The sequence below is a fragment of the Pseudogulbenkiania ferrooxidans 2002 genome (assembly GCF_000174355.1).
GTDB classification, from domain to species: Bacteria; Pseudomonadota; Gammaproteobacteria; order Burkholderiales; family Chromobacteriaceae; genus Pseudogulbenkiania; species Pseudogulbenkiania ferrooxidans.
In genome coordinates this window covers 324,800-440,142 of record NZ_ACIS01000001.1, presented here as the reverse complement: position 1 = coordinate 440,142, position 115,343 = coordinate 324,800, and the positions used below count along the sequence as shown (strand labels likewise).

General features: G+C 64.9%; 95 protein-coding genes, 2 tRNA genes and 2 pseudogenes (2 of these 99 running past the window's edge). 51 read left to right on the top strand and 48 right to left on the bottom strand.

From position 1 onward, the window contains the following. The 9 genes from FURADRAFT_RS02155 to FURADRAFT_RS02115 all read right to left on the bottom strand — a co-directional run. On the bottom strand, positions 1-47 hold the 5' portion of the coding sequence (locus FURADRAFT_RS02155; RefSeq protein ID WP_008952460.1) for a ClpXP protease specificity-enhancing factor. It extends 397 nt beyond the left edge of the window; only the first 47 of its 444 coding nucleotides appear in the window; the start codon lies at positions 45-47; the stop codon falls past the left edge of the window. A gap of 8 nt (positions 48-55) precedes the next feature. Continuing rightward, positions 56-658, bottom strand: a complete 603-nt coding sequence (locus FURADRAFT_RS02150) for a glutathione S-transferase N-terminal domain-containing protein (RefSeq protein WP_040652169.1) — start codon at positions 656-658, stop codon at positions 56-58. A gap of 146 nt (positions 659-804) precedes the next feature. After that, on the bottom strand, positions 805-1,566 hold the full coding sequence (locus tag FURADRAFT_RS02145; protein ID WP_008952458.1) for a cytochrome c1: 762 nt from the start codon (positions 1,564-1,566) through the stop codon (positions 805-807). 17 nt (positions 1,567-1,583) lie between these two features. After that, positions 1,584-2,903, bottom strand: a complete 1,320-nt coding sequence (locus tag FURADRAFT_RS02140) for a cytochrome b (protein ID WP_008952457.1) — start codon at positions 2,901-2,903, stop codon at positions 1,584-1,586. 14 nt (positions 2,904-2,917) lie between these two features. Beyond that, positions 2,918-3,502 (bottom strand): ubiquinol-cytochrome c reductase iron-sulfur subunit, encoded by a 585-nt coding sequence (gene petA, locus FURADRAFT_RS02135; protein ID WP_008952456.1) that lies wholly within the window; start codon positions 3,500-3,502, stop codon positions 2,918-2,920. 115 nt (positions 3,503-3,617) lie between these two features. Further along, positions 3,618-4,364, bottom strand: a complete 747-nt coding sequence (locus FURADRAFT_RS02130) for a Nif3-like dinuclear metal center hexameric protein (RefSeq protein ID WP_008952455.1) — start codon at positions 4,362-4,364, stop codon at positions 3,618-3,620. Between the two features lie 175 nt (positions 4,365-4,539). Beyond that, positions 4,540-6,177, bottom strand: a complete 1,638-nt coding sequence (gene groL, locus FURADRAFT_RS02125; RefSeq protein WP_008952454.1) for a chaperonin GroEL — start codon at positions 6,175-6,177, stop codon at positions 4,540-4,542. A 44-nt stretch (positions 6,178-6,221) separates the two neighbouring features. Further along, on the bottom strand, positions 6,222-6,509 hold the full coding sequence (gene groES, locus FURADRAFT_RS02120; protein ID WP_008952453.1) for a co-chaperone GroES: 288 nt from the start codon (positions 6,507-6,509) through the stop codon (positions 6,222-6,224). Positions 6,510-6,657: 148 nt separating this feature from the next. Beyond that, entirely contained in the window at positions 6,658-7,800 is a 1,143-nt protein-coding gene (locus FURADRAFT_RS02115) for an MraY family glycosyltransferase (RefSeq protein ID WP_040652166.1), read from the bottom strand. Positions 7,801-8,083: 283 nt separating this feature from the next. Between FURADRAFT_RS02115 and rfbB the strand changes: the two are divergent. The 15 genes and pseudogenes from rfbB to FURADRAFT_RS02055 all read left to right on the top strand — a co-directional run bounded on the left by rfbB (position 8,084) and on the right by FURADRAFT_RS02055 (position 22,630). After that, a pseudogene (rfbB, locus tag FURADRAFT_RS02110) lies at positions 8,084-9,147 on the top strand (dTDP-glucose 4,6-dehydratase). Further along, complete coding sequence (gene rfbD, locus FURADRAFT_RS02105; protein WP_008952448.1) at positions 9,144-10,034, top strand: dTDP-4-dehydrorhamnose reductase; 891 nt, start codon at positions 9,144-9,146, stop codon at positions 10,032-10,034. The pseudogene rfbB and the gene rfbD overlap by 4 nt, the downstream one beginning before the upstream one ends. A gap of 17 nt (positions 10,035-10,051) precedes the next feature. Next, the gene (gene rfbA / locus FURADRAFT_RS02100; protein WP_008952447.1) at positions 10,052-10,936 is read left to right on the top strand and encodes a glucose-1-phosphate thymidylyltransferase RfbA; all 885 of its coding nucleotides are present in this window, start codon (positions 10,052-10,054) and stop codon (positions 10,934-10,936) included. Beyond that, positions 10,933-11,478, top strand: coding sequence for a dTDP-4-dehydrorhamnose 3,5-epimerase (gene rfbC, locus FURADRAFT_RS02095; RefSeq protein ID WP_008952446.1), 546 nt, complete (start codon positions 10,933-10,935; stop codon positions 11,476-11,478). Before rfbA ends, rfbC begins: the two co-directional genes overlap by 4 nt. A 30-nt stretch (positions 11,479-11,508) precedes the next feature. After that, positions 11,509-12,630: a GDP-mannose 4,6-dehydratase gene (gene gmd, locus FURADRAFT_RS02090; protein WP_008952445.1), complete on the top strand. Its 1,122-nt coding sequence runs from the start codon at positions 11,509-11,511 to the stop codon at positions 12,628-12,630. A gap of 24 nt (positions 12,631-12,654) precedes the next feature. Then, positions 12,655-13,584, top strand: coding sequence for a GDP-L-fucose synthase family protein (locus tag FURADRAFT_RS02085; protein ID WP_040652163.1), 930 nt, complete (start codon positions 12,655-12,657; stop codon positions 13,582-13,584). Beyond that, positions 13,584-14,747 (top strand): DegT/DnrJ/EryC1/StrS family aminotransferase, encoded by a 1,164-nt coding sequence (locus FURADRAFT_RS02080; protein WP_008952443.1) that lies wholly within the window; start codon positions 13,584-13,586, stop codon positions 14,745-14,747. The genes FURADRAFT_RS02085 and FURADRAFT_RS02080 overlap by 1 nt, the downstream gene beginning before the upstream one ends. Before the next feature lie 37 nt (positions 14,748-14,784). Continuing rightward, positions 14,785-15,534, top strand: coding sequence for a glycosyltransferase (locus FURADRAFT_RS02075; RefSeq protein WP_150104984.1), 750 nt, complete (start codon positions 14,785-14,787; stop codon positions 15,532-15,534). Between the two features lie 329 nt (positions 15,535-15,863). Next, positions 15,864-17,303, top strand: a complete 1,440-nt coding sequence (locus FURADRAFT_RS02070) for a polysaccharide biosynthesis protein (RefSeq protein WP_040652157.1) — start codon at positions 15,864-15,866, stop codon at positions 17,301-17,303. After that, positions 17,304-18,188 (top strand): alpha-1,2-fucosyltransferase, encoded by an 885-nt coding sequence (locus FURADRAFT_RS19975; RefSeq protein WP_008952440.1) that lies wholly within the window; start codon positions 17,304-17,306, stop codon positions 18,186-18,188. Continuing rightward, positions 18,155-18,982: a glycosyltransferase gene (locus tag FURADRAFT_RS19970; RefSeq protein WP_008952439.1), complete on the top strand. Its 828-nt coding sequence runs from the start codon at positions 18,155-18,157 to the stop codon at positions 18,980-18,982. Before FURADRAFT_RS19975 ends, FURADRAFT_RS19970 begins: the two co-directional genes overlap by 34 nt. Beyond that, positions 18,970-19,869, top strand: coding sequence for a glycosyltransferase family A protein (locus FURADRAFT_RS19965; RefSeq protein ID WP_008952438.1), 900 nt, complete (start codon positions 18,970-18,972; stop codon positions 19,867-19,869). Before FURADRAFT_RS19970 ends, FURADRAFT_RS19965 begins: the two co-directional genes overlap by 13 nt. Then, a complete protein-coding gene (locus tag FURADRAFT_RS19960; RefSeq protein WP_201441907.1) occupies positions 19,850-20,725 on the top strand; it encodes a glycosyltransferase family 2 protein in 876 nt (291 codons plus the stop codon). The genes FURADRAFT_RS19965 and FURADRAFT_RS19960 overlap by 20 nt, the downstream gene beginning before the upstream one ends. Then, entirely contained in the window at positions 20,722-22,134 is a 1,413-nt protein-coding gene (locus FURADRAFT_RS02060; protein WP_008952436.1) for a mannose-1-phosphate guanylyltransferase/mannose-6-phosphate isomerase, read from the top strand. Before FURADRAFT_RS19960 ends, FURADRAFT_RS02060 begins: the two co-directional genes overlap by 4 nt. After that, positions 22,121-22,630 (top strand): GDP-mannose mannosyl hydrolase, encoded by a 510-nt coding sequence (locus FURADRAFT_RS02055; protein ID WP_050773204.1) that lies wholly within the window; start codon positions 22,121-22,123, stop codon positions 22,628-22,630. Before FURADRAFT_RS02060 ends, FURADRAFT_RS02055 begins: the two co-directional genes overlap by 14 nt. A 45-nt stretch (positions 22,631-22,675) precedes the next feature. Here FURADRAFT_RS02055 and FURADRAFT_RS02050 read toward each other — a convergent pair whose 3' ends face one another. Both FURADRAFT_RS02050 and gltB read right to left on the bottom strand, forming a co-directional pair. Further along, positions 22,676-24,091, bottom strand: coding sequence for an FAD-dependent oxidoreductase (locus FURADRAFT_RS02050; RefSeq protein WP_008952435.1), 1,416 nt, complete (start codon positions 24,089-24,091; stop codon positions 22,676-22,678). A gap of 120 nt (positions 24,092-24,211) precedes the next feature. Continuing rightward, positions 24,212-28,660 (bottom strand): glutamate synthase large subunit, encoded by a 4,449-nt coding sequence (gltB, locus tag FURADRAFT_RS02045; protein ID WP_008952434.1) that lies wholly within the window; start codon positions 28,658-28,660, stop codon positions 24,212-24,214. A gap of 286 nt (positions 28,661-28,946) precedes the next feature. Between gltB and FURADRAFT_RS02040 the strand changes: the two genes are divergently transcribed. Further along, entirely contained in the window at positions 28,947-30,467 is a 1,521-nt protein-coding gene (locus tag FURADRAFT_RS02040) for a phospholipase D-like domain-containing protein (RefSeq protein WP_008952433.1), read from the top strand. Between the two features lie 333 nt (positions 30,468-30,800). Beyond that, entirely contained in the window at positions 30,801-33,065 is a 2,265-nt protein-coding gene (locus FURADRAFT_RS02035; protein ID WP_014088400.1) for an arginine/lysine/ornithine decarboxylase, read from the top strand. Between the two features lie 116 nt (positions 33,066-33,181). Here the strand turns inward: FURADRAFT_RS02035 and FURADRAFT_RS02030 are convergent, their stop codons facing one another. The 13 genes from FURADRAFT_RS02030 to FURADRAFT_RS01970 form a co-directional block, all read right to left on the bottom strand. After that, positions 33,182-33,958 (bottom strand): ferredoxin--NADP reductase, encoded by a 777-nt coding sequence (locus tag FURADRAFT_RS02030; protein ID WP_008952431.1) that lies wholly within the window; start codon positions 33,956-33,958, stop codon positions 33,182-33,184. A 93-nt stretch (positions 33,959-34,051) separates the two neighbouring features. Continuing rightward, a complete protein-coding gene (locus FURADRAFT_RS02025) occupies positions 34,052-34,537 on the bottom strand; it encodes an HAD family hydrolase (protein ID WP_008952430.1) in 486 nt (161 codons plus the stop codon). Positions 34,538-34,673: 136 nt separating this feature from the next. Beyond that, a complete protein-coding gene (locus FURADRAFT_RS02020; RefSeq protein ID WP_008952429.1) occupies positions 34,674-35,816 on the bottom strand; it encodes a trans-sulfuration enzyme family protein in 1,143 nt (380 codons plus the stop codon). Between the two features lie 128 nt (positions 35,817-35,944). Then, positions 35,945-36,604: an amino acid ABC transporter permease gene (locus FURADRAFT_RS02015; protein ID WP_008952428.1), complete on the bottom strand. Its 660-nt coding sequence runs from the start codon at positions 36,602-36,604 to the stop codon at positions 35,945-35,947. A 101-nt stretch (positions 36,605-36,705) separates the two neighbouring features. Beyond that, the gene (locus FURADRAFT_RS02010) at positions 36,706-37,485 is read right to left on the bottom strand and encodes a transporter substrate-binding domain-containing protein (RefSeq protein ID WP_008952427.1); all 780 of its coding nucleotides are present in this window, start codon (positions 37,483-37,485) and stop codon (positions 36,706-36,708) included. Between the two features lie 144 nt (positions 37,486-37,629). Beyond that, on the bottom strand, positions 37,630-38,721 hold the full coding sequence (ychF, locus tag FURADRAFT_RS02005; RefSeq protein WP_008952426.1) for a redox-regulated ATPase YchF: 1,092 nt from the start codon (positions 38,719-38,721) through the stop codon (positions 37,630-37,632). Between the two features lie 61 nt (positions 38,722-38,782). Next, complete coding sequence (gene pth / locus FURADRAFT_RS02000) at positions 38,783-39,367, bottom strand: aminoacyl-tRNA hydrolase (RefSeq protein WP_008952425.1); 585 nt, start codon at positions 39,365-39,367, stop codon at positions 38,783-38,785. A 76-nt stretch (positions 39,368-39,443) separates the two neighbouring features. Beyond that, positions 39,444-40,022 (bottom strand): 50S ribosomal protein L25/general stress protein Ctc, encoded by a 579-nt coding sequence (locus FURADRAFT_RS01995; protein ID WP_008952424.1) that lies wholly within the window; start codon positions 40,020-40,022, stop codon positions 39,444-39,446. A 60-nt stretch (positions 40,023-40,082) separates the two neighbouring features. Further along, positions 40,083-41,066 (bottom strand): ribose-phosphate pyrophosphokinase, encoded by a 984-nt coding sequence (locus tag FURADRAFT_RS01990; RefSeq protein ID WP_008952423.1) that lies wholly within the window; start codon positions 41,064-41,066, stop codon positions 40,083-40,085. A gap of 88 nt (positions 41,067-41,154) precedes the next feature. Continuing rightward, positions 41,155-41,229: transfer RNA gene (locus tag FURADRAFT_RS01985), tRNA-Gln, on the bottom strand. A 9-nt stretch (positions 41,230-41,238) separates the two neighbouring features. Next, a complete protein-coding gene (ispE, locus tag FURADRAFT_RS01980) occupies positions 41,239-42,081 on the bottom strand; it encodes a 4-(cytidine 5'-diphospho)-2-C-methyl-D-erythritol kinase (RefSeq protein ID WP_008952422.1) in 843 nt (280 codons plus the stop codon). A 215-nt stretch (positions 42,082-42,296) separates the two neighbouring features. Continuing rightward, on the bottom strand, positions 42,297-42,842 hold the full coding sequence (gene lolB / locus FURADRAFT_RS01975) for a lipoprotein insertase outer membrane protein LolB (RefSeq protein WP_008952421.1): 546 nt from the start codon (positions 42,840-42,842) through the stop codon (positions 42,297-42,299). After that, a complete protein-coding gene (locus FURADRAFT_RS01970) occupies positions 42,839-44,620 on the bottom strand; it encodes a tetratricopeptide repeat protein (RefSeq protein WP_236261510.1) in 1,782 nt (593 codons plus the stop codon). Before FURADRAFT_RS01970 ends, lolB begins: the two co-directional genes overlap by 4 nt. Before the next feature lie 80 nt (positions 44,621-44,700). Here FURADRAFT_RS01970 and mutM point away from each other — a divergent pair, with 80 nt between their 5' ends. Together mutM and FURADRAFT_RS01960 are read left to right on the top strand one after the other, a co-directional pair. Beyond that, a complete protein-coding gene (gene mutM, locus FURADRAFT_RS01965) occupies positions 44,701-45,519 on the top strand; it encodes a bifunctional DNA-formamidopyrimidine glycosylase/DNA-(apurinic or apyrimidinic site) lyase (RefSeq protein ID WP_008952419.1) in 819 nt (272 codons plus the stop codon). A gap of 41 nt (positions 45,520-45,560) precedes the next feature. Continuing rightward, the gene (locus FURADRAFT_RS01960) at positions 45,561-46,382 is read left to right on the top strand and encodes a lysophospholipid acyltransferase family protein (protein ID WP_008952418.1); all 822 of its coding nucleotides are present in this window, start codon (positions 45,561-45,563) and stop codon (positions 46,380-46,382) included. Here FURADRAFT_RS01960 and FURADRAFT_RS01955 read toward each other — a convergent pair. Further along, a complete protein-coding gene (locus tag FURADRAFT_RS01955; RefSeq protein ID WP_008952417.1) occupies positions 46,321-47,139 on the bottom strand; it encodes a symmetrical bis(5'-nucleosyl)-tetraphosphatase in 819 nt (272 codons plus the stop codon). The genes FURADRAFT_RS01960 and FURADRAFT_RS01955 overlap by 62 nt on opposite strands. A 139-nt stretch (positions 47,140-47,278) precedes the next feature. Here FURADRAFT_RS01955 and FURADRAFT_RS01950 point away from each other — a divergent pair, with 139 nt between their 5' ends. Beyond that, complete coding sequence (locus FURADRAFT_RS01950) at positions 47,279-49,297, top strand: UvrD-helicase domain-containing protein (RefSeq protein ID WP_008952416.1); 2,019 nt, start codon at positions 47,279-47,281, stop codon at positions 49,295-49,297. A gap of 205 nt (positions 49,298-49,502) precedes the next feature. Here the strand turns inward: FURADRAFT_RS01950 and FURADRAFT_RS01945 are convergent, their stop codons facing one another. Continuing rightward, the gene (locus FURADRAFT_RS01945) at positions 49,503-49,919 is read right to left on the bottom strand and encodes a host attachment protein (RefSeq protein WP_008952415.1); all 417 of its coding nucleotides are present in this window, start codon (positions 49,917-49,919) and stop codon (positions 49,503-49,505) included. Positions 49,920-50,069: 150 nt separating this feature from the next. Between FURADRAFT_RS01945 and FURADRAFT_RS01940 the strand changes: the two genes are divergently transcribed. Further along, positions 50,070-50,873: a Mut7-C RNAse domain-containing protein gene (locus FURADRAFT_RS01940; protein ID WP_008952414.1), complete on the top strand. Its 804-nt coding sequence runs from the start codon at positions 50,070-50,072 to the stop codon at positions 50,871-50,873. Between the two features lie 99 nt (positions 50,874-50,972). On the opposite strand, the gene FURADRAFT_RS01935 is transcribed toward FURADRAFT_RS01940, so the two are convergent. Further along, on the bottom strand, positions 50,973-51,692 hold the full coding sequence (locus FURADRAFT_RS01935; protein WP_014088416.1) for a c-type cytochrome: 720 nt from the start codon (positions 51,690-51,692) through the stop codon (positions 50,973-50,975). Positions 51,693-51,841: 149 nt separating this feature from the next. Between FURADRAFT_RS01935 and FURADRAFT_RS01930 the strand changes: the two genes are divergently transcribed. Beyond that, positions 51,842-51,918: transfer RNA gene (locus FURADRAFT_RS01930), tRNA-Arg, on the top strand. 169 nt (positions 51,919-52,087) lie between these two features. Here FURADRAFT_RS01930 and FURADRAFT_RS01925 read toward each other — a convergent pair. The 3 genes from FURADRAFT_RS01925 to FURADRAFT_RS01915 all read right to left on the bottom strand — a co-directional run bounded on the left by FURADRAFT_RS01925 (position 52,088) and on the right by FURADRAFT_RS01915 (position 54,306). Beyond that, entirely contained in the window at positions 52,088-53,149 is a 1,062-nt protein-coding gene (locus FURADRAFT_RS01925; RefSeq protein ID WP_008952412.1) for a HAMP domain-containing sensor histidine kinase, read from the bottom strand. Positions 53,150-53,152: 3 nt separating this feature from the next. Continuing rightward, positions 53,153-53,878 carry a response regulator transcription factor gene (locus FURADRAFT_RS01920; RefSeq protein ID WP_008952411.1) on the bottom strand — a complete coding sequence of 242 codons (726 nt, stop codon included), beginning with the start codon at positions 53,876-53,878 and terminating at the stop codon, positions 53,153-53,155. Positions 53,879-54,078: 200 nt separating this feature from the next. Next, positions 54,079-54,306: a hypothetical protein gene (locus tag FURADRAFT_RS01915; RefSeq protein ID WP_008952410.1), complete on the bottom strand. Its 228-nt coding sequence runs from the start codon at positions 54,304-54,306 to the stop codon at positions 54,079-54,081. Between the two features lie 255 nt (positions 54,307-54,561). Between FURADRAFT_RS01915 and FURADRAFT_RS01910 the strand changes: the two genes are divergently transcribed. From FURADRAFT_RS01910 to FURADRAFT_RS01890, 4 genes and pseudogenes are all read left to right on the top strand, one after another. Further along, complete coding sequence (locus tag FURADRAFT_RS01910) at positions 54,562-55,791, top strand: efflux RND transporter periplasmic adaptor subunit (RefSeq protein ID WP_008952409.1); 1,230 nt, start codon at positions 54,562-54,564, stop codon at positions 55,789-55,791. A 3-nt stretch (positions 55,792-55,794) separates the two neighbouring features. Continuing rightward, a pseudogene (locus tag FURADRAFT_RS19860) lies at positions 55,795-57,748 on the top strand (MacB family efflux pump subunit). Between the two features lie 11 nt (positions 57,749-57,759). Further along, a complete protein-coding gene (locus tag FURADRAFT_RS01895; protein WP_008952406.1) occupies positions 57,760-59,145 on the top strand; it encodes an efflux transporter outer membrane subunit in 1,386 nt (461 codons plus the stop codon). A 68-nt stretch (positions 59,146-59,213) separates the two neighbouring features. Further along, complete coding sequence (locus FURADRAFT_RS01890; protein ID WP_150104983.1) at positions 59,214-59,738, top strand: cell division protein FtsI; 525 nt, start codon at positions 59,214-59,216, stop codon at positions 59,736-59,738. Positions 59,739-59,898: 160 nt separating this feature from the next. On the opposite strand, the gene FURADRAFT_RS01885 is transcribed toward FURADRAFT_RS01890, so the two are convergent. Beyond that, positions 59,899-60,582: a flagellar basal body L-ring protein FlgH gene (locus FURADRAFT_RS01885; protein WP_008952404.1), complete on the bottom strand. Its 684-nt coding sequence runs from the start codon at positions 60,580-60,582 to the stop codon at positions 59,899-59,901. A gap of 234 nt (positions 60,583-60,816) precedes the next feature. Between FURADRAFT_RS01885 and FURADRAFT_RS01880 the strand changes: the two genes are divergently transcribed. Continuing rightward, positions 60,817-61,503: a response regulator transcription factor gene (locus FURADRAFT_RS01880; protein ID WP_008952403.1), complete on the top strand. Its 687-nt coding sequence runs from the start codon at positions 60,817-60,819 to the stop codon at positions 61,501-61,503. A 170-nt stretch (positions 61,504-61,673) separates the two neighbouring features. Here the strand turns inward: FURADRAFT_RS01880 and FURADRAFT_RS01875 are convergent, their stop codons facing one another. The 6 genes from FURADRAFT_RS01875 to FURADRAFT_RS01850 all read right to left on the bottom strand — a co-directional run bounded on the left by FURADRAFT_RS01875 (position 61,674) and on the right by FURADRAFT_RS01850 (position 69,939). After that, positions 61,674-64,535, bottom strand: coding sequence for an EAL domain-containing protein (locus tag FURADRAFT_RS01875; RefSeq protein WP_008952402.1), 2,862 nt, complete (start codon positions 64,533-64,535; stop codon positions 61,674-61,676). Between the two features lie 399 nt (positions 64,536-64,934). After that, on the bottom strand, positions 64,935-65,642 hold the full coding sequence (locus tag FURADRAFT_RS01870; protein ID WP_008952401.1) for a TerC family protein: 708 nt from the start codon (positions 65,640-65,642) through the stop codon (positions 64,935-64,937). A 37-nt stretch (positions 65,643-65,679) separates the two neighbouring features. Continuing rightward, positions 65,680-66,723 (bottom strand): AbrB family transcriptional regulator, encoded by a 1,044-nt coding sequence (locus tag FURADRAFT_RS01865; protein WP_008952400.1) that lies wholly within the window; start codon positions 66,721-66,723, stop codon positions 65,680-65,682. Positions 66,724-66,781: 58 nt separating this feature from the next. Beyond that, complete coding sequence (locus tag FURADRAFT_RS01860) at positions 66,782-68,302, bottom strand: tripartite tricarboxylate transporter permease (RefSeq protein WP_008952399.1); 1,521 nt, start codon at positions 68,300-68,302, stop codon at positions 66,782-66,784. A 12-nt stretch (positions 68,303-68,314) separates the two neighbouring features. Then, a complete protein-coding gene (locus tag FURADRAFT_RS01855; RefSeq protein ID WP_008952398.1) occupies positions 68,315-68,746 on the bottom strand; it encodes a tripartite tricarboxylate transporter TctB family protein in 432 nt (143 codons plus the stop codon). Positions 68,747-68,955: 209 nt separating this feature from the next. Next, complete coding sequence (locus tag FURADRAFT_RS01850; protein ID WP_008952397.1) at positions 68,956-69,939, bottom strand: Bug family tripartite tricarboxylate transporter substrate binding protein; 984 nt, start codon at positions 69,937-69,939, stop codon at positions 68,956-68,958. Positions 69,940-70,143: 204 nt separating this feature from the next. On the opposite strand from FURADRAFT_RS01850, the gene FURADRAFT_RS01845 reads away from it, so the two are divergent. Beyond that, a complete protein-coding gene (locus FURADRAFT_RS01845) occupies positions 70,144-70,827 on the top strand; it encodes a response regulator (protein ID WP_008952396.1) in 684 nt (227 codons plus the stop codon). Continuing rightward, complete coding sequence (locus FURADRAFT_RS21285; RefSeq protein WP_008952395.1) at positions 70,808-72,310, top strand: sensor histidine kinase; 1,503 nt, start codon at positions 70,808-70,810, stop codon at positions 72,308-72,310. The genes FURADRAFT_RS01845 and FURADRAFT_RS21285 overlap by 20 nt, the downstream gene beginning before the upstream one ends. 239 nt (positions 72,311-72,549) lie before the next feature. On the opposite strand, the gene FURADRAFT_RS01835 is transcribed toward FURADRAFT_RS21285, so the two are convergent. The 6 genes from FURADRAFT_RS01835 to recC form a co-directional block, all read right to left on the bottom strand. Next, positions 72,550-73,407 carry an NUDIX hydrolase gene (locus FURADRAFT_RS01835; protein ID WP_008952394.1) on the bottom strand — a complete coding sequence of 286 codons (858 nt, stop codon included), beginning with the start codon at positions 73,405-73,407 and terminating at the stop codon, positions 72,550-72,552. Positions 73,408-73,625: 218 nt separating this feature from the next. Further along, the gene (gene recD, locus FURADRAFT_RS01830) at positions 73,626-75,329 is read right to left on the bottom strand and encodes an exodeoxyribonuclease V subunit alpha (RefSeq protein ID WP_008952393.1); all 1,704 of its coding nucleotides are present in this window, start codon (positions 75,327-75,329) and stop codon (positions 73,626-73,628) included. Positions 75,330-75,335: 6 nt separating this feature from the next. After that, positions 75,336-76,889, bottom strand: coding sequence for a polyphosphate:AMP phosphotransferase (gene pap / locus FURADRAFT_RS01825; protein WP_008952392.1), 1,554 nt, complete (start codon positions 76,887-76,889; stop codon positions 75,336-75,338). Positions 76,890-76,918: 29 nt separating this feature from the next. Then, positions 76,919-78,742 (bottom strand): 3'-5' exonuclease, encoded by a 1,824-nt coding sequence (locus FURADRAFT_RS20900; protein WP_008952391.1) that lies wholly within the window; start codon positions 78,740-78,742, stop codon positions 76,919-76,921. Further along, positions 78,709-80,469 (bottom strand): UvrD-helicase domain-containing protein, encoded by a 1,761-nt coding sequence (locus FURADRAFT_RS20895; RefSeq protein ID WP_008952390.1) that lies wholly within the window; start codon positions 80,467-80,469, stop codon positions 78,709-78,711. The genes FURADRAFT_RS20900 and FURADRAFT_RS20895 overlap by 34 nt, the downstream gene beginning before the upstream one ends. After that, on the bottom strand, positions 80,466-83,651 hold the full coding sequence (recC, locus tag FURADRAFT_RS01815; protein WP_008952389.1) for an exodeoxyribonuclease V subunit gamma: 3,186 nt from the start codon (positions 83,649-83,651) through the stop codon (positions 80,466-80,468). The genes FURADRAFT_RS20895 and recC overlap by 4 nt, the downstream gene beginning before the upstream one ends. A gap of 268 nt (positions 83,652-83,919) precedes the next feature. On the opposite strand from recC, the gene FURADRAFT_RS01810 reads away from it, so the two are divergent. From FURADRAFT_RS01810 to FURADRAFT_RS01785, 6 genes are all read left to right on the top strand, one after another. Beyond that, entirely contained in the window at positions 83,920-84,300 is a 381-nt protein-coding gene (locus tag FURADRAFT_RS01810; protein WP_008952388.1) for a SirB2 family protein, read from the top strand. Positions 84,301-84,571: 271 nt separating this feature from the next. Next, the gene (ubiU, locus tag FURADRAFT_RS01805; RefSeq protein WP_086007369.1) at positions 84,572-85,579 is read left to right on the top strand and encodes a ubiquinone anaerobic biosynthesis protein UbiU; all 1,008 of its coding nucleotides are present in this window, start codon (positions 84,572-84,574) and stop codon (positions 85,577-85,579) included. A 14-nt stretch (positions 85,580-85,593) separates the two neighbouring features. Next, positions 85,594-86,517: a U32 family peptidase gene (locus FURADRAFT_RS01800; RefSeq protein WP_201441906.1), complete on the top strand. Its 924-nt coding sequence runs from the start codon at positions 85,594-85,596 to the stop codon at positions 86,515-86,517. Next, complete coding sequence (ubiT, locus tag FURADRAFT_RS01795) at positions 86,504-86,938, top strand: ubiquinone anaerobic biosynthesis accessory factor UbiT (RefSeq protein ID WP_008952385.1); 435 nt, start codon at positions 86,504-86,506, stop codon at positions 86,936-86,938. Before FURADRAFT_RS01800 ends, ubiT begins: the two co-directional genes overlap by 14 nt. Positions 86,939-87,156: 218 nt before the next feature. Beyond that, positions 87,157-90,582, top strand: a complete 3,426-nt coding sequence (locus FURADRAFT_RS01790) for a CHASE domain-containing protein (RefSeq protein ID WP_008952384.1) — start codon at positions 87,157-87,159, stop codon at positions 90,580-90,582. After that, positions 90,564-92,717: a GGDEF/EAL domain-containing response regulator gene (locus FURADRAFT_RS01785; protein WP_008952383.1), complete on the top strand. Its 2,154-nt coding sequence runs from the start codon at positions 90,564-90,566 to the stop codon at positions 92,715-92,717. Before FURADRAFT_RS01790 ends, FURADRAFT_RS01785 begins: the two co-directional genes overlap by 19 nt. Positions 92,718-92,841: 124 nt before the next feature. On the opposite strand, the gene FURADRAFT_RS01780 is transcribed toward FURADRAFT_RS01785, so the two are convergent. Continuing rightward, the gene (locus tag FURADRAFT_RS01780) at positions 92,842-94,128 is read right to left on the bottom strand and encodes an NAD(P)/FAD-dependent oxidoreductase (protein WP_008952382.1); all 1,287 of its coding nucleotides are present in this window, start codon (positions 94,126-94,128) and stop codon (positions 92,842-92,844) included. Positions 94,129-94,291: 163 nt separating this feature from the next. Next, a complete protein-coding gene (locus tag FURADRAFT_RS01775) occupies positions 94,292-95,248 on the bottom strand; it encodes a LysR family transcriptional regulator (RefSeq protein ID WP_008952381.1) in 957 nt (318 codons plus the stop codon). A gap of 193 nt (positions 95,249-95,441) precedes the next feature. Between FURADRAFT_RS01775 and FURADRAFT_RS01770 the strand changes: the two genes are divergently transcribed. The 10 genes from FURADRAFT_RS01770 to FURADRAFT_RS01725 all read left to right on the top strand — a co-directional run bounded on the left by FURADRAFT_RS01770 (position 95,442) and on the right by FURADRAFT_RS01725 (position 105,276). Then, on the top strand, positions 95,442-95,762 hold the full coding sequence (locus FURADRAFT_RS01770; protein ID WP_150104982.1) for a hypothetical protein: 321 nt from the start codon (positions 95,442-95,444) through the stop codon (positions 95,760-95,762). Between the two features lie 75 nt (positions 95,763-95,837). Then, a complete protein-coding gene (locus FURADRAFT_RS01765) occupies positions 95,838-96,269 on the top strand; it encodes a DUF411 domain-containing protein (RefSeq protein WP_008952380.1) in 432 nt (143 codons plus the stop codon). Positions 96,270-96,745: 476 nt separating this feature from the next. Beyond that, positions 96,746-98,479: a ribonucleoside triphosphate reductase gene (locus FURADRAFT_RS01760; protein WP_008952379.1), complete on the top strand. Its 1,734-nt coding sequence runs from the start codon at positions 96,746-96,748 to the stop codon at positions 98,477-98,479. A 55-nt stretch (positions 98,480-98,534) separates the two neighbouring features. After that, the gene (gene nrdD / locus FURADRAFT_RS21215; protein WP_008952378.1) at positions 98,535-98,711 is read left to right on the top strand and encodes an anaerobic ribonucleoside-triphosphate reductase; all 177 of its coding nucleotides are present in this window, start codon (positions 98,535-98,537) and stop codon (positions 98,709-98,711) included. Next, positions 98,692-99,384, top strand: a complete 693-nt coding sequence (locus tag FURADRAFT_RS01750; RefSeq protein WP_008952377.1) for an anaerobic ribonucleoside-triphosphate reductase activating protein — start codon at positions 98,692-98,694, stop codon at positions 99,382-99,384. The genes nrdD and FURADRAFT_RS01750 overlap by 20 nt, the downstream gene beginning before the upstream one ends. Positions 99,385-99,492: 108 nt before the next feature. Next, positions 99,493-100,665 carry an NAD(P)H-dependent flavin oxidoreductase gene (locus FURADRAFT_RS01745; RefSeq protein ID WP_008952376.1) on the top strand — a complete coding sequence of 391 codons (1,173 nt, stop codon included), beginning with the start codon at positions 99,493-99,495 and terminating at the stop codon, positions 100,663-100,665. Between the two features lie 296 nt (positions 100,666-100,961). Next, positions 100,962-102,317, top strand: a complete 1,356-nt coding sequence (locus tag FURADRAFT_RS01740) for an aldehyde dehydrogenase family protein (protein WP_008952375.1) — start codon at positions 100,962-100,964, stop codon at positions 102,315-102,317. A gap of 66 nt (positions 102,318-102,383) precedes the next feature. Then, positions 102,384-103,007, top strand: coding sequence for a glutathione S-transferase family protein (locus tag FURADRAFT_RS01735; RefSeq protein WP_008952374.1), 624 nt, complete (start codon positions 102,384-102,386; stop codon positions 103,005-103,007). An 8-nt stretch (positions 103,008-103,015) separates the two neighbouring features. Further along, positions 103,016-104,398 carry an FAD-binding oxidoreductase gene (locus tag FURADRAFT_RS01730; protein WP_008952373.1) on the top strand — a complete coding sequence of 461 codons (1,383 nt, stop codon included), beginning with the start codon at positions 103,016-103,018 and terminating at the stop codon, positions 104,396-104,398. A gap of 80 nt (positions 104,399-104,478) precedes the next feature. Then, positions 104,479-105,276, top strand: coding sequence for a substrate-binding periplasmic protein (locus FURADRAFT_RS01725; protein WP_008952372.1), 798 nt, complete (start codon positions 104,479-104,481; stop codon positions 105,274-105,276). Positions 105,277-105,288: 12 nt separating this feature from the next. Here the strand turns inward: FURADRAFT_RS01725 and FURADRAFT_RS01720 are convergent, their stop codons facing one another. Next, positions 105,289-105,852 carry a phosphoribosyltransferase family protein gene (locus FURADRAFT_RS01720; RefSeq protein ID WP_008952371.1) on the bottom strand — a complete coding sequence of 188 codons (564 nt, stop codon included), beginning with the start codon at positions 105,850-105,852 and terminating at the stop codon, positions 105,289-105,291. A gap of 295 nt (positions 105,853-106,147) precedes the next feature. Between FURADRAFT_RS01720 and ada the strand changes: the two genes are divergently transcribed. Both ada and alkB read left to right on the top strand, forming a co-directional pair. Then, positions 106,148-107,260, top strand: a complete 1,113-nt coding sequence (gene ada, locus FURADRAFT_RS01715) for a bifunctional DNA-binding transcriptional regulator/O6-methylguanine-DNA methyltransferase Ada (RefSeq protein ID WP_008952370.1) — start codon at positions 106,148-106,150, stop codon at positions 107,258-107,260. Then, complete coding sequence (gene alkB / locus FURADRAFT_RS01710; protein WP_008952369.1) at positions 107,257-107,904, top strand: DNA oxidative demethylase AlkB; 648 nt, start codon at positions 107,257-107,259, stop codon at positions 107,902-107,904. The genes ada and alkB overlap by 4 nt, the downstream gene beginning before the upstream one ends. Before the next feature lie 342 nt (positions 107,905-108,246). On the opposite strand, the gene FURADRAFT_RS01705 is transcribed toward alkB, so the two are convergent. Both FURADRAFT_RS01705 and FURADRAFT_RS01700 read right to left on the bottom strand, forming a co-directional pair. After that, positions 108,247-108,774: a response regulator transcription factor gene (locus FURADRAFT_RS01705; RefSeq protein WP_008952368.1), complete on the bottom strand. Its 528-nt coding sequence runs from the start codon at positions 108,772-108,774 to the stop codon at positions 108,247-108,249. Beyond that, positions 108,771-110,033, bottom strand: a complete 1,263-nt coding sequence (locus FURADRAFT_RS01700) for an ATP-binding protein (RefSeq protein WP_008952367.1) — start codon at positions 110,031-110,033, stop codon at positions 108,771-108,773. The genes FURADRAFT_RS01705 and FURADRAFT_RS01700 overlap by 4 nt, the downstream gene beginning before the upstream one ends. Before the next feature lie 196 nt (positions 110,034-110,229). On the opposite strand from FURADRAFT_RS01700, the gene FURADRAFT_RS01695 reads away from it, so the two are divergent. The 4 genes in view from FURADRAFT_RS01695 to FURADRAFT_RS01680 are tightly spaced (at most 19 nt apart) and all read left to right on the top strand, a layout consistent with a single transcriptional unit that may run on beyond the window. After that, on the top strand, positions 110,230-112,422 hold the full coding sequence (locus FURADRAFT_RS01695) for a NosR/NirI family protein (protein WP_008952366.1): 2,193 nt from the start codon (positions 110,230-110,232) through the stop codon (positions 112,420-112,422). Continuing rightward, positions 112,419-113,702, top strand: a complete 1,284-nt coding sequence (locus tag FURADRAFT_RS01690; protein ID WP_008952365.1) for a nitrous oxide reductase family maturation protein NosD — start codon at positions 112,419-112,421, stop codon at positions 113,700-113,702. The genes FURADRAFT_RS01695 and FURADRAFT_RS01690 overlap by 4 nt, the downstream gene beginning before the upstream one ends. A 19-nt stretch (positions 113,703-113,721) precedes the next feature. Beyond that, entirely contained in the window at positions 113,722-114,630 is a 909-nt protein-coding gene (locus FURADRAFT_RS01685) for an ABC transporter ATP-binding protein (protein WP_201441905.1), read from the top strand. Continuing rightward, positions 114,627-115,343: the 5' portion of an ABC transporter permease subunit gene (locus tag FURADRAFT_RS01680; protein WP_008952363.1), read on the top strand. It continues 99 nt past the right edge of the window; the window shows 717 of its 816 coding nt (coding positions 1-717); it begins with the start codon at positions 114,627-114,629; the stop codon falls past the right edge of the window. The genes FURADRAFT_RS01685 and FURADRAFT_RS01680 overlap by 4 nt, the downstream gene beginning before the upstream one ends.

Below are 115,343 nucleotides of genomic sequence, written 5' to 3'. Positions count from 1 at the left end.
CACTCGTGCAGAGCGCGGATCAGGTAAGGCTTGGTAGACGAACTCATCACTGCCCTTACTTGCGCATGGCCTTTTCGGACGGGGTCAGCGAGTCGATGAAGGACTGGCGCTGGAAGATCCGTTCGGCGTACTTGAGAATCGGCGCAGCGCTCTTGCCGAGGTCGATATTGTAGTGTTCAAGGCGCCACATCAACGGAGCGATGGCCACGTCGATCATCGAGAACTCGTCGCCCAGCATAAACTTCTGCTTGGCGAAGATCGGTGCGATCATGATCAGGCCGTCGCGAATCGCCTCGCGCGCCTTGGTCGCTTCTTTACCGGTGGCACCGGCTTCCAGCGTCTTGACGTGGCAGAACAGCTCCTGCTCGAAGCGGAACAGGAACAGGCGAGCACGCGCGCGCATCACCGGATCAGCCGGCATCAGTTGCGGGTGCGGGAAGCGCTCGTCGATGTATTCGTTGATGATGTTCGATTCGTGCAGGATCAGATCACGCTCGACCAAGACCGGCACCTCGTTGTACGGGTTCATCACCGCGAGATCTTCGGGTTTGTTGTGGACGTCCACATCGATGATCTCGAAATCCATCCCTTTTTCATACAATACGATGCGGCAACGCTGGCTGAACGGGCAGGTGATACCGGAGTACAAGGTCATCATGGCTAAAAGCGCATCCTTCTGATTGGCAACAATAGTGGAGTTTACCATTTTGCCGCCACGCTTTTCCAGTTTTAGCCATTAAGCCCCTGTTTGAAAAAGAAAAAGGGCGGGATTTACCCGCCCTTGTCTTCGGCCAACCTTCAGACTCAGTGAATGTCTTTCCAGTATTCCTTCTTCAGGAAGTAGGCCAGTGGCAGCAGCAGCAGGCCCAGGAACATCAGCACGACGTAGCCGATCTGGTGGCGCTTCACCTGGGCCGGTTCGCCCATGTACACCAGATAGTTGGTCAGATCGGCCATGCGGCGGTCGAATTCGACGGTATTGGCCTTGCCGTTTTCCAGCTTGGTCATGGTACCGGCCTTGACCAACTCGAGCTGATGCTCTTCGTGGCCGCCCTCGCCCTTGACCGTCTTCAGCACCTGATCACCCTGCCACTGCCAGAACACATGCGGCATGCCGACTTTGTCGAATACCAGGTTGTTCCAGCCGGTGGGACGCGTGTCGTCACGGTAGAAACCGCGCAGGTAGGCGTACAGGTAGTCGGCACCGCGCGAGCGTGCGATCACCGACAGGTCCGGCGGCGCAGCGCCGAGCCAGACCTTGGCATCCTTCTTGCCCATGGCGATGCTCATGGTGTCACCCACCTTGGCGTCCGGCGGCAGCAGGTTTTCCTTGATCTGGTCTTCGGTCAGACCGATATCCGCCAGACGGTTGTAACGCATGGCGTTGGCCGAATGGCAGGACAAGCAGTAGTTGGTAAACAGCTGCGCGCCGCGCTGCAGCGACTCGGTATCATGGATATCGATCGGAGCCTTTTCCAGCGCAGGGCCCCCTTCGGAGGCCACGGCAGCCCCCAGCGGCAGCATGAACGCAGCAGCGGCGATCAGATGACGGATTTTGGTTTTCATATTGTCCATCCCCCTCGTTACACGTTCATGGCAAACAGCGCTGCACCGACCACGGTGACGGCAACCAGCACCAGGAAGCGCAGCTGGCGCTTGGCGTTGGTCTCGGTCACGCGGCTCGGAACCGGCTCACTGCCGACATCGTTCTTGGTATAGATCGGCATGCCCAGGAAGAAGGCGAAGTAGATCGCAGACAGGATCTGGGCAATCACGGTGCGGGTATTGGTGGACGGCATGGCCCCCAGGATACCCAGGCCGATAAAGGCGATGATGAACAGGACCAGCATGAACTTGAACTTCGGACCGCGGTAGCGGATCGATTTCACCGGCGATTTGTCCAGCCACGGCAGGAAGGCGATCAGCACCACGGCCGCCCCCATGCCCAGCACACCCCACACCTGGGTGCCCAGGAAGGACGGAATGGCGCGCAGAATGGCGTAGAACGGCGTGAAGTACCATACCGGTGCGATGTGCGGCGGGGTCTTCAGCGGGTCGGCCGGGTCGAAGTTCGGGTGCTCGAGGAAGAAGCCACCCATTTCCGGCATGAAGAACACGATGGCCGAGAACACGATCAGGAACACGGCAACGCCCAGTACATCCTTGACGGTGTAGTACGGGTGGAACGGGATGCCGTCGAGCGGAATGCCGGTCTTCGGGTCCTTGTTCTTCTTGATTTCGACGCCATCGGGGTTGTTGGAACCCACTTCGTGCAGCGCCACCAGGTGGGCCACCACCAGTGCCAGCAGCACCAGCGGAACCGCGATTACATGCAGCGCGAAGAAGCGGTTCAGGGTGGCGTCGGACACCACGTAGTCACCACGGATCCATACCGACAGATCCGGGCCAATGACCGGGATCGAACCGAACAGGTTCACGATCACCTGGGCGCCCCAGAACGACATCTGGCCCCACGGCAGCAGGTAACCCATGAAGGCTTCGGCCATCAGGCACAGGAAGATCAAGGTGCCGAACACCCAGATCAGTTCACGCGGCTGCTTGTACGAACCGTAGATCAGGCCGCGGAACATGTGCAGATAGACCACGATGAAGAACATCGAGGCGCCGGTGGAGTGCATGTAACGGATGATCCAGCCCCCGGCCACGTCGCGCATGATGTACTCGACGGACAGGAAGGCCGTCGCGGCATCCGGCTTGTAGTTCATGGTGAGGAAGATGCCGGTGACGATCTGGATCACCAGTACCAGCATCGCCAGGCTGCCGAAGAAGTACCAGAAGTTGAAGTTCTTGGGCGCGTAGTACTCGGTGATGTGCGCCTTCATGGTGGATGACAGCGGGAAGCGCTCGTCGATCCAGTTCAGGATGCTTTGTCCTTTGCTCATTTTTCGCCCTCAGCTTATTTGTCGGCGCCAATCAATAGGCGGCTATCGGACAGATACTTGTGCGGCGGGATTTCCAGGTTCTTCGGTGCCGGCACCCCTTTGAAAACCCGTGCCGCCAGGTCGAACTTCGAGCCATGACAGGGGCAATAGAAACCGCCAAGCCATTCCGGGCCGAGGTCGGCCGGAGCGAGGTCGGGACGGAACGTCGGCGAACAGCCCAGGTGGGTACAGATGCCCACCGCCACCAAGAGTTCCGGCTTGATCGAACGGTATTCGTTCTTGCAGTATTCCGGCTGCTGCTCGACTTCCGACTTGGGATCGACCAGCTTGTCGTCGTTCTTGGCGAGGTTCTTCACCATCTCCGGAGTACGCGACAACACCCACACCGGCTTACCGCGCCATTCGACGTTGATCTTCTGGCCCGGCTCCAGCTTGCCGATCTCGACCTCGACCGGCGCACCGGCAGCCTTGGCCCTCTCGGACGGGAAGAAACTCATCAGAAACGGCGTTGCCACCCCGGCTACCGCCACACCACCAACCGCGCTGGTTGCTACCGTCAGGAAACGACGGCGCCCCGCATCGACGTGTTGCTCACTCATTACAGTCATCCTCAAACGTGGAAACCGAGCTCAAATCCTGCCGATTTTACCCGAATACCCACATGGACTTGAAGGGCGGATGCAAATTAATTACCGAAGTTCCCTTTGACCTAGATCAGACAGGATTAGGGATATCGGCAAAAACCACACTAACTTCATGATTATTGGAGAGCCACCCCCCCAGAGCCTGGATGCCATAACGCTCCGTCGCGTGATGTCCCGCGGCAACAAACGCTACGCCATATTCGAGCGCCATATGATGCTGCTGCTCCGACACCTCTCCAGTGACGAAAACGTCCACTCCCAGCGCAATGGCATCGGCAAAATACCCCTGTGCCCCCCCCGTGCACCAGGCCACGCGGCGCACCTCTTTATCCGGGTTCCCCAGCAGCAACGCCTCACGCCCCAGGTGCGTACCGATAGCACGGGCAAAATTGTCGGCCCGCTGCGGCTGTGGCACGGCACCGAACCATAGCAGGCCCTGATCGCCGGACTGACCCTCAACCTGCCAACCCAGCTCCTTGGCGAGCTGTGCGTTATTACCCAGTTCCAGATGGGCATCGAGCGGCAAGTGGTAGGCCAACAGGCTGATATCGTGTGCCAGCAGGGTCTGCAGCCGACGCTTCTTGATGCCGACCAGACGTGGGTCTTCGTTCTTCCAGAAATAGCCGTGATGCACCAGGATGGCATCGGCCTGCTTCGAGATGGCCGCTTCGAGCAACGCCTGCGACGCGGTCACCCCCGTAACGATGGTACGCACCTCGGCCCTGCCCTCCACCTGTAGTCCGTTGGGGGCATAATCCTTGAAACGCCAGGGCTCCAGTTGCGCGTCGAGTACGCGCTGCAATTCGCTCAGTTGCATGAATCTCTCCCGATGATCGATGGGCGGATTGTGCCAGAAAGCGGGCGCCCAGATGACCTTCGGCCAACCTTGCCAAGGTTGGCCGAAGAAAAAGAAAAACCCCGCAAAGTTTGCGGGGTTTTTCGGCAGGTCGGCACAATGCGCTTCGCAGCGATTGCGCCCTAACCTGGTTGGCTTACATCATGCCGTCCATGCCCATGCCGCCCATGCCGCCCAACGGAGCAGCCGGCTTGTCTTCCGGCAGTTCGGCGATCATGCAGTCGGTGGTCAGCATCAGACCGGAAACCGAAGCCGCGTGTTGCAGAGCGGTACGGGTCACCTTAGCCGGATCCAACACACCCATCTCGATCATGTCACCGTACTCGCCGCTGGCAGCGTTGTAACCGAAGTTACCCTTGCCTTCCAGCACCTTGTTCACAACTACCGACGGCTCGTCGCCGGCGTTCTGAACGATCTGGCGCAGCGGGGCTTCGATAGCCTTCAGCACGATCTTGACGCCGGCGTCCTGATCGACGTTGTCGGTCACCAGCGACTCCAGGGTAGCGCGGGCGCGCAGGATGGCGACGCCACCACCAGGCACCACGCCCTCTTCCACGGCAGCGCGGGTAGCGTGCAGCGCGTCTTCGACACGGGCCTTCTTCTCTTTCATTTCCACTTCGGTGGCAGCACCAACCTTGATCACGGCAACGCCGCCGGCCAGCTTGGCCACGCGCTCTTGCAGTTTTTCACGGTCGTAATCGGAAGTGGCTTCTTCGATCTGGCGGCGGATTTCGCCAACGCGGGCCTGGATGGCAGCGTGCTCACCCACACCATCGATGATGATGGTGTTTTCCTTGCCCACTTCGATACGCTTGGCTTGGCCCAGCATGTCGAGGGTGACTTTCTCCAGGGTCAGACCCACCTCTTCGGCGATCACGGTACCGCCGGTCAGGGTAGCGATGTCCTGCAGCATGGCCTTGCGGCGGTCACCGAAGCCCGGAGCCTTGACGGCCACCACTTTCAGGATGCCGCGGATGGTGTTCACCACCAGCGTGGCCAGCGCTTCGCCTTCCACGTCTTCTGCAATGATCAGCAGCGGACGGCTAGCCTTGGCAACTTGCTCCAGCACCGGCAGCAGGTCACGGATGTTGGAAATTTTCTTGTCGAACAGCAGCACGAACGGGTTGTCCAGTGCGGCGATCTGTTTTTCCTGGTTGTTGATGAAGTACGGGGACAGGTAACCGCGGTCGAACTGCATGCCTTCCACCACGTCCAGCTCGTTGCTCAGCGACTTGCCGTCTTCAACGGTGATCACGCCTTCCTTGCCCACTTTTTCCATGGCGTCGGCGATGATCTGGCCGATGTCCAGGTCGGAGTTGGCGGAGATCGAACCCACCTGGGCGATTTCCTTGGAGGTGGTGCACGGCTTGGCGATCTTGGCCAGCTCGCCGACCAGGGCCACCACGGCCTTGTCGATGCCGCGCTTCAGGTCCATCGGGTTCATGCCGGCGGCAACGAACTTCATGCCTTCCTGCACGATGGCCTGCGCCAGCACGGTTGCGGTGGTGGTACCGTCACCGGCCACGTCGGAGGTCTTGGAAGCCACTTCCTTGACCATCTGGGCGCCCATGTTCTCGAACTTGTCCTTCAGTTCGATTTCCTTGGCGACGGACACGCCGTCCTTGGTGATGGTCGGCGCGCCGAAGGAGCGATCCAACACCACGTTGCGGCCTTTCGGGCCCAGGGTCACTTTAACGGCGTCGGCCAGAATGTTGACACCGTTGACCATCTTGGCACGAGCGGAATCACCGAATTTTACGTCTTTAGCAGCCATTCTTTACTTCTCCAGAATCTGATTCAGTCGGTTGTGGGGACGGATTACTCAACGATGCCCATAACGTCTTCCTCGCGCATCACGAGGACTTCATCGCCGTCGACCTTAACGGTCTGGCCGGAATACTTGCCGAAGATCACCTTGTCGCCGACCTTCAGTTCCAGCGGACGGCGCTCGCCGTTTTCCAGAATCTTACCGTTACCCACGGCGATCACTTCGCCCATGTCCGGCTTCTCGGCAGCCGCACCCGGCAGAACGATACCGGAAGCCGTCTTTTCTTCCGCCTCGAGGCGCTTGATTACAACACGGTCGTGCAAAGGACGAATTGCCATTGTTCTCTCCTGTTAGCAGTGGCTGGTGAGAATGAAAAATCAATCAAATCAGCAAATTGGCCCGGCGCATTAGCACTCGGGGCTTGCGAGTGCTAATGATAGGGACGGGTAAAGGGGTTTTCAAGAGAGGGAGTAGTCAAAAAAATTTCTATCGATTTTGCTTATACGATAGCGCCGTCACCCTCTCCTTACTGAGAGCGGGGCGGTAAAGCACCATCCAGCGCGGAGACCTGAACCGGATGATCATGCGATACAGGTACAGGTAGGTCAGCACGAACAAGCACACACACCCCATCAAGGCTGGAGTGTTGTTCCAGAACAGCATGGCCGGAGCGACCGACAAGGACGACAATGCCCACAGGTAGGGTGATGTCATGCTGTTACGTCGAGTCATGTGACGCGCCTCTTTCGAGCCAACCATCCAGCGCACCAAGCGCTTGTAGACCAGCATGTGCAGATGCAAACCATCCGGCATACCCGGCGACATGCCACGCAGGAATTTCTTGCGATAGATGGAAAACAGCGTTTCGAATACGGGATAGATCACCAGCAGCAACGGGAACCATGGCGATACCTGAGGGTGCCTTGCCACCAGCAACACCGACAGTTCGGCAATCAGGAAGCCTATCAGATAGGCCCCGCCATCGCCGGCAAAGATCATCCCGCGGGGGAAGTTCCATACCAGAAAGCCCAGCACCGCCCCCGTTGCTGCAAAGCACAGCCCCATGATTTGCGGGTCACTGACCTTGAATGCGACATAGGCCAGCGCCATGAAGATGAAGACTGACACCATCCCGGCCAAACCGTTATAGCCATCGATGATATTAATCGCGTGCGCCACGCCACCGACGGCGAACACGGTGAACAACAGCGAAATAGCCCAGTGATAGTGCAAAAGCCGATCCACCCCGGGCACATCAAGACGTGACAAACCCGCGTTCAGCAACCAGAACCCCATGGCTGCAGCTACAAAAGTAGCTAGCAGACGCGGCAAGGGGCCAACCTGCTTGGTCAGATCTTCGGCCAACCCTGCGACAAAAGCGGGCAGCCCGGCGACGAGAAGCACCAAGCTCAAATACTCCCTCGTCAACATGGAGAGAATCAGTGATCCTGCAGCAATCCCCGCCATAACCGGTACACCGCCGATGCGCGGCACAGGTGCGGCATGGAATTTCTGCACCCCGCCCAAGTCATGATCAGCGGAGAAGCGATCGTGGAGATGACGGAAACGGACCAGAAGGACTCCAATAACGAAGGAGCAAAAAAGAGCCCCTAGAAGGATGAGAAGCATACCAAACTCGATCGGGTTATTGAGAACTGAGGCAATCCACCCCCTACATAGCAATGGATGGCAGATTGTTGATTCTATCAATCAAATACAGCGCCAAGAAACTTCGCCCTCTGTCAGATCATGCAAAAAGAGTAAAAATCGTAGGCTGAACGAGTAGAGCACACCATGATTCCGTGCGAAAATTCGCGGTTCATCACTGTGTTAACATTTGTAAACACAGCTTTTTTTATTGTGAAAACACTGGCATGGTCAGACCAAGCCAAACTCGAAGAATGCAGCATCTATGATTCTGGTAACAGGCGGTGCCGGCTTTATCGGCAGCAACTTCGTACTCGACTGGCTGGCTGGCTCAGAGGAGCCGGTACTCAACCTCGACAAGCTGACCTATGCTGGCAACCTCGATACGCTTGCTTCACTGAAGGACGACTCACGCCATGTCTTCGTACGCGGCGATATCGGCGATCGCGAACTTCTCGCGCACCTGCTGACCGAGCACCGGCCGCGCGCCGTGATCAACTTTGCCGCTGAGTCGCACGTCGACCGCTCTATCAGTGGGCCAGGCGAGTTCATCCAAACCAACGTGGTCGGCACGTTCAACCTGCTCGAAGCTGTCCGAGGCTACTGGAATGATCTGAAGGTGGCAGACAAGCAATCGTTCCGCTTCCTGCACGTTTCCACAGACGAAGTGTATGGCACGCTATTGCCCGGTGATTCACCTTTCACCGAAACCCACCCCTATGAACCAAATAGCCCATACTCGGCAAGCAAGGCAGCCAGCGATCACTCGTGCGCGCCTGGCACCATACCTACGGTCTGCCGGTACTAACGACGAACTGCAGCAACAACTATGGCCCGTATCACTTCCCGGAAAAGCTGATCCCTCTGGTCATCCTCAACGCGCTGGCCGGCAAGCCGCTGCCGATCTACGGCGACGGGCAGCAGGTACGCGACTGGCTGTACGTCAAGGATCATTGCAGCGCCATCCGCCGAGTGTTGGAAGCCGGCAGACTCGGTCAAACCTATAACGTCGGTGGCTGGAACGAGAAGCCCAACCTCGAGGTCGTCCACACCATTTGCGCCATTCTGGACGAACTACAACCGCACGCCGACGGCGAGTCGTACACGGGCCAGATCAGCTTCGTGCAGGACCGCCCCGGACACGACCGTCGTTACGCCATCGATGCCCGTAAACTGGAACGTGAACTGGGCTGGAAGCCCGCCGAAACCTTTGAGACAGGCATCCGCAAGACGGTGCAGTGGTATCTCGACAACCAAACTTGGGTCGATAACGTCACCAGCGGTACCTATCGCAACTGGGTCGCGCAGCAGTATGGAGCGGCAGCATGAGCCGTATCCTGATCACGGGCTCCAACGGTCAGGTGGGTTTCGAACTGAAACATGCGCTGGCGCCCTTGGGAGAAGTCATTGCCCTGACCCGACAAGAGATGGACTTGGCCGACCCTGCCAGCATTCTAGCGGCACTGAATCGTTACCAGCCCGCTATCATTGTCAACCCGGCAGCGTACACCGCGGTCGACAAGGCCGAGACGGAGGTTGAGCTGGCCATGGCCATCAATGCCAAGGCACCAGGCGTGATGGCCGAATGGGCCGAGCAGCACGATGCCCTGCTGATTCATTACTCGACCGACTACGTGTTTGATGGCAACAAAGACGGGGCCTATTGCGAAGACGATACGGCCAACCCGCAGTCGGTCTATGGGCGTAGCAAGTGGGAAGGAGAGCAGGCCATTCGCACTTGTACAGCCCATCACCTGATCCTGCGCACCAGTTGGGTGGTCGGCGCCCATGGCGGTAATTTCCTCAAGACGATCCTGAGGTTGGCGCACGAGCGCGATAGCCTCAACGTGGTGGTGGACCAGATCGGTGCCCCGACCCCAGCCGCCCTGATTGCCGACATCACGGCGCAGCTCATCAGCTGCTATCGGTTGCCGACAGACCAATTTAACTATGGCACGTATCATCTGACGGCCAGCGGCGAGACCAGCTGGTACGACTACGCGCGTTTCGTGGTACGCCTGGCCGAACAGCAGCGTTGCCCACTCCGGCTCGCTGCGAGCGCCATCCGTCCGATTTCGACATCTGACTATCCGCTGCCGGCGCCTCGTCCGGCCAACTCGCGACTGGACTGTAGCAAGCTGTCCCATCACTTCGGGCTGGCGCTGCCGCACTGGCAGCAAGGCGTCGCTCACGTGGTTTCGCAGCTTTACAAATAAGACGAAAGACGCAAAGCATGAAACGCAAAGGCATCATTCTCGCCGGTGGCTCCGGTACCCGCCTGTACCCCGCTACCCTGGCAGTCAGCAAGCAGCTCTTGCCGATCTACGACAAGCCGATGATCTACTACCCGCTGGCCACGCTGATGCTGGCGGGTATCCGCGACATTCTGATCATTTCCACTCCACAGGATACCCCGCGATTCGAACAACTGCTCGGCGACGGTAGCCAGTGGGGCATCAACCTGCAGTACACCGTACAGCCCAGTCCGGATGGCCTGGCCCAAGCATTTATCCTCGGCGAATCGTTCATTGCCGGTGACCCGTCGGCTCTGGTACTCGGCGACAACATCTTCTATGGCCACGACTTTGCCAAAGTGCTGCAGGATGCCGCCAGGAAGGACGCCGGGGCCAGCGTCTTCGCCCACCATGTGAACGACCCGGAACGCTACGGCGTGGTCGAATTCGATGCTGCCGGCAAAGCAATTAGCATCGAAGAAAAACCAGCTCAGCCGAAGTCGAATTACGCCGTGACCGGCCTGTATTTCTACGACCAGCAAGTAGTCGACATCGCCAAATCCATCAAGCCCTCGACACGCGGCGAACTGGAGATCACCGACGTCAATGCCGTGTACCTGAAAGAAGGGCTGCTGGATGTACAGACCATGGGCCGTGGCTACGCCTGGCTCGACACCGGCACTCATGAATCGATGCTGGAGGCCAGCAAGTTCATCGCCACCATCGAAGCGCGTCAGGGGCTGAAAGTCGCCTGCCCGGAAGAAGTCGCCTATCGCCTTGGCCATATCGATGCCGCACAGCTTGAAAAGCTGGCCGAACCGCTGAAAAAGAACGGCTACGGTCAGTATTTGCTCAGCGTACTCAAGGAGAGGGTGTTCTGTTGAAGGTCATCGATACCGCCATCCCCGACGTCAAGATCATCGAACCCCAAGTCTTCGGTGACGAGCGCGGCTTTTTTTACGAGAGTTTCAACCATAAGCAATTCGAGGAAGCCATCGGCCAGCAGGTAAAATTCGTCCAGGACAACCATTCGCGCTCGGTTAAAGGCGTACTGCGCGGGCTGCATTACCAGTTGCCGCCCCATGCCCAAGCAAAGCTGGTGCGCTGTGCGGTGGGCGAAGTGTTCGACGTGGCAGTGGACATTCGCAAGTCATCTCCTACCTTCGGCCAGTGGGTCGGAGTAAACCTGTCGGCGGAGAACAAACGGCAGTTGTGGATTCCGGAGGGGTTTGCTCATGGCTTTCTCACCCTGTCCAAGGTAGCCGAATTTTTATATAAGACTACGGATTACTACGCCCCTGAAAGTGAACGGTGTATAAATTGGAATGATCAAAACCTTTCTATAAAATGGCCAACTGGTTTTGATCCGACCTTATCCAAAAAGGATAATAATGGACTCGCTTTTACAGATCAAATTATTTTCTGATAAAGCTTTAAAATATTAGCTAGGAAACGCATGAAAAAGAAAGCACTTATAACTGGCATTACTGGTCAAGATGGATCTTATCTTGCTGAATTTCTATTAGAAAAAGGCTATGAGGTCCATGGCATCAAACGCAGAGCATCTTCTTTCAATACGCAGCGTATCGACCATATTTTTCAAGACCCCCATGTCGAGAATGCACGCTTAAAATTGCATTATGGCGATCTGACTGATTCCTCCAACCTAACCCGTATCATACAAGAGGTGCAACCGGACGAAGTATATAATTTGGGAGCACAATCACATGTAGCAGTGAGTTTTGAATCGCCAGAGTACACCGCTGATGTGGATGCAATGGGAACTTTGCGACTTCTGGAGGCAATCCGCTTCTTGGGGCAGGAAAAGAGAACCCGCTTTTATCAAGCGTCTACATCCGAATTGTACGGTTTGGTGCAGGAGACCCCCCAGCGCGAAACCACCCCATTTTACCCGCGCAGCCCCTATGCCGTTGCCAAGATGTATGCCTACTGGATCACCGTAAACTACCGTGAAGCCTATGGTATGTATGCCTGTAATGGCATCTTGTTTAACCACGAGTCGCCACGTCGTGGCGAAACCTTTGTTACTCGCAAAATTACTCGCGGCTTGGCTAACATTGCCCAAGGATTGGAACCATGCTTACATATGGGCAATATGGATGCGTTGCGCGACTGGGGGCATGCCCGCGATTACATTAAAATGCAATGGTTGATGTTACAACAAGATCAACCGGATGATTTCGTGATCGCCACTGGGGTGCAATATAGCGTACGCGATTTTATCCGCATGGCAGCCGCAGAACTAGGGTTGACCCTGAATTTCGTGGGACATGGCGTAGAGGAAAAGGCGGTTGTAGCCGCGATTGAAGGTGATAAGTCTCCGGCGCTAAAAATCGGCGATATAGTGGTTGCCGTCGATCCGCGCTATTTCCGCCCCGCCGAAGTCGAAACGCTGCTGGGCGACCCATCGAAAGCCAAAGAAAAACTGGGCTGGGTACCCGAAACGACACTGGCAGAGATGGTGAAAGAGATGGTGGCCTACGATCTGGAGCAGGCCAAACGGCATGCACTGCTCAAGACTCATGGTTTCGAAGTACCGGTGAGCAGCGAACGATAGTTTTCACGCTGAATTGATAATTTTATGAAAATTTTCCTGACTGGCGCTTCGGGAATGGTGGGGCGCAATCTTCTCGAACATGAGGAAGCGGGCAACCATACCTGGCTAACGCCACGCCATAGCGATCTCGATCTGACCGACTTCATAGCCACTTGTCAATATATTGACAAAAAGCAGCCTGATTTGATTATTCACGCAGCCGGTCGAGTTGGGGGCATTCAGGCAAACATGCGGGAGCCTGTTCGTTTCTTGATAGAAAACCTCGACATGGGTCGCAATGTGCTATTGGCAGCGGCTAAGGCTGGGGTACCAAAGCTGATCAATATTGGCAGTTCGTGTATGTACCCGCGTAATCGCAACGACCCATTGAAAGAAGAGGACGTTCTGTCTGGTGAGTTAGAACCTACCAATGAAGGCTACGCTCTAGCCAAGATCACCATCGCTCGTCTTGCTGATTATCTTTGTCGCGAACGATCAGAGTTGAACTATAAAACAGTCGTTCCGTGCAATCTCTACGGCCGGCACGACAAGTTTGATCCGCGTTGGTCGCACCTTATACCTGCAATAATCTACAAATTGCATCAAGCCAAAATAACCGGTGTTAGAAAGGTTGAAATCTGGGGTGATGGCAATGCGCGCCGAGAATTCATGTATGCTGGGGACCTTGCTGAGGCATTGTTCAAGGCAAGTTATGATCTTGCCGACATGCCAAGCTTGATGAATATCGGCCTTGGTTATGATTTCACGGTTAATGAATACTACCAAATGGCTGCCGAAGTGATTGGTTACGATGGTGAATTCACACACGATTTAAGCAAGCCGGTAGGCATGAACCGCAAGCTGACAGATGCAAGCAAAGCGCGTGCGTGGGGTTGGGTGGCCAGCAGCAGCCTCAAGGAAGGCTTGGCCAAGACCTATGATTTCTATCTGAATACAATGATCGGGAATAAGTAATGCATTATCCACTCGCCAGCTCCACTTGGGATGAAGCCGAATACGCAGCCATGCAGCGTGTTATTGACTCCGGAATGTTCTCCATGGGCAAGGAAGTTGCTCAGTTTGAAAAAGAATTCGCAGCCTGGAGCGGCAGCCGGTTCGCTGTGATGGTCAATTCCGGCTCCTCAGCCAACCTTGCCATGATCGGTGCTCTGATCTTCCGTAAGCAAGGCGCGCTCAAACAGGGAGACGAGGTCATTGTCCCGGCCGTGTCGTGGAGTACCACCTACTACCCCCTGCAGCAATACGGTCTCAAGTTGAAGTTTGTCGATATCGACCGTAACACCCTCAATATGGACCTGTCACAGCTGGAAGCGGCTATTAGTGAAAAAACCCGCGCCATTCTGGCAGTCAACCTGTTGGGAAATCCAAACGACTTTGCCAAGATCCGCCAGATTGTCGGCAGCCACGATATCATTCTACTGGAAGACAACTGCGAATCAATGGGTGCCATGTTTGATGGCAAACAAGCCGGCACCTTCGGCCTGATGGGCACGTTCAGCAGCTTCTTTAGTCACCATATTTCCACCATGGAAGGTGGCCTCGTTGTCACCGATGACGAGGAGCTTTATCACATTCTGTTATGTCTGCGAGCTCATGGTTGGACCCGTAACTTGCCCAAGTTCAACCATGTCTGCGGCGAAAAAAGCGACAACCCCTTTGAAGAGTCGTTCCGCTTTGTCCTTCCAGGCTATAACTTGCGACCGCTGGAGCTGAGCGGAGCGATCGGGCAAGAACAGCTGAAAAAGCTGCCCGAAATGATCCAGGCCCGCCGCGACAATGCGGCCTATTTTCAGGAGATTTTCTCCCATCATTCATGGCTCGATATTCAGCAGGAAACAGGAGAAAGCAGTTGGTTCGGCTTTGCCTTGGTATTGAAACCTGATGCCCCGATCACACGCGATGAGCTGGTCAAGAAACTGGCTGAAGCAAATATCGACGTTCGCCCTATCGTTGCGGGTAATTTTGCCAAAAACGAGGTGCTCAAGTGGTTTGATTACAACATTCATGACGAGCTTGTCAATGCTGAATATATTGACAGGAATGGATTTTTTGTCGGAAACCATCACTATGACTTAGCAAGCCAAATATCGTATTTGCACGCAGTCATTAGCAAATAAACAAGTTGTCTGCTCGGGTTGAGGGAAATTTTAGCAAGTGAAAAAAATTAGCATAGTTATGCCGTGTTTCAATGGTGAGCGATATCTCGAGCACGCAATAAAATCATTCCTCAACCAAAGTTATCAGGAAAAACAATTAATTATTGTTGATGGGAAATCAACAGACGGATCGCACACCATCATCAATGCATATTCGCAAAATAATCCATCGATAGTTTGGGTGAAGCGCAAAGACAAAGGGATATCGCATGCAATAAACATGGGGATAAATGAAATTGAAAACGACGCAATATTTGGTTATATGGGCGTTGATGACATATTAATGCCTCACAGCTTAGAAACCGTTGCGACGCTACTGTTCGATTTTAGCATGGCCAATGCTGCTTTTTTTGATTCATTTACGTTCGAGAGGAATGGTCGATTTTTTTATAGAAATGCGCCAGTAAAGAGTGTAAACACAAAGACACTAGTGAAGTATGGAACAATCGCTGGGCTGCAGAACTTTTACTGTGATGCAGAAATTGTCAAAAAACTTCTCTTTTTAGAAAAAAAGAAATATGCAATGGATTTCGATTTTTATTTTAGGGCAGCCAGCAAAGGAATTCTTAGAGCCGTTTGCGCACCTCAGGCGTCTACTGTCAACATACAGGATGGTAACATTTCCACGAAGTTTTTCCGGATGGGGCACAAGGAACGACTTGATTCAATACTTGAAATTCAAGGGATGAGTATGGATTATGCTATTGCGCGCCTCAAATTCTGGATTAGCAAGCTCAAAAGCTATTGAATAAAGAGCGAACATTGCTTTTTTGTATATTTAAGTACACTTATAGACTAATTTTAGAAAAACCTTCATCAGTTCATCTCCAAAATGTTCTGCGCGGAGGATTTTGAATAGCAAAATAGAGTACCATGCGAACAATGTACAAATTCCTCAAAAGCCTGAACGAAACTGACTATAGTTCGCTATCAGGAGAACATCGTTGCCTTCTAAAGAGCGAAGCAGTGGCGCCGTTCTCAGCAGAGCACTTTGCCAATATGATAACCGACCAGATCGACTAAGGACTTGGGGCTGCTGCGTTGAGAAAGGCAAGTTATGACATCGTATGGCTAGGCTTGGCACGCCTTGGCCAAGCAGCACTAGGGCTGGTCGCCTTACGTCTGGTGACCCATTATCTCACCGTTGACCAGTTTGGCTTGCTCGGTCTGATGACTGCACTGACAGGGTTCTTTGGACTATTCCTGATCAACCCTGTCGGGCAGCACGTCAGCCGCCATACACACGACTGGCACCAGCAAGGGGTGTTGCTTGACCAATTGAAGCGGTATAACCACTACCTGATTTGCTTGGCCATCATTACCTTCATACTAGCCGGCACATGGTATGGAGCGCGAACCGGCTGGACTGCCCATATGGCAAACCAACTGGGTATAGCGGTGGTTCTGTCTCTGACTGTCTGGCTTGGTACATGGAACGCCACGCTGGTCCCAATGCTGAATATGCTTGGCCACCGTGCAGGGACTGCTGCGTTGAGCATGCTGACGGTTGCGGCTGGACTGGTGATGTCCGCCCTACTGATTAACTGGCAGGCGCAGGCCACCTTCTGGCTCGCCGGGCAACTCGTTGGGCTCGCTTGCGGCGCATTGCCAGCTTTACACATGCTTCGGCGTGAAGAACCCACTACACCCACGGCGGTCCGTTCAGCATTTCTGGACCGTACCACATTGCAACACTATTGTTTGCCCTTGGCGATGGCAACCGGATTAATGTGGTTGCTTGGCAGCGGGTACCGTTTTTTCGTGGATGCCGTCTGGGGGGCGCGTGATCTGGGGCTACTTGTTTTGGGGTTGGCCGTGGCGGCTCAATTCTGGGCAATTATAGAAAATGTGGCTGGCCAGGTTGTATATCCGAAGTATTACTGCTGCTTGAGCAGAGAGAACGATACCGACAAGCGGAATGCATTCAATCAGATGGTCAACGTAGTGATACCTAGTTATTTGATTTTGCTAGGTTTGGGGTTGGCGACAGCCCCGCATCTGCTGGTTGTATTAGCCGACCTACGATTCGCGAATGCCAGTCAACTTTGCAGTATCGCCATGCTGATCGAAGCGATGCGAGCTACCACAAACGTAATTACTCAAGCGGCACAAATAGAACGTAAAACGGCCTCAATGATCTTTCCCTACTTGGTCGGCGTTGTATCTGCAGTGATTGGCTTTGGTGTTCTTTACCTAATGAAGGCAACTGTAATATGGGTACCTTGGATCTTGGCCTTTGCCATGCTGTGTGTGCTAGTGACTGCCGTATATAAGATGCATCAGATAGCTCCAATATATCCTGATCGCAAAAACTGGTTGTTGGCACTCTTGGCTGGCCTAATCGTGATCCTGCTAACTTTCTCGCTACAGGCCAGCTCTATGGCAGGTCATATTTCAGTGCTTTTCATCAGTGGCACCCTCAGTCTATGTGCTCTTCTCTGGGTTCAAAAACGAAGTAAGGCATTTCACGCTCTAATGGCAGTACGATTACCAGCAGAGCGTAGTCAAGGAATATAGGTGATTATTGTAAGACTCATGGGGGGGATGGGAAATCAGCTCTTCCAATATGCAACGGCCTTTGCTTTGTCAAAAAGAAAGAGCGAGCCTCTGGTCCTGGATACCAGGTTTTTTGATCATTACACCCTTCATGGAGGGTATAAGTTAGATCATTTCAATATCTCTGCTCGAATACTGTCTAAAGAAGAAGAAAGCTTATATCCAAATTGGCAAGCAAATTTGCTGTTAAGATACCCAATTATAGATAGAGCCTTTAAAAAGTGGCATGTAGAAAGGCAGTTTACTTACCAAGACCGCATCTATCGTATGAAGAGGGGTCAAGCGCTACTCGGGTACTGGCAGAGTGAGCTGTATTTCCAAGAGTACAGAAAAGAAATTTCTGCAGAATTTACTCTGAAGGAGCAGTCATCTGTAACTGCCCAGCAGATTTCTGTTGCAATGCAGGGCGGGAACAGTGTGGCCGTTCACATCCGCAGAGGTGATTATTTGTCTAATCCTTCGGCACTACGAACCCACGGCATCTGCTCTCTTGGCTATTATAACCATGCCATGTCCTTACTAAATGAAAGAATTAATGATGCCCAATTTTATATTTTTAGTGATGACATTGCCTGGGCTAAAGAGAATATCAAGATTGGCAAGACAAGCAAGAACCTCATTTTTATTGAGGGCGAGTCTGTAGAGACTGACTTTTGGCTGATGACCCAGTCAAAGCATCACATTATTGCTAACAGCACCTTCAGCTGGTGGGGAGCATGGTTGGCCAACAATACAGACGAGCAGCTTGTTATTTGTCCAAGCCCTTGGTTTGATGACAAAAACCTTTCGGAAACAGATTTGATACCTAAATCATGGATAAGATTAAACAAGGATCTGCCAGTCTAGTGGTAGGCGATCAACAAGAAAAACACCCCGTTGTTTCTGTTTTGCTTCCTGTAAATAGGGTAGATCGGTTTTTTATCCCTGCAGTTGAGAGCATTCTTACCCAGACATTGCAAGATTTTGAATTAATCATTATAGCAAATGGCTGTAGCACCGAGCATTTAAACAAAATTAGGTTGACATATGGCGACCATAATAGGGTAAGAATCCTGAACACTGAAATCAAAGGACTTCCTTTTGCGCTTAATTTAGGAGTACATAACGCACGCGGTTTATATATTGCCAGAATGGATGCCGACGACATATCCATTCCCGAAAGGCTCGAGAAACAGTTGAATACCCTTGAACAGAATAAAAAAATAGGAGTGGTTTCGTCGGGGGTTGATTTTATTGATGAAAACGACCAAGCAATTAGAGAAGGTAAATTTCCTGAACTAACGGACAAAGACCATAGAAGACTGCTTCCATTGATCTGCTGCATTGCACATCCAACTGTGATGGTTCGAAAGGAAATTATCAATAAGTTGGGTGGTTATTCTTTTGGTAGCTTCTCAGAAGATTATGATTTATGGCTTAGGATAATGCGCGAGCTGCCCGAGGTAGAATTCTACCGCATACCGGAAAGCCTATTGAAATATAGAAGACATGGAAATCAAGCAACCTCATCAAAAAATATAAAGAAAATTAGGGCGTATAACTCCGCACTAAAGATAAGAGAGTTATTTTTAAGCAGGAAACTAAAGTTTATTATTGGTATCATTCTCCCTGCCAGAATGGTGACGCTATGGAGAAAGTAAAAAAACCTGTAAAAATTTTTGTAATGACCAGAAATGATGGGGGGCACTTAGAGAAATGTATCAATTCTATTTTATGTAATACCATTTATCCCTACGAGCTCATTATTGTGGATAACCATTCGAATGATGGGCTAACAGGAAGGCTGATAAGAGATTTAGAAAAAAAATACCCCACTACAATAAAGGCTGTTGAAAACAGAGCCAATAAATGGATTCTCGGCCTAAATGATGCTCTTAAGTCAGTATCCAAAGATGCTGACCAGTTTTTCGTTCTCACAGATGGCGATATTGCGGTAAAAGAGCCTGACAGGCTATCGGGCGAATGTTGGTTGTCCGCATCTGTTCGGACCATGACAGAAAATCCGTGGATAGGTAAACTCGGTCTGTCAATTGACTTAAGTCATATTAAAGAACTACCTTCAATGCAAGCTATATTTGCAGGGGAGGAAAAGTTCTATAGACACAGCCTAAATCCGGATATCTACCTAGCACAAGTAGATACTACTATTGCAATCTATAGATCCGACTTGTTCATTCATGAAGAGCCAAAATTTTACCCTGGCCATAATTCATACATAAAGCCTCATTACCATGTTGGACGGCTTAAAAAATATCAATGCGTTCATCTTGGGTGGGAAAGATATAATGAATACCCAACGCAGTCTCAAATAGATGAGAAAGTTGTATGCTTTACAAAATATTGCGGCTATGTAAATGATATCACCCTTAAGCAGGCTTCGCTCTCTGTAAGGGCGTTTAGAAAACTATCAGCTATTTTCCGACTATATTGGGGTGCAAGGCTTTTTCTTTTCTGGGTTATATATTTGAAGAAAAAGAAGATTATATATTTAAACGAGTTGCTTCAAAGTGGAAAATCAAAATATTAGCAACACTAAGGTCAGCGCATCCATAGTTACATATCAGAATAATATTGACATATTGCGCAGCACTCTTGCTTCGGTGCAAGGTGCAGACATGGCAGTTGATCTATTCGTTATTGACAACTCGCCTACTACAGAGTTGCAGGGGCTTTGCGAAGAATTTAATGCCAGTTATTTTCACAACCCCCAAAACCCTGGCTTTGGCGCATCACACAATCTCGCTGTTTTTGAACTAACCGAACCAAATATTCACCTTATCATTAACCCAGATATAACGTTTGACGGTAATACGATATCTCAACTAGTTGGGTTTATGAATGATCATCCAGAAGTAGCTTGTTTGGTGCCCAAGGTCGTCTATCCGGATGGAAGCCTGCAGAGGTTATGCAAGTTGCTCCCTTCACCGATCAACCTTTTCAGTCGACGCTTTGCATCGGCACTTGCCGAGCGTCTTGATGAGGATTACGAACTACGCTGGTTTGGATATGATCAGATTGTTGACATCCCTTACGTATCTGGTTGCTTCATGGCAGTTCGTACCGAAGTGTTCAGAAAAATCGGGGGCTTCGATCAGCGTTTCTTCATGTATCTGGAGGACACCGATCTTTCCAGACGTCTTGCTCAACATGGCCGAGTTGTGTTCTATCCTGATGCGGTGGTAAAGCATACGTTTGCGAAACAATCGTACAAGAATCGTAGGCTTTTGTTTGCTCACATCAAGTCGGCAATCCAATATTTCAATAAGTGGGGCTGGTTTTTTGACTCTGAGCGTCATCATCGCAACCGTGAGGCTGTCGCCAAGATCCGGGCGGCAATGCTTAAAACTAAACAAGACAATCATTCAACGGAGCTCAATACATGATCCCGGTTATTCTCTCCGGCGGCTCTGGTACTCGCCTGTGGCCACTGTCACGGGGCCTGTTTCCCAAGCAGTTCCTGCCACTGACCTCCAGCCGAAGCATGATGCAGGAAACTCTGTCACGCCTTGATGGGGTCAGCGATTGCCAGCAACCGTTGGTGATTTGTAACGAAGAACATCGCTTCATCGTTGCCGAGCAACTGCGCCAGCAAGGCGTGCAGGGGGCCGGTATTCTGCTTGAACCTATTGGCCGTAATACGGCCCCGGCCATTGCCGCTGCAGCGTTACATGCGATGTGCGACGATGGTGACCCACTCTTGCTGGTGCTGGCCGCTGACCACTCGATACAGGATGTAACGGCCTTTCAGGCCTCTATCAAGGTGGCTTTTCAGGCTGCACAGGATGGGGCTTTGGTGACGTTTGGCATTGTACCCACAGCTCCCGAAACCGGATATGGCTATATCCAGAAGGGCGATGATCGAGGGGGCTCTGGTACGTTTTCTGTTCGACGCTTCGTCGAAAAACCTGATCTATCAACTGCGCGAGCTTATCTTGCAGATGGCGATTACCTGTGGAACAGCGGCATGTTCCTGTTCCGTGCATCAGCGTTGATTAGAGAATTGGAAAAGTTTGCTCCGGAAATGCTTGTTGCCTGCCGCCGAGCAGTTGAGACTGCAACTTCAGATCTGGATTTTATTCGCCTTGGCAAAGAAGCTTTTTCAGCCAGCCCGGGAGACTCCATCGACTATGCGGTGATGGAAAAAACAGACAAGGCAGTGGTAGTGCCGCTATCGGCAGGCTGGAGTGATGTCGGCTCATGGTCGGCACTTTGGGATGTTTCGGCAAAGAATGCTCACGGAAATGTCGAAAAAGGGGACGTTACCGCGGTAGATAGCCATAATTGCTATCTGCATAGCAGTGATGGCCGGCTAATCGCTACAGTCGGCGTAGATGATCTGATCGTGGTTGATACAGACGATGCCGTACTCGTAGCACACAAGGACAAAGTGCAGGATGTCAAAAAGGTGGTTGAGCTATTGAACCATGCCGGCCGCTCGGAAGCCGTACATCACCGCGTGGTGTATCGCCCATGGGGTTGTTACGACAGTATCGATAGCGGCGAGCGCTACCAGGTAAAGCGGATCACAGTAAAGCCGGGGGCGCGCCTCTCAGTGCAAATGCATCATCACCGCGCCGAGCACTGGGTCGTGGTTTCCGGTACCGCCAAAGTACTGAAGGGTGATCAGGAGCTACTGCTAGCGGAGAATCAGTCGGTCTACATCCCTGTGGGGGTTATACACGCATTGGAAAATCCAGGGAAAATTCCCCTTGAATTAATCGAAGTGCAATCCGGGGCCTATTTGGGCGAGGATGACATCGTCCGCTTTGAAGACCGCTATGGCCGCTGCTGACTTCCCTGCCATTGATAGCCCGACAACCAACCTGCCCTTTGATGACTTCATGCACGTAGTACGGTGCACGCCGCTAGTCTCGATTGACCTGATCATCGGCAACGGGCAAGGTCAGTATCTGTTGGGATTGCGCAATAACGAACCCGCCGCAGGTTTCTGGTTTGTCCCCGGAGGCAGGGTGCTCAAGGATGAGACGCTGGATCAAGCCTTTAAACGCCTGACCTTAGATGAGCTTGGGGTGAGCATCTGCCGCCATCAAGCCCAACCTTATGGGGTTTGGGAGCACCAATACCCGACCAATGCGGGTAGGCAACCCGGCTTCGGGACGCATTATGTAGTGCTGGCCTACTGCCTTACCTTGCCAGAAATACCTACAGGATTGCCTCGACTACAGCATGCCCGCTATCAGTGGCTAAGTCCGGAGCAGATTTGCCCAGACTTAGCAATCCATGCCAATACCCGAGCTTACTTTCAGATATCCCTGCCCCATCAGTAACCCGCCTCTCGGCGGGTTGTAAGCTAGGTCGAACAATTCGTTGTCTTACCAGACCTTCAGGTATTCCAGCATGCCTTCGGCGGCCTGACGGCCTTCGAAGACGGCACGAACCACCAGATCGGCGCCGCGGACCTGGTCGCCGCCGGCAAAGACCTTGGCGTTGCTGGTCTGGTACTTGTATTTGGCGCGACCCGAGGCCAGGGTGCGGCCGCGCTCGTCAACGGCGATGGAGTGGCGCTCGAACCAGTCGGCGGCTTCGGCCTGGAAGCCGAAGGCGATGACGACGTGGTCGCACTCGATGATTTCTTCCGAGCCCGGAACCACTTCTGCCGCGCGGCGGCCCTTGGCATCCGGGGCGCCGAGGCGGGTTTCCGCCAGCTTGAGGCGCAGGCTGCCGTCGGCCGCTTGCTCGATGCCCAGCGGCTGGCGGTTCCACAGGAACTCGACACCCTCTTCCTTGGCGTTGCCGACTTCGCGTTTGGAGCCCGGCATGTTGGCTTCGTCACGGCGATAGGCGCAAATCACGCGCTCGGCGCCCTGGCGGATGGAAGTACGGTTGCAGTCCATGGCGGTATCGCCACCGCCCAGCACCACTACGCGCTTGCCTTTCATGGACAGCGGGGTCTCGTCGGCCGGCAGGGTGCCCAGGTGCTGACGCACGTTGTTGACCAGGAACGGCAGCGCTTCCAGCACGCCCGGCAGGCTTTCGCCGTCAAAGCCGCCCTTCATGTACTTGTAGGCCCCCATCCCCATAAACACGGCGTCGTACTGTTCCAGCAGTTCTTCGATCTGGACGTCGCGGCCGATCTCGGTATTGAGACGGAACTCGACGCCCATGCCTTCCATGATCTCGCGACGGCGCTTGACCACGCTCTTTTCCAGCTTGAATTCGGGGATGCCGAAGGTCAGCAGGCCGCCGATTTCTTCGTACAGGTCGAACACCACCGGCTTGACGCCGTTGCGTACCAGCACGTCGGCACAGCCGAGGCCGGCCGGGCCGGCACCGATAACGGCGACTTTCTTGTCGGTCCACACCACCTTGGACATGTCTGGGCGCCAGCCCGCCTTGTAGGCTTCGTCGGTGATGTACTTCTCGATGGAGCCGATGCTCACGGCGCCGAAACCGCCTTGTTCGAGGGTGCAGGCGCCTTCGCACAGGCGGTCCTGCGGACAGACGCGGCCGCAGATTTCCGGCAGGCTGTTGGTCTTGTGGGACAGTTCCGCCGCTTCGAACAGGCGGCCTTCGTTGACCATCTTCAGCCAGTTGGGAATGAAGTTGTGTACCGGGCATTCCCATTCGCAATAGGGGTTGCCGCAGGACAGGCAACGCCCGGCCTGCTCGGCTGCATCGGCGCTGTTCAGCGGCCGGTAAATTTCCTTGAATTCGATCTTGCGCGCCGCCGCCTCGACCTTGTCGCCGGGGTTGCGCGGGAGCGTCATGAATTGGAATACGTCACCCATGGTGGCTTCCTCTTGCCGGGGCAAGGCGTGCTTCCGCACGCCGCCCACTAACTATCATATCTGTGTGATTCAGAGCTGGAGCCGAAGGGACGGGGCATCGGCCCCATCCATGATCAATCATCAATCCTTCAGCAGGCTATCGAGCTTGGCGGCCTTGGGCTTCACCAGCCAGAAGTAGTCGACGAAGTCGTCGAAGTTTTCCAGCATGTTGCGGCCGATATCGGAACCGGTGAATTCGACGTGCTTGGCCAGCTTGTCCAACAGGAAGGCACGGTACATACCCATGGCTTCGCCGTTGATCAGGTGGATGTCCACCAGCTCGTTGTTGTAGCGGTAGGCGAAGCGTTCGTTCGGGTCGTAGACGAAGGCGAAGCCCCCGGTCATGCCGGCGCCGAAGTTGTAGCCGGTTTCGCCCAGCGAGATTACGCAGCCGCCGGTCATGTATTCGCAGCAGTGGTCGCCCGCGCCTTCGATCACCGCCAGCGCGCCGGAGTTGCGCACCCCGAAGCGCTCGCCGGCGACGCCGGACGCGTAGAGCTGGCCGCCGGTGGCACCGTACAGGCAGGTGTTGCCGATGATGATCGACTCGTGCGACTTATATGCCGCGCCTTTCGGCGGGTAGACCACCACGCGGCCACCGGCCATGCCTTTGCCGACGTAGTCGTTGGCGTCGCCTTCCACTTCCAGGTGCAGGCCGGGCGCGTTCCAGACGCCAAAGCTCTGCCCGGCCGAACCGGTGAACTTGACGGTCAGGCAGCCTTCCGGCAGGCCGGCCGCCCCATGCGCCTTGGCGATTTCACCGGACAGACGGGCGCCGATGGAGCGGTGGATGTTCTCGATCGGGTACTCCAGCCGCAGCATCTGCTTGGCCTGGATCGCCGGCAGGGCATCCTTGACGATGGCTTCGGCCAACTCGCCCTTGTCGAACGACGGGTTGCGGTCATCGACGCAGAAGCGCGGTTCGCTGTCCGGAATGGAGCCCTGGTTCAGCAGCGGAGACAGGTCGAGACGCTGCTGGCGCTCGCTCTGGCCCTGCAACAGACCCATCAGGTCCATGCGGCCGATCAGTTCTTCCATGGTGCGCACGCCGAGCTTGGCCATCCACTCGCGGGTTTCGCGGGCGATGAACAGGAAGTAGTTCATCACCATTTCCGGCAGGCCGATGAAGTACTTGGAGCGCAGCTTCATTTCCTGCGTGGCGACGCCGGTTGCGCAGTTGTTGAGGTGGCAGATCCGCAGGTACTTGCAACCCAGCGCCACCATCGGGCCGGTACCGAAGCCGAACGATTCGGCGCCGAGGATGGCGGCCTTGACCACGTCGAGGCCGGTCTTCAGGCCACCGTCGGTCTGCACCCGCACGCGGCCGCGCAGGCCGTTGGCGCGCAGCACCTGCTGGGCTTCGGAGAGGCCCAGTTCCCACGGCGTGCCGGCGTACTTGACCGAGGTCAGCGGGCTGGCGCCGGTACCGCCGTCGTAGCCGGAGATGGTGATCAGGTCGGCGTAGGCCTTGGCCACGCCGGCGGCGATGGTGCCGACACCCGGTTCGGCCACCAGTTTCACCGACACCAACGCGTCGGGGTTGACCTGCTTCAGGTCGAAGATCAGCTGGGCCAGGTCTTCGATCGAGTAGATGTCGTGGTGCGGCGGCGGCGAAATCAGGCTAATGCCAGGCTTGGAGTGACGCAGCTTGGCGATCAGCGGCGACACCTTGTCGCCCGGCAGCTGGCCGCCCTCGCCCGGCTTGGCGCCCTGCGCCACCTTGATCTGCAGCACTTCGGCGTTGACCAGGTAATGCGGGGTGACGCCGAAGCGGCCGGAGGCGACCTGCTTGATCTTCGACATCTTCTCGGTGCCGTAGCGCGCCTGGTCTTCGCCACCCTCACCGGAGTTGGAGCGGCCGCCGAGACGGTTCATGGCGGTGGCCAGCGCCTCGTGCGCTTCCGGCGACAGCGCGCCCAGCGACATACCGGCGGAGTCGAAACGTTTGACGATGGACTCGACCGACTCGACTTCGTCGAGCGGGATCGGGTTGTCGGCCAGCTTGAGCTGCATCAGGTCGCGGATCATCGCCACCGGACGCTCGTTGACCAGCTCGGCGTACTTCAGGTAGGCGTTGTAGTCGTCGTTCTGCACTGCCTTCTGCAGCTGCATCACCACGTCAGGGTTGTAGGCGTGGTATTCCTCGCCGTGCACGTACTTCAGCAGGCCACCCTGGGTGATCGAACGCATCGGGTTGAAGGCGAGGCGAACCAGCTTCTGCTGGTCGTCTTCGAAGTCCTCGAAGTTGGCGCCGGAGACGCGGCTCACGGTGCCTTTCAGGCAGAGCTCGACGACTTCCTCGTGGATGCCGACGGCTTCGAACAGCTGCGCGCCACGGTAGGAGGCAACGGTCGAAATCCCCATCTTCGACAGCACCTTCAAGAGGCCCTTGTTGATGCCCTTGCGGTAGTGCTGCAGCGCTTCGTTGGTCTTCAGCTCGACCTCGCCCGACTGCACCAGTTCGGCGATGATCTGGTAGGCGAGGTAGGGGTAGACGGCGGTCGCGCCATAGCCCAGCAGACATGCAATCTGGTGTGCATCACGCGCGGTGCCGGTTTCCACCACGATATTGCTCTTGCAGCGCAGGCCGGCATCGATCAGGGCGTGGTGCACGGCACCGGTGGCGAACAGCGCATGGATCGGCAGGCGGCCGTCACCGAGGGTGCGGTCGGACAGCACCACCACCACGGTGCCCTCGCGCACGGCGTCCACCACGTGCTGACACAGGCGCTCGATGGCAGCCTTCAGGCCTCCCTCGGACGGGTCGTAGCACAGGTCGAAGGAGGTCGACTTGAGGTAGCTTTCCGGACGCGTGGTGACACGCACGAACTTTTCGTGAGACAGCACCGGCGAGCGCACTTCGAGACGCTTGGCGTGCTCAGCGCTCTCTTCGAACATGTTGCGCTCGGGACCGAACACGGTGTTGAGCGACATCACCACCGCTTCGCGGATCGGGTCGATCGGCGGGTTGGTGACCTGGGCGAACTGCTGGCGCAGGAAGTCGAACGGCGAGCGGACCTTTTGCGACAGCACCGCCATCGGGGTGTCGTCACCCATGGAACCAATGGCTTCCTGGCCGTCATCGGCCAGTACGCGCAGCACCTGATCGCGCTCTTCGAAGCTGACGTTGAACAGCTTCTGATACTTTAGCAGTTCGTCCTTCGGCATCGCTTCGAGGGAGGAGTCATCCTCAATCGACAGCTCGAGATACTTGCCGCTGTCCTTGATCCACTGACGGTATGGCTTGGCACTCTTCAGCTGGGCATCGATGTCTTCCGGCATCAACAGTTCGCCGGTGGTGAGGTCGGCGGCGAACAGCTGGCCCGGCTTGACGCGGCCCTTGCGCACGACTTCTTCCGGCTTGTAGTCCCATACCCCCACTTCGGAGGCGATGGTGAGGATGTTGTCGCGGGTCAGCACCCAGCGCGCCGGGCGCAAGCCGTTGCGGTCGAGCAGACAGGCGGCGTAGCGGCCGTCGGTCAGCACGATGCCGGCCGGACCGTCCCACGGCTCCATGTGCATCGAGTTGAATTCGTAGAAGGCGCGCAGATCCTTGTCGGTGGAGTCGACGTTCTGCCAGGCCGGCGGCACCAACAGGCGCAACGCGCGGAACAGCGGAATGCCGCCCATCAGCAGGCCTTCGAGCATGTTGTCGAGGCTCATCGAATCGGAGCCATCGGTCTGCACGATCGGGCGGATGGCGTCCATGTCGAGGTGCGGCGTCGACATGATGCGCTCGCGCGCCTTGGACCAGTAGCGGTTGCCCTGCACCGTGTTGATCTCGCCGTTATGGGCGAGGAAACGGAACGGCTGAGCCAGCTTCCACTGCGGCCAGGTGTTGGTGGAGAAGCGCTGGTGGAACACCGCCAGGCTGGCCTCGAAACGCTCGTCCTGCAGATCGAGGAAGAACTTCGGCAGGTTTTCCGGCGTGACCAGGCCCTTGTAGGACAGGGTGTGCGGCGACAGGGTCGGCAGGTAGAAATAACCGTCTTCGGCCTTGTTGGCCTTCTCGGCCTGGCGGCGCGCCATGTACAGGCGGCGCTGGAAGCTGGCGTCGTCCATGCCGAACGGACAGTTCACGAACACCTGCACCATGGAGGGCAGGGTCTTGATGGCGTATTCGCCACAAGCCGAGACGTCCACCGGCACAGTGCGGAAGCCGGCCACTTCGAGTTCCTGCGCTTCGAGGAACTCTTTCAGGCGACGCAGGCTGCGCTGGCCCTGCTCCTGCTCGGGATGGTGGAACACCAGACCGGCGGCGTAGCTCGCCTTGAGGGCAATGCCGGCCTCGTGGGCGACTTCGCGCAGGAAGCCGTCGGGTTTGCGGAACAACAGGCCGCAACCGTCGCCCGATTTGCCGTCGGCGGCCACCGCACCGCGATGGGTCAGTTTGGCGAGCGAGGAAATTGCGGTCTGCACCAGCCAATGACTCGGTTTGTCCTCCAGTTGGGCGATCAAACCAAAGCCACAGCTATCCTGCTCGAAATCCGGGCGGTACAAGGTGCCCTGCAGCCATTGCTGTCTTTCCATACCATCTACCTGATTATAATGTGAAGCGAATGTCTTTGATTCTAAGGTCAAGGCGCGCCCTCCTGCAACCGCTTTTTGTGCGGCGCATAATTGCTTTTAAATCAAAGCATTACGCTGTTTTTTTTGACAAAAAAATTGGGAAATCCGGATTTTTTCAAAGAATTATTTTTCATCTTTGTGACACGGATTTTCATATAAACGACACAAAAAGCACCATTTTGGTGCCATGCGTGGTGCACATGCATCACCTTGGTTCACGCCATGTCTGACAATATACAATCTGGCCATGCCCAGCTCTAAACCCTCCCCCGCCGCCCTGGATTTCGTCCGGCAGCTGGCTGACCAGGCATTCGCCCGATCGGCGGGCGCGCCGCTGATCAATGGCAACACCATTGACCTGCTTTTCGACAGCCGCGAGAACTTCCCGGCCTGGGAGGCGGCGCTGTCGGGAGCCTGCGATTCGATCCTGATCGAAATCTATATCTTCGCCGACGACAGCTTCGGCCAACGTATCCGGGAAATCCTGATCGAGCAAGCCACCAAGGGGGTGCAGGTGCGCTTGCTGGTGGACTGGCTGGGCAGCTGGAAGGCGCACTTGCGCGGCTTCTTCAAGCCTCTGCAGGCCGCCGGCGCCGAGGTGCGTACCTACAACCGGCCGAGCCTGTCGGGCGGCAGCAGTCCGCTGGGGCGCAACCATCGCAAGCTGATCATCGTCGACGGGGCGGAGGCGTTCATCTCCGGACTGGGCATCAGCTCGCGCTGGGAGGGCAAACCGGACAAGGGGGGGGAGCCGTGGCGCGATACTGGTGCACGGCTCAGCGGCCCGGTACTGCAGGATGCCATCGACGCCTTCACCGACAGCTGGGCCAGTTGCGGCGAAGCGCTGGACGAGTCGCTGCGCCAGGCGAGCCGCAGCATGATCGGCGGCAGCGTGGCGGCGCGGCTGATCGCCACCACCCCGGCCACCGCCAACCTGATGCGGCTGGACCTCTTGATCGCCAGCTTCGCGCGCCGTTCGCTGTGGCTGACCGATGCCTATTTCATGGGCACCAGCACCTACCTGACGGCATTGCAGAACGCGGCCAAGGATGGCGTCGACGTGCGCCTGCTGGTGCCGCGCTCGAGCGACATCGGCTGGATCGCCACGGTGTCGCGCACGCTGTACCGGCCGCTGCTGGAAGCCGGGGTGCGGGTGTTCGAGTGGGACGGACCGATGATCCACGCCAAGACGGCGGTGGCGGACGGACGCTGGGCGCGCCTGGGTTCGTCCAACCTGAACCTGTCGAGCTGGCTTGCCAACCGCGAAATCGATGTGGCCGTGGAGGACGAGGAGATCGCCGGCAAGCTCGCCGACAAGTTTCTCGACGACCTGGAGCACGCCACCGAGGTGCGGCTGTCGGCACACCGCCACCGCCCGGTACTGAGCCGGCCGCGCCAGCGCGATTACCAGAGCCTGCTGTTGCCCAAGCCGGGCGCTGCGGCGTTAGGTGCCTCGGCGGCCGCGCGCCAGGCGGCGCGCATCGGCGATGCACTGGGGGCGGCGGTACGCGGTACGCGCACCGTGGAAGCCAGCGAAGCCAGCTCCTTCCTGACCATCGGCGCCGCGCTGCTACTGCTGGCCCTGGTCAGCGCCCTGTTTCCCTACCTGATCGCCGGGCCGCTGGCGCTCTTGCTGTTGCTCTCGGGCGGGGCGGTGGTGCTGAAGGCGCTGGGGTTGTACCGGGCGCGGTGGAAAAAAAAGCGACAGCCGCCGGGCACCTTGGAGCCTCATCCGGAGTCTGACGATAAACCGCCCCCGGAGGGCTGAAAGGCCCGTTAAACGGTCGATTCCGCCCCCCCTGCCAGCCCGGTGCGGAGGGTCTTGGCCAGCGTGATCCGGCGTGGCGGCGAGGCGCGTAAAAACACGCTTTCCGTAGTGCAACATTGTTCACGATTATCCGCTACACTACGCGCTTTTCTTTCGGGTTGACCTAAGCCGGCTGGCGAAACGATTGCCAAAGGGCGGGTTTAGCGTCGTGCGTCCGCAGTGACAAAACGACGGTGAACACCCCCTACCAATCCCATGCGTACCGCGGTGCTAAGCGCCCTTTATCCCAGCGTGCCGGTGACGTTCCGGTACGCCGTGTATGAGGACACAGGCATGCGTTTCCATTTCCCCATCGTCATCATCGACGAAGACTTCCGTTCCGAAAACACCAGCGGCTCCGGCATCCGCGAGCTGGCCGCTGCGATGGAGAAGGAAGGCATGGAAGTCGTGGGTTATACCAGCTACGGCGATCTGACGTCGTTTGCCCAGCAACAGAGCCGCGCCGCCGGCTTCATCCTGTCGATCGACGACGAGGAGTTTGGTTCTGGCACGCCGGAAGAGGCGCTGGATGCGCTGGCCAATCTGCGCAACTTCGTGGCCGAGATTCGCCGCCGCAACCCGGATATCCCACTTTACCTGTACGGCGAGACGCGCACGGCACGCCACATTCCGAACGACATCCTGCGCGAGCTGCATGGTTTCATCCACATGCACGAGGACACGCCGGAGTTCGTGGCGCGCCACATCATCCGCGAAGCCAAATCGTACCTGGACACGCTGGCGCCGCCGTTCTTCCGCGCCCTGGTGCATTACGCCCACGACGGTTCCTACTCCTGGCACTGCCCGGGCCACTCCGGCGGCGTGGCGTTCCTGAAGAGCCCGGTGGGCCAGATGTTCCACCAGTTCTTCGGCGAGAACATGCTGCGTGCCGACGTGTGCAACGCGGTGGACGAGCTGGGCCAGCTGCTGGACCACACCGGCCCGGTGGCGGCGTCCGAGCGCAACGCCGCGCGCATCTTCAGCGCCGACCACCTGTTCTTCGTCACCAACGGCACCTCGACCTCGAACAAGATCGTCTGGCACTCCACCGTCGCCGCCGGCGACATCGTGCTGGTGGACCGCAACTGCCACAAGTCGAACCTGCACGCCATCATGATGACAGGGGCGATTCCGGTGTTCCTGATGCCGACGCGCAACCATTACGGCATCATCGGCCCGATTCCGAAGTCCGAATTCCAGCTCGACAACATCAAGAAAAAGATTCTGGCCAACCCGTTCGCACGCGAGGCGCTGGAAAAGAACCCGGGCGCCAAGCCGCGCATCCTGACCATCACCCAGTCCACCTACGACGGCATCCTGTACAACGTCGAGGAGATCAAGAGCATGCTGGACGGCGAGGTCGACACCCTGCACTTCGATGAAGCCTGGCTGCCGCACGCGAGCTTCCACGACTTCTACGGCGACTTCCACGCCATCGGCGAGGGCCGCCCGCGCTGCAAGGACTCGATGATCTTCTCCACCCAGTCCACCCACAAGCTGTTGGCCGGCATCTCGCAGGCCTCGCAGATTCTGGTGCAGGACCCGCAGAACCGCCAGCTCGACACCGCCTGGTTCAACGAGGCCTACCTGATGCACACCTCGACCAGCCCGCAGTACGCGATCATCGCCAGCTGCGACGTGGCGGCGGCGATGATGGAGCAGCCGGGCGGCCAGGCACTGGTGGAGGAGTCGCTGGTGGAGGCGCTGGACTTCCGCCGCGCCATGCGCAAGGTGGACGAGGAGTACGGCCACGACTGGTGGTTCAAGGTGTGGGGGCCGAACGAACTGTCCGACGACGGCATCTGCGACCCGGCCGACTGGGAACTGGAGCCGGACGAGCGCTGGCACGGCTTTGCCGGCATCGAGGAAGGCTTCAACCTGCTCGACCCGATCAAGGCCACCATCCTCACCCCGGGCCTGGACGTGGACGGCAGCTTCGAAGAGATGGGCATCCCGGCCGCCATCGTCACCAAGTACCTGACCGAGCACGGCGTGGTGGTGGAGAAGACCGGCCTGTACAGCTTCTTCATCATGTTCACCATCGGCATCACCAAGGGCCGCTGGAACACGCTGATCTCGCTGCTGCAGCAGTTCAAGGACGATTTCGACAAGAACCAGCCGATGTGGCGCATCATGCCGGAGTTCGTCGCCAAGTACCCGCAGTACGAGCGCGTCGGCCTGCGCGAGCTGTGCCAGCGCATTCACCAGCTGTACAGCAAGCACGACATCGCGCGCCTGACCACCGAGATCTACCTGTCCGAGATGGAGCCGGCGATGCGTCCGGCCGACGCCTTCGCCAAGATGGCGCACCGCGAGATCGAGCGCGTGCCGGTAGAGGAACTGGAAGGCCGCGTCACCTCGGTGCTGCTGACGCCGTACCCGCCGGGCATCCCGCTGCTGATCCCGGGCGAACGCTTCAACCGCACCATCGTCGACTACCTGCGCTTCGCCCAGGAGTTCAACGGCGAGCTGCCGGGTTTCGAAACCGACGTGCACGGCCTGGTGGCGATGGAAAAGAACGGCAAGAAGGTGTACTGCGTGGATTGCGTTAAGCAGTAAGCCGCCGCACTCACGGAAAACCAACGGCCTCCCCTGCGGGAGGCCGTTTTGTTTTATGCCGGCCGGGACGGGGGCACCCCGGCGTCTGGCCGGAACGCTGGCGAACCGCCCGGCGCTTACCAGCCATTCTCCAGCGCCAGCTGGGCCGGGGCCGACAGCCGGCTCAAGGCATAGCCCATGCCCTTGAGCTGGCGATGGGTGTCTTCGACCATCTGCGGGCTGCCGCAGATCATGAGGCGCGAGCGCTCCGGTGACAGCGTCACACCCGCGGCACGCTCCAGGGTGCCGTCGGCCAGCATCGTCGGGATGCGTTGCGACAGGGTGCCAGGGAGCGTTTCGCGCGTCACCACCGGCAGGTACTGCAGCTTGTGGCCGTGCTCGGCCCACAGCGGGTGCTGCCGCAGCGCCGCGATCTCGGCCTGGTAGCTCAGCTCCGCCGCCTCGCGCACGCTGTGCACCAGCACGATGTGACGGAAGCGCTGCCATACCGCGGTCTCGTGCAGGATGGACAGATAGGGCCCGAGTGCGGTGCCGGTGGCGAGCAGCCACAGGTCTTCGCCGTCGGGGAAGCGGTCGGTGGTGAAAAAGCCGTTCGGGGTCTTGTCGACCAGGATCTGGTCGCCGACCTCGAGACGCGCCAGGCGCGGCGTGAACTCCCCTTCTGGCACCACGATGGAATAGAACTCGAGGTAGTCGTCCCAGCTTGCCGAGACGATGGAATAGGCGCGCCAGACGAAACCGGTCTCGGAGATCTGCAGGCCGAGCCGGGCAAACTGTCCGGGGGTGAAGCGGAAGGAGGGATCGCGACTGAGGCGGAAGCTGATCAAGCGGTCGGTCCAGTGATGTTTCCACAGGATACGCTCGGCGGTGTACTTCGCGGCGGGAGCTGGCATGGCGGTTCTCCGTAATGTCCGACTATTTTACTCGGATATTACCGCAAGCCCCTACTTTATGCCAGCGAGGTTGGCCGAAGAGACGCGCAAGACTCAGTCGGCCAGCAGCTCGAGCAGTTGCGGCAGCGCCGCGATCGCCGGCACGCCGGGCGGTGGCGTATCCCCTGCGGCATTAAGCCAGATGGCGGTGAGACCGGCGGCCCGGGCCGAGTGCACGTCGTTGGCGAGCGAGTCGCCGACCATCCACAGCTGCGGCGGCGCCACCCCCAGCTCGGCCGCGATGCGGCGATAGAACGCCGGGTCGGATTTGGCCAGGCCCAGCTCGCGGCGGCAGAACACCCGCCCGACCAGGTCGTCCAGACCGACCCGCGCCAGCGCGAGGCGCACGTCGTCGGCGCCCGACTCGGCCGCGTTGGTGGCGACGTGGCACGGCAAGCGCCCGGCCAGCGCCGCCAGCGTGTCGTACGCGCCGGGCATGGCGCGCACCTCGGGCCAGCGCCACATGCTGTCCGCCTGCCCGGGCAGGTCGGCCATCAGCGTATCGCCCCAGTCGAACAGTAGATGGAGGGGACGGTTCATCGCCCACTCCGCTCGTGCGCAGGTTGGCCGAAGAGCCCGGCATAAACGCGGCGGGGCCGGCTCGCACCGCGCGTCCGTTCCCTGGCCGGCATCACCCGGACCGGAGTGCGGTGCCGTGCGGATCGGCTCATCCGCGTCAGGCCAGCGCCTGGGCCAGGTCGGCCAGCAGGTCGTCGATGTCCTCGATGCCGACCGAGAAACGCAGCTGACCCTCGCGGATGCCCAAGGCGGCCTTCTGTTCCGGCGGCATGCCGCCGTGCGACATGGTGTAGGAATGATTGACCAGCGACTCCACCCCGCCCAGCGATTCGGCCAGCAGGAAGTACTGCAGGCGCTCGGCCACGCGGCTTGCGGCGGCACGGCTGTCGTCCTTGAGGTAGACCGTGACCACGCCGCCGAAACGCCGCATCTGGCGCCGCGCCAGCTCGTGTTGCGGGTGATCGGCGAGGCCGGGGTAGAACACTTTCTCGATGGCCGGGTGCGTGGCCAGGAAGGCGGCCACGCGCTCGGCGTTGTCGCAGTGGCGCTCCATGCGCAGGTGCAGCGTCTTGATGCCGCGCAGCGTCAGGAAGCAGTCCTGCGGACCCGGCACCCCGCCGGTGGCGTTCTGGATGAATTTGATCGACTTGGCCAGTTCGGCGTCTTTCACCGCCACCAGCCCGAGCAGCACATCGGAGTGGCCGCCCAGATACTTGGTAGCGGAGTGCATCACGATGTCGGCGCCCAGATCGAGCGGGTTCTGCAGATAGGGCGTGGCGAAGGTGTTGTCGACCGCCACCTTGACGCCGTGCCGGTGGGCGATGGCTGTCAGCGCGGCGATGTCGACCAGGTTGAGCAGCGGGTTGGTCGGCGACTCCAGCCACAGCAGCTTGGTGGCCGGGGTGAGCGCGTCGGCCAGGCTGGCCGGGTCGGTCAGGTCGGCGAAGCGCACCGTGATGCCGGCCGGCGCCATGACCTTGGTCAGCAGGCGGTAGGCGCCGCCGTACAGGTCGGCCACCGCCAGCACCTCGTCGCCCGGCTGCAAGGTGGCGCGCAGCACGGCGTCGATGGCGGCCATGCCGCTGCCGAAGGCGAAGCCGTGCGTGGCGTTTTCCAACGCCGCAAAGCAAGCTTCCAGCGCCGCGCGCGTCGGCGTGCCGGTGCGCGCGTAGCCGAACTCCAGCACCTCGCCGACGTGGTCGTGGGCGAAGGCCGAGGTCTGGTACACCGGCGGCATCAGCGCGCGGTTGTGCTGGTGGTGGTCGTAGCCGCTGTGGATGGTCTTGGTGGCGAATTTCATGGAGAGCCTGCGCGTATCGCGTCCCGTGATTCAGAGATGGCCGTGAGCTTACCACCGTACGCCGGCACGCTTCGCCGGCGACGGCGGGGAAGCCCCGGCGTCGGTATTGTCAGATCGGCCGCCCGCTGTCAACGGCGGTAGGCATGCGCCAGGCGCAGCTCCAGGCGCTTCTGCACCTGTTCGAACAGCGCACTCAACGCCCAGTAGATGGCCGCCGCCATCAGGTACAGCGGCAAGGGCTGGAAGGTCTGCGCGATCACGTCCTTGGTCGCCATCATCAGCTCGGACACGGTGATCACCGAGACCAGCGAGGTGTCCTTGATCAGCGAGATCAGGCTGTTGGCGAGGCTGGGCACCGCCAGCCGAAGCGCCTGGGGGGCCACCACGAAACGCATGGCCTGCCACCAGTTCAGCCCCAGCGACTGCGCCGCGTCCCACTGCCCGCGCTCGACCCCGGCGATCGCGCCGCGCAGGCTTTCCGACAGGTAGGCCGCCACGTTCAGCGTCAGCGACAGCACCCCGGCGGTGACCGGCTCGAACTCGATGCCGACCGACGGCAGACCGTAATAGATCACGAAGATTTGCACCAGCAGCGGCGTGCCGCGCATCACGCTGACGTAGAACGCCAGCAGCGGTGCCAACAGCGGCACGCGGGCGATGCGCACCAGCGCCACGACAAACCCCAGCAGCAGGCCCAGCACCATGGTGCTGAGCGCAAAAAATACGGTGTACCCCGTCCCCTTGATCAGTACCGGCAGCGCCTGCCGCGCCAGTTCAAGCCATTCCATCGCTCATCCTCAAAAACAGCGACGCCCCCGCAAGCCGCGGGGGCGTCCAGTTCGACCGTCCGGCAGACGGCCGCGGCCTCAGTCCGGCGTCACGCCGCGCCTCAGCGCCCGCCCGGGGCCTTCGACACGTCGATCCCGAACCACTTCACCGAGATTTTCTTGAAGGTGCCGTCCTTGTGCAAGGAGGTCAGCGCGCCGTCGATGGCGGCCTTGAACTTCGGGTTGCCCTTGGCGAACGGGATGCCCATCTGCGTGGTCGTCCCCACTGCGGCGCCGGCCTTCAGCGGCAGCTTGGCTTCCTTGATGGCGAACGGGATCAGCAGGCTGTCGTTGATCGCGGCGTCGATGCGGCCGGAGGCCAGATCCTGGAAGATTTCCGCCGCCGACGGGTAGAACTTGGACTCGATGCCGCCCTGCGCCTTGACCATGTCGGCGTAGTTGCTGCCCTGGGTCACGCCCATCTTCAGGCCCTTCAGGTCGTCCAGCGACTTGAACACCCGCTTCTCGTTCTTGCGCACGATCAGCTGCGCGCTGGAGATGGTGTACGGCTGCGAGAAGTCGAACACTTCCTTGCGCTTGTCGGTGATCGACACCTGGTTCATCACCACGTCGAACTTGCCGCCCTGCAGACCGGCCAGGAGGCCGCTCCACTCGCCGGTGGTGAATTCCGGTTTCACCTTGAGCTTCTGCGCCAGCGCCGTGCCGAGGTCAACCTCGAAGCCGGCCAGTTTCTGGTCCTTGTCCTTGAAGTTGAACGGCGGGTAGGTGCCTTCCAGCGCGATCTTGAGCGTGCCACGCTGTTGTACGGTGTCGAGCAGGTCTGCGGCGAAGGCGTGCGAGGTGGCACCGATTAGGGCCAGCAGAGCGATCAGTTTCTTCATTTTAATATAACCTTTAGTTTCAAATTAAAGAAACAACATAACAGATGGAACTATAACAATCCCCAACGGCATTGCCTAGCCCGCGCCAAGAAAAAAACCGCCACCCGAGGGGATGACGGTCTTCGGCGCAGGCGGGCGGCCGCCTCAGACGTTGAACAGGAAGTTCATCACGTCGCCGTCCTTCACCACGTACTCCTTGCCTTCGGAGCGCATCTTGCCGGCTTCCTTGGCCTTGGCTTCGCCGCCGCAGGCGATGAAGTCGTCGTAGGAAATGGTCTGGGCGCGGATGAAGCCGCGTTCGAAGTCGGTGTGGATCACCCCGGCCGCTTGCGGCGCGGTATCGCCGACGTGGATGGTCCAGGCGCGCACTTCCTTCACCCCGGCGGTGAAGTAGGTCTGCAGGCCCAGCAGCTTGTAGGCGGCGCGGATCAGGCGGTTCAGGCCCGGCTCTTCCAGCCCCATCTCGGCCAGGAACTCGGCCTTGTCGGCGTCGTCGAGCTCGACGATTTCCGATTCGATCGCCGCGCACAGCGCCACCACCGGAGCGCCCTCCTTGTCGGCCAGCGCCTTGAGCTTGTCGAGGTGCGGGTTGTTGTCGAAACCGTCCTCGGCCACGTTGGCGACGTACATCGCCGGCTTGATCGTGAGCAGGCAGAACGGCTTCAACAGCGCCTGCTCTTCGGCGTCGAGGCCGAGCGAGCGCGCCGGCAAGCCTTGGTCGAGGTGCGCGCGCACCTTCTCCAGCACCGCGATCAGGCGGATCGCGTCCTTGTCGCCCGACTTGGCCTTCTTGCCATCGCGCTGGATCGCCTTTTCCACCGTGGTCAGATCGGCCAGCGCCAGTTCGGTGCCGATGGTTTCGATGTCGGAGATCGGGTCGACCTTGCCGGCGACGTGCACCACGTTGTCGTCGTCGAAGCAGCGCACCACGTTGACGATGGCGTCGGTCTCGCGGATGTTGGCCAGGAACTGGTTGCCCAGCCCTTCGCCCTTGGAGGCGCCCGCCACCAGGCCGGCGATGTCGACGAACTCGACGATGGCCGGCTGGATCTTCTGCGGGTTGATAATCTTGGCCAGCTCGGCCAGACGCGGGTCCGGCACCTCGACGATGCCGACGTTGGGCTCGATGGTGCAGAACGGATAGTTGGCCGCTTCGATGCCGGCCTTGGTCAGCGCATTGAAGAGGGTCGACTTGCCGACGTTGGGCAGACCGACGATGCCGCACTGGAGACTCATGACTGCGTTCCTCTCGAAAATCTTTGCAAAGGTTGGCCGAAGCAGGCTTGCGGCCGGAAAATTACTTGGCGGCGGTATGCAGGGTTTTCATCGCGCCCGGCATGTCGCCGGCAATGGCTTGCGGCAATACCCGGAGCGCCGCCGCCATGGCGTCCTCGATGGCGCCCTGTTCTTCGCTGCGCGGCTTCTTCAGCACGAAGCCGACCACCTCGCTGCGCTCGCCGGGGTGGCCGATGCCCAGCCGCAGGCGCCAGAAGTTCGGCGTGCCGAGGCGGGCGATGATGTCCTTCAGGCCGTTGTGGCCCCCGTGCCCGCCGCCCTGCTTGAAGCGGGCGGTGCCCGGCTGCAGGTCGAGCTCGTCGTGCACCACCAGGATTTCCTCCGGGGCGATCTTGTAGAAGCGCGCCAGCGCCGCCACCGCCTGGCCGGACAGGTTCATGAAGGTCATCGGCTTCAACAGCCACAGGTCGCTGCCGCCCGGCTGCGGCGCGCGCGCCACTTCGCCGAAGAACTTGCCTTCGCCTCTCAGCGCCGCCTTGTGCTGCCAGGCCAGTTCGTCGACCAGCCAGAAACCGGCATTATGACGGGTTTTCTCGTACTCCGGGCCGGGGTTGCCCAGCCCGACGATCAATCGAATCCCGGACATGATTGCATTCCAATAAAAAAGCCCGTTGCGAGGCCGTCAGGCAACGCAACGAGCTTGATCGTGCACGACCGCGGAATTACTCGGCGGCAGCGGCACCGCTGGCGGAGGCCACAGCCTGGTCGCCACCGCGCACCAGGGCGGTGATTTCCACGCCTTCAGGCAGCTTCAGGTCGGACAGGTGAATGGTCTGGCCAGCCTGGATGGCGGACAGGTCCACTTCGATGAAGGACGGCAGTTGGGCCGGCAGAGCGCGCACGTCGACTTCGGTCAGCACGTGCGAGATCTTGGCGCCTTGCAGCTTGACGGCTTCGGAAGCATCGGCGCCGACGAAGTGCAGCGGTACCTTGACGTGCATCTTTTCGTTCAGGTCGACGCGCTGGAAGTCCATGTGCAGTACCAGTTGCTTGTACGGGTGCATCTGGTAGTCACGCAGCAGCACGGCCTGCTTCTCACCGTCGATCACCAGGTTCAGGATGCCGGTGTGGAAGCCTTCTTCCTTCAGCGCGTAGTAAACCGGGTTGTGATCCAGTACCACGGAAACCGCTTCGGTGTTGGCGCCGTATACCACGGCCGGCAGTTTGCCAGCGTGACGCAGGCGGCGGCTCGCACTCGTACCCAGCTGTTCGCGCTTGGCAGCAATCAGTTCGTAAGACATGAGTAAAACTCCAGTTCAAGTGAATGGCACCGCAGCGGCCGCGACCAGCCGCCGCGATGTTTACGGCAGGCAGGCGCCCGTCGAAACCAGGTCCTCGTTGAAGAGGTAGGACACCGACTCTTCGTTGTTGATGCGGCGCAGCGTCTCGGCCAGCAGGCCGCCGATGGAGGCCACGCGAATGTTCGGGCAGGCCTTGGCTTGCGCCGACAACGGGATGGTGTCAGTCACCACCACCATGTCGATGTCGGAATTGGCAATGCGATCGATGGCCTGGCCCGAGAAGATGGCGTGGGTGGCGTAGGCCAGCACGCGCTGGGCGCCGCGCTCTTTCAGCGCGGAAGCGGCCTTGCACAGGGTATTGGCGGTATCGATCATGTCGTCGACGATCAGGCAGGTACGGCCCTGGACGTCGCCGATGATGTTCATGACTTCGGCCACGTTGGCCTTGGGACGGCGCTTGTCGATGATGGCGAGGTCGGTGTTCAGCGCCTTGGCCATGGCGCGCGCGCGCACCACGCCGCCGACGTCCGGGCTCACCACGATCAGGTCTTCGATGCGCTGCGAGCGGACGTCCTTCAGCAGCACCGGGGTGGCGTAGACGTTATCCACCGGGATGTCGAAGAAGCCCTGGATCTGGTCGGCGTGCAGGTCGACGGTCAGCACGCGGTCGATACCGGCCGAAGTCAGCATGTTGGCGACCAGTTTGGCGGAGATCGGCACACGCGCGGAACGCGGACGGCGATCCTGGCGGGCGTAGCCGAAGTACGGGATGGCGGCGGTGATACGACCGGCGGAGGCGCGCTTGAGCGCGTCGGCCATGGTCAGGATTTCCATCAGATTGTCGTTGGTCGGGTTGCAGGTGGACTGCAGGATGAACACGTCGCGACCGCGCACGTTTTCGAGCAGCTCCACTGCCACCTCGCCATCGCTGAACTTGCCCACGTCGGCGCGGCCGAGCGAGATGTCCAGATGCTTGACCACGTTCTGGGCGAGTTCCGGGTTAGCGGTCCCGGTGAAAACCATCAAACTGTCGTATGCCGCCATAACTCGTTATGCCTTAGCTGAATAAAGAAAAAGCGTGTAAGGGAAACTTACACGCTTTTTTTCTCGTTCTCTATATTGTAGAGATTCTTGGCTGGGGAGGTAGGGATCGAACCTACGAATGCCGGAATCAAAATCCGGTGCCTTACCACTTGGCGACTCCCCAGTAACTGGGCTAGATACTGTCGAACAACGGGTGGACCGAAAGGCCTTTTGCGACAAATCCGTTGTACTTCTGCGACAGCGTCTTATAAACTTTATCGGCTTCGATTTCCGAATCGCACTCCAGAAAAACACAACTTCCGGAGCCTGTCATCAGCGGCGAACCGTATTTCCCAAGCTCGCTTAACGCTTCGTTTACCGCTGGATACTTAATCGTTACAACCCGCTGCAAGTCGTTTCGTCGTTGCTGCGTTGTTTCGAGGATTCGCATTATGCTGATGTCGGAATCCCTTGTCAACAGTTCTGACGAAAAAATTTCAGCAGTCGGCACATGCACCCCCGGATGCAACACCACGTACCACTTTTCGGGCAGCTCCAGCTCGGTCAGTTCCTCGCCGATACCGGTGGCAAAGGCGTTGCGGCCGAAGATGAAGACCGGCACATCGGCCCCCAGCTTCAGGCCCAGCTGCATCAGGGTTTCACGCGGCACAGCGGTCTGCCACAGCGAGTTGAGCGCCAGCAGCACGGTGGCGGCGTCGGAACTGCCGCCGCCCAGACCACCGCCCATCGGAATGCGCTTGGTGAGGCGGATCGAGGCGCCGAGCGAGGTGCCGCTGTGCTGTTGCAGCAGGCGTGCCGCACGCACCGTCAGGTCGCGCTCGGCCGGCACGCCGTCGATCGGGTTCAGCAGCTCGATCACGCCGTCGTCGCGCACGGCCAGCTCGACGGTGTCGCTGTAGTCGATGAAGCGGAACACGGTTTCCAGCAGGTGGTAGCCGTCGGCGCGGCGCCCCACCACCTTGAGCATCAGATTGAGTTTGGCCGGAGCCGGATAGGCATGGAAGACGGCGGTCATGTCGGAAGAACTCGAAAAACGGAATTATGGGGAAAACTCAGAACCGGTTCAGGGTCGGTCGCGCGCCGCCCTCTAGAGGGCGATAAACGGCACTGGCACCGGAATGGGTATGGAATACCGGAAGATCATGGCGGCGCGAATCGCCACCGGAGCCGCGCCCGCGCAGAGCGGCACCTAAGCCCCGGGGAGTACGCGACAAGACCATGGAGCGATCCTCAGCGCCAGGCGTGCACGACCAGGCGGATCGACAGCCGGTCGCGCTCCATTTCGACCCGCTTCGGGTACGGGCCGGGCTGATCGGCGTCGCTGACGAAACGGATGGACCAGCCCTGCTGGTGCAGCACACCGTCAGCGGAGACGTTCTGCGGCCAGTCCGGCGCCGCCTGGCCGCGAATCCACCAGGCGAGGTTGGAGAGCGGCAAGGGCCAGCCCAGCGCCTCTTGTGTCAGGCTTTCCACGTCCGCCGCCTGGTAGGTCTTGCCGTCGGCCTGCAGCGTCACGCCGTTCTCGTCGCGCTCGACGCGCGCCACGGTCGAGCCGATCGGGCTGTTGATCGACAGCTGGTCGCGCACGGCATCGTGATTCCAGTCGAAGTTGGCGACCTGCCCCTTGCCGTCGGCCTTGACCGACAGCCGGCCGGAGATCGAAAACGGGGTATCGCGCGGCCGGGTCGCCTCGGCTTGCGGCCGGAACGCGACGTCGCGCGTGGCGCAGCCGGTCAAGAGCAGGCCGCACAGGCCCAGTGCCAGCCAGCGGCTCATGGCTGCTCCAGGCGGTGCACGGTGTTCTTCAGCATTTCCAGGCCGGATTCGCTACCGGTGGCCTTCTGCCACACCGCGCGCGCTTCGTCGCGGCGGTTGAGCTGCCACAGCACCTCGCCATAATGCGCCGCGATCTCGGCGTCCGGCGACACCGCGAAGGCACGCTCGAGGTGCTCGCGCGCCGGCTCGAGACGGCCCAGCTTGAACAACACCCAGCCCATGCTGTCCAGCACCATCGGGTTGTCCGGCTCGGCCTGCAGGGCTTTCTGGATCAGGCCCAAGGCTTCCTGATAGCGCGTGGTGCGGTTGGCCAGCGTGTAGCCGAGGGCGTTGAGTCCCTGCGGGTCGTCGGGCTTTTCCTTGAGATAGGCACGCAGGTCGCTCTCGGCGCCGTCGACGTTGCCCATCAGATCGGCCACCAGCGCCCGTTCATAGAGCAGCTCCGGGGTGCCCGGGGCTTCTTGCAACGCCTGGCTCAACAGGGCGTGCGCCAGGTCGTAACGCTTGGCCTCACGGGCGATCTGCGACTGCGCCAGCACCACCTGGACGCGGCCCGTGCCGCCGATCTCGAGCTTCTGCAGTCGGGCGATGCCGACGTCGGGGTTGCCGGCGGCGGCGTCCAGCTCGGCCAGACGCCCCTGCGCCGGCAGGTATTGCGCGCCCTGCCCCACCGCTTCGTACCAGCGCCGGGCGCCGGGTACGTCGTCCTGCTCTTCGGCCAACTGGCCGAGGGTGTAACGGATGAAGTCGCTTTCGGGGTGCTTTTCCGCCAGCGCCGCTTCCAGGTGCCGCTTGGCCACGGGCAGGTCGCGCTGCTGCAACGCCAGCAGGCCGGCACCGTACAGCAACTCGGCATTCTTGGGCTGGGTCTGGAGCAGTGCCTCGAAGGCGCGGCGCGCTTCGTCGAAACGCTTGGCGCCGACCAGCAGGCGCGGATACGCCATTTTCAGCTCCAGACCGGCGTCGGGGCGCCGGTCCAGCTCTTTTTTCAGGAAAGCGATTGCGGCGTTGAGGTCGCTGCGGCGCAGCCTGTCGGTCTGCCAGGCCACCGGCAGATCCCATTTGGGGGCGATGCGCGCCAGGCGGTCGAGCTCCTGCTCGGCTACGCTCTCGTTGCCGACCTCCGCCGCCACCGCGAGCACCGCGAAGCGTGCTTCCGGCAGATCGGGGTAACGCTCCGCCAGTTGCTGGATCAGCTGGTAGGCCCCCTGCTTGTCGCCCTGCAGCGCGGTGAGCCGCGCCAGCTGCACGAAAACGGCGCCGGCGCGTGCCGGCTCGCGCTTGAGCAGCTCTTCCACCAGGGGCCGGCTTTCGGCCAGCTTGCCGGAGCGCAGCAGGGTGATCAGCAGCTGTTCGCGCGCGATGTCGGAGTCGGGGTCGAGCTCGACCCACAGCGTCAGCGCCTCGGAGGCGACCTTGAGCTGGCCGGAAAACAGAGCGAACTCGGCGGCACGCTGCGCCAGGCGCGGGTCGCGGGTCTGCCGTGCGAGGTCGAGATAGGTGACCGCCGACGCCCCCGCCGCGCCGCGCTGGGCGGCGATCTCGCCGGCCAGCACGCCAAACAGGATGTGGCTGTCGAGTTCGACCTTGGGCAGCCTGGCGTCGGCCGCGGTGGCTTCGGCCTTGGCGGCGTCGGCACCGTCGTCGTCGGGCGCGTTGTCCGTCGCCTCCGCCTGGGGGGTGGCCGGCGCCGCGCTGCGTTCAGGCGGACGAGTCACCGCGCAGGCGGACAGCAGCAGCACCAGGAGGAGGGGAAGGGTTCGGTTTAACGGTTTCATGTGCATGGAATCTTGACCCGGCGAAAGCGTAGAATACCACGCTCATTGATATTATTGATGGCCGTGGAGCGTGGAATAACATGCCAGAATTACCTGAAGTGGAAACCACCCGGCGCGGGGTCGAGCCACACCTCACCGGCGCCACCATCACCGACGTCGTGGTACGAGAGGGACGCCTGCGCTGGCCGGTGCCACCGGCACTGGCCGCGACCCTCAGCGGCCTGCCGGTACTGGCGGTGCGCCGCCGCGCCAAATACCTGCTGCTGGAGTTCGCCAGCGGCACGCTGCTGGTGCATCTTGGCATGTCCGGCAGCCTGCGGCTGGTGGCGGCCGACACGCCGCCGCAAAAACACGACCATATCGATCTCATCCTGGACGGGCGCACCGCGCTGCGCTATCGCGACCCGCGCCGCTTCGGCGCCATGCTGTGGCACATCGGGCCGGTGGAGTTCCACCCGCTGCTGGCGGCGCTGGGACCGGAGCCGCTCGGCGACGCGTTCGACGCCGACACGCTGTACCGCGCCAGCCGCGGGCGCACGACGTCGATCAAGCAGTTGCTGATGGACAATCATGTGGTGGTGGGGGTGGGTAACATCTACGCCAACGAGTCCCTGTTCCAGGCCGGCATCCGTCCGGGACGTGCCGCACGCCGCCTGACCCATGCCGACTGCGAGCGCCTGGCCGCGGCCATCAAGAGCATCCTGGCACGCGCCATCGAGGCCGGCGGCAGCACGCTGCGCGACTTCGTCGGTGCCAGCGGCAAGCCCGGTTACTTCCAGCAGACCTACGCGGTGTACGGTCGCGCCGAGGAGCCCTGCCACACCTGCGGCTCATTGATACGTCAGATTCGCCAGGGGCAGCGGAGTTCCTACTACTGTCCGCATTGCCAGCCATGGTAGAGTCGGAGCATCGCCTTCCTTCCCCATCCTCGCCGTTGCCGATGCGCCCGACCCGCCCTACTTCGCTGCCCACCCGCTGTTTCCGTCTGGCCCGCATGGGATGGCACATCGCCATCGGCCTGATCATCGTCGCCACCCGCTTCCCGCGCCTGGCCTACGCCGAACGCGCCGTGGTGACGCAGCGCTGGTCGCGCAAGCTGTTGCAGATTCTGGGGGTGACGGTGGAGGTGTCCGGCGACTCGCCCGGGTTCTACCCGAACAACACCTTGCTGGTGGCCAACCACGTGTCGTGGCTGGATATCTTCGTGCTGAACAGCTCGACGGTGTCGCGCTTCGTCGCCAAGCGGGAGATCCAGCGCTGGCCGGTGGCGGGCTGGCTGGTGGCCAGCGCCGGCACGGTGTTCATCGACCGCAACAACCGGCGCGATGCCAGCCGCGTCAACCAGCACCTGGCGCGGGCGCTGGAGAACGGCGGCTGCATGGCGGTGTTTCCCGAGGCGACCACCTCGGACGGCAGCGTGCTGCTGCCGTTCAAGGCCTCGCTGTTCGAATCGGTGCGCCAGTCGCGCGGCACGGTGCAGCCGGTGGCGCTGAGCTACCGCACGCCGCACGACACGCCGTGCACCGCCGCCGCCTACGCCGGCGACACCACCTTCATGGAAAGCCTGCGCAGCATCCTGGCCACCCCGGCGATGCGGGTGGAGCTGCGTTACGGCAGCCGCATCAGCGCCGCCGGCACCAGCCGCGAGCCGACCCGCTTCGAGCTGGCCGAGGCGGCACGCGACGAGATCGTGCGTGGGCTCAGGATAACGCCTGCTCGGCCGGACACGGCAGCGAGAACACCTGCCGATCCTCCAGCCTGAGCGCGGTAAGGCTGCCGCCCCACAGGCAGCCGGTGTCGATGGAGAGGATGTCTTCGGTGACGTAGAGGCCGAGCGCCGACCAGTGCCCGCAGATGATCGGGGTGCCGGCGCTGCGCCGCCCCGGCGCGTCGAACCACGGCAGCAGGTTGGCGGGCGCCTTGTCGAGTTCGCCCTTGAACGCCAGGTCCAGCTCGCCGTCGCGCGTCACCAGGCGCATGCGCGTCATGGCGTTGACCACCAGCCGCAGGCGCTCGATGCCCTTGAGCTCGTCGCTCCAGCGCGTCGGCTTGTTGCCGTAGAGACGCGACAGGAAGTCGCGGTAACGCGGCCCGGACAGGCAGTCTTCCACTTCTTCGGCCAACCCCATGGCACGATCGACGGTCCATTCCGGCAGCAAGCCGGCGTGCACCATGGCGTAGCCCTGCTGTTCGATCATCAGCGGCTGGCAGCGCAGCCAGTCGAGCAGCAGCTTGCCGTCGCCGGCGTTGAGGATGTCGAGCAGGGTGTCGTCGGAGCGCACCTTGCCAAAGCCCTCGGCCACCGCCAGCAGGTGCAGGTCGTGGTTGCCCAGCACGATCTGCACCTTGTCGCTGTGGCGGAACACCCAGCGCAGCACTTCGAGCGACTCGGGGCCGCGATTGACCAGGTCGCCGGTGAGCCAGAGCGTATCGCGTCCAGGGTTGAATTCGATCTGGCGCAAGAGTTGCTGGAACGGGCCGAAACAGCCCTGAATGTCGCCGATTGCGTAGGTTGCCATGGTTGATTGTCCTCGATTGGCAGACCGGCAGAAAAGGGCCGTCCGCACTAGCGCGATGATACCGCATGCTACAATGCCCGGCCTGCATTACCGATTTGCGACGCGCCCCCTCCGGCGCGCGCCTCCCACCGGAAACGCCATGTCAGCACCCCAGCTCAATCCGCCGCAACGCGCGGCCATCCATTACCTCGACGGCCCGCTGCTGGTGCTGGCCGGCGCCGGTTCCGGCAAGACCCGGGTGATCACCTTCAAGATCATGCACCTGATCCGCGAGGCGAAGATGGATGCGCGCAACATCGCGGCCATCACCTTCACCAACAAGGCGGCGCGCGAGATGCTGGAGCGCGTCACCAAGCTGATGACGCCGGCCGAGGTGCGCGGGCTGACGGTGTCGACCTTCCACTCGCTGGGCATGCAAATCCTGCGCCAGGAGGCGCCGCACCTGGGCTACAAGCCACAGTTCTCGATCCTCGACGCCTACGACGCCGGCAAGATCATCTCCGATCTGCTGCGCACCACCGCCAAGGACGAGGTGCGCAAGGTGCAAAGCCAAATCTCGCTGTGGAAGAACGACTTCAAGAGCGCCGAGGAGGCGCTCACGTTGGCCGAAAACGAGTGGGAACGCATCTGCGCCACCACCTACCTCGCCTACCAGGACACCCTCACCGCCTACCAGGCGATGGACTTCGACGACCTGATCCGGCTGCCGGTGGAGCTGTTCCGCAACAACGAGGAGGTGCTGCAGAAGTGGCAGCACAAGCTGCGCTACCTGCTGCTCGACGAATACCAGGACACCAATACCTGCCAGTACCAGCTGGTGAAGCTGCTGACCGGGGTGCGCGGCATGTTCACCGCGGTGGGCGACGACGACCAGAGCATCTACGCCTGGCGCGGCGCCAACATGGAGAACCTGCGCCTGTTGCAGCAGGATTTCCCCAAGCTCAAGATCATCAAGCTGGAGCAGAACTACCGCTCCACCGCGCGCATCCTGCGCGCCGCCAACTCGGTGATCTCGAACAACCCCAAGCTGTTCGAGAAACAGCTGTGGAGCGAACTGGGCCTGGGCGAGCCGATCCACGTCATCCGCTGCAAGGACGAGGAGCACGAGGCCGAGGTGGTGGTGCAGCGCCTCTTGGCGCACAAGTTCGAATGCCGCACCGAGTTCAAGGACTACGCCATCCTCTACCGTGGCAACTACCAGGCGCGCATCTTCGAGCAGGCGCTGCGCAACCAGCGCATCCCCTACCAGATGTCCGGCGGGCAGAGCTTCTTCGACAAGGCCGAGGTCAAGGACGTGATCGCCTACATGCGGCTGATCACCAACCCGGACGACGACCCGGCCTTCATCCGCGCCCTGACCACGCCCAAGCGCGGCGTCGGCGCCGGCACGCTGGAGAAGCTCGGCGCCTGGGCCGGCGAGCGCAAGAAGAGCCTGTTTGCCGCGGCGTACGAGGAAGGCTTCCGGCTGCAGGTGCAGCACGCCCAGCTGGAGCCGCTGACGCAGTTCTGCGACTTCATCAACCATCTGCAGTACCGCGCGCTGCGCGAGCCGGCCGGGGAGCTGGCGCAGGAGATGCTCAAGGCGATCGGCTACGAGACCTGGCTGTACGACAGCGAGGACAGCCCGCGCGCCGCCGAGACCAAGTGGAAGAACGTGCAGGAGATGGTGGCCTGGCTCGCCAGGAAGGGCGAGGCCGACAACAAGAACCTGATCGAGCTGACCCAGCTGATCGCGCTGATCACCATGCTGGAGGGGCGCGACGAGGGCGAGCTGGACGCGGTGCACATGTCGACACTGCACGCCTCCAAGGGCCTGGAGTACCCGCACGTGTTCCTGGTGGGCTGCGAGGAAGGCATCCTGCCGCACAGCGAATCGGTGGAAAACGGCATGATCGAGGAGGAGCGGCGGCTGATGTACGTCGGCATCACCCGTGCCCAGAGGAGCCTGACGCTGACCCACTGCGTCAAGCGCAGGCGCGCCGGCGAGTGGCAGTTCGTCGACCCGTCGCGCTTCATCGACGAGATCAACGGCGACGACCTGCGCCACTTCGGCAAGCCGGGCGCCGAGCCGGTGGTCAGCAAGAGCGAAGGCAAGTCGCGGCTGGCGAGCCTGAGTGCGATGCTGGAAGGCAAGAAGGGCAAGGGCGGCGCCGAGTAGCGTGCCGCCATCGACCTGGACGGAGAACGTGTTTCAGCTAGGGCGAAACCGCCCGGACAGCGTGACCGCCGCAGGCGCCAGGAAACCGTAGCATCCGCGGCGTACCCGAGGATCAGGGCGGAGCGAGTCTCTCGCAGAGCCTCGCCCGCGCAGAAGGCCACCGACGCTCACGGGGCGAAGCGCGGCCACCGGATGAAAGCGGCGCTCACCAGCGCGCCGGCAGATGCTCGCGGATGGCCGCGGCATCGAGATGGGTCAGTTCCTGCGACACCTTGAGCGCCACCATGCGCTCGACCTCTTTGGGCAGGCACTCGCCCAACTGGCCGAGGAAGTGCGGCGGCGCCACCAGCACCAGCCGCTCGAAACGGCCGTCGGCGCGCCCCTGGGTCAGGGCGTTCGCCAGCTTGCGGGCGAACGCGGCGGCATCGTGCTCCTGCGGGTCGCTGCGCGTCACCATGGTCCGGTGCCCGCCGCGCGGCGGCTCGGCATGGTTGCCGCCCGCGGCGGCCTCCCCCTCCTCCGCGCTGATTTCCGCCGTTTCCGTCAGCTTGTGCCCACCGGCCTCGGGCTGGAAAATCCGTGCGCGCCGGCTGTCGGCGACGACAATCCATGAAACGTCCATATCGCTCACTCCACTCAAGTTGGCGGTCTTGGCGCCCCTTGTCGCCTGGCCGCAGCCAATCGTCCGGGTTCGCCGCTGGCCGCCGTGCGCTCCCGGCACGCTGCCACGCCACGGCAAAACAGCGGCTGTTTCTAGGGTTATAGTGCATACATGTCGCGCGCCCCGAAGTCCCTCAAGCACTGCGAATTCCGCTTCTACGAGGAGCTGAACGATTTTTTGCCGCCCGCTCTGCGCAAGGTCAGTTTTCGCCATGCCTTCAGCGGCAGCCCCACTGTCAAGGACCGCATCCAGGCGCTGGGGGTGCCGCATACCGAGGTCGACCTGATCCTGGTGGACGGTGTGTCGGTGGATTTCCAGCACCATCTGCACGGCGGCGAACGGGTGGCGGTCTACCCGACCTTCGAGCGCTTCGACCTCGCCGAGCTGAACCGGCTGCGCCCGGCGCCGCTACGCCACCCCTGCTTCGTGCTCGATGTCCATCTTGGCCGGCTGGCGCGCTACCTGCGCCTGCTCGGGCTCGATACGCTGTACCGCAACGACTGGCCGGACGAGGAACTGGCGCAGGTCGCGCTGGCCGAGCACCGCATCCTGCTCACGCGCGACGTCGGGCTGCTGAAGCGCAATGCCGTGACGCACGGCGCCTTCCTGCGTGCCATCATGCCGCGCGAGCAGCTGCTCGAGGTACTGGAGCGCTTCGATCTGTGGCGTCAGCTGCGCCTGTTCAGCCGCTGCGCGCGCTGCAACGGCGCCATCGAAGCGGTGACGCGCGCCAGCGTCGCCGCCGAGACACCGCCGCGCGTCTTCGCCTACCAGCGCCACTTCTACCGCTGCCAGAGCTGCCGCAAGCTGTACTGGGAGGGAAAGCATTGCGACCGGCTGCGCCACTGGCTGGAGCCGCTGCTGCGGGAACACGGCCTGAGCTGGCCCGAGTCGGAGCAGGCACCACGCGACTGAGGCGGCTTGCGCCCGCCGGAAGGTTTCGGGCCGTGGCGGCAGGGCATAAAAAAACGCGCCCGAGGGCGCGTTTCTGGTATCTGGAAAGCCTAGGCAGGCTTACTTGGAGTTGTTCACCATGTATTCCACGGCGGCCTTGAATTCTTCGTCGCTGCCGGTGAAACCACCCTTAGGCGGCATGGCGTTCAGGCCCTTGGTGGCGATTTTCACCACTTCGTCCAGGCCCGGCTTCAGACGCGGAGCCCAGGCGGCCTTATCGCCGAACTTCGGCGCACCGGCGGCGCCGGTGGAATGGCAGGCGGTACAAACACTGTCGAAGATCTTCTTGCCGGCCACGTTCGGGTCGAGCGCCGCGCCGCCTTCGCCGCCGACTTTCGGCTCGGTGAACTTGGCACCGCCGGCATTGGCCATGTAGGCCACGGCGCGCTTCACTTCGTCGTCGCTCAGGTCGGCGGCGCCGCCCTTGGCCGGCATGGCGTTGAAGCCGCCCAGCGCGTGCTGTACCAGGGTGTCGAAGCCCTTGGCGATACGCGGCGCCCAGGCGCCGGCGTCGCCGAACTTGGGCGAGCCGGCCAGGCCGGTACCGTGACAGGAAATACAGATGGCCTTGAACACCTGTTCACCGTTGCGCATGCCCGGGGGCGCGTCGCTGGCGACGGATTCGCCGACCGGTTTCAGGCGAGCGGCTACCGCTTCCTTGGTCATGACTTCGGCATCCACGTTGAAACCACTGGTTGCCAGCTTGGCCAGCAGCCAGATCGCCACGACCAGAAAGACAACGACGCCGATCAGGACCTTGACAACCTGTCCCGGGGCCATCCCGTTCCCATTACTCATTCCGAGCCTCGCCTGAAATATTAATGACAATGAAGAAATCAGGGGGATTATACGAGAACCCTCTCGGCATGGCAAAAGCCCCTCACTGGACGCGCCGGGGCAGTTAAGCTATCATCCGCCTGCTCTGCAAAGCACCCGTAGCTCAGTTGGATAGAGTGTCAGCCTCCGAAGCTGAAGGTCGTTGGTTCGATTCCAATCGGGTGCGCCAAGAATTCAAAGGGTTAGCGACATCTTTTCGCTAACCCTTTTTGCTTTCCTTCCGTCCGTTTTTGTCCCCGGCGCCCTTTTCGCGCCCCCCTCCTGCCGGGGGACGCACGGCTCCCCCTGTCGTCACCGCGTCACTGTCGTCGTCGGCCATGGGCGCGGTGAACACGCGCTCAGGCCAGCGGCAGCTCGATGTTGACCATCAGCCCGCCTTCGGCGGCGTTGGCGGCGGCGATGCGCCCGCCGCTGGCGACGATCACCCGCTTGGCGATGGCCAGCCCCAGCCCGTAGCCCTGGTTGTCGCTGCCGCTGCTGCGGAAGAACGGCTCGAAGATCGTCGCCAGCTCGGCTTCCGGTACGCCGGGGCCGTGGTCGTGGATGGCGAGGCGTACCTGCCCGCAATCCGGCAGCGGCGTCACCCGGATCTGCACTACGCTGTGCGGCGGGCTGTAGCGGATAGCGTTGCGCAGCACGTTTTCCACGGCGCGGCGCAACAGGTCCGGGCGGGCGGCGATACTGCCGTCGTGCTCGATCTGCAGTTCCACGCGGCAGCCCGACAGGCCGGCCTCGAACTGGGCGTCGGCCACCAGGGCGACGAGGAAGTCGCGCAGCGACAGGGTTTCGCCGCCGGTGGCCCCCTCGGCGTCGAGCCGGGCGATCGCCAATAGCTCGCCCACCAGTTGGTCCATGCGCCCGGCCTCGCGCTCGATGCGCTCGAGCCAGGTGTCGAGTTTTTCCGGCTGCTGGCGTGCCAGGTCGACGGCGGCGCTGAGCCGCGCCAGCGGGGAGCGCAGTTCGTGCGAGACGTCGTGCAACAGGCGCTTCTTGTCGTCCATCAGCCCCTGCAGCCGCTGCGCCACCAGGTCGAAGTCGCGCCCGAGGTCGGCCAGTTCGTCCTGGCGCCGTCCCAGTTGCTGGGCCAGGTTGACCTTGAGGTTGCCCTCGGCCACGGCATCGAAGGCGCCGCGCATCAGGCGGATCGGCTTGGACAGGTAGCGCGCCAGCAGCGCGCCGAAGATCAGGCTCGCCACCAACCCCACCAGCAGCGGCTCCGGCGGCACCGGGCCGTGCCGGGGAGGCGGCGGCGGCCGCTGCGCCGGGTCCTGTCGCGCCAGTTCAGTGGCGCGCGGGGATTCGAACTGATGGCGCAGGCTGAAGGCGACGCCGACGCCGAGCGCGGTGGTGATCTGGGCCAGCCACAGGATCAGAAACAGTTTCCAGAACAGGCGTCCCATGGGTCAGGCCTTGATGAACTGGTAGCCGCGACGGATCACGGTCTGGATGCAGGAGCGGCCGTCGGGCAAGGGGCCGAGCTTCTGGCGGATGCTGCTCATGTGCACGTCGATGCTGCGGTCGAAGCGCGCCAGCGGACGGCCCAGCGCGCGTTCCGACAGCTCGCCCTTGCTGACCGGGTGCCCGGCCTGGCGCACCAGCTCCGCCAGCAGGCTGAATTCGGTGCTGGTGAGCTCCAGCGGACGGCCGTCCCACTCGGCGCGGCGCTCGCGCGGCCACATCGCCAGTGCGCCCTCGCGCAACACGTCGCTCTCGACCTGGCGCACCTCGCGCAGGGCGCCGCGGCGCAGGATGGCGCGGATGCGCGCCAGCAGTTCGCGCGGGGTGCAGGGCTTGGGCACGTAGTCGTCCGCGCCCAGTTCCAGCCCGAGCACGCGGTCGAGATCGTCGCCCTTGGCGGTCAGCATCAGCACCGGCAGCGCGCTCTGCTGGCGCAGCCGGCGCAGTACCTCGATGCCGTTGATGCCGGGCATCATGACGTCGAGCACCAGCAGGTGATAGTCCCCGCTCAGGGCGAGCGCCAGGCCGTCGCTGCCGTTGGCGGCGAGCGCGACCATGCAGCCTTCGCGCTCGAGGTAGTCGCGCAGCATCTCCGCCAGTTCAACGTCGTCGTCGACCAGCAGCACCTTGGGTCCGTCCTGCGGCGTCAGGACCGCTCGGCTATTCGCCATCGTTCACTCCATCCCTCGCAGCCGGATCGCACTCGACCCGGCTTGACACGTGTTGCCCGCATTCTAGCGCAGAGGCGCGCGCGCCGAGCACGGCCGGGCACGCCAGGGCAAAAGGTTGGCCGAAGAGGGAGAGGGCTCCGTCTTCGGCCAACCTGGCAGGGGAGGAATACACCGGGCCCGGCGCCACGCCGCCCGGAACGTCAGATATAGGTATCGATGGTCTTGCCCAGCGTGGTGAATTCGTCCACCACGCTGCCGACGCCGGATGAAATGGCCGAGCCCAGCGACGACAGCCCGGAGCCGATGGCGTTGCCGACCGACTCCACCTCGCTCCCGACCTCCTTCAGGCCATCGTTCACGGCCTTGCGCAGCGCTGGCATGGCGTACAGGCTGGCGGCACTGGCGGCGATCGATTCGATACTGCTCATGGCGGTTCTCCTCAACAAGGCGGGGCAAGGCCTGCCACTGGCGCCCCGCGGGGTTGGTATTGATGGGTACGCCCTCTATTTACCACGTCCCGCCGCCCGCTACGGCCGCCACGCCGTTTATTTACACTTCTTTACCCTGGCGCCGTCTTTACCTGTTTTTACCCGGGCTAACCCCGATTCACACCCCTCCCCCGCATACTGGCCGCCCGTTTTCCTCACCCCGGCGCCGTCCGGCGCGCGCCGCGCTCATCGACCATGACCCTCGTTCCGAAAACCTGGCAACGCCGCGCGCTGCTGGCGGCCGCCGTGCTCGCCGCCGCCGGCGGCGCCAAGCTGCTGTTGTTTCCCGCACCGGCCTCGCCGGCCTACCTCACCGCGCCGGTGACGCGCGCCGACCTCGAAGACAGTGTGCTCGCCAGCGGCGCCGTCAAGGCGCTCAAGCAGGTCAGCGTCGGCGCCCAGGTGTCCGGCGAGGTGAAATCGCTCAAGGTCAGCCTGGGGCAGCAGGTGAAGAAGGGCGAGCTGGTGGCGGAAATCGACCCGCGCAGCCAGCAGAACACTTTGCTCGACGCCGAGGCGGCGCTAGCCAGCAAACAGGCCCAGCTGCGCGTCAAGCAGGCGGCGCTAACCAAGGCCGACCTCGACGCCCGGCGCCAGACCAGCATGCTGGCCGAGGAAGCCACCGCCCGCGAAAACGTCGATAGCGCTCGGGCCTCGCTCGCCACCGCGCGCGCCGAAGTGGCGCAGCTTCAGGCCGAGATCGAACAGGCACGCATCACGCTCAACACCGCCCGCCTCAACCTCGGCTACACCAAGATCGTGGCGCCGATCGACGGCGTGGTTGTGGCGGTGCCGGTGGAAGAAGGCCAGACCGTCAACGCCAGCCAGTCGGCGCCGACCATCGTCAAGATCGCCCAACTCGACACCGTCACCGTCAAGGCGGAGATTTCCGAGGGCGACGTCACCCGCGTCAAGCCGGGCCTGCCGGTGTACTTCACCATCCTCGGTGCTCCCGACCGGCGCTACCGCGCCACGTTGCGCGCCATCGACCCCGGCCCGCAGTCGCTCAGCGACGCGGCCGACAGCAGCACCAGCAGCAGCTCGTCCTCGTCGAGCTCGAGCAACTCGTCGAGCAGTAGTAGCAGCGCCATCTACTACTACGGCCTGTTTGACGTGCCCAACCCGGACCACCAGCTGCGCATCTCGATGACCACGCAGGTGTCCATCGTACTGGCCGAGGCCAGGAACGTGCTGACCATCCCCGCCACCGCGCTGGGCGAGCGCGGTCAGGACGGCGTGTATACGGTCACGGTGCTGGATCAAGACGGTCGTCCGAGCCCGCGCCGCGTCAAGATCGGTCTCAACAACAACGTCAGCGCCCAGGTATTGTCCGGCCTGAAGCAAGGCGAACGCGTGGTGGTGGGGCAGGCCTCGGCCAGCACCGCGAGCAGCAGCGAGCGCCGCGGCCCGCCGATGGGGTTGTAAGCGATGGCCACTCCCCTGCTCGAAGTCAGCGGGCTCACCCGCGAGTTCCAGGCCGGCGACGACACCGTGGCGGTGCTGCGCGACGTCAACCTGCAGATCATGGCCGGCGAGATGGTCGCCATCGTCGGCGCCTCCGGCTCCGGCAAGTCCACGCTGATGAACATCCTGGGCTGCCTCGACCGCCCCAGCCGCGGCAGCTACCGCGTGCGCGGCAAGGAGACCGGGGCGATGACGCCGGACCAGCTGGCACGGCTGCGCCGCGAACACTTTGGCTTCATCTTTCAGCGCTACCACCTGCTGCCCGATCTGAGCGCGCTGGGCAACGTCGAAATCCCGGCAATCTACGCCGGCAAGGCAGCGCCGACACGACACGAGCGCGCGCACGCGCTGCTGACCCGGCTTGGCCTGCGCCGACGCACCGGTCACCGCCCCGGGCAGCTCTCCGGCGGCCAGCAGCAGCGCGTCAGCATCGCCCGCGCGCTGATGAACGGCGGCGACGTGATCCTGGCCGACGAGCCGACCGGCGCGCTCGACAGCCACAGTGGCCAGGAGGTGATGACCATCCTGCGCGAGCTCCACGCCGAAGGACACACGGTGATCATCGTCACCCACGACAGCAAGGTGGCGGAGCACGCCGACCGGGTGATCGAGATCAGCGACGGCGAGATCGTCGCCGACCACCGCACCCGCTCGGCCGGCCGCCGCCGCCCTGCCCTCGCACGGCCACGCCGGTGCAGCGGGCTCGCCCTGGCGCGCCGCCGCTGGCCGCTTCGGCGAGGCGTTCCGCATGGCCTGGCGCGCGCTCACCGCACACCGCCTGCGCTCCTTCCTGACCATGCTCGGCATCATCATCGGCATCGCCTCGGTAGTGTCGGTGGTGGCGCTGGGCGAAGGCTCGCGCCAGCGCATCCTCAAGGACATCAGCTCGATGGGTACCAACACCATCGACATCTTCCCCGGCGCCGGCTTCGGCGACCGCAAGGCGGACGCCATCCACACCCTGACCGCGCGCGACGCCGAGGTGCTGACGCAACAGAGCTTTGTCGACAGCGTCACGCCCGGCGTCAGCAGTTCGGTGACGCTGCGCTACCGCAACGTGGCGGTGAGCGCGCAGGTGAAGGGCGTCGGCGAGCAGTACTTCCGCGTCAAGGGCGTGGAGCTGGACCTCGGCAAAGCCTTCGACGCCGGGGCGGTGCGGCGCAAGGCGCAGGAAGTGGTGATCGACCCGAACACGCGCAAGGCGCTGTTCGGCGCCGGCTTCGACCCCGTCGGCCAGGTGATCCTGGTCGGCAGCGTGCCGGCCCGGGTGATCGGCGTCAGCAAGAAGCAGAACAGCGCCTTCGGCAACGATGAGAACCTCAACCTGTGGCTGCCCTACAGCACGGTGATGAGCCGCATGCTGGGCCAGGACTACCTCAAGAGCGTCACGGTGCGCATCGGCGACAGCGTGTCGAGCAGCGCCGCCGAGGCCGGCATCGTCAAGCTGATGAAGCGCCGCCACGGCAGTCAGGACTTCTACGTGATGAACACCGACAGCATCCGCCAGACCATCGAGAAGACCACCGCCACCATGACGCTCTTGGTGTCGATGATCGCGGTGATCTCGCTGGTGGTGGGCGGTATCGGCGTGATGAACATCATGCTGGTGTCGGTCACCGAGCGTACCCAGGAGATCGGTGTGCGTATGGCGGTGGGTGCACGGCAGGGCGACATCCTGCAGCAGTTCCTGATCGAGGCGGTGCTGGTGTGCCTGATGGGCGGCGTGCTGGGCGTCGGCCTGTCGCTGCTGGTCGGCATGACGTTCGACCACTTCAGCAGTAATTTCAGCATGGTCTACTCCGCCGGCTCGATCGTCGCGGCGTTCGCCTGCTCCACCCTGATCGGCGTGCTGTTCGGCTTTTTGCCGGCACGCAACGCCGCGCGGCTCGACCCGGTGGTCGCGCTGGCGCGGGAGTGAAGGATATGACGATGAAACCCCTGCTGGCCGCCGTACTGCTCGGCCTCGCGCTGAGCGGCTGCGCCGCCCTGAACGATACCCCCTACAGCACGCCCCGACTGAAACTGCCCTCGGCGTGGGAACACGCCCAAGCCGGCAGCGCCGCCACGGCGTCTTCGGCCAACCTCGAGCGCTGGTGGCAGCGCTTCGGCGACGCCGAGCTCGACACCCTGATCGAGCTGATGCTGGAGCGCAACAACGACCTCGCCGCCGCCACGCTGAAGGTGCGCCGCGCCCGGCTCGCCGCCGACCTCGCCGACGACGCGCTCAGCCCCAGCCTCGCGGCCAGCGCCGACAGCAGCGCCAGTCACTCGCTGAAGCACGGCGGCACCACGCAAAGCCACGCCGTCAGCGCCAGCGTCAGCTACGAGCTCGACCTGTGGGGCAAGCTCGCCCACCAGCGCGACGCCAAGGTCTGGGAGGCCAAGGCCACCGAACAGGACAAGCAAAGCACGCGGCTGTCGCTGATCGGCACCACCGCCACACTGTACTGGAAGATCGGCTACCTCAAGCAGCGCCTCGCGCTGAGCCAGGACAGCATCGCCTATGCCGAGCGGACGCGGCAGCTGGTGCGGGCGCAGAAAGCCGCCGGCGCCGCCTCGCAGCTCGACCTGCTCAACGCCGAACAGACCCTGGCGAGCCAGCAGGCCAGCCACACCGAACTCATGCAGCAACTGGCCGAGGCGCGCAACGCGCTGTCGCTGCTGTTCGACGACCCGCCGGGCAGCCGCTTCCAGGAGCTGGAACGCTTGCCAGAGCACGCCCTGCCCGCGATCGCCGCCGGCGTGCCGGCCCAGTTGCTCGCGCGCCGTCCCGACCTCGCCGCCGCCGAGCTGCGCCTGCGCGCAACGCTAGCCAGCGGCGACGCCACGCGCGCCAGCTACTACCCCGACATCAGCCTGACCGGCAGCCTGGGTTCGAGCAGCACGACGCTGTCCCAGGCGCTGAGCAACCCGGTCGCCACGCTGGGCGCCGGGCTGACGCTGCCCTTCCTGCAATGGCGCGCAATGCAGCTCAATAGCAAGGTGTCCGAGGCCGAGTACCAGCAGGCCGTGGTCGAATTCCGCCAGACCCTGTACCAGGCGCTGGCCGATGTCGAAAACGCGCTGTCGGCGCGCCGCCAGTACCAGGCGCAGGGGGAAAAGCTGGAAGCCTCGCTCTCCGCCGCGAGCCAGGCGGAACGGCTGTACGAGGTGCGCTACCGCGCCGGCGCCGCCGCGCTCAAGGACTGGCTGGAAGCCCAGGAAACGCGCCGCCAAGCCGACATCGCGCTGCTGCAGAACCGCTACAACCAGCTGGCCAACCAGGTCACCGTGTACCAGGCGCTGGGCGGCGGCGTGGCGGGTAAAGATGGGTAAATGGGGACCGGGCGGGCGCTGTCCGCCGCTATCATGACCGTCGCGTTCATCCGTCACAGGTAGTGCCCGTGGTGTACAAATCCGCCCTTGCCATGCTGTCCCTGCTGGCCTTGCCGGGTTGCGTCGTGATGCAGCCCGACCCGACCCTGGAAGCGATCAAGCTGATCAGCGTCGCCATCACCGGCGTCGCCTCGATGACTCCCGGCCCGACGCAGAACACCATTCTCCACCCCCACGCCCCGGTCAAGAACCTCTGCATCGAGTGGAACCGCGGCGTGGCGCTGCCCGACTTCGTGCCGGCGCTGCAGAGCGAACTGCAGCGCCACGCCATCGAAAGCCGGGTGTACGAGGCCGGCATGCAGCCCTCCGGCTGCGGCGCCGAACTCGCCTACACCGCCTTCCTGCAGTGGGAAAAGCGCTCCTTCGGCGACGACTACGCGCCGTACCTGAGCTACGCCGCGCTGACGCTGCGCCAGAACGGCACGGTACTGGCCAGCGCCAACTACGAGATGGGGGTAATGGGCTACGACAAGTGGACGCCGACGCGCAAGAAGCTCGCCCCGCTGGTGGATGCCGTGCTGGCGGGCAACTGACACGACCGGCCCGGCGCTTAGAACCGGTTTACGATCTCGCGAGCCAGAGCGAGGCAAGGCAAAAACGGCTGAGGAAGCGGAATTTACACGGGGTAAATGAGCATTCCGAAGACGTTTTTAACACGGTATCGCCGACGCGCAGCAGATCGGAAACAGGTTCTTACCAGAACGACAAGGTATCCACCAGGAACTGCTGCATCCAGCTGCGGCTGTTGCTGTCGGCCACCAGGCCGCGCCCGCCCAGCTCGAAGCGGGCGTCGGCGACATTGTCGGACGACACCAGGTTGCCGGCCTTGATGTCGTTCGGACTCACCACCCCGGAAAAGCGCAGCGTGTTCGAGTTGCCGTGCTGGGCAATGCTCTTCTCGCCGGCCACCACCAGGTTGCCGTTGGGCAGGATGTTGATCACCGAGGCCGCCAGCTTGCCCTTCAGCACGTTGCTGTTGGTGTTCTCCCCCTTGCCGCTGAAGCTGTCGCTGCCCGAGGCGTCGACGTCGATGTCGAAGATCCACTTCAACAGGCCGGTCATCGACGAGCCGGCACCCGGCCCCGCCACCTTCAGCGCGTTCTTGCGGCTGCCGCTGGTACCCGACTTGTTGCTGCCGGACAGGCTCTCGGCAATCTCGATCTTGACGATGTCGCCGATGTAACGCGCGCTCTGCTGCTCGAACAGCAGGTGCGCGCTGCCGGCGCGGAAAATCCCGCCCTGGTTGCGATTTTCCAGGTTGGCCAGCGCGTAGCCGGGCCGCACCGTGGTCGGCCCGCTGACCGCGGTAGGAGAAACGCTGCTGCATGCACCGAGCAGGCACGCCAGCGCCGTGCCGCCCATCACTCGCCGGAACATCGGACTATCACCTCGCAGAAAGGGGTTGAGCTGTACAGGGCGAAGGCGTGGCCGGCAGCCGCCGGCCACGCCTCGCGACAGGGCATGCTGGGGCAAACGACGGTTAACGGGCGTTAACCGAAGGCAAAGTCCGGTAAAGATTTTTGACTTGGGTAAATCCAGGTAAAGCTGCGTGGTGCCACCGCAAGCGGCTGCTATGATCGTGCCCTCCCCGCGCCCCAGAGACCCTCGCCCATGACCCACGTGCTGCTTGTCGACGACGATATCGAGTTGAGCGCCATGCTCGCCGATTATCTGGGGCAGGAGGGGTTCCGGGTCAGCCGCGCCGCGGACGGCGAAAGCGGCCTGCGTGAAGCGCTGTCCGGGCGCTACGCCATCGTGGTGCTCGACGTCATGATGCCGCGCCTGAACGGCATCGAGGTGCTGCGCCGCCTGCGCCAGCACAGCCAGGTGCCGGTATTGATGCTCACCGCGCGCGGCGACGACATCGACTGCATCATGGGGCTGGAGCTGGGCGCCGACGACTACGTCACCAAGCCCTGCGCCATGCGCACCCTGGTGGCGCGGCTCAAGGCGCTGCTGCGGCGTGCCCCGTCTACGGCAGCGCCCACCGTGTGTGGCCCGCTCGCGGCGGGCCCGCTCACGCTGTGGCCGACGCGCCGCCACGCCGAATGCGACGGCCGGGCGCTGGAGATGACCGGCACCGAGTTCAACCTGCTGGAAGTGCTGGTGCGCCACGCCGGGCGCATCGTCAGCAAGCACGAACTGTCGCAGCAGGCGCTGCGCCGGCCGCTGGCACGCTTCGACCGCAGCATCGACGTGCACGTCTGCAGCATCCGCCAGAAACTGCCGCCGCGCCCCGACAGCCTGTCGTGGATCCAGACCGTGCGCGGCATGGGCTACCTGTTCCTGGCGGAGTGAGCGCCGGCCCCTCCCCGGCCCCGCCCATTCACCCCGGATACGCGAAACGCGCCGCGCGGCGGAACAGCTCGCCCGGCTCCGGCCCTGCTGGCCCACGCGCCCCGGCGCATAGCCGGCCATCTCCTTGAGCGGGCCCGCCCGGAGGCCTTCATCGCGCCGGCCGGATCGCCTCACACGTGCTGCTGCGGGCAACCCGGCTGGCCGCCGGCGGGCGCCAAGGACGGCACGACGTCGTGCGCGGTGGCGGGAAAGTGCTGGGCGAGCACCTCGGCCAGCGGCAGCGGTCTGGCCACGCCGTAGCCCTGGGCGTAATCGACCCCCATGCGTTTGAGCGCCTCCAGGATGCCCGGGTGTTCGGCGAACTCGGCGATGGTCTGCTTGCCCATGACGTGGCCGATGTGGTTGATCACCTCGACCATGGCGTGGTCGACGGGGTCGTCCAGCATGTCCTTGACGAAGCCGCCGTCGATCTTCAGGAAATCCACCGGCAGGTGCTTGAGGTAGCCGAACGACGACATGCCGGCGCCGAAATCGTCGAGCGAGAAGCGGCAGCCCAGCTGGCGCAGTTCGCGCATGAATTCGGTGGCGCAGGCCAGGTTGGCGATGGCGCTGGTCTCGGTCACCTCGAAACACAGATGCGCCGGATCGATGCCGCTGCCGGCGAGCTCGGCGCGCAGGAAACCGAGAAAATCGTCGTCGCACAGCGAGGCGCCGGAAAGGTTGATGGCACAGGTCCACTCGCTGCCCGGCGAGGTCCGCGCCGCCAGCATGGCCAGCGCCGTGCTCACCACCCAGCGATCGATGGTCGCCATCAGGTTGTAGCGTTCGGCGGCCGGGATGAAGGCGCTCGGCGGCACCAGCATGCCGTACTCGTCGAGCAGCCGCAGCAGCAGCTCGAAATGCGGTGCGGCCGAGCCCTCGCCGAGCGGGGCGATGGTCTGCGCGTAGAGGCGGAAACGATCGTCTTCCAGCGCGCGGTGCAAGCGTTGCACCCACTCCATTTCGCCGTAGCGGACGGTCAGTTCGGCGTCGTCCGCGGCGTACAGCTGCGCCCGGTTGCGCCCCTTTTCCTTGGCCATGTAGCAGGCCACGTCGGCGGCGCGCATCACCTCCTTGAGCGTGGTCGGCACCCCGGAAATGTGCACCACTCCGATGCTGGCGCTGATCGCGAACGGCTGGCCATTCCAGCTGAAGTGCAGGTCGCACACGGTCTGACGCAGCTTCTCGGCGACCGGCAGCGCCGCTTCGGGCGGACAGTTCTGCAACAGCACGCCGAATTCATCGCCGCCCAGGCGCGCCAGGGTATCGCCCTCGCGCAGCTGCTGGGACAAGAGCACGCACACCTGGCGCAGCAGCTCGTCACCGGCGGCATGGCCGCAGGTGTCGTTGACCACCTTGAACTGGTCGAGGTCGAGGTACATCAGCACGTGGTACTGCTGGCGCCCGACGGTGGCCTCCAGCAGCCGCGTCAGGCGGCGCTCGAATTCGTGGCGGTTGGTGAGCCCGGTGAGGGCGTCGTGGCTGGCCTGCCAGGACAGGCTTTCGATATACAGGCGTTCGCGCGTCATGTCGTGGAACACCAGCACCTTGCCGGACACCCCGCCCTGGCTGTCGAAGATCGGGGCGCTCACCATGCACACCGAGACGCGCGAGCCGTCGTGCCGCTCCAGCAGCAGGTTGCGCCCGGCGCCGGGCGGCGCCACCTCGTTGAGCAGCGGCTCGAGACGGACCGGCCGCTCCGGCGACAGCCCCTCCTCGAGCAGGCAGCACAAGGCACCCAGGCGACGGCCATGCGCCTGCGCCAGCGGGTGGCCGATCAGTTGCTCGGCCACCGGATTGAGGTAGTCGACCTGGCCGCCGCCGTCGAGGGTAATCACGGCGTCGCCGATTGAGGCCAGGGTGACCTGGGCGCGCTCCTGCTCGGCGTGCAGGGCGCCTTCGGCCAACTTGCGGTCGGTGATGTCGAAGATCGAGCCCGACATGCGCACCGCCCGCCCGGCGGCGTCGCGCAGGGCCTGGCCGCGCGCCCGGAACCAGCGATAGCCGCCGTTGCGGGTGCGCAGGCGGTACTCGACGTCGTAGCCGCCCTCGCCCGCCAGGTGCCGCTCCAGGCTGTCGCGCGTCGGCACCGTGTCGTCCGGGTGCAGATGCGCCCAGAACGCGCCGATGGAGTCTTCCAGCTCATGCTCGGCCAGGCCCAGCATGGCTTTGAAGCGCGGCGAATAATAGACGCTGCCTTCGGCGATGTTCCAGTCCCAGATGCCGTAGTCGCTGCCATTAACCGCGAGGGCGAGGCGCTCCTCGCTCTCCCCCAGAGCCTGTTCGAACAGCTCGCTCTGGCGGATCAGCTGGCGCGTGCGCAGCAAGGCGAACAGGATCAGGACGGTGGCGGCGACCAGGTTGACGGCGGCAAGCAGGCGCTGGATGACGCGTCCGCCTTCCGCCAGCACGTTGGAAAAGGCGTTCTCCAGCGGCGTGACTTCCCGGTTGATCTCCTGGATCTGGAGCTTGAGTTCACCGGCTTGCGCCGGGCTCAGGGTGCCGTTCGCCATGCCCTGACGCAAGCGCTGGGCTACCTGATCGAGCTCGCCCAGCAGGCGATCGCCCTCGGTCCAGTAGGCGATGGCCTGATCGAGATAGCTGACGCGGCGAAAGCGCAGGAACAGCCAGATCAGCTCGGGGATGTCGTCCGGGTCGTTGGCCCCCTGCAGAAACCCCACGGCGGCGGCTGCTGTGTCAGGATCGGGACGATCCAGCGCCTGGCGCGCCTTGCTGTCGGCCAGCGGCACGCGGATGGCGTCGCGGTATTGTTGGTAGGCCAGCTCGGAACCGGTCTCGGCGTAGCGCTCGAGATAATAGACCGCATCCTTCTGGCCCTTCGACCACAGGCTCTCGCCGGCGACGTAGGCGCGTACCGCCGACAGCACGTTCTGGCTCAACCCGCCTAGCAGCACCAAAAGCACCACGGCCACGACGAATGGCCAGGCGAAACTCAGCAGGCGGCGGTTGGTACTGACGCGGGGTGGTTGCATGCCAGTTTTCCAGGGTGGATGGAGAAAAAGCGCTGCCGGCGAAAGCAATCGGGGGAAGGCGTGCAAAACGGCTTGGAACCCGTCTCAGCAGCGTGCCATGCAGCGCCCTTATTGGCCTGTACGCCGGAGATCCGCACCTGCGCGCATGAAGAATCCGGTCGTCATCGTCAGATATCCTGCCACAGCGTCAATGCCATTCAAACGGGAATTTCCATGGCATGCCGCCATGAAGAAGATATAGTCACTTCCAACCAAAATGCATAGCCGGCGACATGGCCGCACCGGTGGGATGGCACGCATGGTGCCTTGTCCGAGCGCGCTCGCCGCGAGGAGCACGCGCCCGGCGGGATGGGAAACGGCCGCCGCCCCGTGGCGGTGCGGCGGCAGCGGCGTGTGGAATCAGCCGCTCTCGCCGGCCGGGACGGCAGACAGCCCCTGTTGGCGGCGCGCCAACCAGGTGCCGGTGAGCATCACCAGCACCGCGCCAGCCAGCCCGCCCGCCTGATGCGACCAGAGCGGCAGGTGACGCGTCCAGCCCGACAGGGCCGTATCCCCCAGCAGCATCGAACCACCGATCCAGCCCAGCAGGCCGCCGCCTAGCGTGATCACCAGCGGGAAGCGGTCCATCAGCTTGAGCACGAACTGGCTGCCCCAGACGATGATCGGAATGCTGATGGCGATGCCGAACGCCACCAGCCCGAGATGGCCGTTGGCCGCGCCGGCCACCGCGATGACGTTGTCGAAGCTCATCACCGCGTCGGCCACGACGATGGTCTTGATGGCGCCCAACAGATGCGTGCTGCCGGCGATGTCGTGCTCATCGTCGTCCGGCAGCAGCAGTTTCACCCCGATCCACAGCAGCAGCAGCGCGCCGCCGAGCTTGAGGAAAGGCAGCGCCAGCAACTGCAGCGCGAAGGCGATCAGCACGATGCGCAGCACGATGGCACCGGCCACGCCCCACAGAATGCCCTGGCGGCGCTGCGCTTCCGGCAGCTTGCGGCAGGCCAGCGCGATCACCACCGCGTTGTCGCCGCCGAGCAGAATGTCGATGGCGACGATCTGCAGCAGGGCCAGCCAGAACGCGCCATCAGAGAGTAATTCGAGCATTGCTATCCATCCTAAATAAACGTTGAAATACCTATCGCTAGCGCCGGGCCAGGCGGACCGCCAGATACCGGTAGAGCGGATCGGTGAGCAGCACCACGCACAGCATGCGGCACACCTGGAACGCCGTGACCACCGGCACCCCCAGCTGCAGCGCATGGGCGGTGAGGCACATCTCGGCGATGCCGCCGGGCGTGGTGCCCAGCATCACCGTGGCCGGGTTCAGCCCGGCGAGCCAGGCCAGCGCCCCGCCGAAGGCGGCTGCCGCCAGCATCAGCACGCCGCTGCTGGCAGCCACCGCGGCGAGGAAACGTGGCGCCACGCGGAAGAAACCCGGGGAAAAACGGCTGCCGAGCGAACAGCCGATCAAGAGCTGGGCCAGCGGGCTGGCCCAGGGCGGCAGGGCCGACAGTTCGATGCCGGAAGCGGTCAGCAAGACCGTCACCAGCAAGGGGCCGATCATCCATGGATTGGGCTGACGCAAACGCGACCACACCCATCCGGCGGCGAGCCCGAGGGCGCCCAGCAGCAGCAGGCCGGGGTAGTGCAGCGTGCGCCCGGCGGCGTGGTAGAGATCCGCCCCGTGCACCCCGCTCAGCGTGAACAGCGCCGGGATCAGCGTCACCACCAGCAGCATGCGCAGGCTGTGCGCCGCCGCCACCATGTCGACGCGCACGCCGTGGCGCTCGGCCAGGTTGGCCATCTCGGAGGCCCCACCCGGCATCGAGGCGAAGAACGCCGAGCCATGGTCGAGCCCGCTCCAGCGCTGCAGCAGCAGGGCGCCCAGCCCGGCCAGCACGAAGGCGAACAGCGCCGCCGGCAGCAGGTAGGGCAACAGCCCGCCCAACAGCCGCACCACCTCGGGGGTGAAGTACAGCCCGAGCGCGCTGCCGATCGCCCATTGCCCCGCCGCCCGCCCCCAGCGCGGCCCCTGCAGCGACAGCCCGGCGAGACGCCCGCCGGCGGTCGCCAACAGCGGCCCCACCAGCCACGGCAAGGGCAGCTGCAGCGCCCTGAGCAGCCAGGCGGCCAGCAGCGCCAGCAGCAGCGTGGCGAGAACGGGGCGCATTCTATCGGTATTCATGGCGGCGCGAAGAAGAAGTAAAAAAAGCGCCGCCTCTTTCGGGGCGGCGCAAGGGGAGTTACACCGTGGAAACCGCGATGGCTTGGGCCGACTTGCGCCGGCGGCGCAGGCGCAGCAAGGGCGGCACCACCAGCATGGCGCCGGCCATCAGCCACAGCCCCAGGGAAATCGGGCTCTCCCACAGGATGTGCAGGTCGCCGTTGGAGATCGACAGCGCGCGGCGCAGGTTCTGCTCCAGCATCTCGCCCAGCACGAAGCCCAGGATCAGCGCCGACATCGGGAAGCTCATCTTGCGCAAGAGGTAGCCGAACACCCCCAGCAGCGCCATCATCACCAGGTCGAAGGTGGTGCTGTGCACCGCGTACACCCCCACCGTGCTGATCGCGGCGATGCCCGGCACCAGGAGGAACAGCGGCACCGACAGCATGCGCGTGAACACGCCCACCAGCGGAATGTTCATGATCAGGAGCAGGATGTTGCCGACGAACAGCGAGGCGATCAGGCCCCACACGATGTCCGGCTGCTGGGTGAACAGCATCGGGCCCGGGGTGATGTTGTACAGCGTCAAGGCACCCATCATCACCGCGGTGGTACCCGATCCCGGCACGCCGAGGGTCAGCATCGGCACGAAGGAGCCGCAGGCCGAGGCGTTATTGGCCGCCTCCGGCGCCGCCACGCCGCGGATGTCGCCGTTGCCGAAGGTGCCTTCCTTGTCGTGCAGGCGCTTGGCGGTCATGTAGGTCACCGCGCTGGCGATGGTGGCACCGGCGCCCGGCAGCACGCCGATGACGAAGCCGATCACCGAGGAGTACAGCGTGCACCACCAGGTTTCGACCATCTCGCGCAGGTTGAACATCATGCGTCCGGTCTGCTTGATCACCGTCTCGCCGGTATGGGTCTGCTCCAGCATCAGCAGGATCTCGCTCACCGAGAAGAAGCCGATCACCACCACGATGAACTGGATGCCGTCGGCGAGGTGGATGTCGTCGAAGGTGAAGCGGTACACGCCGGAGTTGGCGTCCACCCCCACCGTGGCCATGAACAGGCCGATCAGCGCCGCCAGGATGGTCTTCACCGGCTTGTCGCCGACCATGCCGCCCAAGCAGGCGATGGCGAAGATCATCAGCGCGAAGTACTCGGCCGGGCCGAACGCCAGCGACCAGCCCGCCAGGAGCGGCGCGAACAGCACCAGGCCGACGATGGCCACCACCGAGCCCACGAACGAGCTCCAGGCCGAGATCGACAGCGCCACGCCGGCCTTGCCCTGCTTGGCCATCGGGTTGCCGTCCATCGCGGTCATGATGGCGCCGGCGTCGCCCGGCACGTTGAGCAGGATCGACGAGATGCGCCCGCCGTACTCGCAGCCCATGTACACCGCGGCGAGCAGGATCAGCGCGGTTTCCGGCGGCAGCTTGAGGGCGAACGCCAGCGGCAGCAGGATGGCCACGCCGTTGATCGGGCCCAAGCCCGGCAGCATGCCGACGATGGTGCCGATGAACGAGCCGATCAGCGCCACCAGCAGGTTGCCCGGCTTCATTGCCACGGCGAAGCCTTGGCCGAGAAATCCCAGGGTATCCATAGAGTTGTCCCCTCAGCCCAGCAGGAGGCCGCCAGGCAGCGGCACGTCCAGCAGGCGGTCAAAGAAATAGAACAGCGCCACGCCCATCACCACGCCGCCGACGGCGCAGTGCAGCCACTTGCCGTCGAACAGGCGGCCGATGGCGACGGTCAACAGCGCGGTGGCCACGGCGAAGCCGGCCGACTCGAAGATCAGCGCGTACAGCAGCACCGCGACGATCATCACCGCCACCTTCTTGAGCAGGGCGCCGCGCGGCCAGTCCACCGCCTCGCCCGGCTTGAACAGCAGCCAGGCCGAGCACACGGCCATCAGCGCGAGAATCAGCAGCGGATAGGCGCGCGGGCCGACCGGCTCGTAGGCGAACTCGGTGCTGATGCCCCAGCCCACCGCCGCCATGCCGGCGCACAGCAGCAACCAGAGCACGGCAAAAATGCGATCGCTCATAGTCCAGGTCCTTCCAATCCAGAAAAGCCGGAGCGGGCCAGCCGGCCGCTCCCGCCATGAGGTGAGAGCCGCCTGCCGTCGGCGCGCGTCAGCCACGCGCTCGGCCCGCGCCGGGACGCGGGAGCCCGAGCACCCGCACGGGGCGGCCCGACTCCGGGTGCACCCGGCGCGCGCACGACGCGGCGACGAGGGACGACGACAGGGGGGAATTACTTGATCAGGCCGAACTCGCCGGCCAGGGCCTGGTAGTCCTTGACCGACTTCTTGACGTAGGCGTCCAGTTCCTTGCCGGTCATGCTGAACGGATAGAGATCGCGGTTTTGGCGCAGCTTGGCGAATTCCGGGCTGGCCATGACTTTCTTGAACGACTTTTCCCAGAAGGCGTAGTCGGCGTCGGACACTTTCGGGCCGACGTAGAAGCCGCGGATGATCGGCCAGGAGATGTCGTAGCCCTGCTCCTTGGCGGTCGGGATCGAGCCCAGGTCGCCCGGCAGGCGCTTGTCGGCCAGCACCGCCAGCACGCGGATCTTGCCCGCCTGCAGTTGCGGCGCGGCTTCGCCGATGTCGCCCGAAACCGCCTGCACGTGGCCGCCCAGCAAGGCGGTGAAGGTCTCGCCGCCGCCTTCGAAGGCGACGTAGCGCATCTGCTTGAAGTCGACCCCGGCCTTCTTCGCCACCAGCGCCGACTTCATCCAGTCCTGGCTGCCCACGGTGCCGCCGGCGCCGAACACCACCTGCGACGGATTGGCCTTGAGCGCCGCCATCAGGTCCTTCAGGGTCTTGTAGGGGGAGTCGGCGCGCACCGCGATCATGCCGTAGTCGGTGCCGATGCCGGCCAGCCAGCGCACGTCGTTGACGTTGTACTTGCCGAACTTGCCCTGCGCCAGGTTGAGCAGCGAGCCGCCGGAGAACGCCACGATGGCGTTGGCGTCGTCGGCGCGCTGCGCCACGATGGCGTTGTAGGCCACCGCCCCCACCCCGCCCGGCATGTACACCACGCGCATCGGGTTCTGCAGCGCCTTGCTGTCCATCAGCGCCGACTGCGCCAGCTTGCAGGTCAGGTCGAAACCGCCGCCGGGCTTGGCCGGGGCGATGCATTCGGGACGGGCCGGCTCGGCCAGGGCGGCGAAGGACGCCAGCGCCAGGGTGGCGCCAGCGCCGAGCAGGGCGATGCGATGAGCTAAACGGGTCATTGTTGCAGTCTCCTCTAATAATTGTGGCTTGACAGCGGGGCGGCGCGAGGCAACCCTTGTCAACGGCTTTTCCCGTCCGGAGTCAGGCCGGCCGGAAGCCAGATTCAAGCCTGTTGGGGGGCTTGGTGGGGCGATACTAGTCGCGCTTGCTTTCATCAACCTTTCACCCACTTTCCCGACAGATCCGACTGTCGTAAAAAAACCATGCGCATCCTGCTTGTAGAAGACCAGGCCGATCTCGCGCGCTGGCTGGCGCGCGCGCTCACCGCCTCCGGCTACGTCGTCGACGTCATCCATGACGGCCTGAACGCCGACACCGCCTTGCAAACCGAACCCTACGACCTCGTGGTGCTCGACCTCAACCTGCCGCGCCTGTCCGGCAAGGACGTGCTGGTGCGCCTCAGGGCGCGTCACCAGACGCTGCCGGTGCTGATCCTGACCGCGCACGGCGAGCTCTCCGACAAGGTGGAGGGACTGGAACTGGGCGCCGACGACTACCTGGTGAAACCGTTCGAACTGGTGGAGCTGGAGGCGCGCCTCAAGGCGCTGCTGCGTCGCCACCAGGGACACGACAACGAGCCGCTCCGCTGCGGCGCGCTGGTGTTCGACAAGCAGGAGCGGCTGTTCCGGCTGGGCACGGAGCGGCTCGTCCTGACGCGGCGCGAGCACGCGGTGCTGGAGGCGCTGATGCGCCGCGCCGGCCAGCCGGTGAACCGCGAGCGCCTGTTCAGCCAGGTGTTCTCGCTCGACGACGAGGTCAACCCGGAGGCGATCGAGATCTACATCCACCGCCTGCGCAAGAAGCTGGAGGGCAGCGACGTCGCCATCACCACGCTGCGCGGCCTGGGCTACCTGCTGGAAGAGCGCCATGGCGCGCGTCCGGCGTGAGGCCCACGGCGGCGTGATGCGCCGGACGCGCTGGCTGCCGGCGCGGCGCAGCCTGCTCGGGCAGTTCCTGCTGTGGCTGCTGCTGCCGCTGGTGGTGCTGTGGGCGGTGAACGTCGCGCTCGATTACCGCAGCGGACGCGAGGCCGCCAATATCGCCTACGACCGCACCCTGCTCGCCTCGGCGCGCATCATCGCCGACCAGCTCGAGGTGCACGACGGCAAGGTCGCCGTGACGGTGCCCTACGTCGCGCTCGATACCTTCGAATACGACAACCGCGGGCGGCTCTACTACCGCGTCAGCGGCCTCTCCGGCGAGTACCTGTCGGGCTACGACGACCTGCCCGACATGCCGGCCGGCACCCCGCGCTCCGACCTCTACCCGGCGCTGGTGCACTTCCACGACGCCGTCTACCGCGCCCAGCCGATCCGCGTCGCCACGCTGTTCCAGCCGGTCAACGAGGGCGGCCTGCAAGGCATGGTGAAGATCCAGGTGGCGGAGACGCTGGAGGCGCGCGAGGCGATCGCCGGCATGGTGCTGCGCCAGACGCTGTGGGGCCAGGGGCTGCTGGTGTTCAGCGCGGTGGGCTTCGTGGCGCTGGCGCTGGTCAACATGCTGCGCCCGCTGCGCCGCCTGAGCCGCGAGGTGGCGGCGCGCGAGCCGGCCGACCTGAGCCCGCTGCCGCTGGACGAGGTGCACCGCGAGATCGTGCCGCTGGTGGCGGCGATCAACCAGCACACCGGGCGCCTGGAACAGCTGCTGGCGCGCCAGCAGCGCTTCGCCGCCGACGCCTCGCACCAGCTGCGCACGCCGCTCGCGGTGCTCACTACCCAGGCCGAGCACGCGCTGCGCGAGAACGACCCGGCGCTGCTGCGCGAGTGCCTGGAGGACATGCGCCGCACCCTGGGCCACACCACCCGGCTCACCAACCAGCTGTTGCTGCTGGCCCGCCTCGACGCCGCCAGCGACCCCGCCGGCACGGCGCGGCACGACGACCCGGTGGCGCTGACGAGGTTGGCCGAAAGGGTGTGCGTGGCACGCCTCAAGGAGGCGCGCGGCAAGGGGCTCGATCTCGGCCTGGAGCGGGAGCCGCCCGATCTCGACGCCATCCTGCCCGGCAACGAGGTGCTGCTGGAAGAGCTGCTGGCCAACCTGGTCGACAACGCCATCCGCCACACCCCGGAGGGCGGCACCGTGACGCTGCGGCTGCGTCAGGAAACCCGCCCGGGCAGCCGCCGCACCCGGCTCGTGCTGGAGGTGGAGGATTCCGGCCCCGGCATCCCGGCGGCGCAGCGCCAGGTCGTGTTCGAGCGCTTCCACCAGCTGCCGGACGCCGCGCCCGGCGGCAGCGGGCTGGGGCTCGCCATCGTGCGCGACATCTGCCGCGCCCACCGCGCCGGCATCGAACTGGCCGGCAGCCCGCACCTGTCCGGCCTGCTGGTGCGGATCAGCTTTCCGTGGCGGAAGCCGGTGCGTCCGGCCTGAGTTTGTGTCCGTGCGGCGGACGGTGTTGGCGAACGCTGCCGCCCGCCGAGCAGGTCGGGGACGACGACGATAAGCGCAGGAGGGGTGAGGCGCAGCGCCCCCATCGACGCCGGGGGGCGGCACGGATTGGGCAAGGCGGCGCCGCGTTGTGCAGGAAACGTGCCGCCACCGATCCTGCGCAGTGAACGCAAAAAAGGCAGGCTCACGAGCCTGCCTGTCGGGTCGAAACGCGCGGGGAATCAGAGCGGATAGCGCAGTTCGGCCAGCGCTGCCTCGACGCGGGCGCTCTGCTCGCCCCAGTAGCCCAGCCGGCTCAGGCAGTCGATGGTCACCAGCGCGGCGTCGATCATGAAGCGCTGGTCGACGATCAGCTGCTCCACCTCGGCGAGATCGAGCAGCACATGCTCGGCCACCTCGCCGTCCTGGTTACAGGGGATTTCGCCTTCGTTCAGCCACAGGTCGAAGGTGTACAGCCATTCGCGGTGCAGGCCGCGCTGCACCGGGCGCTCGGCCAGGAGACAGGTGGCGGGACGCAGCAGTTCCAGGCGGTCGGCCGGGATGCCGGCCTCTTCCCAGCCCTCGCGCTCCAGCGCCAGCGCGATCGACTCGCCGGCGGCAATGCCGCCGCCCATCAGGTTGTCCATGCGGTTGGGGTCGACCGCCTTGTCCGGGCTGCGCCGGCCGATCCACATGCGCAGCGTGCCGTCGGCGCCTCGCACCAGGCCGTTGAGATGGACCGCGCGGCTGGTGAGGCCGAGCGGGCGGAAGGCGGCGCGCTCCAGTTCGAACAGCGGGGTGCCGTCGAGGCGGAACGCGGTGAAGTTCTCGTTGCGCCAGCCGTTGAGCCAGCCGGCCTGCTGCCAGCGCTGCGCCGCGGCGGCGAGTTCGCGGCTGAAGTGGGCGTAGTCGCCCGCCAGGGTACAGGACAGGCCGCGCTCGCTGGCGACGAACAGCGCCGCCTCGCTGGCGAGCAGGCGTTCGCACCAGGCGGCGTTGACGCTGCCCAGCACCTCGCCGTCGATGGCGAGTTCGGTAAAGGCCGATCGGTCGTAGCGGGTGACGCCGGACAGGTAGTCCAGCACGGCTTCCACTTGCATGGGTCCTCCATGACGCTGTTATGGTCGAAACAGCCCGCCATGTTACGGAAGTTTCAAGCAGTTGGCTCGGATTTCTGCACGGTTCGACGCGTAGCGACGCCGACCCGATACACCGGACCCTCCCCTTGCCGCATCGCCACCTGCAGGGCGTGCGTCTCAGGAGGACGCGCGCCCGTTACGACCGCACCATGGCGCCCCCTCCTCCGCCGGCTCCGGCCTCAGCCCTCGGCGAGGCGCTCGGCCAAGCCGGAGGCGCGCTCGGGCGCGCGCTCCAGCGCGGCGCTCCACACCGCGGCGCTGCCCTGCACCGCGAACTCGCGGCGCGCGCGCGTGATCGCGGTGTAGACCAGGGCGCGGTTGAGGTTGGCCGAAGCCGCCTCGGGCAGCGCCAGCCAGACGCGCTCGAACTCCGAACCCTGACTCTTGTGCACGGTCATGGCGAACACCGTCTGGTGCGCCGGCAGCCGCCCCGGCGCGATCTCGCGCCAGCCGCCGTCGGCGCTGGGAAAAGCCACGCGCAGGCCGTCGGCGCGCTGCACCGTGAAGCCGATGTCGCCGTTGAACAGGCCGATGCCGTAGTCATTCTCGGTGATCATCAGCGGCCGGCCGGGATAGTTGTCGCGCTCCGGCGACTTGCGCCCGGCGGCTTCCAGCCGCGCCTCGACGGCGCGGTTGCAGGCGTCGACCTGGCGCCGCTCCGCCGCCAGCACCATGAAGCGGCCGAACTCGCGTTGCAGCTCGGACGGCGCGGCGCCGGCGGCGACCGCGGCGAAGTAGCCCTGGCGCGCCTGCCACAGCCCCTCGGCCAGATCGCCGGGCTGCCAGGCAACGTCGGGACAGGCGGCGTCGTCGAGCACGGCGAGCGCCCGGGCGGCGTCGCCGGCATTGACCGCGCGCGCCAGCGCGCCGATGCCGCTGTCGGCGGCGAAGCGGTGGCTGTGCGTCAGCAGCACCACGCTGTCGGCCAGCGCGTGCGGCACGGTGGCGAGCCCTTCCGGCAGCACGCCGCACGCCTGGGCGAGCCAGACCAGCGTGTCCGGGCGGTAGCTCACCGTCTGGCACAGCTCGCCCAGCACCGCGCCGGGGTCGACCGAGGCGAGCTGGTCGCGGTCGCCCAGCAGGATCAATCGCGCGTGCGGCGGCAGCGCGTCGAGCGTCTTGGCCATCAGCGCGAGGTCGATCATCGACGCCTCGTCCACCACCAGCACGTCGAGCGGCAAGGGATGGCCGGCGTGGTGGCGCGGCGTGGCGAGCCCGGGGCGCAGGCCCAGCAGGCGGTGCAGCGTCTGCGCGCTGTCGGGCAACTGGCGCCGCACCGCGCCGTCGAGCGCGAGCTGCGCGCTGGCCCCCTGCACCGATTCGGTCAGGCGCGCCGCCGCCTTGCCGGTGGGGGCCGCCATCGCCATCGCCAGCGGGCGCGGCGACAGTTCGGCCAGCGCCGCCAAGAGGCGCACCACGGTGGTGGTCTTGCCGGTGCCGGGGCCGCCGGAGATCACCACCAGGCGTTGCCGCAGCGCCAGCGCCGCGGCCAGCTTCTGGCGGTCCGGCTGCGCCGGGTCGGCGGCCGGGAACAGCCGCGCCAGCACGGCGGCGAGGCGCGCCGCGTCGACGTCGAAGGGTGCCGCCGCGAGCGCGGCGAGACGGCGCGCCAGGCGCTCCTCGTCGTGCCAGTGGCGCGCGAAATAGAGCCGGCCGGCCGCATCGAGGATCAGCGGCGCGTAGTCGCCGGGCCGCCCCACCAGCGGCGAGGCCGGCAGGCGGGCGGCGCGCGCGCCCAACGGCAGGCAGACGTGGCCGGCCTGGTTGGCGGCGGCGAGCTGCTCCACCAGCGCCGCCAGCTCGGCGCCGGCGGCGGGGTCGAGCCGGGCGAACAGCGGCAGCAGCTGGGCGGCAAGCGGATTGTCGGGCGGAGTCGGGGTCATGGGGCGTCAGTCGTGCTCGGGTTTGTCGTTGCCGTTCTTGTGCTCGCCGTTCTTGCCGCCGCCCTTGCCCTGCTTGCCGTTTTCCAGACGCGCTTCCAGCGCGTCGCACACGGTACGCAGCACCTTCAGGCGGGCGAAGTACTTGTTGTTGGCCTCCACCAGCGTCCACGGCGCCTGGCTGGTGCTGGTGTGGTCGATCATGTCGCACACCGCGCGCTTGTAGTCGTCCCAGCGCTGGCGGTTGCGCCAGTCCTCGTCGGTGATCTTGAAGCGCTTGAAGCCGGTTTCCTCGCGCGCCTGGAAGCGCTTGAGCTGCTCCTCCGGGCTGATGGCGAGCCAGAACTTGAGCACGATGGCGCCGTTTTCGGCCAACTGGTGCTCGAAGTCGTTGATCTCGTAGTAGGCGCGCATCCAGTCGGCTTCGGCGGCGAAGCCCTCGACCCGTTCCACCAGCACGCGACCGTACCAGCTGCGGTCGAAGATGGTGCTGCGGCCCTTGCCCGGCACGTGGCGCCAGAAACGCCACAGCCAGGGCTGGGCGCGTTCTTCCTCGGTGGGCGCGGCCACCGGCACCACGCGGTAGCGGCGCGCGTCGAGCGCCTGGGTGATGCGGCGGATGCTGCCGCCCTTGCCCGCCGCGTCGTTGCCCTCGAACACCAGCACCAACGAGTGGTGGGCAAAGCGCGGATGGCGCGTCAGGCGGTTGAGGCGGCCCTGCAGCTCTTCCAGCTTCACCAGGTACTCGTCCTTGGACAGCGCCTGGTCGAGCGCCAGCGTCTCCAACAGCAGCTTGTTGTCGAGCGGCGGCACGATCGGCGCGCTCTCGCTGCGCGCCAGGTAGGGGTGGTCGAGCTGCAGGCGCTGGCGCAGCGCGGCCAGTAGCACCTGGCCCACGGTGAGGCTGCGGTAATTGGCATCCTGGCCGTCGATCATCACCCACGGCGCGTAGGCGGTGTTGGACAGCCGGATCATGTGCTCGGCGCTCTTCCTGATCTCCGCGTACTGCTCGTAGTGCTGCCAGTCGCCGGGGCTGACGCGCCAGGCGGTGGCCGGGTCTTTCTCCAGCGTCTTCAGCCGCTTCTTCTGCTGCTCGCGCGTCAGGTGGAACCAGAACTTGATGATCAGCGTGCCGTCGTTGGCGAGCATGTGCTCGAGGCGCTGCACCTCGGAGATCTGGCGGTCGAAGCGGTCCTTGCTGCTGTTGCCGTCGAGATAGTCGAACATCGCGTCCGAGTAGTAGGAGCCGAAGAAGATGCCGAGCCGCCCCTTGGGCGGCAGCTCGCGCCAGTAACGCCACATCCACGGCCGCGCGCGCGCCTCGTCGTTGGGCTGGTCGAAGGCCACGGTGTCGATCAGGCGCGGATCGAGCCACTCGTTGAGCAGGTTGAGCGTCTCGCCGCGCCCGGCGCCGTCGATGCCGTGGATCAGCACCAGCACCGGGAAGTCGCCCTTTTCCTTGAGTTCGTACTGCACGTCGAGCAGCGCCTCGCGCAGGGCCGGCAGCGCCGCCTTGTAGCTGTCCTTGTCGATGCTGTGGCCGATTTCCGCCGATTCGAACATGTGATGGTTTTCCTTTTCTTCCTATGCGCTCAGGCGAACAGCGCGTCCAGTCGTTCTATCAGCCGCTCGCCCGGCAGATCGCGCCACACCCCGCCGCCCTCCGCGGTGAGCCCGCGCAGGTAGAGGTAGCGCACGCCGCCGAAACATTGACCGAAATCGAGGCCGCGCACCGCGAGGTAGCGCCTGAGCGCCACGCAGTAGAGCAGGTATTGCAGGTAATAGTGTTCGCGCGCCACCGAGGCCAGCAAGGCCTCGCGGTGGTAGGCGGCGTCGTGGCCGAGGTGGTTGGACTTGTAATCGACCAGGTACCAGCGCCCGTTCGCCTCGCACACCAGATCGATGAAGCCCTTGAGGTAGCCGACCACGCGGTAGAAGTCGAGCGCGGCGGCGGCGTCGCGCAGGGGCGCGGCGAGGCCGTTGGCCGGGTCGGTCAGCACGCCGACCAGCGCCGCGACGTCGAGGCGCTCCACCGGCAGGGTGAATTCCAGCTCCACCAGGCGCCGTCCTGCCGGCACGTCGGCGAGGCGCACGCCGTCGTCCAGCGGCACCGCGAGCGTGCGGCGCAGCATGTCGAGCGCGGCGTCCTGCCAGTGCAGGGCGAAGCCGGCGCGTTCCAGTTGCTCGACGGCGGCGGCGCGCAGCGTGTCGTCGTCCGCGGCGAAATCGACACGTTCCAGCATGGCATGCAGGCAGGTGCCGGCGCGCGCGCCACGCGGGAAGGCGAAGCGGTCGAGGCGCGCCGCGTCTTCTTCGGCCAACGTCAGCGCGCCGCGGTCGTGGTCGGGCGCCTCGGCCTGGGCCGGCGCGGCGTGCGCCGCGGCGGTGAGCGAGGTGAAGCTGGCGACGCGCCACGGCGTGTAGAGCTTGCGCGTGAAGGGCTGCGCGGCGAGCGCGGCCTCGGCGTGTTCCGGCGGCGCCAGGCGCAGCGTGAGCGGACTGGCGTCGAGGCGGCCGATCTCGCCGGCGTGCGCGGCGAGCAGCGTCGCCAGGTCGGCCTCCAGCGTGGCCGGGTTGAGGGCGAGCTGCTCCAGCTCGGGCAGGGTGTGGCTGTCGCGGCCGTGCAGCAGCCACGACAGCGCCGCGGTGGCCATGCCCTGCACCCAGCCCCAGGCCAGGTACTGCCGGTACTGGGCGCGCGTCAGCGCCACGTACAGCAGGCGCAGCTTTTCCGCCAGGGTTTCGCTGCGGGCGAGCAGGCGCACGTCGTCGCCGGCGACGCTGTCGGGCGCCAGCCACGAGGCGCCGTCGCGGCGGAAGCGCCAGAACGCGGGGTCCTTGGCGTCGAGCTTGCCGTCCCACAGGAAGGGGCAGAACACCACCGGGTACTGCAGGCCCTTGGAGGTGTGGATGGTGACGATCTTGACCAGTGCGGCGTCGCTCTCCAGGCGCAGCAGCGCCTCCTCGCCGCCGGGCGGATCGGCCACGCGGCCCTCGAACCAGGCCAGCAGCGGCGCCATGCCCTGGCGCTCCTCGCTCTCGCGTTGCAGCAGCTCGGCGAGGTGGGCGAGGTTGGTGAGGCGGCGCTCGCCGTCGGGCAGCGGCAGCAACCTTTCGGCCAACCTTTCGCGCCCGAAGAAGCCGCGCCACGCCGCCATGAAGCCGTGTTCGCGCCAGCGCCGGTGGTCCTCGGCGTTGGCGGCGAGCTGCGCTTCCCAGGCCGGCTCGTCGTCGACGCGCGCCAGCAGCCGGGCGGCGTCGAGCCCGAACAGCTCGCTGGCGAGCGCGCTGCGCAAGCGTCCCTCGCTGGCCGGCTCGGCCCAGGCGCGCAGCAGCGCCAGCAGGTCCTGCGCCTCGGCGCTGGCGAACACGCTCTCCTGGGTCAGCGCCACGCTGGGCACGCCGCGCTCGGACATGCCTGGCGCACGCGCTCGCCCTGGCGGTGGGTGGCGACCAGCACCGCGATGTCGCCGCCGACCAGAGCACGCTCGCGCTGCTCGCCGACCAGCCGCGCCCTGCCCTCGCCGGCCAGGGTCAACAGGCGCACGATCTCGTCGGCGCTGGCTTCGGCGGCGTTGTCCATGGCTAGCTGCTTGCTGGCGCCCTTGGGTGTGGCGGCAAAATCCAGCCACTGGAAGGTGAGTGGCGCGCGGCCGTCGTCCACCTCCAGGCGCCAGCCGGAAGACGGCGCGGCACGCACCGCCGGGTAATCGATGTCGGCCAGCACGAACGGCTGCTCGCGCGCGAACAGCGCGTTCACCGCCGCCACCAGCGGTTCGGCCGAGCGGCGGTTGGTGTCGAGGGTGTAGTGGGAGGCGGCGTCGTCGCGCGCGCTGAGGTAGGCGAAGATGTCGGCGCCGCGGAAGCTGTAGATCGCCTGCTTGGGGTCGCCGACCAGGAACAGCGGGCAGTCGCGCCCGACGAAGCAGGCGCGGAAGATGCTGTACTGCACCGGGTCGGTGTCCTGGAATTCGTCGATCAGCGCCACCTTGAAGCTGCGCGCCACGTGCTCAGCCAGCAACGGGCCGCTGTCCGGGTGTTCCAGCGCGGCGGCGAGGTCGGTCAGCAGGTCGTCGAAGCTGCGCGTGCGTTCGCTGGCGCGGCGCCGCGCCAGTTCGGCGTCGACCCAGGCGATCAGCTCCAGCTTGAGCGCGGCGACGTGCGCGGCGACGTTGGCCAGGTGCGCGTCCCAGGCGCCGAGCCAGGCGGCCACGGCGTCGAACAGCGGGTGCGACGGCGCGGCGTAGCCCTTCTTCATGCCCTTGGCGAGCGCGGGTGGGGTGAGCTTGTCGAGCCGCTTGCGGTCGTCGCCCGAGAGCAGCGGCAGGCCGCTGTCGGCGGTCCATTGCCGCAGCCGCCGTACCAGCGTCTGCTGCTGCGCCGGGCCGTAGATATTGGCCTTGAAGCCCTCGGTGGCGGCGAGCAGCTCGAGGCCGCCCCGCACCAGCTCGGCGTCGCCGGCCAGGCGCTGCCAGGCGGCGTCGGCCGCGGCGAGCGAGTCGGCCAGCGGCGTCAGCGCCGGCGCCAGGTTGCGCAGGTAGGGCTTGGCAAGGAAGGGGCGCACTTGGGCGAGCCAGCTGTCCGGGGTCTCGCCGGCCTCGGCCAGCACGCGCGCCAGCAGTGCGTCGGCCACCACGCGGCGGCGCCAGAAGTCGTCCACCACCTCGGTCAGGCGTTCGGCGTCGTCGGCGATCAGTTCGGCGGTGAAGGTCTGGCCGCTCTCGAAGGCGGCGTCGGTCAGCACGCGCTGGCAGAAGCCGTGAATGGTATAGATGGCGGCGGCGTCGAAACCGGTGATGGCGGCGGTGAGGCGCTGGCGCGCCAGTTCGCGCGCGGCCGGTTCGGCAAAACGCTGCGCCATGGCCAGCAGGAAACCGTCGCGCGTCGGCGTGCCGTCGAGCACCGCGGCCAGTTCCGCCAGGCGATGGCGCAGCCGCTCGCGCAGCTCGGCGGTGGCGGCCTTGGTGTAGGTCACCACCAGGATCTGTTCGATCGACGGCGGCGGCGCGCCGTCGCGCTCTTCCAGCAACAGGCGGGTATAGAGCGCGGCGATGGTCCAGGTCTTGCCGGTGCCGGCCGAGGCTTCGATCAGGTTGACGCCGGAGAGCACGCAGTGCAGCGCGTCGAGGGGCTGGGCGATCATGCTTGGTCTCCTTCCGCCACGCCCAGCAGGCGTTCGGCCAGCGGCAGCAGCAGGGTGTCGGCCAGCTGCGCGAACAGCGGATCGGCCAGCGGGTCGAGATGGCGGAAGGCGAGGCGGATCGCCGCCTCGTCCTTCTGCGGGGTCTTGCCGTCGTAGGCCGGGTCCCACTCCGCCAGCGCCTTGGCGAGCGCGGCCTCGGGCTGGTCCGGCTTCTCGGCCAGGCTCCTGGCGTAGGCCCAGCTGGTGCGGGCGAAGAACGGCAGCGGCTGGCTCTGACCCTGCTGCCAGCGTGCCAGCCATGGCCGCAGCAGCTCGGCGGCGTCGGGCTCGTCGCAGAGTTCGTGCACCCCTTCCTCGTCGTACAAGGCCGAGTACGGCGCCACCCCGGCCGGGCGTGCCGCACACAATACCAGATGGCTCAGCCACAGCTCGATCAGCTCGCCGGCGTAGGCCTTGCGCGCCACCACGCGCAGCAGGCCGGCGTCGCGCAGGCCGGACAGTTCGCCCACCAGCGTCACGCCGTCCAGGGTCAGTTCGATGCTCTCCGGCGCGCGCAGCGGCTGCGCCAGTTCCGGCGGCAGGCGCCGCGCGAAGCGCACGCTGGCGGTGGTTTCCTCGGCGAGCCAGGCCTGCCCCAGCGCCGCCGGCGGCAGCAGGCCGGCGCCGACCAGCTTGTCCTTGACCGGGGCCAGCGGACGCGACGCCAGCAGCGCACCGACCAGCTCGCGCCGCAGCGTCTCGCGCGTGTCGCGCTCGACGGTGAACGGCTCGCGCACCGGCACGTCCTCGGCGCTGCCGGCGAGCTTGACGCCGAGCCGGTCGGCGAGCCAGGCGCGCGCCGGGTGGCGCCAGAAGCGCAGCAGCTCGTCGAGGCGCAGCACCGTGGCGTCGCCGCCCGGCAGCGCCACGGCGAACGGCGCCGGCTCGTGGCGCGGGGCGGCGAGCGCGGCGGCGTAGCTCGGCTCGAAGCTGTGGCGGCGCGGATCGCTGCCGTCGAAGGCGGCGCGCGCGAACGGCTGCAGCGGGTGCTGCACCACCTCGACAGCGCAGCCGGCCATTTTCGCCAGGGTGTCGAGCAGCTCGGCCACCAGCGGCGACGGCGGCAGCGGCTCGTCGGTGCGTACCGAGCGCCCGACCCAGGACAGGTAGAGCGCCTCGCGCGCCGACAGCAGCGCCTCGAGGAACAGGTAGCGGTCGTCGAAACGGCGCGAGCGGTCGCCGCGGCGCGGGTGGCGCGCCACCAGGTCGAAGCTGACCGGGCGCTCGTCGCGCGGGTAGGCGCCGTCGTTCATGCCGATCAGGCACAGCACGCGGAACGGGATCGAGCGCATCGGCACCATGGCGCAGAAGGTGACGCCGCCGGCGAGAAAGCCGGAGGGGGCCGACAGCGTCAGGCGCCGCGTCAGCCAGTCGCGCACCACCGCGAGCCCGACCGGGGCGTCGAAGGCGGCGAGTTGGGCGTCCTCGGCGAGTTCGGCCAGGGCGTCGAACAGCAGCGTCAGCGCCGCTTCGCCAGCCTCGTCCACGGCGAACAGCGCCTCGACCGCCCCTTGCAGCCGCGTGCGCCAGACGGCGGGGCTGGCCGGCTCGGCCCAGGCGCGCGCGCAGCCGTCGAGCACGTCGAACAGTTGGCCGAAGCGCGCCAGCGTCTCGGCCAGTTGCCCTTCCGCGCCGGCCGCCGGCAGCAGGCCGCCGAACAAGGGCGAGGCGTCGCCCGCCAGCGCAGGCGGCAGCACCGTGCCCAGCAGCAGGCGGTCGAGCCCCCAGCGCCAGGTGTAGAGCGGATCGGCCGGCAGCCCGAGCGCCGCCTTGTGCGCAGCGTCGCGCCCCCAGCGGATGCCGGATTCGCGCACCCATTGCTGCAGCAGCGGCACCTCGGCGTCGGCAAGGCCGAAGCGCGCCAGCAGCGCGTCGCAGTCCAACAGCGCCAGCACCGCGTCGGCGCCGAAACGCGAGTCGGCCAGCTGCAGCACCGCGGCGAAGGTGGCCAACAGCGGCTCCTCGCGCTCGATGCGGCGGTCGGCGATGGTGTAGGGGATGTTGGGCGCGTCGTCACGTTGGCCAAAAACCGCGTCGATGTAGGGCGCGTAGGCGTTGATGTCCGGCGTCAGCACCGCGACGTCGGCCGGGGTCAGCGTCGGGTCGGCGGCGAAGCGCGCCAAGAGGCGGTCCTTCAGCACCTCCAGCTCGCGCATCGGGCTGTGCACGGCGTTGAGCTCGATCGAGCGGTCGCCGGGGGCCGGCGGTGCGGGCGCCGCGCCGGGCGGGGTCAGCGTCAGGATGTCGCGCTGCAGCCGTGCCAGCAGGGTGTCGCCGTGCGGTTCGAGGAACAGCGGGTGGCCCTCGGGCATCTCCTCGGCGATCTGGTCGAAGAAGTCGCGCCCCTGCTTGCCGAGCGAGGCCAGCAGCGGGTGGTCGTCGTGCGCCGCCATGCCCTGCTGGAACAGCTTGAGCTGGCCGCGCGCGTCGACGATGTCGCCCCAGTAGGCCTCGCACGGGTTGAGCAGGAACACGCAGACATCGGTCAGCGCCGCCAGGCGCTTGATCATGGCCAGGTACATCGGCGCCAGGCTGGCAATGCCGAACAGGCTGACGCGCTCCGGCAGGTGCTCCGGGCGCAGCCCGCCGAGGAAGTCGTCGAGCAGGCGCACGCGGTGGCGCCCCGGGTCGGCTTCGGCCAACCTTTGCCACAACGCGGCCTGCCACGCCTCGTCCTCGCCGAGGTCCAACAGCTCGCCGCGCTCCCAGGCGCGGATCCAGTCAGGGCGGAACACCAGGTACTGGTCGAAGATGTCGGCGATCTTGCCGGCCAGCTCGAAGCCCGCCGCCTCGCCGCCCTCCAGGTAGCGCACCAGCGGCGTGAACGGCGCGCCGTGCAAGGTCGGCAACAGTTCCAGCAGCCGCCACTGCAGCACCTCGGGCGCGAACGACGACTTGCGCGGCAGCCCCGGCAGCACCGCCTGCATCAGGCGCCAGGCGAAGGCCGCCGGCAGCACGAAGTCGAGGTTGGCGGCGATGCCGGCGCGCCCGGCCAGCTCCAGCGTCAGCCAGCGCCCCATGCCGCGGCTCTGCACCAGCACCGTCTCCGGCTGGAACGGGTCGGACAGGGGCATGGCACGGCTCATGCCGGTGAACAGTTCCCCCAGCGCTTCAAGGCGGTTGGACTGGTAGAGGTGCAGCATGGCGATGACGGATGCTTGGAAAAGAAGGTATTCAGTGTACCATCCGGGAACCGCCGCTCCGTCACTGCGTCACAACGCAGTCACCAGAACCTCATTCCAGTAGGCGAGCGAGCCAAAGCCGCTTGAGTGCCGCCGACGCACAGGAACCGGAATGGACACCGAGTCCATGAGGATTCCTGATCGCTGAGCAAATCGCTACGATGGATTTGCGCGCAGTACCGCCAACACTCAAGATGCCAGGGCAGCGCCGCCTCATGCGGGAAAAAACATGCCGACCTACACCTTCATCAAGCACGCCCACATGGGCTGCGCCTACCTCTCCATCCTGCTGTTCACCGTGCGCGGAGGGCTGATGCTGGCCGATTCGCCGCTGCTGCGCGCCAAGCCGCTGCGCATCCTGCCTCACGTGGTCGACACCCTGCTGCTGACGCTGGGCATCACGCTCGCCGTACTCGCCCACTTCCTGCCCACCCAGCAGGACTGGCTGATGGCCAAGATCGTGCTGCTGCTGGTCTACATCGGGCTCGGCACCGTGGCCCTCAAGCGCGGCCGCACCAAGGCCATCCGCACCACGGCCTTCGCCGCCGCGCTCGCCACCGTGCTGTGGATCGTGCTGATCGCCAAGACCAAGATGATCTGGCCGCTATAACTCCCGCGGCTTCGGACGACCCAAGTCAAACTCGGTAAAGGCTAGAACCTGTGCCAGTAGGCGAGCGAGCCAAAGCAGGTTGAGTGTCGCCAGCGCACAGGAACCGGAATGTACACAAAGTACATGAGGATTCCGCGCACTGCCGGCGCTCAAGATGCAAAGGCGCAGCCGCCTGATGGGACAGGTTCTTGGCCGAAGCTTGACCCAGAGCAATGGCCCCGCCGCCCTGCTCTGCTACTGTCCCCCGGTTTACGTTTCCTGGCGTTAACCGATCATGATCCTGCCCGAACTGGTGTGCCCCGCCGGCAGTCTCCCCGCCCTCAAGGCGGCGGTCGACAACGGCGCCGATACCGTCTACTTCGGCCTGAAGAACGACACCAACGCCCGCAACTTCGCCGGGCTCAACTTCGACGACAAGAGCGCCCGCGCCGGCATCGACTACGCCCGCGCGCGCGGTCGCAAGGTGCTGATGGCGATCAACACCTACGCCCAGGGCGGCAACGTGTCGCGCTGGCACCGCGCCATCGACGAGGCCGCCGACCTCGGCGTCGACGCCGTGATCCTGGCCGACCTCGGCCTGATGGACTACGCCGTGCGCCGCCACCCCGAGCTGCGCTTGCACCTGTCGGTGCAGGGCTCGGCCACCAACTACGAAGCCGTCAACCTGGCGCGCGAGCTGTTCGGCATCCGCCGCGCCGTGCTGCCGCGCGTGCTGACGCTCGACCAGGTGCGCCACGTCATCGAGCACACCGACGTCGAGATCGAGGTGTTCGGCTTCGGCAGCCTGTGCGTGATGGTGGAGGGCCGCTGCCTGCTGTCGTCCTACGCCACCGGCGAATCCCCCAACACCCACGGCGTGTGCTCGCCCGCCAAGCACGTGCGCTGGGAGCACGGCGAGGCCTCGCTCGACGCGCGCCTGGGCGGCGTGCTGATCGACCAGTACGGCAAGGACGAACCGGCCGGCTACCCGACGCTGTGCAAGGGCCGCTTCGCGGTGCAGGGCGACACCTACTACGCGCTGGAAGAACCCACCAGCCTCAACGTGATGGCCATGCTGCCGCAGATCATCGATATCGGCGTGGCGGCGATCAAGGTCGAAGGCCGCCAGCGCAGCCCCGCCTACGTCAGCCAGGTGACGCGCACGCTGCGCGCCGCGCTCGACGCCGCCGGGCGCGAAGCGCAACGCTTCAGCGTGCGTCCGGCCTGGCAACAGGAACTGGGCCGGCTGTCGGAAGGCCAGCAGCAGACGCTGGGCGCCTACAACCGCCCGTGGAAATGATGGAACCGACGACCATGACCTCCCTGAATCTCAAGCTCACCCTCGGACCGGTGCTGTTCTTCTGGTCGCGCGACGAAATCTTCAACTTCTACAGCGAGGCCGCGGCCTGGCCGGTCGACACCATCTACCTGGGCGAAGTGGTGTGCTCGCGCCGCCAGCAGCTGCGCACCCAGGACTGGATCGGCCTGGCGCACGACCTGGCCGACGCCGGCAAGGAAGCCGTGCTGTCGAGCCAGGCGCTCCTGGAGAGCGAATCCGACCTCAAGCGCCTCAGGAAGCTGATCGACAACGGCCGCGTGCGCATCGAGGCCAACGACCTCGGCGCGGCACGGCTGGCGCGCGAGCAGCGCCTGCCCTTCGTCGCCGGCCCGCACCTCAACATCTATAACGGCGAGACGCTGGCGCTGATGCAACGCCTCGGCGCCTACCGCTGGCTGCCGCCGGTGGAAATGGACCGCGCCACGCTGGCCGAGGTGCTGCAACACGCCCCGGCGATCGAGACCGAAGTGTTCGCCTGGGGCAAGCTGCCGCTGGCGTTCTCGGCGCGCTGCTTCACCGCGCGCCATTACAACCTCAACAAGGACGACTGCCAGTTCCGCTGCCTCGACCACCCGGACGGCCTCACGCTGACCACGCGCGACGGTCAGGATTTCCTCACCATCAACGGCATCCAGACCATGTCGGCCGGCTGCCAGTCGCTGCTGCCGCACCTGGCGGGCATGGCCGCCGCCGGCGTCACCGCGGTGCGCGTCAGCCCGCAGGCACAGCACTGCGCCGAGGTGGTGCAGGCGTTCCGTGCCGTCATCGACGGCCAAGCCGCCGCCGGCGAGCTGCTCTCCGGGCTCGCGGCAAAGAGCCGGGACCCGCTGGTCGACGGTTACTGGCTGGGCCAGCCCGGCATCGTCAACACCCAGGGAGCCGATCATGCGCGTGCCTGAACTGACCGTCCCCACCCGTCTCGCCCGCCTGCTGGGCCGGCTTCCGGCCACCCCGCCGGCCTGGCTTCTGGTGACCAGCCTCAACCAGCTGGTCAAGCGCGGCGTGCTGCCCGCCGACATGGAACTCCTGGCCGAGCGTCGCTTCGAGGTGCGCCTCGTCGACGCCGGCGTGAGCCTGCGCTTCGCCGCCGACAGCCGCCGCTTCCTCCTCGACCGCCAGCCCGGCGAGCCCGACCTGCGCCTGTCGGCCAACGTCGCCGACTTCGCGCGCATGATGCTGCGCGAGGAAGACCCGGACACGCTGTTCTTCAACCGCAAGCTGAGCATCGAAGGCGACACCGAGCTCGGCCTCATCGTCAAGAACCTGCTCGACAGCGTCGACTGGCACGAAACCCCGCTCGCGCGCTTCATGGCGAGCTGAGCCTGGCCCATCTCCCCCGGAGACGCCGCTGACGGCGGCGTCTCGCCCCCTCCCGCGCACACGCCAGAGAAACAATCACTGGTTAAAATGCCTCGCCTTGCTATGCTCAAAGCATGCCCGGCTCGCGAGGGGGAAGTGTCCCCGCGCCCCCCCTCTCCCGGATCCGACCACGGCCAACGGCGCAGCGGACACTGCGCGGCCCGGACATGAGGTGCGCCATGCCTTTTCTGAAGCGACTCACCGGCCTGCTGCCCGACCCGGGAATGCTGCGCGGCATCCTGCTCCCCGTTGCCCTGCTGTTCTTCCTGACGGCCGGCAGTTCACTGCTGGTCGCCAACCTGATCGCCCGCCAGGACGACAACCTCGCCCGCCAGCGTTTCGATCACCAGGCCGGCCAGGTCGAAGCCGCCATCAACGAGCGCATGCAGTCCTACCACCTGGTGCTGCACGGCGTGGTCGGCCTGTTCCAGGCCAGCGGCGACGTCAGCCGGCAAGAATTCAACGACTATCTCGCCACGCTGCAGCTGAACCAGCACTACCCCGGCCTGGCGTCTCTCGGCTACGTGGACCGGCTTACCCCGGCCGAGCTGCCGCCCTACCTGAGCCGCATGCAGCAGGAGCGGCCGGGTTTCCGTCTGCATCCGGACTCCCCGCGCGCCGGCTACACCGCCATCCGCTACCTCTACCCCCCGACGCCGCGCAACGAAACCGCGCTGGGCCTCGACATGTATACCGAAACGACACGGCGCAACGCCATGGACCAGGCGCTCGACAGCGGCGCGCCGGCCGTGACCGGCAAGGTCGTGCCGCTGCTGCAGAACAACTCGAAAGATCCCAACATCTTCCTGATGTACTGGCCGGTATACCGCAAGGGCGCCGCGCAGGGCAGCGTCGAGGCGCGCCGCGCCGCGTTGCAGGGCTGGGTATTCGCCACCTTCCGCATGGGCGACCTGATGCTGGGCATTTTCGGCGCTGGCGCGCCCCAGCTGAACCTGCGCATCTACGACGGCAACGAGGCCACCCCCGCCAGCCTGATGTACGACACCGGACGCCAGAACACCGGCCGCTACCATGTGCAACGCCACTACCGGCTGGGTGGCCACCCCTGGCTGCTCGACATCGCCAGCGCCCCCGAACTCGATCGCAGCGTGGCCAGCACGCGCTACCTGTGGGTGATGGGCCTGGGCCTCCTGGCCAGCCTGCTGCTGAGCGTGTTCATCGGCAGCATCCTGTTCGCCCGCCGCCGCGAAGCCGCCATCAGCGACGCCAGCGCCGCCGCCGCCAAGAAACGCGAAGAACACTTCCGCGCCGTGATCCGGTCGGCGCCCAACGCCATGCTGGCGGTGGATCAGCAGGGCTTCATCACCATGAGCAACCCCGCCGCCGTGCGCTATTTCGGCTACTCGCCGGAAGAGCTGCAGGGCAAGACCATCGAGATGCTGCTGCCGGAACGCTTCCGCAAGCATCACCCGATGCTGCGCCAGGCCTTCAAGGCCGACTCCAAGCCGCGCCAGATGGGCGAAGGGCGCGAGCTGTTCGCGCTGTGCAAGGACGGGAGGGAAATCCCGGTCGAGATCGGGCTCTCCACCATGCTCACCGAGGAAGGCGTGCAGACGGTGTGCTCCATCATCGACATCTCCGAACGCAAGCTCTCCGAGCTGCGCCTGCGCGAACAGGCCGAGCAGATCTCGCGCGCCAACCGCTACAAGACCGAATTCCTGGCCACCATGTCGCACGAGCTGCGCACCCCGCTCAACAGCATCCTGATCCTCGCCGACCAGCTGGCGGAAAACCGCCAGGGCAACCTCACCGCCAAGCAGGTGGAGCACGCCACCATCATCAACCGCTCCGGCAAGGACCTGCTGGCGCTGATCAACGACATTCTCGACCTGTCCAAGATCGAAGCCGGACGCATGACGCTCAACCGCGAAAAGGTGCTGGTGAACGACCTGATCACCACGCTGCGCCAGAATTTTCTGCCGGTGGCGGAAAACCGCCAGCTGACGTTCCAGACCACCAAGGAAGACAGTGCCGGCGACGTGTTGATCACCGACGCCACACGGCTGTTCCAGATCCTGAAAAACCTGCTGTCGAATGCCTTCAAGTTCACCGACCACGGCTCGGTGCACCTGCGCGTCTACCAGCCACAGAGCGTGCCGCCCGGCATGGACAGCCTGCCGCAACACACCCTGGCCATGGCCGTGACCGATACCGGCTGCGGCATGCCGTCCGACAAGCTGGACCGCATCTTCGAGGCCTTCGAACAGCTCGAACAGGGCAGCAAACGCCAATTCGGCGGCAGCGGCCTCGGGCTCAGCATCTCGCGCCAGCTGGCCCACCTCCTGGGCGGCACGATCGACGTGCGCAGCGAACTCGGGCTCGGCAGCACCTTCGTGCTGTACCTGCCGGTGCATCCGGCCGGCGGTGGCGTGAAGGAAGTCACGCTGCCGCCGGAACCGCATGTCGTGATCCCTCCAGCCAAGGCCAGCAGCCGCAGCGACGTGCTGGTGGTGGAAGACGACCAGCAATTCGCGCGCATCATCATGAACAAGGCGATGGAGTCGGGCTTCAAGACGCGCATCGCCAGCACCGGCATCGAGGCCTTGCAGGAAATGCGCCAGCGCCCGCCGGCTGCCTTCATCCTCGACATCCTGTTGCCCGACATGAACGGCTGGGAGCTGCTGCGCCAGGTGCGGGGCACCCCCGCCACGCGGCATGCCCCGGTCCACATCATCTCCTGTCTCGATCGCAGCGAGCTGCACGAGCAGCTCGACATCCAGGACTACCTGGTCAAGCCGGTCGACCAGAGCACCCTGGCGCGGGTGTTCCGCGAACTGCACGCCGAGCTCGGCCACCGTCCGGGACAGGTGCTGCTGGTCGAAGACAACCTGGTGGAACGGGAGCACTACCAGGCCCTGATCGAACAGCTGGGCGGCACGCCGCAGTGCTGCGGCAACGTGCTCGAGGCCAAGAACCTGCTGCTGCAGCAGACGTTCGCCTGCGCCGTGATCGACCTCAACCTGCCCGGCGGCAGCGGCTTCGAGCTGCTGCAGTGGATCAGCAGCCAGCCCGGCCTCAGCCAGCTGCGCATCATCATCAACACCGGCATGGATCTCGACCGCGACACCCTGCAGGCGATGAACGAATACAGCGCCGTGGTGCTCACCAAGGGCGCCGCCAACGAACTCAAGCTGTCGCACGCCATCCGCACCTTCCTCGATCAGGTGTCCGATCCGGCAGGCAAGGCCGCGGCGGGCAACGCCGCAAACTGGGAGCGCACCACGCTACTGCTGGTGGACGACGACATCCGCAACATCTACGCCATGAGCAGCGTACTGGAAGAGCGCCAGTTCAACGTGCTGACGGCCATCAACGGCGAAGAAGCCCTGGCCCAGATCGAACAGAACCCGGGCATTCAGCTCGTGCTAATGGACATGGCAATGCCGGTGCTGGACGGCTATGAAACCACCCGCCGCCTGCGCAACGAACTACGTTTCGAGCGGCCGATCATCGCGGTCACCGCCTACGCGATGAAGGACGACAAGGCCAAATGCCTGCAAGCCGGCACCAACGACTACCTGCCCAAGCCGGTAGACAGCAAGGAACTGCTTAGGATGATCGACCAATGGCTCACGCAGACCTGATCGCCCCCCGCCACGATACCGGAACCCCCGCCGCCGCCGCCAAGTCGGAACGACTGCCGGTCGTGCTGTCGATCGACGACAAGGCGGTCAATCTGCGTGTCATCGAAGTGGTACTGGAGCCCCTGCCCTGCCAGGTGGTGTCGCTCGGCTCGGGGGAGGAGGCACTCAAGTACCTGCTCACCCAGCCGGTATCGGTCATCCTGCTCGACGTCTCGATGCCCGGCATGGACGGCTACGAAGTGGCGATGCTGATCCGCGGCCGGCGCCAGACCCGCAGCACCCCGATCCTGTTCATCACGGCGGCGATGTGCGAAGAACAGGACATCCAGCGCGGCTACAGCTGCGGCGCCATCGACTACCTGGTCAAGCCGTTCGATCCGCTGACGCTGCGCAGCAAGGTGCGCCTCCTGCTGGAGTACGACCAGCAGAAACGGCAGCTGCTGAGCGCCTACCAGCGGCTCGATGAACAGCGCGACTACTACCAATCGCTGCTGAGCTCCGCCGGCGAGGGCGTCATCGGCGTCAGCCCCGATGGCATCGTCCGCTTCGCCAACCCCGCCACCCAGAACCTGCTCGGCATGTCGGCCGAACACCTGGTCGGCTACCCGATACAGCAGCTGTTCCACGAGAGCGACCGGGCAACCGACTGGGACAGCAGCCCGTTCGCCATCGCCTGCCGCGACAATGTCGAAGTGCTGCACGAGGAAACCATGCTGTACCCGCCGGGTCGGCCGCCACTGCCGGTATCGCTGCGCTGTTCGCCGATGGGCGGGCAGCAACAGGGACTGGTGGTGATCTTCCGCGACATCCGCCAGCAGCTGGAAACCGAGAGCCAGTTGCGCCAGCAAGCCCTGACCGACTACCTGACCGGGCTGCTCAACCGCAACGGCTTCACCATCATGCTGGAAAAAGTGCTGAGCCACGCCGAGCGCTCGCACCAGGGGCTGGGACTGCTGTTTCTCGACCTCGACCGTTTCAAGGAAATCAACGACCGTCTCGGCCACAAAGTCGGCGACATCGTGCTGCAGCAGGTGGCCGAGCGGCTGCGCGGTTGCCTGCGCCGCGAGGACCACATCGCTCGGCTCGGCGGCGACGAGTTCATCATCATCCTGGAACAGCTGGAAAGCCCCGACCGCGCCGCCTACAGCGCCCAGCGCATCATTGCGGCACTGGAGCCACCGTTGCAGATCGACGACGATACCCTCACGGTCCGGGCCAGCATCGGCATTGCCACCTACCCTGACTGCGGCCGCACTGTCACCAGCCTAATCGAGGCCGCCGACGTGGCGATGTACCGCGCCAAGGAAGAGGGGCACCACCTCTACCACTTCTTCACCACGGAAATGAACCAGCGCGTCCAGGAACGGCTGCGCCGCGAGCAGCAGCTGCGGCAGGCGCTCGCCGAGCAGCAGCTGTTCCTGCTCTACCAGCCGCAACAGGACCTGCACAACGGGCGGCTGGTCGGGATCGAGGCGCTGCTGCGCTGGCAGCCGCCGGGACAGCCGGTGCAGCCAGCGGGGGCCTTCCTGCCGCTGCTGGAAGAAAGCGGCCTGATCATGGCGTTTGGCGAGCGCAGTATCGAACTGGCCTGTCGCCAGCGGGCGGCCTGGCTGGTGGAGGGCTGGCTCGACAGCGCCTGCCCGCTCTCGATCAACCTGTCGGCCCGCCAGCTGGCCGACGACAAGCTGCCCGGCAAACTGGACTACATGCTGAAACACTACGGCATTCCGCCAGCACTGATCGAGCTGGAGTTCCACGAAGCAGCGCTCGACCAGCACAACACCAAGGTCATCGAAAACCTGCACTGCCTGGGCATGATGGGACTACGGCTGGCGCTGGACGACTTCGGCAGCGAACTGGGCGAACTCGCCATCCTGCGCCGCTTCCCGATCAGCACGCTGAAGATCGGACAGGCGCTGATCAAGACCCTGGCCGACTCACCGCGCGATCAGGCCATCATCACGGCCACCGCGCAGCTCACGCGGGCGCTGGGCATCCGGCTCCTGGCCGCCGGCGTCGAGACCCCGGCCCAGCGCGAGCTGCTGCAGGCGCTGGGTATCCCGGCGGCGCAGGGCCACTCCATCGCCAAGCCGATGACACCGGGGGAGTTGGCGGCACGTTTCGACCGGCGCTGACGACCTACCCCAGGGCTTCGGAAGGACCTGTCCGCGCCTCAGGGGTTCGGCGGCCTGCCATGCCGCGCGCCACACGGCTCGCACAGGCCTGGCCGCGTGCCGGGCAGGCCACGGCAGCGCGGCGTCACATCCCGAGCCGGTCGCGCAGGCTGTAATACCATGCCCCCATCGTCAGCATCGGCACGCGGAACAGCCGCCCGCCCGGGAAGGGGTAATGCGGCAGACGGGCGAAGGCGTCGAAGCGTTCGCTCTGGCCGCGAATCGCCTCCGACAGCAGGCGGCCGGCGAGATGGGTGTAGGTCACGCCGTGGCCGCTGCAGCCCTGCGAGTAGTAGATGTTGTTGCCGAGGCGGCCGGCCTGCGGCAGGCGCGACAGCGTCAGCGAGAAGTTGCCGGTCCAGCCGAACTCGATCTTGACGTCTTCCAGCTGCGGGAAAGTCTTGAGCATCTTGGGGCGGATCAGGCGCACGATCTCGCCCGGGTCGCGTGCGCCGTACACCGTGCCGCCGCCGTACAGCAGGCGCTTGTCGGCGGTCAGGCGGTAGTAATCCAGCAGGAAATTGCAGTCCTCGACGCAGTGGTCGCCCGGCAACAGCGCACGCGCCAGCTCGGCCGGCAGCGGCTCGGTGGTGATCACCTGGGTGCCGCACGGCAGCGTCTTTTCGGCCAACTCGGGCAGCAGATTGCCGAGGTAGGCGTTGCCCGCCACGATCACGAAACGCGCGCTCACCTGGCCTTCGGCGGTACGCACCACGGCTGGCTCCGCACGCTCCACGCTCAGCACCGCCGACTGCTCGAAAATCTGCCCGCCCAGCGACTCCAGCGCCGCCGCCTCGCCCAAGGCCAGGTTGAGCGGGTGGAGGTGGCCGCCCCAGTTGTCGAGCAGCGCGCCGACGTACTGCGCGGTGCCGACGATATCCTTCATGCCGGCCTGGTCGATGAGCCGCAGTCCGGTGTGGCCGAAGCGCTCCCACAAACGCTGCTTGGCCTCCAGTTCATCGAGCTGCTTGCCGGTCAAGGCGGCGAACACATTACCCTGCTTCAGGTCGCACCGGATGCCGTACTTGGCGACCCGCTCGCGGATGATGCTGCCGCCCTCGAACGCCATACTCCCCAGCGCGGCGGCGGCGGCCTTGCCGTGGCGGCGCTCGATCACGTCCAGGTCGCGGCTGTAGCTGTTGACGATCTGCCCGCCATTGCGTCCGGAGGCGCCCCAGCCGACCCGCGCCGCCTCCAGTACCATGACCCGGTAGCCGTGCTCGGCCAGGTGCAACGCCGCCGACAGGCCGGTGTAGCCGGCCCCGATCACACACACGTCGCAGTGATGCGCGCCGCGCAGTACGGGACGATCCGGCGCCGGGTTGCGTGAGGCGGCGTAGTAGGAGTGGGGGTGTTCGAGAGGACGGTCCATGGTGCACCTGTTGCAATCGTTTTCCGGACGGGCCGAGGAAGGGCCACCCGCCTGTCATCACGATACACGCGTCGAAAATACTCGACAATGCGGGCTTGGCCGTTGGCCACGGGCAGAAAAAAGCCCGGCCAGGCCGGGCGTGCGATCGGGCTGGCGCGTCGGCTCAGTGCTGCGCCGCCTCGCGCTTGGCGGTCAGGTCCAGGCCGGGGAGATCGGCGACGATGTCGGGATGTTCGGCCAGTTTCTCCGCCACATAGTCGACGAAGACCCGGGTGCGCGGGGCGATGTGCTCGCGGTGCGGGAAGCAGATGTAGATCGAACGTTCCAGCGAGATGAAGTCGGTCAGCACCGCCTCCAGTTCGCCGCTGCGCAGGTAGGGCATTGCCTCGTGACCCGGCACCTGCGCCACGCCGAAGCCCAGGCGCGCCATTTCGCACACCGCCTCGATGTCGTTCAGGGTATAGATGCCGTTGACCTCGAGCGGGATACGCTCGCCGTCGCGCTCGAACTCCCACTTGCACAGTCGGCCGGAGGTCGGGAACTGGTAGTTGATGCAGTTGTGGTTGGCCAGGTCGTCGGGTTTCTGCGGACGGCCGTTCTTGCTCCAGTATTCGGGCGCCGCCACGGTGTAGAGCGGCAGTTGCGCCAGGTGGCGCGCCGAGAGGCGCGAGTCCGGCATCATGCCGACGCGCACGCCGACGTCGTAGCCGTCCTCGATCAGGTCGCTGAAATGGTCGTCGAGGCCGAAGAACACGCGGATCTTGGGGTGACGCTGGCAAAACTCGCCCATCAGCGGCAGGATGAAGTGCCGGCCGAAGGAGTTGGGCAGGCTGATGCGCAGGTGCCCGGCCGGCTCGTCGCGGCTCGCCTTGAGCTGGTTGATGGCCGCGTCCAGATTGTTCACCGGGCCGCGACATTGCGCGTAGAAGCGCCGGCCGTCCTCGGTCAGCGTCAGCTGGCGCGTGGTGCGGTTGAACAGGCGGACTTCCAGTTCCTGTTCGAGCCGGGCGATACTCTGGCTGATGGCGGCGGGAGAGACGCCGAGCTTGCGCGCCGCGTCGGAGAAACTGCCGTTTTCGGCGGTGGTCATAAAGACCATCAGTGCCTTCAAGGTATCCATGCGCTACGGATTCCATGGTAGGGCCGGCCCCTGCGGGCCCCGGGCGGGATCGTCCGGCGTCGAGCTGAGGGGCTGACGAAAATTGATTGGGTATTTCTTTAAAAAGGTTACACCATTCTTTGAAAACAATGAAGATTGAAATGATTTGTGCCAGCTCAAGCCCGGCACACCTCACCTGCGCTACGATTACTGCATGAACTTCCTCCGCCCCTTGCTGCTGCTGGTGCTGACCGTGTGGCTGGCCTTGCCGCTCTCCACCCTGGCGCAAAGCGCACCGCCAAAGGCGTGCCATGGCAGCACCGCCGCACCCTGCATGGCGGCGGCTGACGCCGGCTGCCGCCACCGGGCGCTGCCATCCGATGCGCCAGCGTGCTGTCATTTTTACGCAACAGCTGCCCATGCCGATGTCGGAGAAGTACGGCGGGTCTCGCCCGGGGCGGTGCAGGTGGGACACGAACGCGGCGGGGAGGCGCAGTTCATCCCGCCGGTGGCCACCCGCCCCCCGGTCGCCTGAGCAGGCAAGCGAATCCCGCACGCGGCGGCCCGCCACCGAGCCGCCAGGTTCTCCCTCTCAGGACAGCTATCGACCATGAATACTCCGCAACGACTCGCCGTGATCGGCGCACTGATCTTCTCCGGCCACGCTCTGGCCGCCCAGGGCACGCTGTACAAGGACCCCAACTGCGGCTGCTGCACGGCCTGGGCCGAGCACCTGCAAGGCAAGGGCATCACGCTGCAGGTGGAGCCGAGCCGCGAACTCGCCAGCGTGCGTTCGCGCTTCGGCGTCCCCTCGGACATGGGCGCCTGCCATACCGCGCGCATCGGCGGCTACACCTTCGAAGGCCACGTGCCGGCCGACCTGGTACAGAAGGTGCTGCACGACAAGCCGAAGAACCTCGTCGGCCTCGCCGTGCCCGGCATGCCGCCGGGCAGCCCGGGCATGGAGGGCATGGGCAAGGTGGCGTACAAGGTGTACGCCTTCGACAAGACGGGGAAACGCTTCGTCTACGCCGAGCGCTGAAGCCCCGTTTCATTAGGCGGCTACGCCTTAAGAGTGCCGGCAGTACTGCGTGCGAATCTCCCTCAGAGATTCGCTCAGCGATACGGAATCCTCATGGACTACATGTCCATTCCGCGTCCTGTGCGCTGGCGGCACTCAACCGGCTTTGGCTCGCTCGCCTACTAAAATGGGTCTACTCCACATTTCCTGGCTGTCGGATGGGTGAAGGTATTCTTCCTTCGCAACGCTGCGCGACCTTGTGCAGTCAATGCCGGACCCCATCGATTCGCCTCGGCGGCGATGGCTTGCGCTCCGCCCCACCCGCCCTACCGGTCACACCCCAAAAGGCACAGCATGCTGTGCCTTTTTCATTTCATCGACACAACATGATGCGGTTTACCGCTTGATCCACGTCAAGGGATTCCCGCATCGCGCACCCGAGCGTCATTCCACCATTTATAGTGCACCTCAACGAAACAAACACCATATGTTGAGCCATGACTGAAGCAGCCCGCCTTTCTGACCACCCTGTCGCCCCGGTCGACGCCGTCGCCGCCATCGACGAATACCTGAGCCGCGCCGACTGGCGCGTGCAAGCCAACGCCAACCAGGGCTATAGCTTGGGCGGGCTGATTCTCAACGTGGCCGGCAAGGTGACCGCCAACTACTGGCTCGCCAAGGTATTCAGCGCCGAGGCCGCCCGCGCGCACCGCGAGGGCGACTTCCACATCCACGATCTGGACATGCTCTCCGGCTACTGCGCCGGCTGGTCGCTGCGCACCTTGCTGCAGATGGGTTTCAACGGCGTGCCGGGCAAGGTGGAATCGCAGCCGCCGCGCCACCTGTCGTCGGCCTGCGGCCAGATCGTCAATTTCCTCGGCACGCTGCAGAACGAGTGGGCCGGCGCGCAGGCGTTCAGTTCCTTCGACACCTACCTGGCACCGTTCGTGAAAAAGGACGGGCTCTCCTACGAGCAGGTCAAGCAGTGCATCCAGGAGCTGATCTACAACCTCAACGTGCCGAGCCGCTGGGGCACGCAGACGCCGTTCACCAACCTCACCTTCGACTGGCTGTGCCCGGAAGACCTGCGCGAGCAGATCCCGCTGATCGGTGGCGAAGAGATGCCGTTCACCTACGGCGACTGCGCGCGCGAGATGGCGCTGATCAACCGCGCCTACATCGAGGTGATGCTGGAGGGCGACGCCAAGGGGCGGGTGTTCACCTTCCCGATCCCGACCTACAACATCACCAAGGATTTCGACTGGTACGGCGAGAACACCGATCTGTTGTTCGCGATGACCGCCAAGTACGGCCTGCCCTACTTCCAGAACTTCGTGAACTCCGACCTCGAGCCGCACATGGTGCGCAGCATGTGCTGCCGCCTGCAGCTCGACCTGCGCGAACTGTTGAAGCGCGGCAACGGCCTGTTCGGCAGCGCCGAGCAGACCGGCTCGGTGGGCGTGGTGACGCTCAACTGCGCGCGCCTGGGCTACCGTTTCAAGGGCGACCTGCCCGGCCTGCTGGCGGAAACCGACCGCCTGATGGCGCTGGCGCGCGACACGCTGGAGGAGAAGCGCCGCGTGGTGCAGGGCCTGATCGACGAGGGGCTCTATCCCTACACCAAGCGCTTCCTGGGCTCGCTGCGCAACCACTTCAGCACAGTGGGGGTGAACGGCATCAACGAGATGATCCGCAACTTCACCGCCGACAGTGACGACATCACCAGCGGCTGGGGACACGATTTCGCCTGCCGCTACCTCGACCACATCCGCGAGCAGATGCTGGCGTTCCAGGAACAGACCGGCCATCTCTACAACCTGGAGGCGACGCCGGCGGAAGGCACCACCTACCGCTTCGCCAAGGAAGACCGCAAACGCTTTGCCGACATCCTGCAGGCCGGCACGGCCGAGCAGCCCTACTACACCAACTCCAGCCAGCTGCCGGTGGGCTTCACCGACGACCCGTTCGAAGCGCTGACGCGCCAGGAGGCGCTGCAGCGCAAGTACACCGGCGGCACCGTGCTGCACCTCTACATGAGCGAGGCGGTGTCGAGCCCGGAGGCCTGCCGCCAATTGGTGAAACGGGCGCTGGCGGGGTTCCGCCTGCCCTACATCACCATCACGCCGACCTTCTCGATCTGCCCGAAGCACGGCTACCTGTCGGGCCACCACGAGTTCTGCCCGCGCTGCGACGCGGAGCTGCTGGCGGAGAAGCGGCGCAGGCAGGGTTAAAGCACCATGCCCCCGGCTTCGGCCAACCTTTTGACTCTTTTAGAAAGGCAACTCCATGAGCAATATGTCCGAACAACGCCATCTCGACACCGTGCTGGACAACAGCGAACGCACCCGTTGCGAGGTGTGGACCCGCGTGATGGGCTACCACCGTCCGGTGGCGGCGTTCAACATCGGCAAACAGGGCGAGTTCAACGAACGCCTGCACTTCGATGAGCGTGAAGCCGGCTGAGGCGGCGCGCATCGGCGGACTGGAGCCGTTCTCGTCCTGCGACTGGCCGGGCAAGCTCACGGCGGTGGTGTTCCTCGCCGGCTGCCCCTGGCGCTGCGGCTATTGCCACAACCCGCAGCTATGGCGGCGCCGCGACGGCAAGACCGACTGGCCGGCGCTGCGCGAGTGGCTGGCGAGCCGCCGCGGCCTGCTCGACGGCGTGGTGTTCTCGGGCGGCGAGCCGCTGGCCGAGGCGGCGCTGCCGGCGCTGCTGGCCGAGGTGCGCGCACTCGGCTTCGCTACCGGGCTGCACAGCGGCGGTGCGTACCCGGCCAGGTTGGCCGAAGCGCTGCCGCTGCTTGACTGGGTCGGTTTCGACGTGAAAACGGAGTGGGCCGGCTACGACGCACTCACCGGCGTGCCCGGCAGCGGCCGCGCCGCGCGCCGCAGCCTCGAGCTGCTGCTGGCGAGCGGCGTCGCCTACGAGTGCCGCACCTCGATCCACCCGCACTGGCACGATGAAACGGTGCTGGCACGGCTGGCGGACGAGCTGGCGACGCACGGCGTGCGCCACTACCGCTGGCAGGCGATCCGCCCGCCCGCCCCGCTGCCGACGCCGTGGCCCGCCGGCTGGCCTGGCAATCACCATGACATCGCGCTACGCTTTGCCGATTTCACCTTCCGCCAGCATTGAAAACGGGGAGAACACGGCGGGGCCGGGTCTTCCTTGACTGCGATCAAAGCCCCGCCACCCCGCCTCCCTACAATGTGAGCCTTTCCCCCCAGCCAGAACCCACCCACCATGACCCACCCGTTTTCCCCCCTCGTGATCCGCGGCCGTAGCCTCCTGCCCATCGTGCAGGGCGGCATGGGTGTCGGCGTGTCCGCCAAGAGCCTGGCCGGCGCCGTGGCCCGTGCCGGCGGCGTCGGCACCATCGCCAGCGTTGACCTGCGCCACCTGCACCCCGACCTGATGGCACAGAGCGAACGCGCCGGCGGCGCCGATGAACTCAACCGCCTCAACCTGATCGCGCTCGACCGCGAGGTGAAGGGCGCGCTGGCCAACGCCGACGGCCAGGGCCTGGTCGCCGTCAACGTGATGAAGGCGGTCGATGCCCACGCCGACTACGTGCGCCAGGCTTGCGAGTCGGGTGCGCACGCGGTGGTGATGGGCGCCGGCCTGCCGCTCGATCTGCCGGAGATGACCGCCGCGCATCCGGATGTGGCGCTGATCCCGATCCTGTCCGAGGCACGCGGCATCGGCATCGTGCTCAAGCGCTGGATGAAGAAGAACCGCCTGCCCGACGCCATCGTCATCGAACATCCCAAACATGCCGGCGGCCACCTCGGCGCGGCGCGCCTCGACGACATCGGGGATGCCAAGTTCGACTTCAAACGCGTGCTGGACGAGACCTTCGCGCTGTTCCAGTCGCTGGGACTCGAGCGCGAGCAGATTCCGCTCATCGTCGCCGGCGGCGTCAACAGCCACGAGAAGGTGCAGACCTACCTCAACGACTACGGCGCGGCGGCGGTGCAGATCGGCACCGCCTTCGCCGTGACCGCGGAAGGCGACGCCCACCCGCAGTTCAAGCAGACCCTGGCCGGCGCCCGCGCCGAGGACATCGTCGAATTCGTCAGCGTGGCCGGGCTGCCGGCGCGCGGGGTGCTGACGCCGTGGCTGAAGAGCTACCTCAAGCGCCTCGACAAGTTGCAGGCCAACGCCAAGGCCGACCCGCGCCGCTGCACCCAGGCGCTCAACTGCCTGTCGGTGTGCGGCCTGCGCGACGGGCTCACCAAGGTCGGGCAGTTCTGCATCGACCTCAAGCTGGCCGCCGCCTTCCGCGGCGAGGTGAGCAAGGGGCTGTTCTTCCGCGGCGCCGAGCCGCTGCCGTTCGGCGACGCCATCAAGAGCGTGCAGGAGACCATCCATTACTTCCTGCACGGCGAGAAGCCGGCCGGTCTGGCGCCGGCCTGAGAACCTGTTCAGGATCTGTCGCGAGCGGCCCTCAGCGGGATGAAGAGCAGCACAGGAACCGGAATGGACATGGAGTCCATGAGGATTCCCGATCGCTGAGCGAATCCCTGCGTGCCAATCTTCGATTGGCTCAGCGATAGATTCGCACGCAGAGCGCATGAGTCCCGATCAGGGATCGCGCAGCAAGATCATGGCCAGGTTCTGAACGTCCGCGTCGCCTGCGACCAAAGCCCCGGCTGCCCTCGGCCGGGGCTTTTTGTTACAGTGATGTTCACTATCGCGTTTTCTGCCCTGCCATGACAGCCTTTACCAGTTGCAACCCCGCCAACGGCGAGGTGGTGTTCACCCGTCCCGCCTGGCCCGAAGACAAACTCGCCGACGCCGTCGCCCGGCTCAAGCGCGCGCAGCACCCCTGGGCGCGCCTCAGCGTGGCCCAGCGCGCCGAACGGCTGCTGAAGCTGGCCGACGCTCTCACCGCCGAGCGCGTGGCGCTGGCCGACCTGGTGACGCTGGAAGTCGGCAAGCTCACCGCCGAGTGCCTGGCCGAAATCGACAAATCGGTGCAGCTGATCCGCTACTACGCCGAGCTGGCGCCGGGGCTGTTGGCCGCCAAGACCATTCCCACCCAGGCCAGCCACAGCGGCGTGGCGTTCGAGCCCTTGGGCCTGGTGCTGGCGGTGATGCCGTGGAACTACCCGATCTGGCAGGTGCTGCGCTTCGCCGTGCCGGCGCTGATGGCCGGCAACGCCTGCCTGGTGAAGCCGGCGCCGTCGGTACCGCAGAGCACGCAGAAGCTGCTCGACATCGTCGCTTCGGCCAACCTCGCGGTGCTGGACGCGGCCTGGATCGAGCACGACCAGGTCGAGGACGCGATCAAGGCCGCCGACGCGGTGGCGTTCACCGGGTCCACCAATACCGGCCGCGTCATCGCCAGCCTGGCCGGGCGCCACCTCAAGAAGACCGTGCTGGAGCTGGGCGGCAGCAACCCGTTCATCGTGCTGGCCGACGCCGACATCGAGACCGCGGCGCGCGAAGCCTGCCACTCGCGCTTCCGCGACGCCGGCCAGAGCTGCAACGCCGCCAAGCGCATGATCGTGGTGCCCGAGATCGCCGACGCCTTCGTCGACGCCTTCCTCGCCGAAGCCGGCCGCCTGATCCCCGGCGACCCGCGCCATCGGGCCACCACGTTGGCGCCGCTGACGCGCGCCGACCTGCGCGAGGCGCTGCACGCCCAGGTGCTGGACGCCACCGCCAACGGCGCCACCCTGCTCCGCGGCGGCCAGATGCCGCACGGCGCCGGCTTCTACTACCCGGCCACCGTGCTCGACCACGTCAACCCGGCCTGCCGCGTCTACCACGAGGAAGTGTTCGGCCCGGTGGCCAGCATCCTGCGCGCGCGCGACGAGGCCGACGCCATCCGCCTGGCCAACGACACCCCCTTCGGCCTCGGCGCCTCGATCTACACCGCCGACACCGCGCGCGGCTGGGCGCTGGCGCGCGACATCGAGGCCGGCAGCGTCTACCTCAACCGCCACACCAGCTCCGACCTGCGCCTGCCCTTCGGCGGCGTCAAGGCCTCCGGCTACGGCCGCGAGCTGTCGGAATTCGGCCTCTACGAGTTCGTCAACGTCAAGACCTACTGGCAGAAGTGACGCCGGCGGGCACGTCATCCACCCACAGCGCGGCGCACACCCCGCCGCCCTTTCGAACGGACCCCGATGAGCACCCTTACCCTGTACGGCAACCGCTTTTCCGGCCATAGCTACAAAGTCCGCCTGGCACTGATGCTGGGCGACGTCTCGCACGAATACCGCCACGTCGATCTGGCCGCGCCGCGCGCCGAGCGCCCGGACGACTTCCGCGCCGCCAGCCGCTGGGACGAGGTGCCGGCGCTGGTGGTGGACGGCGTGCCCATGGTGCAATCCAACGCCATCCTGCAATGGCTGGCCGAGAGCGAGGGCGTGCTGGCCGGTCGCCCCGGCGAGCGCCAGGGCATCCGCGAATGGCTGGGCTGGGAAGCCAACCGCATCGGCCTGTCGGTACCCAACCTGCGCTATTACCGCCGCTTCGCCAGCGTCCCGGCCGAGGTGGAAGCCTGGCTGGAACTGCGCGCCTGCGCCGATCTCGCGGTACTGGACGCCCAGCTCGCCCAGCAGCCTTTCCTGCTGGAGAGCGGCGTCACCATCGCCGACCTCAGCGCCAGCGCCTACCTGTGGTGGCTGGACGAGGCCGGGCTCAGCGTCCGCGATTGGCCGCACGTCGCCGCCTGGCTCGAGCGCCTCGCCGCGCTGCCCGGCTGGCAGCATCCGGACCAACTGATGGCGCCGGACATCCCCGACTGAGATCCGCCATGAACGACTTCCTCGCCCGGCTGGCCGGCGTCATCGGTTCGGCCAACCTGCTCACCGCCGAGGCCGACACCACGCGCTACACCACCGACCAGCGCGGCCGCTACCACGGCCGGCCGCTGGCGGTGGCGCGCCCCGGCTCCAGCGCCGAGGTAGCCGCCCTGGTGCGGCTGGCGCGCCAACACCGAGTCGCCATCGTGCCGCAAGGCGGCAACACCTCTACCTGCGGCGGCGCCACGCCGGACGGCTCCGGCCGCCAGTTGCTGGTGGCGCTGGAGCGCCTCAACCGCGTGCGCGCGCTCGACGCCGCCAACCACAGCCTCACCGTCGAGGCCGGCATGACGCTGGCGGCGGTGCAGCAGGCGGCGGCCGACGCCGACCGGCTGTTCCCGCTGTCGCTGGCCTCGGAAGGCAGCTGCCAGATCGGCGGCAACCTTTCCACCAACGCCGGCGGGCTCGCGGTGCTGCGCTACGGCACCATGCGCGAGCTGACGCTGGGGCTGGAAGTGGTGCTGCCGGATGGGCAGGTCCTCAACGCGCTGTCGGGACTCCGGAAGGACACCAGCGGGCTGGATGTGAAGCAGCTCTTCATCGGCGCCGAAGGGCAGCTCGGCCTGATCACCGCCGCCACGCTCAAGCTGTTCGCGCGCCCCACGGCGCACGCCACCGCGCTGGTCGGGGTCTGGGACGCCGCCAGCGCCATCACCTGGCTCAACGCGCTCAAGGACGCCTTCGGCGACCGCCTCACCACCTTCGAGATCCTGTCCGAGGTGTGCCAGAACCTGCTGGCACACTACCACCCCGGCCAGCTGCCATTCACCGCGCCGTGGGCGCTGCTGATCGAACTCTCCGACAGCGGCGACTCGGCCGAACTGAGCGAGCGGCTGGTGGCCTGGCTCGCCCGTCAGGACATGCTGGACGGCGTGGTGGCGCAGAGCGAGACGGAGCGGCAGAAGCTGTGGCAGCTGCGCGAGGCGATGTCCGAGACGCAGAAGCGCGACGGCCCCAGCATCAAGCACGACATCGGCGTGCCGAGCTCGGCCATCCCGGCCTTCCTCGACGAGGCCGGCACGGCGCTCCAGGCCGCCTTCCCCGGCGTGCGCGTGGTCGCCTTCGGCCACGCCGGCGACGGCAACCTGCACTACAACGTCAGCCACACCCGCCCCGGCAACGCCGAGCTGTTCGCCGACGAGCCGCGCGTCAACGAGATCGTCTACGACCTGGTCTACCGCCACGCCGGCACCCTGGCCGCCGAACACGGCATCGGCCAGCTCAAGCCGCACTGGCTGGCGCGCTACAAGGACCCGGTGGCGCTCGCCCTGATGAAGACCATCAAGCAGGCGCTCGATCCCGCCGGCCTGATGAACCCGGGGCGCTGGCTGTAGCACGTGCACCGCTTGCCGTATCGTCTAGCATGAAAACGAACGCGTGACGCCCGTCAGGCAGACACCGACAGGAGCCGCCGATGCACCGCCACCGCATCAACGCCTACGTCTTGCTACTCGGCCTGCAGGCCGGCGCCGGCCCCCTGCACGCCGGCGAGCTGGTGATCAACTTCGATGCCGGCAGCCCGCCCACCATGTACGCCGGCCCCCACGGCGAAGCGCGAGGCATCTATCCCGCCATCCTGCGCCGCGCCTTCGAGCGCATGGGCGAGAAGGTCGCCATCCGGGCTCGTCCGTTCAACCGGCTCATGGCCGAGTTCCTGGACGGCCACGCCGCCGTCGGCAGCCTGGTGCACTCGCCCAGCCGCGACCTCAGCGGCGATTTCAGCAGCCCCTACTTCACCGAGAACGTCGCGGTCTATTACGATGCCGGCCGCTGGAGCGGCTTTCGCTACGACGGCCCGGCAAGCCTGAAAGGCTACCGTGTCGGCGTGATACGCGGCTGGTCGTACGGCGCGGCGTTCGACCAGTTGCGCCACGAAGGCAGCGTCGAGGTGGAAGAGGTTGAGTCCGACGCGCAAAACTTCAGCAAGCTGGCGTGCGGGCGGCTGGACTTCGTGCTGGCACCGGAACTGGCCGGCAAGAAGCTGCTCGATCAGCCGCGCTATGCCGGCATCGTCGCGGCGCCGAACTACCTGGTCTCGGTCGGCATCAATCTGGCGATCAACAAGCAGGCAGGCCAGCGCGAGCTGCTCAGGCGCTTCGACAGCGCCATCGCCGAGATGCGCCAGCGCCGGGAAATCGAGTCGATCGTCACCGCGGAGCTGCAGCGCGCGCCGCTCAGGAACGAACGGCCTTCCTGCGTCAAACCGCAATGAACCCTGCCGGGGTCAGCGCGCCGCCGGCTTTCTCAGCACGATCTTGAATTCCGCCTCGTACGGCGGCACATGGCATTCCACGATGTCGGGCGGGGCCACCTGCAGGTGCAGGCCCACCACGTCGGCACGGAGCGGCAGGCGCGTGACGTGGCGCTCGGCCAGCATGGCGGCGTAGATCGCCGCCGGTTGCTTGCGCGCCAGGTACTCGACGGCGCGCAGCAGCGAGTGGCCGGTGTAGAGCACATCGTCCACCACCAAGAGCGCGTAGCCCGCCAGGTCCAGGCTGGCGTGCGCGGCGTTCTCGGTGAACTGCGTTTCCGGATGCAGCAGCGTCAGGTCGTCGGCGTAGCGCTTGATCGACAGATCGAGCCGCCGCGGCGGCGCCAGCCGGTACTGCGTCACCAGCGCGGCGGTGAGGCGCTCGGCCAGCGGCGCGCCGCGCCGCAGCACCCCGATCACCGCCACCCGCTCGTGACCGGACAGCAGCAGCGCCGCCCGGCGCGCCATGTCGGCGATCACCACCTCCAGTTGCGTGCTGTCGTACAGGCAGGGATCGGGGAGCGGTGCGGATTCCATGCGGGGTTTCCTTGTGCGGGTCCGAGGGGGCGGCGCGGGTGCCGGGCGGTGCGGCGGGACATGCCCGGCGCCCAGGTGCTGTTACCGGTATAGCAAGTGGGCGAGCACGCGGCGGCCGGCTTCGGCCAACCTTTGCCGCCCGCCCGTTGCCAGGCGCGGCATTTCTTGCTGCGATGGCGCACGCAACCCTGGCCGTGGCTCAGCGGTCGAATTCAAAAGCAAGGGCCGGAGTGCGGCGCGGTGCCCGCGCCGCTAGCATCACGGTCATCCCCTGCCTTGTCGAAAGGAGCGCGTCGTGAACGCCGCAACCAAAAACGCCGAACTCGCCGCCGCCACCGAGCGCGACCCGCGCTGGGCCGCGGTGCTGGCGCGCGACCCGCAGGCCGACGGCACCTTCTACTACGCGGTCCGGACCACCGGCGTGTACTGCCGACCGTCGTGCGCGGCGCGCCGGGCGCGGCCGGAGAACGTGTGCTTTTACGCCCGCCGCGAGGACGCCGAACGCGCCGGCTTCCGTCCCTGCCGGCGCTGCCAGCCCGACCAGCCGAGCCGCGCCGAACAGCACGCGGCCAAGGTCACCGCGGCCTGCCGCCTGCTCGACGCCGCGGACGACGCGCCGAACCTGGCGCAACTCGCGCAGCGCGTCGGCCTCAGCGCCTACCACTTCCATCGCGTGTTCAAGCAGATCACCGGCCTCACGCCCAAGCAGTACGCCGCGGCACAGCGCGAACGGCGCGTGCGCGAGCAGCTGGCCACCAGCGGCACGGTGACCGACGCCATCTACGACGCCGGCTACCACGCCAACAGCCGCTTCTACGAAACCGCCGACGCGGTGCTCGGCATGACGCCGAGCGCCTACCGCGCCGGCGGCGCCAACGCCCGCATCCGCTTCGCCATCGCCCAGTGCTCGCTCGGCGCCATCCTGGTGGCGCAGAGCGAACGCGGCGTGTGCGCCATCCTGATGGGCGACGACCCCGACGCCCTGGCGCGCGACTTGCAGGACCGCTTCCCTCGCGCCGAGCTGATCGGCGGCGACGCCGGCTTCGAACAGCTGGTGGCCCGGGTGGTGGGCTTCGTCGAAGCCCCGGCGCTCGGCCTCGACCTGCCGCTCGACCTGCGCGGCACCGCGTTCCAGCGCCGCGTCTGGCAGGCGCTGCGCGAGATTCCCCCCGGCAGCACCGCCAGCTACACCGAGATCGCGCAGCGCATCGGCGCGCCCAAGGCGGTGCGCGCCGTCGCCGGCGCCTGCGCCGCCAACGCGCTGGCGGTCGCCATCCCCTGCCACCGCGTGGTGCGCACCGACGGCAGCCTGTCCGGCTACCGCTGGGGCGTGGAGCGCAAGCGCGCGCTGCTGGAGCGCGAAGCGCAGCAGCGGAGTAGCGGCGGGGAGGAGCACACCGAGCCATGACCTTCGACCTGTTCGGCGACGAGCCCCCGCGCTGGCGCGAGGAACTGGCGCCGGGCGCCGTGGTGTTGCGCGGCCTCGCCCTGCCCCATGTCGATGCCCTGCTCGCCGCGCTGGGCGACGTCACCGCCGTGGCGCCGTTCCGCCAGATGATCACGCCGGGCGGCTATCGCATGTCGGTGACGATGAGCGGCTGCGGCCGCTACGGCTGGGTCAGCGACCGCAGCGGCTACCGCTACGACCCGCTCGACCCCACCACTAGCCAGCCTTGGCCGGCCATGCCGGACAGCTTCCGCCTGCTCGCCCGCGACGCCGCCGCCGAGGCCGGCTTCCCCGGCTACGAACCGGATGCCTGCCTGATCAACCGCTACGTCCCCGGTTCGCGCTTGTCTTTACACCAGGACAAGGACGAGCGCGACCAGATCGCCCCCATCGTCTCGGTCTCACTCGGCCTGCCGACGCTGTTCCTGTTCGGCGGCCTACGGCGCGAGGACAAGACGCAGCGCATCCCGCTGGCGCACGGCGACGTGGTGGTGTGGGGTGGCCCGGCGCGGCTGCGCTACCACGGCGTGCTGCCGCTCAAGGAAGGCGTCCATCCCTTGCTGGGGGAGCAACGCATCAATCTGACGTTTCGGAAGGTGAGGTAAGCGCTCGGCCGAAGCAAAACCGCCAGCCCGGCCGGCTCGCCCGCGCTTGTTTCTAGGCAAAAAAATCCCCCGGGGATCGCTCCGCAGGGGCCAACACGAGGAAGAAACACCTCGCCAGAGCTTATCCGGCGGCGATGTTTCGAGGGGCTAACACACAAAAGCCTGAGCTCTTAGGTGCGCGGAATAATCTAGCGTAAAAGCTCTAGTTCGTCCAATGTTTAATCAGTCTAAACATATACCGGCAAGCTGGAGCCAGGGCGCGGCGCGCGCCGTGCCGGCTCGTAAAGGAGGGGGGATGCGCCGGCCCCGGGCGGGAACTCGGCGCGGGATCGGTTGCGCCGGCTAGTTCTTCACCGGCTTCTTGGCCAGCATGCGCTGCAGCGTGCGGCGGTGCATGTTGAGGGCGCGCGCGGTGGCCGAGACGTTACCGTCGTGCTCGGCCAGCACGCGCTGCAGGTGCTCCCAGGTGACGCGCTTGAGCGACATCGGCTGCGGCGCGAGCGGCAGTTCGGGGTTGGCCGAGACCTGCTCGAAAGCGGCGAGGATGTCGTCCACCGTGGCCGGCTTGGCGAGGTACTGCACCGCGCCGAGCTTGGTGGCCTCGACCGCGGTGGCGATGCTGGCGTAGCCGGTCAGCACCACCACGGCGGCGGCCGGCCAGCGCTGGCGCAACAGCGGCAACAGGCGCAGGCCGCTGTCGCCGCCCAGGTTGAGGTCGAGCACGATGCGCGTGGGCGGGGCGTCCGCCACGGCCAGCGCCGCCTCGGCCGAGTGCGCCACCGCCACGACGTGGCCGCGCCGCGTCAGCGAGCGCGCCAGCACCGCGCTGAAGGCCTCGTCGTCGTCGATCAGCAAGATGGCTTCGTTCATATCCCCTCCTTCGCCCGCTGCAGCGGCAGCGTCACCCGCGCGTGCACCCCGCCCTGGGCGCGGTTGGTCAGTTCCAGCGAGCCCGACAGGCGCGCCAGCGTGGCGTGCGACAGCAACATGCCGATGCCGAGCCCGGCCGGCTTGTCGGAGTCGAGCGGCGTCAGCCCGGCACGGCGCAGTTGCGCGGCGCTGAGGCAGCCCTGGCGGTTGACGATGTCGAGCTGCAGCGCCTCGCCCTGCAGCCGCGCGCTCACCGTCACCTCGCCGCCGCCGGCCTCGGCGGCGTTGTTGATCAGGTTGAAGAAGGCCGGCCAGAACACCGGCTCCAGCAGCACGAGCGGGTCGTCGCCGGGCGGCGGCTGCCAGTCGAGACGCACGTCGGGACGCAGGCTGCGCCAGCCGTCGAGGCGCTCGGCCAGGGTGGCGAACAAGGGCTGCGCGGCGGGGGCGGGTTCGGCGCCGAGCTTGAGGCGCGCCAGCGCGTCGCGGCACACCGCCAATTGGCGGCGCATCAGCGTCAGGTCGTCGGCCAGCTCGGCGTTGCCGCCGTGGCTCGCGGCCAGTTCGTCCACCAGCAGCGTCAGGGTGTTGAGCGGGGTGGACAGCGAGTGCGCGGCGCCGGCCGCCTGCATGCCGACCGCCACCAGCTGCTCGTCGCGCAACTGGGTCTCGCGCGCGGCGTCGAGCTCGGCCTCGCGCTCGGCCAACAGCCGCGACAGGTAGGAGACGTAGGCGGTGATGAGGCAGGCCGACACCGCGAAGGTGAGCCACATGCCGATGATGTGCAGGTTGAAGACGATGGCCGGCTCGCCGAAGTCGGGCAGCGGCAGGTGCCAGAAAATCAACAGGCCGTAGAGCAGCATCGCCAGCGCGGCCAGCAGCCAGGCGAACGCGCCGGGAGCGATCAGCGCGGCGAACAGCACCGGCGGCAGGAACAGCGAGGCGAGCGGGTTGGCGGCGCCGCCGGTGAGCGCCAACAGCGCCGCGAGCACCAGCACGTCGGCGCCGAGCCCGAGCTGGAGGATCAGCGCGGTACTGCCGCCGCGCCCCAGCCAGTGATCCAGCGCCAGGTTGGCCGCGAACAGCCCGCCCAGCCCCAGCCCGAGCGGCAGCCAGGGCAGTGCCACGCCGGCCAGCGCCGCGCCCAGCACGGCCAGGAACGCGCTCAGCAGCATCACGCGCCGCACCAGCGAGAGGCGCCGCACGGCACGCGGCAGGTCGGGGGTAAGCAGGGTACGGGGCAGGCGCGGGGCGTTCATGCGCGCCACTTTACCACCTGGCACCGCCCTCCGGCTGCGTCCGATTGCCGCGGCGCCCGCCCCGCTCCGGCTTCGGTTATCTCAGATCAAGTCGCTCCCAAGCCCCAGCTTCTATCATGCCGTCATCCTGCCCACCCGGCTGGCCGAGCGTCGCCTCGGCACGACCGGATGGCAACATCCGCGAAAGTCCACAATCATGAAAGCCCTGCTCCGCCTCGCCGCCCTGTGTTGCGGCCTGCTGCTGGCGACGGCCGCCGAGGCCGGATCCGGCTCCTACGAAGCCAAGCTGCCCCCCGAACTGTCCGATTCCCCGCGGCTGTGCGACTACGCGCCGTGCCGCGACGTGCTGCCCGGCGCCGACAGCTTCTCCGAGCGCCAGGGCAAGCCGCCCTTCGTCGAGGGCTACCATACCGTCAACGGCCGGCGCGAGCGCGTCGGCTTCGTGTTCCTGTCCACCGATATCGTCGACATCCCGGCCTACTCCGGCAAGCCGGTGGTGACGCTGATCGGCATGGACAACGCCGGGCGCTACACCGGCTCGAAAATCCTCAAACACAGCGAGCCGATCCTGCTGTTGGGCATCCCCGAGGGCGAGCTCACCCGCTTCACGCGCCAGTACCTCGGCCACCACGTCACCGACAAGCTGGAGATCGGCAAGGGCAGCGACGCCGGCAACGCCGGCCTGGACGGCATCACCGGCGCCACGGTGACGGTGATCTCGCAGAACCAGGTGATGATGAAGTCGGCGATGAACGTGGCGCGCCAGGTCGGCATCGTCAAGTCGAAGCCGAAGCCGGCGGCGCGCTTCCTCGACCCGGCCGACAAGCCCGACTGGGCCAGGTTGGCCGAAGAAGGCGCGGTGCAGCACCTCACCGTCAGCCGCAAGCAAGTCGGCCTGCCCGATGACGCCCGTCCCTATCTCGACCTGTGGTTCGGCTACCTCAACCAGCCGACGGTCGGCCGTGCCGTGCTCGGCGACTCGGCCTGGCAGAGCCTGATGGCGCGCCTGCAGCCGGGCGAACACGCGCTGTTCATCGTCAACGACGGCAGCGAGTCGTTCAAGGGCTCGGGTTATGTACGCGGCGGCATCTACGACCGCATCCAGGTGCAGCAGGACCTCGACAGCTACACCTTCCGCGACCTCGACTACCTCAACCTGTACGACATCGCCGCGCGCGGCGCGCCGGCCTTCCACGAGTCGGGCATCTTCATCGTACGCCACGCCCCGAACTTCTCCGCCGCCTACCCGTGGCAACTGGTGTTCCTCGGCAACAAGATCGACCAGCAGACCGCGCAGAAGACCTTCGCCGCCTTCGAACGCGAGTACTGGCTGCCGGCGCGCTACCTGCAGGGCGGCCGCCCGCACGTCGAGCGCCCCGATCCGACCTGGCTCAAGGTGTGGAAGGAGAAGCGCTGGCAGATCGCCGGCTTCGTCGCCTTCCTGCTGACGGTGAGCCTGACCTACGCCCTGCGCGACAAGCTGGTGCGCCGCTCCTCGCGCAAGGACAAGCGCTGGGTCAGCATCCCGAAATACACCGCCTGGGCGATCAGCGTCGGCTTCGTCGGCTTCGGCGCCATGGCGCAGCCGTCGGTGACGCAGGTGCTGACCTGGGTGCACGCGCTCGTCGGCGAATGGCGCTGGGAGCTGTTCCTGTCCGACCCGCTGATTTTCATCTTCTGGTGGTTCATCCTGATCACCGTGCTGCTGTGGGGGCGCGGGCTGTTCTGCGGCTGGCTGTGCCCGTTCGGCTCGCTCACCGAGGGGCTGTACAAGATCGTCGCCGCCACCCCGCTCAAGCGCTTCCAGCGTAAGCCCAACGCGCGCCTGCACGCGCGCCTCAAGTGGCTCAAGTACGGCGTGTTCCTGGGTCTGCTGGGGGTGTCGCTGTACTCGATGACGCTGGCCGAACAGTTGGCCGAAGTCGAGCCGTTCAAGACCACCTTCCTGGTCGGGGTGCTGCACCGCAGCTGGCCGTTCGTGTTGTTCTGGACCCTGATCGTCGGCGTGTCGCTGTTCGTCGAGCGTCCGTTCTGCAAGTACCTGTGCCCGCTCGGCGCCAGCCTCGCCATCCCGTCGCGCTTCCGCCTGTTCGGCCTCAAGCGCAAGGCCGAGTGCGGCCCGTGCGCCGCCTGTGCGGTGGGCTGCGGTGCGCTCGCCATCGACGACAAGGGCCGCATCGACCAGAAGGAATGCCTGCTCTGCCTCGACTGCATGGTGATGTACTACGACGACCACGCCTGCCCGCCGCTGGCGCAGGAGCGCAAGCGCCGCACCAAGGCCGGCCAGGCGCTGACGCCGATCGGCAAGGACGGCTACTTCATCCCGATCACCCCGCTGCCGGCCGAGCCCAAGCCGGCCCGGCCGCAGCCCAAGAAGGAAACGGCGTGAACCCGGGCCGGTACAAGGTTGGCCGAAGCGCGCTGCTGCTGGCGCTGCTGGCGGGCCCGGTATCGGCCGCAGTGCTGACGGTGGCGCCGGGGGCGTCGATCCAGGCCGCGCTCGATCGCGCCGCCCCCGGCGACACGGTCGAAGTGGCGCGCGGTTTCTACCGCGAAAACCTGCGCCTCGCCAAGCCGCTGACGCTGCGCGGCGTCGGACGGCCGACGCTGTCCGGCGGCAACCATGGCGACACCATCCGCATCGCCGCGCCGGACGTGCGCGTGGAAGGCTTCATCGTGCGCGACAGCGGCGACGACCTGGGGGCGCAGAACGCCTGCATCTACCTTGAGCCGGGCGCCGACCGCGTCACCGTGCGCGGCAACGACCTCAGCTACTGCCTGTTCGGGCTGTGGATCGAGAAGGTGCGCGACACGCGCATCGAGAACAACCTCATCACCGGCAAGCGCGACTACGCCTCGGTCAACCGCGGCAACGGCATCCAGCTCTACAACACCGAGGGCGCCGCCATCGTCGGCAACCGCATCAGCTTCGTGCGCGACGGCATCTACGTCGACGTCTCGCACCACGCGCTGTTTCGCGGCAACACCATCCACGACGCGCGCTACGGCACGCACTACATGAACTCCTACTACAACCGCTGGGAAGGCAACGAGGTCTACCACAACCGTGGCGGACTGGCGCTGATGGAGGCGCGCAACCAGGTGGTGGTGAACAACCACGTGTGGGGCAATTCCGACCACGGCATCATGCTGCGCACGCTGCAGGACTCCGTGGTGGCCGACAACGTGGTGGCCGGCAACGCGCGCGGCCTGTTCGTCTACGACGCCGAGTACAACACGCTGCGCGGCAACCTGGTGATCGGCAACCAGGTCGGCGTGCACCTGTCGGCCGGCTCGGTGCGCAACGTGGTGACCGACAACGACTTCATCGCCAACCGCGAGCAGGTGCGCTACGTCGGCTCGCGCGACGAGGAATGGGGCCCGCCGCGCGGCAACCACTGGAGCGACTACCTGGGCTGGGACCGCGACGGCGACGGCCGCGGCGACGTGCCCTACCAGGCCAACGACCTGGTCGACCGCCTGCTGTGGCGCTATCCCGCAGCCAAGCTGCTGCTCAACAGCCCGGCGGTGCAGAGCCTGCGCCTGATCGCGCGCCAGTTCCCGCTGCTGCGCGCCCCCAGCGTGCTCGACCCGCACCCGGCGATGCGCCCGAACCACCCCGGCTGGACGGCGTGGAGCGCGCCGCGCTACCGCTTTACTTCGCAGTGAATCCGCCATGAACCCACCCGTGATAGAACTCCACCAGGTCGAACGCCGCTTCGGCACGCTCGCCGCCGTCGACGGCGTCAGCTTCCGCGTCGAACGCGGCGAGCTGTTCGGCCTCACCGGCCACAACGGCGCCGGCAAGAGCACGCTGTTCAAGATGATGCTGGGGCTACTCGAACCCAGCGCCGGCAGCGTACGCGTGCTGGGTACACCCACCCGCGGCGCGGCGTTCCGCGCCGTGCGCCGCCGCATTGGCTACCTGCCGGAACAGCTGGCGCTGTACGACAACCTGAGCGGCGCCGAGACGCTGGCCTACTTCGCCCGCCTCAAGGGCGCCAAACTACAGCAGGTCGTGCCGCTGCTGGACAAGGTCGGCCTGGCGCACGCCGCCCAGCGCCGCGTCGGCACTTACTCAAAGGGCATGCGCCAGCGCCTGGGCCTGGCACAGGCGCTCTTGGGCGACCCGCAGCTGCTGTTCCTCGACGAGCCGACCAACGGTCTCGACCCCGAGGCGATCCATGCCTTCTACCAATTGCTCTCCGAACTGCGCGCGCAGGGGGTGAGCATGATCCTGACCTCGCACATCCTGGCCGAAATCCAGCAGCGCGTGGACCGCGTCGCCATCCTCAAGGCCGGCAAGCTCGCCGCGCTCGGCACGGTGCAAAGCTTGCGCGAGGCGGCGGCGCTGCCGCTCGGCGTCACGCTCAGCACCAGCCGGCCGCTCACCACGGACGAACTGGCCCGGCTCGACCGCCACGCCCCGTTGCGGCAGGCGGCGGACGCCGGCCAGCTGCAGCTCGCCTGCCCGCCCCTGGCCAAGATGGCGCTGCTGGCGGAAGTGGCGGCGCTGGGCGCGGCGGTGCGCGACGTGCGCCTCGCCGAGCCGTCGCTGGAAGACGTGATACTGGGCTACGCGGGAGTGACGCCATGATCGACCTCGTCGCCATCCGTACCGTCGCCGCCAAGGAATTCCGCGACCGCCTGCGCAACCGCTGGGTGCTGGCGGTGAGCGCGGTGTTCACCCTGTTCGCGCTGGTGATCGCTTACTTCGGCGCCGCCCAGCAGGGCGAAGTGGGCCTGCGCGGCATCGAAGTCACCATCGCCAGCCTGGTCAGCCTGGTGATCTACCTGATCCCGCTGATCGCCCTGCTGCTCGGCTTCGACGCCATCGTCGGCGAGCGCGAACGCGGCTCGCTGGAACTGTTGCTGTCGCTGCCGATCAGCCGCGCCGAACTGCTGCTTGGCAAGTACAGCGGCCTCGCCGCCGCGCTGAGCATGGCCACGCTGGCGGGCTTCGGCCTCGCCGGCGTGCTGCTCGCCACACGCCTGCCCTTCGCCGCGCTCTACCACTACGCCGGCTTCATGCTCTCGGCGCTGCTCCTGGGACTCGCCTTCCTGTCGCTGGCGCTGCTGGTCTCGGTGCTCTGCGGCGACCGCACCCGCGCCTCCGGTGCCGCCATCGCGCTGTGGTTCTTCTTCGTGCTGGTATTCGACCTGTTGCTGCTGGGGCTGCTGGTGATCCAGGGCGACGGTCCCGCCGGCTCCCTGCTGCCCTGGCTGATGCTGCTCAACCCGGCCGACCTGTTCCGCGCGCTCAACATGTTCGGCAGCGACGAGCTGCGCGCCTTTTACGGACTGGGCAGC

Bases quoted from the DNA above. Each gene is read 5' to 3' on its own strand.
- FURADRAFT_RS01770 (WP_150104982.1), top strand. From the start codon at position 95,442: ATGAACTTCCTCCGCCCCTTGCTGCTGCTGGTGCTGACCGTGTGGCTG.
- recD (WP_008952393.1), bottom strand. From the start codon at position 75,329: ATGACCCCGACTCCGCCCGACAATCCGCTTGCCGCCCAGCTGCTGCCG.
- FURADRAFT_RS01970 (WP_236261510.1), bottom strand. From the start codon at position 44,620: ATGAAACCGTTAAACCGAACCCTTCCCCTCCTCCTGGTGCTGCTGCTG.
- FURADRAFT_RS01990 (WP_008952423.1), bottom strand. From the start codon at position 41,066: ATGGCGGCATACGACAGTTTGATGGTTTTCACCGGGACCGCTAACCCG.
- FURADRAFT_RS01845 (WP_008952396.1), top strand. From the start codon at position 70,144: ATGCGCATCCTGCTTGTAGAAGACCAGGCCGATCTCGCGCGCTGGCTG.
- pap (WP_008952392.1), bottom strand. From the start codon at position 76,889: ATGTTCGAATCGGCGGAAATCGGCCACAGCATCGACAAGGACAGCTAC.
- FURADRAFT_RS02085 (WP_040652163.1), top strand. From the start codon at position 12,655: ATGAAAATTTTCCTGACTGGCGCTTCGGGAATGGTGGGGCGCAATCTT.
- FURADRAFT_RS02055 (WP_050773204.1), top strand. From the start codon at position 22,121: ATGGCCGCTGCTGACTTCCCTGCCATTGATAGCCCGACAACCAACCTG.
- FURADRAFT_RS01940 (WP_008952414.1), top strand. From the start codon at position 50,070: ATGTCGCGCGCCCCGAAGTCCCTCAAGCACTGCGAATTCCGCTTCTAC.
- FURADRAFT_RS01750 (WP_008952377.1), top strand. From the start codon at position 98,692: ATGAGCGTGAAGCCGGCTGAGGCGGCGCGCATCGGCGGACTGGAGCCG.
- nrdD (WP_008952378.1), top strand. From the start codon at position 98,535: ATGAGCAATATGTCCGAACAACGCCATCTCGACACCGTGCTGGACAAC.
- petA (WP_008952456.1), bottom strand. From the start codon at position 3,502: ATGAGTGAGCAACACGTCGATGCGGGGCGCCGTCGTTTCCTGACGGTA.
- FURADRAFT_RS01960 (WP_008952418.1), top strand. From the start codon at position 45,561: ATGCGCCCGACCCGCCCTACTTCGCTGCCCACCCGCTGTTTCCGTCTG.
- FURADRAFT_RS01865 (WP_008952400.1), bottom strand. From the start codon at position 66,723: ATGAATACCGATAGAATGCGCCCCGTTCTCGCCACGCTGCTGCTGGCG.
- FURADRAFT_RS02050 (WP_008952435.1), bottom strand. From the start codon at position 24,091: ATGGGTGACGTATTCCAATTCATGACGCTCCCGCGCAACCCCGGCGAC.
- alkB (WP_008952369.1), top strand. From the start codon at position 107,257: ATGACCTTCGACCTGTTCGGCGACGAGCCCCCGCGCTGGCGCGAGGAA.
- groES (WP_008952453.1), bottom strand. From the start codon at position 6,509: ATGGCAATTCGTCCTTTGCACGACCGTGTTGTAATCAAGCGCCTCGAG.
- FURADRAFT_RS01945 (WP_008952415.1), bottom strand. From the start codon at position 49,919: ATGGACGTTTCATGGATTGTCGTCGCCGACAGCCGGCGCGCACGGATT.
- FURADRAFT_RS01920 (WP_008952411.1), bottom strand. From the start codon at position 53,878: ATGGCGAATAGCCGAGCGGTCCTGACGCCGCAGGACGGACCCAAGGTG.
- FURADRAFT_RS01785 (WP_008952383.1), top strand. From the start codon at position 90,564: ATGGCTCACGCAGACCTGATCGCCCCCCGCCACGATACCGGAACCCCC.
- FURADRAFT_RS01995 (WP_008952424.1), bottom strand. From the start codon at position 40,022: ATGTCTTACGAACTGATTGCTGCCAAGCGCGAACAGCTGGGTACGAGT.
- FURADRAFT_RS01760 (WP_008952379.1), top strand. From the start codon at position 96,746: ATGACTGAAGCAGCCCGCCTTTCTGACCACCCTGTCGCCCCGGTCGAC.
- groL (WP_008952454.1), bottom strand. From the start codon at position 6,177: ATGGCTGCTAAAGACGTAAAATTCGGTGATTCCGCTCGTGCCAAGATG.
- FURADRAFT_RS02080 (WP_008952443.1), top strand. From the start codon at position 13,584: ATGCATTATCCACTCGCCAGCTCCACTTGGGATGAAGCCGAATACGCA.
- FURADRAFT_RS20900 (WP_008952391.1), bottom strand. From the start codon at position 78,742: ATGTCCGAGCGCGGCGTGCCCAGCGTGGCGCTGACCCAGGAGAGCGTG.
- FURADRAFT_RS02030 (WP_008952431.1), bottom strand. From the start codon at position 33,958: ATGCCAGCTCCCGCCGCGAAGTACACCGCCGAGCGTATCCTGTGGAAA.
- FURADRAFT_RS01740 (WP_008952375.1), top strand. From the start codon at position 100,962: ATGACAGCCTTTACCAGTTGCAACCCCGCCAACGGCGAGGTGGTGTTC.
- FURADRAFT_RS02060 (WP_008952436.1), top strand. From the start codon at position 20,722: ATGATCCCGGTTATTCTCTCCGGCGGCTCTGGTACTCGCCTGTGGCCA.
- FURADRAFT_RS01725 (WP_008952372.1), top strand. From the start codon at position 104,479: ATGCACCGCCACCGCATCAACGCCTACGTCTTGCTACTCGGCCTGCAG.
- FURADRAFT_RS01765 (WP_008952380.1), top strand. From the start codon at position 95,838: ATGAATACTCCGCAACGACTCGCCGTGATCGGCGCACTGATCTTCTCC.
- FURADRAFT_RS01705 (WP_008952368.1), bottom strand. From the start codon at position 108,774: ATGAACGAAGCCATCTTGCTGATCGACGACGACGAGGCCTTCAGCGCG.
- FURADRAFT_RS02145 (WP_008952458.1), bottom strand. From the start codon at position 1,566: ATGAAAACCAAAATCCGTCATCTGATCGCCGCTGCTGCGTTCATGCTG.
- FURADRAFT_RS02140 (WP_008952457.1), bottom strand. From the start codon at position 2,903: ATGAGCAAAGGACAAAGCATCCTGAACTGGATCGACGAGCGCTTCCCG.
- FURADRAFT_RS01790 (WP_008952384.1), top strand. From the start codon at position 87,157: ATGCCTTTTCTGAAGCGACTCACCGGCCTGCTGCCCGACCCGGGAATG.
- FURADRAFT_RS01735 (WP_008952374.1), top strand. From the start codon at position 102,384: ATGAGCACCCTTACCCTGTACGGCAACCGCTTTTCCGGCCATAGCTAC.
- FURADRAFT_RS01870 (WP_008952401.1), bottom strand. From the start codon at position 65,642: ATGCTCGAATTACTCTCTGATGGCGCGTTCTGGCTGGCCCTGCTGCAG.
- ispE (WP_008952422.1), bottom strand. From the start codon at position 42,081: ATGACCGCCGTCTTCCATGCCTATCCGGCTCCGGCCAAACTCAATCTG.
- gltB (WP_008952434.1), bottom strand. From the start codon at position 28,660: ATGGAAAGACAGCAATGGCTGCAGGGCACCTTGTACCGCCCGGATTTC.
- FURADRAFT_RS01700 (WP_008952367.1), bottom strand. From the start codon at position 110,033: ATGAACGCCCCGCGCCTGCCCCGTACCCTGCTTACCCCCGACCTGCCG.
- FURADRAFT_RS20895 (WP_008952390.1), bottom strand. From the start codon at position 80,469: ATGATCGCCCAGCCCCTCGACGCGCTGCACTGCGTGCTCTCCGGCGTC.
- FURADRAFT_RS01885 (WP_008952404.1), bottom strand. From the start codon at position 60,582: ATGTTCCGGCGAGTGATGGGCGGCACGGCGCTGGCGTGCCTGCTCGGT.
- FURADRAFT_RS19965 (WP_008952438.1), top strand. From the start codon at position 18,970: ATGGAGAAAGTAAAAAAACCTGTAAAAATTTTTGTAATGACCAGAAAT.
- FURADRAFT_RS02035 (WP_014088400.1), top strand. From the start codon at position 30,801: ATGCGTTTCCATTTCCCCATCGTCATCATCGACGAAGACTTCCGTTCC.
- FURADRAFT_RS02150 (WP_040652169.1), bottom strand. From the start codon at position 658: ATGATGACCTTGTACTCCGGTATCACCTGCCCGTTCAGCCAGCGTTGC.
- FURADRAFT_RS02010 (WP_008952427.1), bottom strand. From the start codon at position 37,485: ATGAAGAAACTGATCGCTCTGCTGGCCCTAATCGGTGCCACCTCGCAC.
- FURADRAFT_RS01800 (WP_201441906.1), top strand. From the start codon at position 85,594: ATGACCTCCCTGAATCTCAAGCTCACCCTCGGACCGGTGCTGTTCTTC.
- FURADRAFT_RS02015 (WP_008952428.1), bottom strand. From the start codon at position 36,604: ATGGAATGGCTTGAACTGGCGCGGCAGGCGCTGCCGGTACTGATCAAG.
- rfbD (WP_008952448.1), top strand. From the start codon at position 9,144: ATGAGCCGTATCCTGATCACGGGCTCCAACGGTCAGGTGGGTTTCGAA.
- lolB (WP_008952421.1), bottom strand. From the start codon at position 42,842: ATGAGCCGCTGGCTGGCACTGGGCCTGTGCGGCCTGCTCTTGACCGGC.
- ychF (WP_008952426.1), bottom strand. From the start codon at position 38,721: ATGAGTCTCCAGTGCGGCATCGTCGGTCTGCCCAACGTCGGCAAGTCG.
- FURADRAFT_RS01730 (WP_008952373.1), top strand. From the start codon at position 103,016: ATGAACGACTTCCTCGCCCGGCTGGCCGGCGTCATCGGTTCGGCCAAC.
- FURADRAFT_RS01925 (WP_008952412.1), bottom strand. From the start codon at position 53,149: ATGGGACGCCTGTTCTGGAAACTGTTTCTGATCCTGTGGCTGGCCCAG.
- FURADRAFT_RS21285 (WP_008952395.1), top strand. From the start codon at position 70,808: ATGGCGCGCGTCCGGCGTGAGGCCCACGGCGGCGTGATGCGCCGGACG.
- FURADRAFT_RS01875 (WP_008952402.1), bottom strand. From the start codon at position 64,535: ATGCAACCACCCCGCGTCAGTACCAACCGCCGCCTGCTGAGTTTCGCC.
- FURADRAFT_RS01775 (WP_008952381.1), bottom strand. From the start codon at position 95,248: ATGGATACCTTGAAGGCACTGATGGTCTTTATGACCACCGCCGAAAAC.
- FURADRAFT_RS01895 (WP_008952406.1), top strand. From the start codon at position 57,760: ATGAAACCCCTGCTGGCCGCCGTACTGCTCGGCCTCGCGCTGAGCGGC.
- FURADRAFT_RS01955 (WP_008952417.1), bottom strand. From the start codon at position 47,139: ATGGCAACCTACGCAATCGGCGACATTCAGGGCTGTTTCGGCCCGTTC.
- FURADRAFT_RS02025 (WP_008952430.1), bottom strand. From the start codon at position 34,537: ATGAACCGTCCCCTCCATCTACTGTTCGACTGGGGCGATACGCTGATG.
- FURADRAFT_RS02130 (WP_008952455.1), bottom strand. From the start codon at position 4,364: ATGCAACTGAGCGAATTGCAGCGCGTACTCGACGCGCAACTGGAGCCC.
- FURADRAFT_RS02040 (WP_008952433.1), top strand. From the start codon at position 28,947: ATGCCCAGCTCTAAACCCTCCCCCGCCGCCCTGGATTTCGTCCGGCAG.
- FURADRAFT_RS01780 (WP_008952382.1), bottom strand. From the start codon at position 94,128: ATGGACCGTCCTCTCGAACACCCCCACTCCTACTACGCCGCCTCACGC.
- FURADRAFT_RS01860 (WP_008952399.1), bottom strand. From the start codon at position 68,302: ATGGATACCCTGGGATTTCTCGGCCAAGGCTTCGCCGTGGCAATGAAG.
- pth (WP_008952425.1), bottom strand. From the start codon at position 39,367: ATGTCCGGGATTCGATTGATCGTCGGGCTGGGCAACCCCGGCCCGGAG.
- FURADRAFT_RS01850 (WP_008952397.1), bottom strand. From the start codon at position 69,939: ATGACCCGTTTAGCTCATCGCATCGCCCTGCTCGGCGCTGGCGCCACC.
- ubiT (WP_008952385.1), top strand. From the start codon at position 86,504: ATGCGCGTGCCTGAACTGACCGTCCCCACCCGTCTCGCCCGCCTGCTG.
- FURADRAFT_RS01810 (WP_008952388.1), top strand. From the start codon at position 83,920: ATGCCGACCTACACCTTCATCAAGCACGCCCACATGGGCTGCGCCTAC.
- mutM (WP_008952419.1), top strand. From the start codon at position 44,701: ATGCCAGAATTACCTGAAGTGGAAACCACCCGGCGCGGGGTCGAGCCA.
- FURADRAFT_RS01935 (WP_014088416.1), bottom strand. From the start codon at position 51,692: ATGGCCCCGGGACAGGTTGTCAAGGTCCTGATCGGCGTCGTTGTCTTT.
- FURADRAFT_RS01950 (WP_008952416.1), top strand. From the start codon at position 47,279: ATGTCAGCACCCCAGCTCAATCCGCCGCAACGCGCGGCCATCCATTAC.
- FURADRAFT_RS02115 (WP_040652166.1), bottom strand. From the start codon at position 7,800: ATGCTTCTCATCCTTCTAGGGGCTCTTTTTTGCTCCTTCGTTATTGGA.
- FURADRAFT_RS19970 (WP_008952439.1), top strand. From the start codon at position 18,155: ATGGATAAGATTAAACAAGGATCTGCCAGTCTAGTGGTAGGCGATCAA.
- FURADRAFT_RS02020 (WP_008952429.1), bottom strand. From the start codon at position 35,816: ATGAAATTCGCCACCAAGACCATCCACAGCGGCTACGACCACCACCAG.
- recC (WP_008952389.1), bottom strand. From the start codon at position 83,651: ATGCTGCACCTCTACCAGTCCAACCGCCTTGAAGCGCTGGGGGAACTG.
- FURADRAFT_RS01910 (WP_008952409.1), top strand. From the start codon at position 54,562: ATGACCCTCGTTCCGAAAACCTGGCAACGCCGCGCGCTGCTGGCGGCC.
- FURADRAFT_RS01915 (WP_008952410.1), bottom strand. From the start codon at position 54,306: ATGAGCAGTATCGAATCGATCGCCGCCAGTGCCGCCAGCCTGTACGCC.
- FURADRAFT_RS01745 (WP_008952376.1), top strand. From the start codon at position 99,493: ATGACCCACCCGTTTTCCCCCCTCGTGATCCGCGGCCGTAGCCTCCTG.
- FURADRAFT_RS01695 (WP_008952366.1), top strand. From the start codon at position 110,230: ATGAAAGCCCTGCTCCGCCTCGCCGCCCTGTGTTGCGGCCTGCTGCTG.
- gmd (WP_008952445.1), top strand. From the start codon at position 11,509: ATGAAAAAGAAAGCACTTATAACTGGCATTACTGGTCAAGATGGATCT.
- FURADRAFT_RS01720 (WP_008952371.1), bottom strand. From the start codon at position 105,852: ATGGAATCCGCACCGCTCCCCGATCCCTGCCTGTACGACAGCACGCAA.
- FURADRAFT_RS01855 (WP_008952398.1), bottom strand. From the start codon at position 68,746: ATGAGCGATCGCATTTTTGCCGTGCTCTGGTTGCTGCTGTGCGCCGGC.
- rfbA (WP_008952447.1), top strand. From the start codon at position 10,052: ATGAAACGCAAAGGCATCATTCTCGCCGGTGGCTCCGGTACCCGCCTG.
- FURADRAFT_RS01880 (WP_008952403.1), top strand. From the start codon at position 60,817: ATGACCCACGTGCTGCTTGTCGACGACGATATCGAGTTGAGCGCCATG.
- FURADRAFT_RS01835 (WP_008952394.1), bottom strand. From the start codon at position 73,407: ATGCAAGTGGAAGCCGTGCTGGACTACCTGTCCGGCGTCACCCGCTAC.